Annotated in this window: 122 protein-coding genes, 3 pseudogenes and 1 other annotated feature (1 of these 126 cut by a window edge); of the genes and pseudogenes, 104 read left to right on the top strand and 21 right to left on the bottom strand. The window is 44.0% G+C overall.

Going from position 1 to position 115343, the window contains the following annotated elements:
• On the top strand, positions 1–1293 hold the 3' portion of the coding sequence (gene nasC, locus AK95_RS32940; RefSeq protein ID WP_071224311.1) for an assimilatory nitrate reductase catalytic subunit NasC. It extends 834 nt beyond the left edge of the window; only the last 1293 of its 2127 coding nucleotides appear in the window; its start codon lies beyond the left edge, outside the window; its stop codon occupies positions 1291–1293.
• Positions 1294–1491: 198 nt separating this feature from the next.
• On the opposite strand, the gene AK95_RS32935 is transcribed toward nasC, so the two are convergent.
• Complete coding sequence (locus AK95_RS32935; RefSeq protein ID WP_071224310.1) at positions 1492–2712, bottom strand: RNA polymerase sigma factor; 1221 nt, start codon at positions 2710–2712, stop codon at positions 1492–1494.
• Between the two features lie 229 nt (positions 2713–2941).
• Between AK95_RS32935 and AK95_RS32930 the strand changes: the two genes are divergently transcribed.
• Positions 2942–3343 carry a hypothetical protein gene (locus AK95_RS32930; protein ID WP_071224309.1) on the top strand — a complete coding sequence of 134 codons (402 nt, stop codon included), beginning with the start codon at positions 2942–2944 and terminating at the stop codon, positions 3341–3343.
• A gap of 109 nt (positions 3344–3452) precedes the next feature.
• Here the strand turns inward: AK95_RS32930 and AK95_RS32925 are convergent, their stop codons facing one another.
• A complete protein-coding gene (locus AK95_RS32925) occupies positions 3453–4364 on the bottom strand; it encodes an aminoglycoside phosphotransferase family protein (RefSeq protein ID WP_071224308.1) in 912 nt (303 codons plus the stop codon).
• Between the two features lie 237 nt (positions 4365–4601).
• On the opposite strand from AK95_RS32925, the gene AK95_RS32920 reads away from it, so the two are divergent.
• Both AK95_RS32920 and AK95_RS32915 read left to right on the top strand, forming a co-directional pair.
• Positions 4602–4916, top strand: a complete 315-nt coding sequence (locus AK95_RS32920; protein ID WP_071224307.1) for a DUF1904 family protein — start codon at positions 4602–4604, stop codon at positions 4914–4916.
• Between the two features lie 216 nt (positions 4917–5132).
• The gene (locus AK95_RS32915) at positions 5133–6065 is read left to right on the top strand and encodes an aminoglycoside phosphotransferase family protein (RefSeq protein WP_071224306.1); all 933 of its coding nucleotides are present in this window, start codon (positions 5133–5135) and stop codon (positions 6063–6065) included.
• A gap of 95 nt (positions 6066–6160) precedes the next feature.
• Here AK95_RS32915 and mraY read toward each other — a convergent pair whose 3' ends face one another.
• Positions 6161–7111: a phospho-N-acetylmuramoyl-pentapeptide-transferase gene (mraY, locus tag AK95_RS32910; protein ID WP_201259464.1), complete on the bottom strand. Its 951-nt coding sequence runs from the start codon at positions 7109–7111 to the stop codon at positions 6161–6163.
• Between the two features lie 144 nt (positions 7112–7255).
• Positions 7256–7840, bottom strand: a complete 585-nt coding sequence (locus AK95_RS32905; protein WP_071224304.1) for a TetR/AcrR family transcriptional regulator — start codon at positions 7838–7840, stop codon at positions 7256–7258.
• 503 nt (positions 7841–8343) lie between these two features.
• On the opposite strand from AK95_RS32905, the gene AK95_RS32900 reads away from it, so the two are divergent.
• The 49 genes and pseudogenes from AK95_RS32900 (at position 8344) to AK95_RS32680 (ending at position 49680) form a co-directional block, all read left to right on the top strand.
• Positions 8344–8913 (top strand): phage integrase N-terminal SAM-like domain-containing protein, encoded by a 570-nt coding sequence (locus tag AK95_RS32900; RefSeq protein WP_071224303.1) that lies wholly within the window; start codon positions 8344–8346, stop codon positions 8911–8913.
• A gap of 14 nt (positions 8914–8927) precedes the next feature.
• Positions 8928–9248, top strand: a complete 321-nt coding sequence (locus AK95_RS32895; protein WP_275528144.1) for a tyrosine-type recombinase/integrase — start codon at positions 8928–8930, stop codon at positions 9246–9248.
• A 229-nt stretch (positions 9249–9477) separates the two neighbouring features.
• Entirely contained in the window at positions 9478–9942 is a 465-nt protein-coding gene (locus tag AK95_RS32890) for a hypothetical protein (RefSeq protein ID WP_071224302.1), read from the top strand.
• A 291-nt stretch (positions 9943–10233) separates the two neighbouring features.
• A complete protein-coding gene (locus AK95_RS32885; RefSeq protein ID WP_071224301.1) occupies positions 10234–10866 on the top strand; it encodes a hypothetical protein in 633 nt (210 codons plus the stop codon).
• Positions 10867–11325: 459 nt separating this feature from the next.
• A complete protein-coding gene (locus AK95_RS32880; RefSeq protein ID WP_071224300.1) occupies positions 11326–11721 on the top strand; it encodes a hypothetical protein in 396 nt (131 codons plus the stop codon).
• 234 nt (positions 11722–11955) lie between these two features.
• A complete protein-coding gene (locus AK95_RS32875; RefSeq protein WP_071224299.1) occupies positions 11956–12438 on the top strand; it encodes a DUF1643 domain-containing protein in 483 nt (160 codons plus the stop codon).
• A 204-nt stretch (positions 12439–12642) separates the two neighbouring features.
• Complete coding sequence (locus tag AK95_RS32870; protein WP_071224298.1) at positions 12643–13266, top strand: DUF4145 domain-containing protein; 624 nt, start codon at positions 12643–12645, stop codon at positions 13264–13266.
• A 191-nt stretch (positions 13267–13457) separates the two neighbouring features.
• Positions 13458–14165 carry a hypothetical protein gene (locus AK95_RS32865; RefSeq protein ID WP_071224297.1) on the top strand — a complete coding sequence of 236 codons (708 nt, stop codon included), beginning with the start codon at positions 13458–13460 and terminating at the stop codon, positions 14163–14165.
• Positions 14166–14310: 145 nt separating this feature from the next.
• Positions 14311–14976 carry a hypothetical protein gene (locus AK95_RS32860; RefSeq protein ID WP_071224296.1) on the top strand — a complete coding sequence of 222 codons (666 nt, stop codon included), beginning with the start codon at positions 14311–14313 and terminating at the stop codon, positions 14974–14976.
• Positions 14977–15156: 180 nt separating this feature from the next.
• Positions 15157–15783, top strand: a complete 627-nt coding sequence (locus AK95_RS32855; protein ID WP_071224295.1) for a Type 1 glutamine amidotransferase-like domain-containing protein — start codon at positions 15157–15159, stop codon at positions 15781–15783.
• A 309-nt stretch (positions 15784–16092) separates the two neighbouring features.
• Positions 16093–16494: a VOC family protein gene (locus AK95_RS32850; RefSeq protein ID WP_071224294.1), complete on the top strand. Its 402-nt coding sequence runs from the start codon at positions 16093–16095 to the stop codon at positions 16492–16494.
• Between the two features lie 198 nt (positions 16495–16692).
• Positions 16693–17010 (top strand): hypothetical protein, encoded by a 318-nt coding sequence (locus tag AK95_RS32845; protein ID WP_071224293.1) that lies wholly within the window; start codon positions 16693–16695, stop codon positions 17008–17010.
• Between the two features lie 246 nt (positions 17011–17256).
• On the top strand, positions 17257–17754 hold the full coding sequence (locus AK95_RS32840) for a hypothetical protein (protein ID WP_162487686.1): 498 nt from the start codon (positions 17257–17259) through the stop codon (positions 17752–17754).
• A gap of 227 nt (positions 17755–17981) precedes the next feature.
• Entirely contained in the window at positions 17982–18455 is a 474-nt protein-coding gene (locus tag AK95_RS32835; protein ID WP_071224291.1) for a contact-dependent growth inhibition system immunity protein, read from the top strand.
• A gap of 384 nt (positions 18456–18839) precedes the next feature.
• Complete coding sequence (locus AK95_RS32830) at positions 18840–19619, top strand: DUF5677 domain-containing protein (protein ID WP_071224290.1); 780 nt, start codon at positions 18840–18842, stop codon at positions 19617–19619.
• Between the two features lie 192 nt (positions 19620–19811).
• Complete coding sequence (locus tag AK95_RS32825) at positions 19812–20615, top strand: sugar phosphate isomerase/epimerase family protein (protein ID WP_071224289.1); 804 nt, start codon at positions 19812–19814, stop codon at positions 20613–20615.
• Between the two features lie 238 nt (positions 20616–20853).
• Positions 20854–21361 (top strand): annotated as a pseudogene (locus tag AK95_RS32820) (DUF3267 domain-containing protein).
• Between the two features lie 190 nt (positions 21362–21551).
• Complete coding sequence (locus tag AK95_RS34400; RefSeq protein WP_201259462.1) at positions 21552–22709, top strand: PD-(D/E)XK nuclease domain-containing protein; 1158 nt, start codon at positions 21552–21554, stop codon at positions 22707–22709.
• Positions 22710–22948: 239 nt separating this feature from the next.
• Positions 22949–23377 carry a hypothetical protein gene (locus AK95_RS32810; RefSeq protein ID WP_071224288.1) on the top strand — a complete coding sequence of 143 codons (429 nt, stop codon included), beginning with the start codon at positions 22949–22951 and terminating at the stop codon, positions 23375–23377.
• 562 nt (positions 23378–23939) lie between these two features.
• Positions 23940–24368 (top strand): hypothetical protein, encoded by a 429-nt coding sequence (locus AK95_RS34395; RefSeq protein ID WP_162487685.1) that lies wholly within the window; start codon positions 23940–23942, stop codon positions 24366–24368.
• Between the two features lie 342 nt (positions 24369–24710).
• Entirely contained in the window at positions 24711–24806 is a 96-nt protein-coding gene (comI, locus tag AK95_RS35070) for a competence inhibitor ComI (protein ID WP_227011709.1), read from the top strand.
• Between the two features lie 422 nt (positions 24807–25228).
• Positions 25229–25915, top strand: coding sequence for a hypothetical protein (locus AK95_RS32800; protein ID WP_071224286.1), 687 nt, complete (start codon positions 25229–25231; stop codon positions 25913–25915).
• Between the two features lie 157 nt (positions 25916–26072).
• Positions 26073–26960, top strand: coding sequence for a type I restriction enzyme HsdR N-terminal domain-containing protein (locus AK95_RS32795; protein ID WP_071224285.1), 888 nt, complete (start codon positions 26073–26075; stop codon positions 26958–26960).
• An 11-nt stretch (positions 26961–26971) separates the two neighbouring features.
• Entirely contained in the window at positions 26972–27151 is a 180-nt protein-coding gene (locus AK95_RS34390) for a hypothetical protein (RefSeq protein WP_162487684.1), read from the top strand.
• A gap of 24 nt (positions 27152–27175) precedes the next feature.
• On the top strand, positions 27176–27814 hold the full coding sequence (locus AK95_RS32790; protein ID WP_071224284.1) for a hypothetical protein: 639 nt from the start codon (positions 27176–27178) through the stop codon (positions 27812–27814).
• A 545-nt stretch (positions 27815–28359) separates the two neighbouring features.
• Positions 28360–28578 carry a hypothetical protein gene (locus tag AK95_RS34385; protein ID WP_162487683.1) on the top strand — a complete coding sequence of 73 codons (219 nt, stop codon included), beginning with the start codon at positions 28360–28362 and terminating at the stop codon, positions 28576–28578.
• 184 nt (positions 28579–28762) lie between these two features.
• Complete coding sequence (locus AK95_RS32785; RefSeq protein WP_071224283.1) at positions 28763–29524, top strand: HNH endonuclease; 762 nt, start codon at positions 28763–28765, stop codon at positions 29522–29524.
• A 252-nt stretch (positions 29525–29776) separates the two neighbouring features.
• Entirely contained in the window at positions 29777–30346 is a 570-nt protein-coding gene (locus AK95_RS32780; protein WP_235613278.1) for a hypothetical protein, read from the top strand.
• A gap of 246 nt (positions 30347–30592) precedes the next feature.
• On the top strand, positions 30593–30940 hold the full coding sequence (locus AK95_RS35065; protein ID WP_235613277.1) for a hypothetical protein: 348 nt from the start codon (positions 30593–30595) through the stop codon (positions 30938–30940).
• 373 nt (positions 30941–31313) lie between these two features.
• Positions 31314–31943: a hypothetical protein gene (locus tag AK95_RS32770; protein ID WP_071224282.1), complete on the top strand. Its 630-nt coding sequence runs from the start codon at positions 31314–31316 to the stop codon at positions 31941–31943.
• Between the two features lie 107 nt (positions 31944–32050).
• Positions 32051–32737, top strand: coding sequence for a lysozyme inhibitor LprI family protein (locus AK95_RS32765; protein WP_071224281.1), 687 nt, complete (start codon positions 32051–32053; stop codon positions 32735–32737).
• Between the two features lie 385 nt (positions 32738–33122).
• Positions 33123–33560: a VOC family protein gene (locus AK95_RS32760; protein ID WP_071224280.1), complete on the top strand. Its 438-nt coding sequence runs from the start codon at positions 33123–33125 to the stop codon at positions 33558–33560.
• Positions 33561–33849: 289 nt separating this feature from the next.
• Positions 33850–34443 (top strand): GNAT family N-acetyltransferase, encoded by a 594-nt coding sequence (locus AK95_RS32755; RefSeq protein ID WP_071224279.1) that lies wholly within the window; start codon positions 33850–33852, stop codon positions 34441–34443.
• Between the two features lie 576 nt (positions 34444–35019).
• The gene (locus AK95_RS32750; RefSeq protein WP_071224278.1) at positions 35020–35574 is read left to right on the top strand and encodes an NUDIX hydrolase; all 555 of its coding nucleotides are present in this window, start codon (positions 35020–35022) and stop codon (positions 35572–35574) included.
• Between the two features lie 227 nt (positions 35575–35801).
• On the top strand, positions 35802–36362 hold the full coding sequence (locus AK95_RS32745) for a GNAT family N-acetyltransferase (protein ID WP_071224277.1): 561 nt from the start codon (positions 35802–35804) through the stop codon (positions 36360–36362).
• A gap of 369 nt (positions 36363–36731) precedes the next feature.
• Positions 36732–37187 (top strand): VOC family protein, encoded by a 456-nt coding sequence (locus AK95_RS32740; protein WP_071224276.1) that lies wholly within the window; start codon positions 36732–36734, stop codon positions 37185–37187.
• Positions 37188–37515: 328 nt separating this feature from the next.
• Positions 37516–38097, top strand: a complete 582-nt coding sequence (locus tag AK95_RS32735) for a hypothetical protein (RefSeq protein WP_071224275.1) — start codon at positions 37516–37518, stop codon at positions 38095–38097.
• A gap of 225 nt (positions 38098–38322) precedes the next feature.
• The gene (locus AK95_RS35060) at positions 38323–38652 is read left to right on the top strand and encodes a DUF3024 domain-containing protein (RefSeq protein WP_071224274.1); all 330 of its coding nucleotides are present in this window, start codon (positions 38323–38325) and stop codon (positions 38650–38652) included.
• Between the two features lie 378 nt (positions 38653–39030).
• Complete coding sequence (locus tag AK95_RS33760) at positions 39031–39219, top strand: DUF4177 domain-containing protein (RefSeq protein ID WP_074961996.1); 189 nt, start codon at positions 39031–39033, stop codon at positions 39217–39219.
• A 604-nt stretch (positions 39220–39823) separates the two neighbouring features.
• Positions 39824–41353, top strand: coding sequence for a PucR family transcriptional regulator (locus AK95_RS32720; protein ID WP_235613276.1), 1530 nt, complete (start codon positions 39824–39826; stop codon positions 41351–41353).
• A gap of 243 nt (positions 41354–41596) precedes the next feature.
• Positions 41597–42700: a DUF917 domain-containing protein gene (locus tag AK95_RS32715; RefSeq protein ID WP_071224271.1), complete on the top strand. Its 1104-nt coding sequence runs from the start codon at positions 41597–41599 to the stop codon at positions 42698–42700.
• Positions 42693–44243 (top strand): hydantoinase/oxoprolinase family protein, encoded by a 1551-nt coding sequence (locus AK95_RS32710; protein WP_071224270.1) that lies wholly within the window; start codon positions 42693–42695, stop codon positions 44241–44243. The genes AK95_RS32715 and AK95_RS32710 overlap by 8 nt, the downstream gene beginning before the upstream one ends.
• Positions 44244–44996: 753 nt before the next feature.
• Positions 44997–45527: a phosphotransferase-like protein gene (locus tag AK95_RS32705; RefSeq protein WP_071224269.1), complete on the top strand. Its 531-nt coding sequence runs from the start codon at positions 44997–44999 to the stop codon at positions 45525–45527.
• A 319-nt stretch (positions 45528–45846) separates the two neighbouring features.
• Positions 45847–46002 (top strand): annotated as a pseudogene (locus tag AK95_RS35055) (class I SAM-dependent methyltransferase); the annotation flags it as partial.
• 73 nt (positions 46003–46075) lie between these two features.
• Positions 46076–46522: a hypothetical protein gene (locus AK95_RS32700; RefSeq protein WP_071224268.1), complete on the top strand. Its 447-nt coding sequence runs from the start codon at positions 46076–46078 to the stop codon at positions 46520–46522.
• A gap of 214 nt (positions 46523–46736) precedes the next feature.
• Positions 46737–47246 (top strand): DNA topology modulation protein, encoded by a 510-nt coding sequence (locus AK95_RS32695; protein ID WP_071224267.1) that lies wholly within the window; start codon positions 46737–46739, stop codon positions 47244–47246.
• A gap of 120 nt (positions 47247–47366) precedes the next feature.
• Positions 47367–47840 (top strand): hypothetical protein, encoded by a 474-nt coding sequence (locus AK95_RS32690; RefSeq protein WP_071224266.1) that lies wholly within the window; start codon positions 47367–47369, stop codon positions 47838–47840.
• Between the two features lie 252 nt (positions 47841–48092).
• Positions 48093–48851, top strand: a complete 759-nt coding sequence (locus tag AK95_RS32685; RefSeq protein WP_071224264.1) for a DUF5694 domain-containing protein — start codon at positions 48093–48095, stop codon at positions 48849–48851.
• Between the two features lie 430 nt (positions 48852–49281).
• Entirely contained in the window at positions 49282–49680 is a 399-nt protein-coding gene (locus AK95_RS32680) for a hypothetical protein (RefSeq protein ID WP_071224262.1), read from the top strand.
• Positions 49681–49896: 216 nt separating this feature from the next.
• Here the strand turns inward: AK95_RS32680 and AK95_RS32675 are convergent, their stop codons facing one another.
• Positions 49897–50766: a cation diffusion facilitator family transporter gene (locus AK95_RS32675; protein ID WP_071224260.1), complete on the bottom strand. Its 870-nt coding sequence runs from the start codon at positions 50764–50766 to the stop codon at positions 49897–49899.
• 279 nt (positions 50767–51045) lie between these two features.
• On the opposite strand from AK95_RS32675, the gene AK95_RS32670 reads away from it, so the two are divergent.
• Positions 51046–51627 carry a TetR/AcrR family transcriptional regulator gene (locus AK95_RS32670; RefSeq protein WP_071224258.1) on the top strand — a complete coding sequence of 194 codons (582 nt, stop codon included), beginning with the start codon at positions 51046–51048 and terminating at the stop codon, positions 51625–51627.
• A 77-nt stretch (positions 51628–51704) separates the two neighbouring features.
• Positions 51705–52328 (top strand): MBL fold metallo-hydrolase, encoded by a 624-nt coding sequence (locus tag AK95_RS32665; protein ID WP_071224256.1) that lies wholly within the window; start codon positions 51705–51707, stop codon positions 52326–52328.
• Positions 52329–52513: 185 nt separating this feature from the next.
• Here AK95_RS32665 and AK95_RS32660 read toward each other — a convergent pair whose 3' ends face one another.
• The gene (locus AK95_RS32660; RefSeq protein WP_071224254.1) at positions 52514–54460 is read right to left on the bottom strand and encodes an elongation factor G; all 1947 of its coding nucleotides are present in this window, start codon (positions 54458–54460) and stop codon (positions 52514–52516) included.
• A 283-nt stretch (positions 54461–54743) separates the two neighbouring features.
• Between AK95_RS32660 and AK95_RS32655 the strand changes: the two genes are divergently transcribed.
• From AK95_RS32655 to AK95_RS32640, 4 genes are all read left to right on the top strand, one after another.
• Entirely contained in the window at positions 54744–55184 is a 441-nt protein-coding gene (locus AK95_RS32655) for a GNAT family N-acetyltransferase (protein WP_071224252.1), read from the top strand.
• A gap of 22 nt (positions 55185–55206) precedes the next feature.
• The gene (locus tag AK95_RS32650; RefSeq protein WP_071224250.1) at positions 55207–55956 is read left to right on the top strand and encodes a metallophosphoesterase family protein; all 750 of its coding nucleotides are present in this window, start codon (positions 55207–55209) and stop codon (positions 55954–55956) included.
• Between the two features lie 37 nt (positions 55957–55993).
• Complete coding sequence (gene infC / locus AK95_RS32645; protein WP_071224248.1) at positions 55994–56482, top strand: translation initiation factor IF-3; 489 nt, start codon at positions 55994–55996, stop codon at positions 56480–56482.
• Between the two features lie 96 nt (positions 56483–56578).
• Positions 56579–56837 (top strand) — a binding site (T-box leader).
• Between the two features lie 78 nt (positions 56838–56915).
• The gene (locus AK95_RS32640) at positions 56916–58604 is read left to right on the top strand and encodes a glutamine--tRNA ligase/YqeY domain fusion protein (RefSeq protein ID WP_071224246.1); all 1689 of its coding nucleotides are present in this window, start codon (positions 56916–56918) and stop codon (positions 58602–58604) included.
• 142 nt (positions 58605–58746) lie between these two features.
• On the opposite strand, the gene AK95_RS32635 is transcribed toward AK95_RS32640, so the two are convergent.
• On the bottom strand, positions 58747–59610 hold the full coding sequence (locus AK95_RS32635; protein WP_071224244.1) for a pentapeptide repeat-containing protein: 864 nt from the start codon (positions 59608–59610) through the stop codon (positions 58747–58749).
• 513 nt (positions 59611–60123) lie between these two features.
• Between AK95_RS32635 and AK95_RS32630 the strand changes: the two genes are divergently transcribed.
• The 15 genes from AK95_RS32630 to hisC all read left to right on the top strand — a co-directional run bounded on the left by AK95_RS32630 (position 60124) and on the right by hisC (position 74811).
• On the top strand, positions 60124–60549 hold the full coding sequence (locus tag AK95_RS32630; RefSeq protein WP_071224242.1) for a DMT family transporter: 426 nt from the start codon (positions 60124–60126) through the stop codon (positions 60547–60549).
• Between the two features lie 51 nt (positions 60550–60600).
• The gene (locus AK95_RS32625) at positions 60601–61302 is read left to right on the top strand and encodes a Crp/Fnr family transcriptional regulator (protein ID WP_071224240.1); all 702 of its coding nucleotides are present in this window, start codon (positions 60601–60603) and stop codon (positions 61300–61302) included.
• A gap of 39 nt (positions 61303–61341) precedes the next feature.
• The gene (locus AK95_RS32620) at positions 61342–61800 is read left to right on the top strand and encodes a DMT family transporter (RefSeq protein WP_071224238.1); all 459 of its coding nucleotides are present in this window, start codon (positions 61342–61344) and stop codon (positions 61798–61800) included.
• Positions 61801–61833: 33 nt separating this feature from the next.
• On the top strand, positions 61834–62238 hold the full coding sequence (locus AK95_RS32615) for an NUDIX hydrolase (RefSeq protein ID WP_071224236.1): 405 nt from the start codon (positions 61834–61836) through the stop codon (positions 62236–62238).
• A 340-nt stretch (positions 62239–62578) separates the two neighbouring features.
• Positions 62579–63826: an MDR family MFS transporter gene (locus AK95_RS32610; RefSeq protein ID WP_071224234.1), complete on the top strand. Its 1248-nt coding sequence runs from the start codon at positions 62579–62581 to the stop codon at positions 63824–63826.
• Between the two features lie 192 nt (positions 63827–64018).
• Positions 64019–64471 (top strand): DoxX family protein, encoded by a 453-nt coding sequence (locus AK95_RS32605; RefSeq protein WP_071224232.1) that lies wholly within the window; start codon positions 64019–64021, stop codon positions 64469–64471.
• 30 nt (positions 64472–64501) lie between these two features.
• Positions 64502–65128: a TetR/AcrR family transcriptional regulator gene (locus AK95_RS32600; protein ID WP_071224230.1), complete on the top strand. Its 627-nt coding sequence runs from the start codon at positions 64502–64504 to the stop codon at positions 65126–65128.
• Positions 65125–65586, top strand: coding sequence for a DUF2269 family protein (locus AK95_RS32595; RefSeq protein ID WP_071224228.1), 462 nt, complete (start codon positions 65125–65127; stop codon positions 65584–65586). Before AK95_RS32600 ends, AK95_RS32595 begins: the two co-directional genes overlap by 4 nt.
• A gap of 176 nt (positions 65587–65762) precedes the next feature.
• Positions 65763–68270 carry a WG repeat-containing protein gene (locus tag AK95_RS32590; protein ID WP_071224226.1) on the top strand — a complete coding sequence of 836 codons (2508 nt, stop codon included), beginning with the start codon at positions 65763–65765 and terminating at the stop codon, positions 68268–68270.
• Between the two features lie 110 nt (positions 68271–68380).
• On the top strand, positions 68381–68791 hold the full coding sequence (locus AK95_RS32585) for a hypothetical protein (protein WP_071224225.1): 411 nt from the start codon (positions 68381–68383) through the stop codon (positions 68789–68791).
• A gap of 26 nt (positions 68792–68817) precedes the next feature.
• Positions 68818–70035 carry an MFS transporter gene (locus tag AK95_RS32580; protein WP_071224224.1) on the top strand — a complete coding sequence of 406 codons (1218 nt, stop codon included), beginning with the start codon at positions 68818–68820 and terminating at the stop codon, positions 70033–70035.
• Positions 70036–70170: 135 nt separating this feature from the next.
• Positions 70171–71382: a Bcr/CflA family efflux MFS transporter gene (locus AK95_RS32575; RefSeq protein ID WP_071224223.1), complete on the top strand. Its 1212-nt coding sequence runs from the start codon at positions 70171–70173 to the stop codon at positions 71380–71382.
• 125 nt (positions 71383–71507) lie between these two features.
• A complete protein-coding gene (locus AK95_RS32570; RefSeq protein ID WP_071224221.1) occupies positions 71508–73112 on the top strand; it encodes an alkaline phosphatase family protein in 1605 nt (534 codons plus the stop codon).
• A 222-nt stretch (positions 73113–73334) separates the two neighbouring features.
• Entirely contained in the window at positions 73335–73640 is a 306-nt protein-coding gene (locus AK95_RS32565; RefSeq protein ID WP_071224219.1) for a Dabb family protein, read from the top strand.
• A 43-nt stretch (positions 73641–73683) separates the two neighbouring features.
• Positions 73684–74811 (top strand): histidinol-phosphate transaminase, encoded by a 1128-nt coding sequence (hisC, locus tag AK95_RS32560; RefSeq protein ID WP_083397790.1) that lies wholly within the window; start codon positions 73684–73686, stop codon positions 74809–74811.
• A gap of 220 nt (positions 74812–75031) precedes the next feature.
• Here hisC and AK95_RS35050 read toward each other — a convergent pair whose 3' ends face one another.
• The gene (locus AK95_RS35050; RefSeq protein WP_071224215.1) at positions 75032–75343 is read right to left on the bottom strand and encodes a spore germination protein; all 312 of its coding nucleotides are present in this window, start codon (positions 75341–75343) and stop codon (positions 75032–75034) included.
• 180 nt (positions 75344–75523) lie between these two features.
• Here AK95_RS35050 and AK95_RS32545 point away from each other — a divergent pair, with 180 nt between their 5' ends.
• The gene (locus tag AK95_RS32545) at positions 75524–76180 is read left to right on the top strand and encodes an FMN-dependent NADH-azoreductase (RefSeq protein ID WP_071224213.1); all 657 of its coding nucleotides are present in this window, start codon (positions 75524–75526) and stop codon (positions 76178–76180) included.
• A gap of 69 nt (positions 76181–76249) precedes the next feature.
• Here the strand turns inward: AK95_RS32545 and pdxR are convergent, their stop codons facing one another.
• A complete protein-coding gene (gene pdxR, locus AK95_RS32540; protein WP_071224211.1) occupies positions 76250–77647 on the bottom strand; it encodes a MocR-like pyridoxine biosynthesis transcription factor PdxR in 1398 nt (465 codons plus the stop codon).
• Positions 77648–77778: 131 nt separating this feature from the next.
• On the opposite strand from pdxR, the gene AK95_RS32535 reads away from it, so the two are divergent.
• Together AK95_RS32535 and AK95_RS32530 are read left to right on the top strand one after the other, a co-directional pair.
• Positions 77779–78753: a DMT family transporter gene (locus AK95_RS32535; RefSeq protein ID WP_071224209.1), complete on the top strand. Its 975-nt coding sequence runs from the start codon at positions 77779–77781 to the stop codon at positions 78751–78753.
• A 94-nt stretch (positions 78754–78847) separates the two neighbouring features.
• Positions 78848–79063 carry a DUF2512 family protein gene (locus AK95_RS32530; protein WP_083397789.1) on the top strand — a complete coding sequence of 72 codons (216 nt, stop codon included), beginning with the start codon at positions 78848–78850 and terminating at the stop codon, positions 79061–79063.
• 116 nt (positions 79064–79179) lie between these two features.
• Here the strand turns inward: AK95_RS32530 and AK95_RS32525 are convergent, their stop codons facing one another.
• Entirely contained in the window at positions 79180–79692 is a 513-nt protein-coding gene (locus AK95_RS32525) for a DUF3231 family protein (protein WP_071224207.1), read from the bottom strand.
• Between the two features lie 186 nt (positions 79693–79878).
• Here AK95_RS32525 and AK95_RS32520 point away from each other — a divergent pair, with 186 nt between their 5' ends.
• The 7 genes from AK95_RS32520 to AK95_RS32490 all read left to right on the top strand — a co-directional run bounded on the left by AK95_RS32520 (position 79879) and on the right by AK95_RS32490 (position 84513).
• Positions 79879–80733 (top strand): manganese catalase family protein, encoded by an 855-nt coding sequence (locus AK95_RS32520; protein WP_071224205.1) that lies wholly within the window; start codon positions 79879–79881, stop codon positions 80731–80733.
• 181 nt (positions 80734–80914) lie between these two features.
• Positions 80915–81508, top strand: coding sequence for a DJ-1/PfpI family protein (locus AK95_RS32515; protein ID WP_071224203.1), 594 nt, complete (start codon positions 80915–80917; stop codon positions 81506–81508).
• Positions 81509–81681: 173 nt separating this feature from the next.
• A complete protein-coding gene (locus AK95_RS35045; RefSeq protein ID WP_071224200.1) occupies positions 81682–81951 on the top strand; it encodes a hypothetical protein in 270 nt (89 codons plus the stop codon).
• A 15-nt stretch (positions 81952–81966) separates the two neighbouring features.
• Entirely contained in the window at positions 81967–82512 is a 546-nt protein-coding gene (locus AK95_RS32505; protein ID WP_071224198.1) for a GNAT family N-acetyltransferase, read from the top strand.
• A 150-nt stretch (positions 82513–82662) separates the two neighbouring features.
• Positions 82663–83214: a sigma-70 family RNA polymerase sigma factor gene (locus tag AK95_RS32500; RefSeq protein WP_071224195.1), complete on the top strand. Its 552-nt coding sequence runs from the start codon at positions 82663–82665 to the stop codon at positions 83212–83214.
• Positions 83211–83981 (top strand): DUF4367 domain-containing protein, encoded by a 771-nt coding sequence (locus tag AK95_RS32495; protein WP_071224192.1) that lies wholly within the window; start codon positions 83211–83213, stop codon positions 83979–83981. The genes AK95_RS32500 and AK95_RS32495 overlap by 4 nt, the downstream gene beginning before the upstream one ends.
• A gap of 34 nt (positions 83982–84015) precedes the next feature.
• Positions 84016–84513: a hypothetical protein gene (locus tag AK95_RS32490; protein WP_071224189.1), complete on the top strand. Its 498-nt coding sequence runs from the start codon at positions 84016–84018 to the stop codon at positions 84511–84513.
• A 152-nt stretch (positions 84514–84665) separates the two neighbouring features.
• Here AK95_RS32490 and AK95_RS32485 read toward each other — a convergent pair whose 3' ends face one another.
• Positions 84666–85103 carry an SgcJ/EcaC family oxidoreductase gene (locus AK95_RS32485; protein ID WP_071224186.1) on the bottom strand — a complete coding sequence of 146 codons (438 nt, stop codon included), beginning with the start codon at positions 85101–85103 and terminating at the stop codon, positions 84666–84668.
• Positions 85104–85457: 354 nt separating this feature from the next.
• Here AK95_RS32485 and AK95_RS32480 point away from each other — a divergent pair, with 354 nt between their 5' ends.
• From AK95_RS32480 to AK95_RS34670, 4 genes are all read left to right on the top strand, one after another.
• On the top strand, positions 85458–86018 hold the full coding sequence (locus tag AK95_RS32480; protein WP_235613275.1) for an RNA polymerase sigma factor: 561 nt from the start codon (positions 85458–85460) through the stop codon (positions 86016–86018).
• On the top strand, positions 85979–86944 hold the full coding sequence (locus AK95_RS32475) for a hypothetical protein (RefSeq protein ID WP_235613274.1): 966 nt from the start codon (positions 85979–85981) through the stop codon (positions 86942–86944). The genes AK95_RS32480 and AK95_RS32475 overlap by 40 nt, the downstream gene beginning before the upstream one ends.
• 117 nt (positions 86945–87061) lie before the next feature.
• On the top strand, positions 87062–87853 hold the full coding sequence (locus AK95_RS32470; protein WP_071224180.1) for a hypothetical protein: 792 nt from the start codon (positions 87062–87064) through the stop codon (positions 87851–87853).
• A 134-nt stretch (positions 87854–87987) separates the two neighbouring features.
• The gene (locus AK95_RS34670) at positions 87988–88101 is read left to right on the top strand and encodes a sporulation protein YjcZ (protein WP_194542276.1); all 114 of its coding nucleotides are present in this window, start codon (positions 87988–87990) and stop codon (positions 88099–88101) included.
• Between the two features lie 56 nt (positions 88102–88157).
• Here AK95_RS34670 and AK95_RS32465 read toward each other — a convergent pair whose 3' ends face one another.
• Together AK95_RS32465 and AK95_RS32460 are read right to left on the bottom strand one after the other, a co-directional pair.
• Positions 88158–89228: an anthranilate phosphoribosyltransferase gene (locus tag AK95_RS32465; RefSeq protein ID WP_071224177.1), complete on the bottom strand. Its 1071-nt coding sequence runs from the start codon at positions 89226–89228 to the stop codon at positions 88158–88160.
• Positions 89225–89848 (bottom strand): ANTAR domain-containing response regulator, encoded by a 624-nt coding sequence (locus AK95_RS32460; protein WP_071224174.1) that lies wholly within the window; start codon positions 89846–89848, stop codon positions 89225–89227. Before AK95_RS32460 ends, AK95_RS32465 begins: the two co-directional genes overlap by 4 nt.
• 352 nt (positions 89849–90200) lie before the next feature.
• On the opposite strand from AK95_RS32460, the gene nirB reads away from it, so the two are divergent.
• The 6 genes and pseudogenes from nirB (at position 90201) to AK95_RS32435 (ending at position 96347) form a co-directional block, all read left to right on the top strand.
• Entirely contained in the window at positions 90201–92633 is a 2433-nt protein-coding gene (gene nirB / locus AK95_RS32455; protein WP_071224172.1) for a nitrite reductase large subunit NirB, read from the top strand.
• A gap of 13 nt (positions 92634–92646) precedes the next feature.
• Positions 92647–92967: a nitrite reductase small subunit NirD gene (gene nirD, locus AK95_RS32450; RefSeq protein WP_071224386.1), complete on the top strand. Its 321-nt coding sequence runs from the start codon at positions 92647–92649 to the stop codon at positions 92965–92967.
• Positions 92968–93037: 70 nt separating this feature from the next.
• Positions 93038–93913: a formate/nitrite transporter family protein gene (locus tag AK95_RS32445; protein WP_071224169.1), complete on the top strand. Its 876-nt coding sequence runs from the start codon at positions 93038–93040 to the stop codon at positions 93911–93913.
• 8 nt (positions 93914–93921) lie between these two features.
• Positions 93922–94677 carry a uroporphyrinogen-III C-methyltransferase gene (gene cobA, locus AK95_RS32440; protein WP_235613273.1) on the top strand — a complete coding sequence of 252 codons (756 nt, stop codon included), beginning with the start codon at positions 93922–93924 and terminating at the stop codon, positions 94675–94677.
• Positions 94678–94843: 166 nt separating this feature from the next.
• Positions 94844–94924, top strand: a pseudogene (locus AK95_RS35400) (FAD-binding protein); the annotation flags it as partial.
• Between the two features lie 91 nt (positions 94925–95015).
• Complete coding sequence (locus AK95_RS32435; RefSeq protein WP_071224163.1) at positions 95016–96347, top strand: MFS transporter; 1332 nt, start codon at positions 95016–95018, stop codon at positions 96345–96347.
• 55 nt (positions 96348–96402) lie between these two features.
• Here AK95_RS32435 and AK95_RS32430 read toward each other — a convergent pair whose 3' ends face one another.
• The 3 genes from AK95_RS32430 to AK95_RS32420 form a co-directional block, all read right to left on the bottom strand.
• Positions 96403–97320 (bottom strand): aldo/keto reductase, encoded by a 918-nt coding sequence (locus tag AK95_RS32430; RefSeq protein WP_071224160.1) that lies wholly within the window; start codon positions 97318–97320, stop codon positions 96403–96405.
• Positions 97321–97728: 408 nt separating this feature from the next.
• Positions 97729–98448: a glycosyltransferase family 2 protein gene (locus AK95_RS32425; protein WP_071224157.1), complete on the bottom strand. Its 720-nt coding sequence runs from the start codon at positions 98446–98448 to the stop codon at positions 97729–97731.
• Positions 98445–99185, bottom strand: coding sequence for a glycosyltransferase family 2 protein (locus AK95_RS32420; RefSeq protein ID WP_071224155.1), 741 nt, complete (start codon positions 99183–99185; stop codon positions 98445–98447). The genes AK95_RS32425 and AK95_RS32420 overlap by 4 nt, the downstream gene beginning before the upstream one ends.
• Before the next feature lie 124 nt (positions 99186–99309).
• Here AK95_RS32420 and AK95_RS32415 point away from each other — a divergent pair, with 124 nt between their 5' ends.
• The 3 genes from AK95_RS32415 to AK95_RS32405 all read left to right on the top strand — a co-directional run bounded on the left by AK95_RS32415 (position 99310) and on the right by AK95_RS32405 (position 103376).
• Positions 99310–100293: a phosphotransferase family protein gene (locus AK95_RS32415; protein WP_071224153.1), complete on the top strand. Its 984-nt coding sequence runs from the start codon at positions 99310–99312 to the stop codon at positions 100291–100293.
• A gap of 195 nt (positions 100294–100488) precedes the next feature.
• A complete protein-coding gene (locus AK95_RS32410; RefSeq protein ID WP_071224151.1) occupies positions 100489–101400 on the top strand; it encodes an NAD(P)/FAD-dependent oxidoreductase in 912 nt (303 codons plus the stop codon).
• A 239-nt stretch (positions 101401–101639) separates the two neighbouring features.
• Positions 101640–103376, top strand: a complete 1737-nt coding sequence (locus tag AK95_RS32405; protein ID WP_071224385.1) for an ABC transporter ATP-binding protein — start codon at positions 101640–101642, stop codon at positions 103374–103376.
• Positions 103377–103497: 121 nt separating this feature from the next.
• On the opposite strand, the gene AK95_RS32400 is transcribed toward AK95_RS32405, so the two are convergent.
• Both AK95_RS32400 and AK95_RS32395 read right to left on the bottom strand, forming a co-directional pair.
• Positions 103498–104322 carry a TerC family protein gene (locus tag AK95_RS32400; protein WP_071224149.1) on the bottom strand — a complete coding sequence of 275 codons (825 nt, stop codon included), beginning with the start codon at positions 104320–104322 and terminating at the stop codon, positions 103498–103500.
• 282 nt (positions 104323–104604) lie between these two features.
• Positions 104605–105507, bottom strand: a complete 903-nt coding sequence (locus AK95_RS32395) for a DMT family transporter (RefSeq protein ID WP_071224148.1) — start codon at positions 105505–105507, stop codon at positions 104605–104607.
• A gap of 126 nt (positions 105508–105633) precedes the next feature.
• On the opposite strand from AK95_RS32395, the gene AK95_RS32390 reads away from it, so the two are divergent.
• Positions 105634–106503, top strand: coding sequence for a LysR family transcriptional regulator (locus AK95_RS32390; protein WP_071224146.1), 870 nt, complete (start codon positions 105634–105636; stop codon positions 106501–106503).
• 236 nt (positions 106504–106739) lie between these two features.
• Here the strand turns inward: AK95_RS32390 and AK95_RS32385 are convergent, their stop codons facing one another.
• Positions 106740–107360, bottom strand: coding sequence for a flavin reductase family protein (locus AK95_RS32385; protein WP_071224144.1), 621 nt, complete (start codon positions 107358–107360; stop codon positions 106740–106742).
• Between the two features lie 97 nt (positions 107361–107457).
• On the opposite strand from AK95_RS32385, the gene AK95_RS32380 reads away from it, so the two are divergent.
• Positions 107458–108147, top strand: a complete 690-nt coding sequence (locus AK95_RS32380) for an ArsR/SmtB family transcription factor (RefSeq protein ID WP_071224143.1) — start codon at positions 107458–107460, stop codon at positions 108145–108147.
• 153 nt (positions 108148–108300) lie between these two features.
• Here the strand turns inward: AK95_RS32380 and AK95_RS32375 are convergent, their stop codons facing one another.
• Entirely contained in the window at positions 108301–108840 is a 540-nt protein-coding gene (locus AK95_RS32375) for an NADPH-dependent FMN reductase (protein WP_071224141.1), read from the bottom strand.
• 325 nt (positions 108841–109165) lie between these two features.
• Between AK95_RS32375 and AK95_RS32370 the strand changes: the two genes are divergently transcribed.
• Positions 109166–110338 (top strand): GNAT family N-acetyltransferase, encoded by a 1173-nt coding sequence (locus AK95_RS32370; RefSeq protein ID WP_071224139.1) that lies wholly within the window; start codon positions 109166–109168, stop codon positions 110336–110338.
• A gap of 17 nt (positions 110339–110355) precedes the next feature.
• The gene (locus AK95_RS32365) at positions 110356–111135 is read left to right on the top strand and encodes a GNAT family N-acetyltransferase (RefSeq protein ID WP_071224137.1); all 780 of its coding nucleotides are present in this window, start codon (positions 110356–110358) and stop codon (positions 111133–111135) included.
• 68 nt (positions 111136–111203) lie between these two features.
• Here AK95_RS32365 and AK95_RS32360 read toward each other — a convergent pair whose 3' ends face one another.
• Positions 111204–111896, bottom strand: coding sequence for a DUF421 domain-containing protein (locus tag AK95_RS32360; RefSeq protein WP_071224135.1), 693 nt, complete (start codon positions 111894–111896; stop codon positions 111204–111206).
• 261 nt (positions 111897–112157) lie between these two features.
• Between AK95_RS32360 and AK95_RS34665 the strand changes: the two genes are divergently transcribed.
• From AK95_RS34665 to AK95_RS32350, 3 genes are all read left to right on the top strand, one after another.
• Positions 112158–112304, top strand: coding sequence for a hypothetical protein (locus AK95_RS34665; RefSeq protein ID WP_194542298.1), 147 nt, complete (start codon positions 112158–112160; stop codon positions 112302–112304).
• A gap of 452 nt (positions 112305–112756) precedes the next feature.
• The gene (gene thrS / locus AK95_RS32355) at positions 112757–114667 is read left to right on the top strand and encodes a threonine--tRNA ligase (protein ID WP_071224133.1); all 1911 of its coding nucleotides are present in this window, start codon (positions 112757–112759) and stop codon (positions 114665–114667) included.
• 103 nt (positions 114668–114770) lie between these two features.
• Positions 114771–115280, top strand: coding sequence for a ClbS/DfsB family four-helix bundle protein (locus AK95_RS32350; protein WP_071224131.1), 510 nt, complete (start codon positions 114771–114773; stop codon positions 115278–115280).
• Positions 115281–115343 lie beyond the last annotated feature (63 nt).

Raw genomic sequence — 115343 nt, 5'->3', positions numbered from 1 at the left:
CAGGCTGCGGGTATATGCGGATTGGCGCTGGGGCAAATCCGGGAGGCCGCTTTAGCCTATGGCGAGGCGGATACTGGCATGGTGCTGACTGCGCGAGGGGTGGAGCAGCAGACGGATGGCCATCTTGCGGTTCGCCATTTTCTAAACCTGGTCTTGGCTACAGGTAAAATCGGGAGAGAGGGCTGCGGATATGGAGCCATCACCGGTCAGGGGAATGGACAAGGGGGGAGGGAGCATGGGCAGAAGGCCGATCAGCTGCCGGGTTACAGGTCGATCGAGAGTGAAAAGGATCGGGCTTACATTGCCTCCGTGTGGGGTGTGGATGCTGCAAGCCTTCCCGGGAAAGGCGTCTCTGCCTATGAGATGATGGAGCTGATTCATCAGGGAGTGATTAAATCGCTCTTCGTGATGGGCTCCAATCCCATCGTATCGAATCCGAACGCCGGGCTTGTGGAGGAAGGTTTGAACAAACTTGATTTTCTGATGGTTGCCGACATGTTTATGTCCGAAACGGCCCAATTGGCCGATCTTGTTCTGCCGGTAACCTCCTACATGGAAAATGAAGGGACACTGACGAACCTGGAGGGACGCGTGCTCCTGCGAGAGGCAGGGCGTCAGGCGCCTGGCGAGGCGCGTCATGACTGGATGATTCTGTGCTCCATGGCCGACATGCTGGGGAAGGGGCATTATTTTCGCTTCAACGAGCCTGAAGAGATTTTTAATGAGCTGAGGCTCGCGAGCAAGGGTGGAATTGCAGACTACTACGGTATAACCTATGACCGACTGCGCCGGGAGAAGGGAGTATATTGGCCGTGCCCCTCCCCTGAAGAGGCTGGGGTTGGTCTTCTGTTTCAACAATCGTTTGCCCATCCGGACGGAAGGGCCGTGTTCTCTGTAATGGAAGGGGATCCTTGGAAAGGCGTGTCAGAGGCGTATCCACTTATTCTGACCAATGGTCGTGTTCTGTCCCACTATCTGACCGGCGTACAGACCCGGAGAAGTCCTTCTTTGCTTGCACGCGAGCTGGAAAATTTCGTGGAGATCCACCCGATGACCGCACAGCGTTACCGAATCCAGGACGGCGAGTGGGTAGAGATCCAGTCGGAGCATGGATCTTTTTCCGTACGCGCCAGAATCAAAGACCAGATTCGAGAAGACACCCTGTTCGTGCCTATGCATTGGGGCGGCGTGCAGAATGTCAATCACGCGACCCGGCCGGATCTGGACCCGTTCTGTAAAATGCCCGGTTTTAAGACATCCGCTGTTCGAATTCGGCCCCTGCGGCAGGAGTAATGTCGAACTCTTAAGCTAACTCTTCATTTACAGGATGAATGACGATACGGTGAATGTCTTCCTCCAAGTCCATGGCAGATACAGCATGTTTTCGCACAACGCAGCGGAGAGGACGATTCGTACACGGTGCGTCTCTTAACAGAAAAAGGAGCATCCCCCCAGATCCAAGGATCTTTTTGGACACTCCTTTCTTCTAATTTATACAAGCTGATCTTGGAGGGCTTTCGACCACTGCTCATGAAGCTCTTCTTCGGAAAGATGGAAAATGTCATGATAACCATCCGGGTTGCGGATGAGTTGATTCAATGGACCTAACCCATATCTTTTAATGATGAACTCAACGATCAGATAGGAGAACTGAAATCCCGTTTTGCCAAAATCCCAGGAATCATCATTGAGATCCTCGAAACTTGGAATCGCCCGATTGCTGATGGCTTCCGAAGTCGTGCTTCGAATGAAATCTTCGGACATTTGCTGCGCTTCGTACCCACCGATGCCCTGACGGATCCATTTGGGGGCGAGGGGGTTGATGTCGCTGATCAACCACATGGTGTACAAGTGCAGGGTGGACCGGAGGATCGATTGATACGTATGCTCGGGACCCGGGTTCAAGGGTGAGACGATTTTTAACGTGTTGTTATCGAACGTGCCCATGAACCAATAAGGTGCATCCGATTCACCAACGGCTTGATGGAATGTTGGCAGATCGGGATAGATTTCAATTACGATTTTGTGTGACGGCTGATGACTATATTTTGCTGCAATCTGTTCTACATTGTTCTTAAGTTCTTGAAACAGGTCCTGATGCACTTTGCTCTGAAGATGACTAACTTCACTTTTGCTTTCAAAGGATATCAAATCCAGAATTGACATAATGGTGATGTCACCCCATTCTTTTAATTCTTTCTTTAGCTTCTCCAAGGACCGGTACAATCGATTTTTCACCGCACTCTCGCGCATGCCCACGATCCTGGATATTTCCGACAGCGTACAATCCACGAAAAATCGCAACGATATAATCTGCTGATCAAGCTCACTCAGCCGCTTAAGTGCCGCGCTAATATCAATTCGAATATCAACATATCTGGAAAAATCAAGGGAGATGGACTGAGATTCATAACTTGTAAAGTCATAAGGCATCTCATGTTTACGTGATATACTTCGATATTCATTTTTAACCGTGTTCTGGGCGATCTTGAAAATCCAGGTGAACAGACTGGAATTCCCGTTAAACTTATCGAGGTTCTCCATGGCCCTTAAGAACACTTGTTGTGTTAAGTCATCTGCAGCCATCGGATTCACTTTCAGTGCGAGATATTGGCGAATCCTCAGGCGGTATTCATCATAAACCTCTTCAAATGTGCGTTCGGTTCCCTGGTTATCCGGATAAACAGGGAGATTGTCATGAGCTCTTGACATGGATAAGAACCTCCTCTTGACCTTACAATTCATTAGACACCGGAGAGAGGCAAAAAGCCACATTCGACGGAAATAAATTAAATTTCTGCTCATTTTTATATAGTGATGGAGCCTTGTAAATCTAGGTTATTGACGCATTTATATCAATCCTCCTATAAAGGCACAAGAATGAAAGACGGCTCTGCATATGATGTCTACATGATGAATAGGGAAGCGAGGTGATCCTAGTATGTCATCGAAACGCGCCAGGAAGTCCAGAGCCGCTTCGAAGTCGAGACCTCCCCAGCATTGGGTAGGTCAACCAGTCGTGGTTGTTCTGAAGGATGGCAGCTACTATATCGGAGAACTGAATCAGATTCAAGGCCGGGAAGTGACGCTATCCGGACTTCGTGCTAACAAAAAAATGCCGGCTTCGATTGCACGGAGCGGGGACAAAGCGCAGATTTCCGGATTTTTAAGCGACTTGTTTGGAGGTCCTCCAAGCGCTCCGGCAGCCGAAGGGGCTGAGGAAGGAGAAGGAGTTGCGGCTGTAGGCGGTTTGGGCTTTTTGGGACAAATCGTGCCGCATATTAAACTGGGCATGAATGTAATAAAAACCATTATGCCGTTAATGGGAATGTTAAAAATATAACGTTGCTGCAACGTATGGCAAATCACGAAACAAAGAAAAAAGAAGCTTGAAGGTTTTTTTCAAGCTTCTTTTCTGTATGAGATATGATTCCGCCATAACCATCGAACCATTATATGGCCATGGCACGCTGAATAATTGATTTGGCTTCCAATGCAATGGCTTCATCTTTTTCGTCAATGGCCTGCATGAATATTAACATAGGGATATAGACGGCGATCATTCGTGCCAGAATCTTCGTTTCTTCATCCACTTCGCCATAGATATCATAGAAATCCGCTCTGGAGGCCGGCGGCAGGTAGCTGTAAGCGATACTCAGGTCACAGGCAGGATGGCCAATGTTGACGTCGCCCCAATCAATAATCCCCGAAAGATTGCCATTATCATCGACCAGCATGTTTTTAAAATGGAGATCCCCGTGGATTAGAACATGTCGATGCCTCGCCTGAACCAAATGGATGCCCCGCAAATAGTCCTCGATCTCATGTAACTCCTCTTGCGTTATATATTGGGTAAGATTGGAAAGGGAATTCAGCATTTTGTCTTTGCGGCCGGCGATATCGGCCAGATTACGCTGGTCAGACAATACACCTGCTTGCTGCGCTATTTCTACGGGAAAAGCATGCAGGCGCTTCAGGAAGCGGGCGAGCGTTTCCGCTGATTGCATCCGCGCTTCATCCGAAATTCCAATCGGAAATTTACCGGGAAGATAAGTATATCCTAGAAAAGGTGCAGGATAATCTTCACTTTCTTTTCCGAAGAAGAGGGGTTTCGCATAAGGTACCGTTATGTAGTGTTCAAGCTTGGGCAGGATTTTTGCTTCGGTATTTAGTAAAGATATGGCTATCTCTCTACGAGGAAAGCGAAACACATACTCATCGCCAACGCGATAAACGGTGTTGTCCCATCCGTTGCCAATCTCCTGGACCTTGAGGGTAGACAATTGGGGGAATTGGCGAGTAAGCAATAACCGGACTAACGGCTCGGTCACTTCCCATTCGGCATCCCATAGATTTTGTCCCATGAGGACCTTCACCTCCATAATGAATTTCTTGTATGATGAATCGGATGTTATCAAGTTTAACGGAAGCGGTCGTACAGGGCAATTGAAAGGATAGCTATAGTTGAAATCCACCTGCGAATGTGTGCATCTGAATCATAGTGATTCCTTTCACAATAACAATATTGTATAGTAGAAGAGAGATAAAAGTCACTTGAGGACATCTATAACACAATAATTCGACGAAATGAAGGGATAAGAGTGCCATATTTACGCTTTAAAGGATTCTCCGAAGTCTTTCTTGAAGAAATAACGCCACAGGTCGTTGATGAATTCGCGGGGATTGTTCAAATTCCGCAGGAAATTGTGAAGATCGAACTGCTTCCTTATCAGATCATTACGAATACGCCGCTTTCCGTTGAAATCCTTATGTTCCAGAGATCTCAGGAGATTCATGATGCTGTTGCAGCCCGCATTCACGATATCTTGTCAGAACACGGGTACCGGAACGTACATATTTTCTTCGTGATTCTTAAGCGGAATCTTTATTATAAAGAAGGCAGGCCGTTAGAATAAAAAAGACGTTGCAGGCGAGACAGGGATGCAGATGATGCATCCTTGTTTTTTTATATGAGATGCACCAAGGCCAGCTCTTACAGAAAGAAGAGGGTGATCGAAAAAACAAATAAGCACAGGTGATATGAATGGAGGTCTTTAAATCATATCATGGCACCGCTATGATAAGTTAGAGGGGAGAACCCCGAAAGATATGAGGCATAGATAGGAGGTACTGTGGAACAATTACAAGGCATTTTGAAGGAATATTACGGATTGGATCGTACCCATGTTGTACCCCAAAAGGGTGGTTGGGCAGCGCTGGCTTATAAAGTGCAGAGTGAGAGACATGCCTATTTCCTGAAGGTATATGAGAAAAGCCGTGCATCTACCCCCAAGTGGACTGCGCTGATTGATGATTACGTGCCTGTACTGTTGTGGCTTGAGGAGCATAGTCGTTTAAAGGGGAAGATTCCAGTTCCGATTCTCACAAAAGACGGCTGCTATCAATGCGAGGATGACGAAGGAATTTATCTGTTGTATGAATATATCGTTGGGGATACAATCGCCGATACCAAGCTGACGAAGGATCAAGTGAGACAATTGGCAGAGATGATCGCAGAGCTCCATCGTTATGGGGAAGAGGTTCCTCTGGTGACAAGTGCGATGAAAGAAAGCTTTACGGTGCCGTTTCTTGAGCAGCTAAGGAGCACGCTGGACGGGGAGTTGCCGGATCACCTCGGGAAAGTGCTGCTTCATCATATCGATAGCATGAAGAAATTAATGCTTAAAATTGAAGAGCTGTCCGAAGCGCTGAAGAATCGTGATCTGCGAATGGCATTATGCCATACCGACGTACATGGATGGAACCTGATGTCTACGGGTCAGTTGAAGCTGATTGATTGGGAGGGACTGAAGCTGGCACCGGTCGAAGCCGATATGATGTCGTTTGTGGATGAGCCCTATTTTTCAGAATTCATGAGAATTTATGCGAATACCCACAGTCATTATGAGGTGAACATCGAGGCGCTGACATTTTATCAAGGGAGACGCAAGCTGGAGGATGTCTGGGAATTCATGGAGCAGCTGCTCTACGACGAACAGAATGACGAAGAACGAACATCAACGCTCAACAGTCTGAGAAAAGAGCTGGAGGGAATTATGCCGTAAGTCCAAAGCCAGGGTCTCAACATGTAAAAAAGCCAACCAGTAGTGTTCCGGACATCTACCAGGAGGCTTTTCCTTGATTATTTTATTCCAATGTTTCACATTACGTATTTGGCAAGCAACCAACAGAGCAAAGCCATAAACCAGGAGACAAAACCGAAAATCATCACGATTTTGTTCTCGCTCCAGCCGTATTTAAGACTGAAGTGGAAATGAATCGGTGCCATTCGGAACAGACGCAGCTTGGTGCGTTTATAGTACCATACCTGCAGGATGACCGAGAGCTGCTCAGCCAAATAGATGATGAACAGAAGCGGAATCAGAATTTCGACCTTCTCGATGACCGCTAAGAATGATAGGGAGCCGCCAATGGCGAGAGATCCCGTATCGCCCATGAAAGCCCGGGCTGGATGAATATTGTAGAGCAGCAAGCCGAGCAGGCAGCCGACCATGACCAGCGAGAACATTTGCACTTCCGGATTGTCGGAGATTAAGAAGAAGAAAAAATAGGTAGGAATGGCTACGTTGATTAATAGTCCGTCCAATCCGTCGGTAAAGTTAATGGCATTCGCCGAACCCACAATGAATAACAGCATGATGATGACGTACACGCTTACCGGCAGATGGAGCTGGAACCCGTTGAAGAGTCGGATATCACTTGTTAGTGAAAAGGAATGGAACAGCACATACAGTAATGCGCCGGTAAACAGGAACTGAAATACAAGCTTCATGCGACCGGAGATTCCGGACGGGTCCTGCCACGCAGCTTTTTTGAAGTCATCCATAAACCCGATCGAGCTGAACAAGAGGAAGGTTGAGCATAAAAAAACGGTTAGCGGCGTAGGTTGAAATTGCAGTGAAATGGCAACGCCAATCAGCAATATAAGACCTGCCATTAACGGCGTCCCGCGTTTGGCCTGATGATCGGGAGGCAGCTCACTCCGGATTGGCTGCGTAAGCTTTAACGTACGTAATCCCCAGATAAGTAGAGGGGTGAACAGTGTCACCAACAAGAACGATAGTCCGGATACGCCCAGAATTCCATTCATCTTATACACATCTCTTTCTATCGATTTCGTGTTAGTACATTGTATTTCGATGAAATGGACAAATATTCCTTCTGATTTACGAAGTTAGCAAAAAGAGTAACGTACCCTATTCTCGACGGAGAGACGCTACTCTTTTTTAATATTCTAGAATTGATAAGGTCCGTTAATGGATAATCGTAATACCATGGCTGTCATTTCCCGTGGAGTGTATGGGTACCCCTTCAACATCCACCACAAGATAGTCTCGTGAAATGCACCTGTCATAAAGTTGATCACCACGTCGGACGGCACACTGATCTCAGCGCCCGTCTCAATGGATGCTTCAAGCCCAACCTTTACAAAATGGTAGAGCGTGGCTTTGAAATAACGCGTGAATGGCGTGTCCGGATGGATTAACATGAAGGCTTCGTAAAACTGCCGATTGTCCAGCACATGGTTGAATAAAGCGACCATATTGGAGGGCAGTTCATCATAATCAACCTCTTGAAGGGATATTTTCTTCTCGATCACGATGCGGCGTTTCAAATCTTCCATCGTCTCCTTGGACATAACCTCCATTAACTCGGCTACACTACTAAAATGCTTGTAAAAGGTAGGCCGTGTCACTTGTGCCTCGGCACATAGATCCGTAATGGTTATGGGATCGATTCGGGAAGCCATCATGTGAAGGAGAGCATTTTTTATTTTTCGCAGGGTTCTGATTTCTCTCGGATCTAACTCCGGTTTCATGACGATAGGTCCACCCCTTCGCACTACCACAATATGTATCTCTCTATTATACAAAATACTATCATGTGCTGAATCTGGGTAGGAGCTGCAGTAACATCCACGTGTACTCTAATCTTGATGAAGAATCGCCATTAAACGCAGTGATATATCTTAAGATGTAAGTTATTCGAAGACGGCGTGAAACATCAAGACCGATTCGCTACGCTACTCGTTATCATGTTCCACGCGAAGTGTAGTACTAAGATTTCGCTTGTACTGCATTTTCGTGCTTGAAGTAAGGTGAGATATGAGGTAGCTATTGTTACCTTGATTATGGTTTAATCTATATAATGACTACAACAATTTTAATCCCCTAAACGTAATAATATTGAATTGAATGCGGTTAGATCATAAAGGATGAACAGCACCGAAAGTATCGGGAGCTTACAACGTCGATGACGGCGATTGTGAGCTCTTTTTGCTTTCCAATAATTAGGTTGCTGCTATAATGAGAGGGTGGGAACGTGAGTATATGGGTGTCTCGGAATGATGAAGGTTCATTATATGTTCGTTTTAAGTATGATGAACAAATGGTGATGAAGATTCGAGAAATTCCAGGAAGGAAATGGGTCCGTGATAAAAAGGTCTGGATGATTCCATTTACAATCGAATCGATTCAACAGTTGCATACACTTTTTGAAGGAACGAAGATTCATGTTGATAGCATGTTGATGAAAGAGTGCAGCTTGTATAACAATGAAGTTAACATGCAGGATCACATTCCAATCTATTCATGGAATGAGTCGTTAAAAAGCTCTTTCGTTCATGCACTGCAGCTTCGAGGTTATAGTAAAAAAACGATCAAAGCTTATTGTAGTCAAGTCCATCGATTTCATGCTTTTGTACAGCAGCAAAATAATGGGATGGGTCACGAGAAAATGATTCAGAGTTATTCCTTACACTTACTTCATAGGAAATGTTCCCATTCCTATGTTAATCAAGCGCTCAGCGCGATCAAATTCTATGCTCAAAAAGTATTATTGCTTGAGGAAACAGTCTCTTATGTTCGCCCTAAGAAAGAAAATTACGGGTAGGGGAAGTGGTCCAGTTGAAAACTCAAGACATTGATTTCGAGCGAAAAACGCTTCGAGTTTCTCAAGGCAAAGGTCGAAAGGATCGTCTTACCCTATTATCCGATACAGCTATGTATATTGTTCAACCGTATTTACAACAAGAAAAGCCCGAGAAATGGATGTTCCCAGGTCAACACCCAGAGCGACATATAACTGAACGAACGGTTCAAAAAGTGTTCGAACAAGCGCGTACTGCCTCTGGGATCCAGAAAAAGGTTAGCATTCACGCCTTACGCCATTCATTCGCTACACATCTTTTGGAAGGTGGAATTGACATTCGCTTCATTCAAGAGTAGCTCGGTCATCAAAGTGTGCGCACCACCGAAAGTTACACACATGTGAGTGTGAAGGACATAAGAAGGATTAAAAGTCCGTTAGATCAATTTGGAAGAGGAATCGTAAACTTGATTGTTGAAGGTGGGTTCACGAAGTCGTAAACACTTCAAGAGATGATGTTTTTGCGAAGTTCGTGAAAAAGACGTTAAGTGAAATTGCTTGGAAGCTATATAAATGGAGGATTCCAAAATGAGTATACCATTTAGGCATTCTGCTGGGTTCGGCAAACGAATTGAATATTATTTGATAGGCTTAATGCTTAAAGAAGGTATAGATGTCTATGTCCCTTTAGTTGATGACAATGCAATTGATGCAATAATAAAAAAGGCAGATGGCAGTTATATTGAAATACAAATTAAAGCTAGATCTCTAGATGTTAAACCAGGAGATGCTGCCTTATTTGCAGCTATAACTCATAAAGATAGAAATAACTATTATTTCGTATTCTATTCAGAGAGATTGAAAAAAACATGGATAATGTCTTCAAAAGAGTTCATCGAGGAAGCAGTCTTAAATAAGTCTGGGAAGAACATTGGTAAGCGATCAATTAAGTTTAATGGTTCAAAAACGGACAAAATCTCTAAGGAAAGAATTGAATATTCCAAAGAAAGATATGATAAGTACCTTGTGAATGATTTTAGTAAATTCTATTAGAGTAGTCGAGGAAGAAGCAACATCACTTAACATAATATTCACGCACGGACATACGTCCTCGGTCCGGCAGTCGCCGGACACCCAGCATGCGCTGGGTCGTGAATACAGGAACGTTAACTGAAATCAGAGCAAAGCTTAAAACAAGAGTATTTTTCACCTTGTACAATGGAGGGTATAACATGAATCAGAAAGAGGTACATAATGATGTTGAATTTGAGTTATTTGATAATGGCTTAAACTTTGTGGTTTCGGCGATTGAGTATTTAGAAGATTGATAATGGCTTAAACTTTGTGGTTTCGGCGATTGAGTATTTAGAAGAGCCTATCAAACCGACAGATCTGAAATATGCAATCTTGCATTTAAGTTCCGGGATTGAATTAATATTAAAAGAACGTTTGAGAAGGGAACACTGGACACTATTGTTTAACAAAGTAGAGAAAGCTAGTCTACAAGATTATAAAAATGGCAAGTTCACAAGTGCAAACTTTGATGATTGTATAGATAGATTGATTAATATCTGCGAAGTGGGTATTAATCAACAGATGGGAAAAAACTTGAATAGCCTTAGAGATAAAAGAAACAGATTTGAGCACTTTGGGATTGTGGATAGCTCAGAAGCCCTGAAAGCTACAGTTGCTGATGCTTTAAACTTTTTGATTGATTTTGTAAATGATGAACTTGAAGATGAAGTTGATTATGATGAAATGGTAGTCATTAGGGAAGAAGTATTAAAATTTGATGCATTTGTAAGTCAACGCTGGAAGGCAATTGGAAGTAAAATAGCCAAGATAAAACTCGTTGTAACATGCCCTCGCTGTTTGCAAGACGCTGCAGATCGTTCAGATGGATTTCAATGCTTATTTTGTGATACAAGAATGACGATCCAGAGGAAATTGCCAATGAGTATGTGTCTGAGGTTTTGAAAGTAAATATGAGATAGTTACCCAAGGTGGAGAATGGCCAATTTATTATTGCCCTGGTTGCGATTATGAAACTTTGGTTAGAACAGATGAAGGATAAATTTGTTTCAACTGCGCTGATGGGTGGGATTATGAAGATATAGATGAGTGTATGCGATGCGGTGCTAATCTTTGTTTTTCTAAAGAAGGTGATGCAACTCTTTGTGATAATTGCTTAGAGGACATCCGAAATTATTAGTAAAGCAATGAATTAGTAAGTAACTCAAGGAAGGTGCTGACATCTCATAACAAAGTGTTCACGCATCGGCAGACAAGCCGCCTCGGTCCTGGGAGATAAGTCGAGGAAGTAGTAGCCGGGACACACCCGCACCGACTACCGCATCGCGGCCAAGTCGGTGGGACGTCGTAAACACAAGAACGTTATCCGAAATCCTTGTAAAATCATTAAGAGAAGGAGATTAAATGAAATATTTAATAGTATTAATAATTCTATTTTCTCTTATTACAGCTGGCTGTAACAATAATAATGAAATTGATTTTAACCAATTGGTAGATTCATTAGTTAAAGCGGAGAAGACCATGAATAGTAAAGAGCTAGTTACTACTACTGCAACGAGTTCGAGTTCAAGTGACGGTATAATCAATTTTAGAATTATGGTAGAAGATAGATTAACAAATGAACAAGCAAAAGAATTAGTCTTTGATTTCTACGATGAAATAGAAAGGGGAATTACAGATCTCAACCTGTTTAGAAAAAGCTATCAAATTAATTTTGATATAAAGTCAGAAAAAGATGGAGAAATAATATATAAAGGGCAAAGAAATGAAGGTGAAGAGCAGATTTGGTGGCAGTTCTAGAAGACAAGGACTTCGTATAACAAATATATTCACCCTTCGGCAGACAAGCTGCCTCGGTCCGGCACGAAGTTAGAAGTGGATTCCGTGAGGCATTTCAGTTGCAGGGAAGCGAACAAGCCGGACACATCCTCGCCGACTAACCGCATCGCGGCCGCCACTTCGTGGCTTTAGTCGGTGGGACGTCGTGAATACGGGAACGTTATACGACAGAACAACCAAAAGAAGGTGAATTCAATGAAGCAAGGCGCTGTATTTGATTCAGAAAAAAAGTATAGATACTTATTGACTAGAAAATGGGATCTCACGCTACCAAAGCTATTATACATAATGTTAAACCCCAGTACTGCAAATGAAGTATTAGAGGATCAGACTTCAAGACAATGTTTATATTTTGCAAACAAATTTAAATATGGGTCACTTGAGGTAGTCAATCTCTATAGTTTGATATCAACTAATCCAAAAAGATTAAAAGAATCATTAATAGACCCTGTAGGTCCTGAAACTGACAAGTACATTGTAGAAGCAGCATTAAGAGCCGATAGAGTGGTCATAGCATGGGGCGAAAAACACTTCTTTAACAAAAGAGACAAACAAGTAATGGAATTATTGAGAAGTGAAAGAATTGGTCTATTTTGCTTAAAAAAGGCTAAGTCTGGACAACCTAGACATCCTTCAAGACTTGGACACGACATAAATGAATTGATTAATTTTGAATGATTATTCAGCAGCAACTTCCGTCGTATAACATAATATTCACGCATCGGGCATATGCCCTCGGTCCGGCAGAGGAATATCGGGGAGGTAGTAGCAGCCGGACACATCCGACTACGTCGGACGTCGTGAATACGGGAAACGTTATATGTAATAAGCGCAAGCACAAAACATTCACCCTTAAGTAAATATGTGGAAGGAAGGAAAATCGTGAAATCTAATATTATCTCTCCAAGTCTAAGTTCAGGAGCTTTTAACTGTCCCAATTGTTCAGTATTCTCAAGGCAATCTTGGTATTTTATGAGTGGCGCTGAACAAAAAAGTGGATATGGATTACTATACCAAAATCAAGCATTTATGATATCTAGCTGCGAAAATTGTAATTTCCCTACTATTTGGCATGGCGAAAAAATTGTGTATCCAATAAATTCAATGTACGAACCTCCAAATCAAGATATGCCAGATGATATTAAAAGGGATTATGAAGAAGCACGTGAAATTGCTAATCTATCAACAAGAGGGGCGGCCGCCCTCCTTCGATTAGCAATCCAAAAGCTTTGCGCTCACTTGGGCCAGCCGGGAAAGAATATAAATAACGACATTAAAGAATTAGTTGCTAAAGGCTTGCCCCCTAAAGTACAAGAAGCCTTAGATGTTGTAAGAGTTATAGGAAATGATGCTGTTCATCCTGGAACAATTGATCTTAGGGATGATTTCAAAACAGTTACTACTTTGTTTAAACTTGTGAACTTCATAACACAAAAAATGATTACAGAACCGCGTGAAATTGACGAGATTTATGGCCGCTTACCAGGTGATAAGTTAGATGGATAAAGCAGAGAGATCGAAAGTAATTCGAAGAAGACCTTACTACATATAACAATGAATTCGCGCTCGGGCTGACACCCTCGGTCCGCAGAAGGGATCTCAAAGAAGTTTGTGCTGCGGACAACTCCCTACGGGAGTTCGTGAATGCAAGAACGTTAGGTGAAAGACGAAATCTATAAAGAAAGCAGGAGAATAAAGTGGATACAACAGACATTGTGAAATCAACAGGAATTTCTTTAACTAAAGGTGCTATTGGAGCGATTCCTTATGTAGGAACTTTGCTTAATGAGATTTTTTTTGAGAACCGTGGACGACTTAAACAAGAGCGGGTTAATCGCTTTATTGAGGAACTGAAAATTTATATTTCAAAAGAAATGAATCAAAATCAATTTGATTTTGATTACATCAAAAGTGAGCAATTTAGTGATTTGTTTGAATCGATAATATTTAGGATTTCTCAAAATAGATCGGAAGAAAAATTACATAGGTTGAAGAAAGTATTAGTGAATCAAATGACTAGTCCATATGAAACTGACTATACAGAAACCTTCTTAGATATAGCATCAAAAATTAATGAAAAGCAAATTGAAATATTGAATACCCATAGAAAAGCTGAGTATGGCCAAATTAAAAACGAGGATAAATTGTTAGATAGAGGGATTCTTGATGCCAATCACACTGTAGAAGTTTCAAATTTTAGAGACAACGAATACTACAAGCTAGAAAAAGCACAGTATATGTTTTATGTCCAAGACTTGGTATCTAAGAGTCTACTTCTTGATGACAGTATAAATAGATTAAGCACTAGACCCTATACTATTCTTAAAATAACGGCATTCGGTATTGAATTTTTAAGATTTATTGAGAATAGAAGTTTTGAGAGTGACTCAGAGTCCATCACCTAACATAATATTCACGCATCGGGCATACGCCCTCGGTCCGACAGAAGAATTTCGAGGAAGCAGAAGCAGCCGTACACATCCGACATGCCTCGGACGTCGTGAATATAGGAACGTTAGTTGAATCTTTGTAAGGAGGGGAAGATTATTAATGACATATAGCTATTTTGACACCTTTGATGAAAAACTTAAAAACATAATCGAAATTGGATCAAAACATTATGATGAAGCCTGTATACTAATATTTGTTTATCTTGATTTCTTAAGTAATTTCGTGGAAAAGCCACACTCTTCAAACAATGCAAGATTCAATGGATCAAACATTAGATACTTTTTGCTACACTGTTCACATTTTCAAGACACATTAAAATATATTCAAGTTGACAAATTCATTAATGATTTCTCAAAAGGTAGAATAAGTAAGGATGAATACCAAAAATATTATGACAAGATAGAGAGAAAACTCGAAAGAGTTAAGAATGGAGTAGAGCTTCCGATATCATCGTTTATCAGTTTGGAAAATGTTGATTCAGAACACAAAGAATATTTTCAGAAGATTACATTGTTTAACTTGATTTATAGTTTAAGAAACTCGGCAGTGCATGGTTATAATAACCTAATAGAAGCAGGAAGTGAACTTTCAGAGCCTTTTCTCTCGTATACCTGGAATATAGAAGAAGGAAACGAAGGATGGTTTACTACATATATACCTTTTGATTTCATGTATAGGATGGTTGATAATTGTTATTCAAAAGTTAGAGAGGAATACGGGAGTTTAGTTGAAAGATTTTTCGAGGAATACACAGACATCACCTAACATAGTATTCTAGCTGCGGCTCCTTTGGAGACTTGGTCTGCGGGAAGGGTTTCGAAGAGGCATTTCAGCAGACACATCCGACTTCGTCGGACGTCGAGAATACAGAACGTTAGCAGAAATCAGGGGAATGCTTAATTAAATTATAAAGATTAGATAAACTATTTAAGGACGGGGATTCCAATGAGTAGCTTGTTACTAACCTCTTGTGGTTTTTATACTGAAGAAATTAAAAATCAATTTCTGGATTTTATTGATAGAGATATTTCTCAATTAAAGGTCTCTATTATTACAACTGCATCCCCTATGAAACAAAATAATAGATATGCACAAAAGGCAATGCAAGATTTCAAGGACATGGGGTTTCAGCATATTAATTTTGTAGATATAGAATTTGATGACCCGCAAATTCTTATATATAGAGATGTTATATATATCAATGGTGGAAATCCATTTACATTATTGTATTACGCCAAGAAAAGTAGTGCTGATGAAATTATTAAAACACTGGCCGCACAGAATGTAATTATAGTTGGAGTAAGTGCTGGAGCGTTATTACTGGGACCGAATATTAACATTGTCGATTTCTTTACTCCACAGATGAATACAATGGATTTAACGGATTTTAAGGCGTTAGGTGTAACCGACAAGCTTATTTTTCCTCACTATGATAGAGAGGACGTATTTAAAGATAGTACTAATAAAACAATTGAAGAGAGAATAGTGGATTTTGAATCCAATGAGAACTGTAAAGTGACAAGGCTTAAAGATGAAGAATATATCTCAATCTTAATGAACCAAGCACATTGAAAGTCGTAAATTCATTGAAAGTAGCTCGAAGAAGCCCCTGAAATCTGCTAACACCGTATTCACGTTGCGTGGCTACGCCCCTTGGTCTGCCAGAGGGATTTCGAGGAAGTGGTATCCGGCAGACAACTCCTGCGAGGCTAAGTCTTCGACCCAGTCGCTAACGCTCCTTTAAGCCTCTCGGGTTCGTGAATACAACAACGTTAGCAGAAATCCCCGAGAGTAAAAGAACATATGAAAAGCAGCACTTACATTAATTGAATTATCTAGGATTATGAGAAATGATATTCTATAATTTTGGAGGGAATTAAAATGATCTTTGAAATGACTATTCAAGTTCGGGTATCTAATATCGAACAAGGACAAAAGTGGTATGAAACACTCTTAAATAGAAAACCTGACTTTATACCACATGAGGGATTTGCAGAGTGGGAACTAATTCCTGGGTGCTGGTTACAGGTAGCTGAAGGAACACCTACTGAAGGTAATGGACCATTACGTTTGGGAACAACAAATATTGAGGTTCAAAGAGATATACTCGTTAAATTATTAAAAATAGATGATTTTGAAATATACTCAAGACCAGAAGTTCCAGTCAAATGGGGAACCTTTTCAGATCCTTGGGGAAATCGTCTTGGATTTTTTGAGTACTTGAATAAGAGTGAAGAACAAGAACGTATAAAGACGATCATTGGATCTAAAGAAATAGAATGAAAGAATGGGTCAAACCAGAATTTTAATAGAAGAGCTGATTCGTGAGCATACCGAGGAAGTCGGGGACATTTGCTAACATAATATTCACGCTGCGGGCATACGACCTTGGTCCGGCATTCGCCGGACACCCAGCATACGCTGGGTCGTGGATACAGGAACGTTAGCTGAAATTGCTTGATTACAAAGAGAGGTAAGACCATGGTAAAAGATTCAAATTCAAGACCAAGACTTTTAAACTGGCATTTCGATGATGAGATTGGAACTGATAATCCAAAAGAATGGAATTGGATAGAGATCACTATGCATTTCACAGATGGTTCAAAAAGATGGAGTATTTTATATACACCAGAACGATTACTAAATAACTTATCCAGACCCAATATAGATCCACCTGGTCTTCATATGCAACAGCTTATTGTAGTTAGAAGCTATGAATTTAGTGATATAGACAGAGTATTAAAAGCTTTCGACGAAGAGAATAGACTGATAGAAGCATCAAAAAATTATCCCGAGTGATTCGAAGGAGCCAGCAACATCATCTAACATAATATTCATGCATCGGGCTTACGCCCTCGGTCCGGCTGAGGGGGTTCAGAGAGGCAGAATTCGACCGGACACATCCGACTCCGTCGGACGTCGTGAATACGTTTAACGTTATGAGAAATTCGGTGTGAATTGCTAAGAATAAAACGTATCGATTAGTCATCGTTATGACTTCTCAGGTAATTATGGCATAGTGAATACTAAACTAAAGGAATGAAAATGATGAAGTTTTTAAGAAAAGAAAAGTTGCAAGCAGATAAATATTTAGAATTAATTGATAATTTAAAACTGAAAGAATCCAACAACATATGTAGTAATATAGTAAAGCTAAATAAATTAAAAGGACATTTTACTGCTTATAACGTAGCCGATTTGCAGATAATTCGAACTGAAGTTAACTCTCTGGTAGAAGATTATAAACAAAATTCTTTATTCACTAGTATGCTCACGATTATGTTAGCAGTTTTCACATTTGCTTTTACTATTGTAAAAGAACTATTAGGTTTATATAAGCTCACTGGATTGTTCTCACCAATATTAATTTTACTTATGGGATATATATTGATACGGATGCTATTGATGTTCAAAAGTTATTCGAGAAGCTCAAAAAGTTTGAATCAATTATTGAGTATTATTGATTTAATAATAGAGGAACGTCGGAATATGGATTTACTACATCAAGAAGCTTATAAGGATTTTCTCAACGAAGAAAGTTAAGAATAGTAATAAAACAATAAGCATAGTCGAAGAAGACCGAACATCTCATAACAAAGTATTCAAGCATCGAGGCTATCGCCCCTTGGTTGTCAGATGTATAATCAAGGAAGGGGACTCAGACAACAAACGACCCAGCCTAAGATAAGAGTTATCTAAGGCTGGGTCGTTTCGTGAATATAAGAACGTATGTGAAATACCGGAAATCACTTATTTAAGAGGGTGAAGCTATGCAGCAAGTGGATCTAACCAAAACCCTTGAAGAGCTAGAAGACGAAAGGTGTGATGAACCGAATTTTTCTTCTCGATTAGTTTTCCGAGCAAATGAATTAAGAAAAAAACCTCTCTGTGAATTGAATAAAGAAGATTTAAGGCTTTTGATCGGGCAACAAATGAGTCTAGATCTTCTTTTACCTCTAGCTTTAGAGAAATTAGTGGAGAACCCATTGAGAACAGGAGATTTGTACATGGGGGATTTATTTTGTTCGGTACTCAAGGTAGGGCAGGGATATTGGGAAGAACATAGAGAATTTGCTTACGCTAATCATCACTCTAGCAATAACAGTAATTGGACACCCACAAGAATTGAACCCTTCTGTTCTCGTACAGAAGTTAAGATGCAATTCGTCCTATTAAAGAGATGTATAATGTTACCAGAGATGACTTGGTCGTTAGTGGGAGTCATAATAGCGCAAGATATGTAGTAGCGTTATTCAAATATAAAGATGAAATACTTAAAGATGGTACATTATCAGCTTTATCAGCAAGAAAATGTTTACTTTCGTAATTACACAATAAATGACGTAAGCGAAATTAGTTCTAAATTAATTGGATACCACAAGGTCATGTGGTGGTCTTAAATAATGATAGATTATTCAATGGAGACCGGTAACAACACCTAACGCCGCATTCACGCTGCGGGTCACTGTCGCGCCCCTTGGTCCGCCGGAGGAATTCGAGGAGTGGGTTCATGCGGACAACCCTGCACCGACTAACCGCGTCGCGGCCGTTCTCTTCGGTCACTTAAGTCGGTGAGAATTCGTGAATGCCTGAACGTTAGTCGAAATTATTCTTAAGGAGTATGACATATGTATATCAAAGAAGTAGTAAATGATATGGAGGTACGTCATTCAAAATCATTAGAAGCTCACAAATTAATGGTTTTAGAGCTAGATAAGTATTTATTAGGTGGAGAAGTGCCCAATAACTTGTTATCACATACATCACTTTACTTTCTGGCGAAGTTCCACAAATCAATGCTTTCATTTCGTCTATTAGTAGTTTCGGGATTCAATGAGGATGCAAGCATTATTCTCAGAACAATGGTCGAAATCGCAATTGTTATTGCATACATATCCAAGGAACCGGAAAAAAGATTAGACAGATTTATTGAATATAGACACATAGCAGAACATAGGTTACTTGAAACGATTGAGAAATACTACACCAATTCTAAAATAGATGAACAACGTCGTAATAAAATTAAAGAGAATTATGAAGCGAACAAAAGCAACTATAAGAATAAAGCTCAGTGGTCTGAAGTTTCTATTGCAGATATGGCAAAAGACGTAAGTATGGATTTTTGGTATGAAGCAGTTTACAAACTTGATTCAAGTTATGTTCACTCTAATATAGCTGCATCTAAAGGTTTTATGTTTGACGACAATGATGAATTATCGGTAGCTGTAGGACCCTTAAGCTTTTCAGCAACCGATATCTTGTCTAAATCATGTGAACTCTCAAGGATGGTTTTATACATTTCTTTGAAAAACATGGGTTTGAGTACAGATAGATTACTAGAACAGTGGAATGAGTGTCAAAGATTAATTCAAGAAGAAATTGAAAGTATGCGCGAAGAAGCAGAATAACTTCGACTAACATAATATTCACGCTGCGGACATTCGTCCTTGGCCCGGCATTCGCCGGACACCCGACATGCGTCGGGTCGTGAATACAGGAACGTTATACGTAATTACTCAAAGCGAAAATCAGCACTTTTGCTTTATCAGGTAAACTTAAAGAACATGAAGTCATACCCTAAGAGAAAAGGAGCGTTTAATATGATTAGTATCTATGATTGGTTCGGATATGAACTGCCTATTGAAGAACGATATCGCTTGATCAAGAAAGCAGGTTTTGATGGTGTGATGCTGTGGTGGAGTGAAGGCTTTGGTCGTGGAGAATATCGAAGCGGAGCACGACTTGCACAAGAAACGGGGCTAACGATTGAAAACATTCATGCCCCTATCGAATATCAAAATGATCTTTGGTTAGCTAATTTGGCGGGTGAAGCTTTGGTCAATTGCTACTTGGAATGTATTGAAGACTGTTCGAATCTAGAAATACCAACAATAGTCATACATCTTCCGGATGAAAAACATATACATAACCCTTTTGCTATGGATAGATTTAAACACATTGTGGACAGAGCGGAACAGCGAGGAGTTAGCCTTGCTTTAGAGAACTTATGGAATTTAACAAACTTGACACACGTATTGAACGAAGTGGATTCGCCGCAAGTCGGTTTTTGTTACGATGTAAGTCACCACTATCGATATTATCCAGAATATGATTTTTTGTCCGTGTACGGTGAACGATTAAAAGCTACGCACCTGCATGATAATAACGGAAGCTACGCTCAACATGGATTGCCTTTTGATGGCACGCTTGACTGGGCTGTAATTATGCGAAAAATAGTAGAGGTTGATTATTCAGGACCCACCTCTATTGAAGCGATGAACTGGGATTATCTTAACCTGTCTGTTGAAGAATTTTTAGTAAGAGCATTTAAACAAGCAAAAAAGTTAGAACTAATAAAGTTGGAATTCAGCAGCCTTTCAAAGCAGAGCAGTAACTACGTATAACATAGTATCTACGCCGCGGCCCATTCGGCCCTTGGTCTGCAAGAGGCATTTCGAAGAAGTGACTCAGCAGACAACCCTGCGAGGCTAAGTCCGTGGGACCCGGTCGCTGACGCTCCCTTAAGCCTCTCGGGTTCGCAGATACAAGAACGTTATAAGAAATCAGCGAAGGAATTTTTAAGAAACCGAATACAAATACTTTTATTCAATATTGAATTGAAGAGATCAATATAAGGAGTGAATTGGTTTGATTCTATGGTTTCGACACTTACCGCAAGTGAACAAAGACTTATCAGATTGGAGCCCTTTTATAAAACATTATTGGTTCCGTAAGCACTATATGAAGTTTGTTTATATACTTCAAGCACTTCTTTTGTTGCTAATGCCTTATTTCTTGGTGGGGGTGTTCGGTCATATCAATTCCTTCATACTGATCTTAATCGGATTGGTTGTATTTATTATCCATGAATGCCTTCACATTGTAGTAATAAATAAAAAGGGCGATAATTAGCCTAACGTTCAGTGGTATATTTTTTTGGCTCAACACAAACGCAGTCCTATCCAAATTGAGATTTTGGGTCTTTATGAGTTTGCCATACATAGTTCTATCGGTTGTGCCTGCTATAATATCTTATTACTTAACTGGAAACGGAAAAAGCATTATCTTATTTGTATGCTGGATAAATCTTGTAATATCAGTTTCCGATATTATTAATTCTATTCTGATTGCTTTGAAACCTAGGAAGTGAAATAGAAATAAGGTGGATTTAAAGAACTTTAATAGTAATTCGAAGAAGTGGCTGACATCCGATAACATAATATTCACGCTGCAGGCATTCGCCCTGGCTCCGGCATTCGCCGGACACCTAGCATGCGCTGGGTCGTGAATACAGGAACGTTATGTGAAAGTTCTGTAAACAATTTGGAGGTTATCTTAAGATGCATAATGATATCTTAAACAAATTAAGAACTAAACTGAATGAAATTAAGGAACTTAACAGTTTTGTATTTGCCTATAATGAGTATTTAAACAAAATCAGGGATATAGTTAGTGAATTGGATGAATCATCAAGTGGATCATGGATTGGGTTTCATGCAAATCTCTATTATGAGGGCTTTAAAAAGCCACCAACATGGCAACATAATTTTGATTCTGAATGGGGCGCTATCAATGGGATACCTCCATATTGGAAGGAAAAAAGCTATAAAGATATTGAGAAGTATGTTTTATATCGAGAGCCTAATTTGGATTTATCCAAAGTTGAATCAGATGTGAGTGCATTAGTCAAGGAAGCCAAAACAATAAACAATGAAATAACAGCGGACATGGTAATCATACAGGATAATAAGAATCTTGAGAGTGAATGGAATATAGTAACACAATTAGCTGAACATGAATGGGGTGCATCCCAGCAAGAAATCATATCTTATAGAGCTCCCAAACAAATAATGAGTAGGGATAGCTTTGCTATGATGCAAGGGATTAAAACACCACCCCATATTGCATATGATGCTATGTTAGTTTCTTTAATATCAAAGATTACTAGTGTGGAGGAGTTTACATCAAAGGCATTGAAGCTACTGAGACAAGTCGAATTAAAGAGCTATAACTTGCTAACAGATAATTCTAATTTAGCTGATGCAATTTCCAACGTAACCACTCTTTTTCGAAGATTTCATTATATCTCTCGTCAATTAAGAAGTAGACATGCTGATAGAGAAACCATCAAAATTAAGGATGAGTATGATGTACAAGATTTATTACAAGCTTTATTAAGAATTTATTTTGATGATATTCGTCGTGAAGAGTGGAATCCAAGCTATGCTGGAGGCTCTACTAGATCTGATTTCCTACTTAAGAAAGAACAAATTGTTTTGGAAATAAAGAAAACAAGAAGTAGTATGTCAGATAAGGAGCTAGGGGAACAACTTATTATCGATGTGGCGAAGTACAGACAGCATCCAGATTGCAAGATGTTAATTTGTTTTGTTTACGATCCAGAAGGGATAATTGGTAACCCCAAAGGAATAGAAGATGATTTAAATTTACTAAGTACAGAACAGATGAAGGTATTAACTATAATAGAGCCTAAATAAAATATATTATGTTGGCAATTCGATGAAGACAGAACCCTCACATAACAACGTATTCACGCGGCGGTCCTGACGGCCCTTGGTCTGCAAGAGGCATTTCTAAGAAGCGGAATTAGCAGCCAACCCTGTGAGTCTAAGTGGCGGAGCCACCCGGCCCTAGCGGGCCTTATGCCTCTCGGGTTCGTGAATACAACAACGTTAAATGAAATAGTTGCAAATAATTTAAGAAAGGATAAGCATACATGATAAAAATTATTTCAAGATACATAACAAAGAAAGTTATAAAAAACGAACGCAATAAAAACTCAGATCTGGCATATGATAAGGAATTATTAAACCATTACAGAAGTTTTAGTGAGGAAAAACTTAGAATAACAAAAGTGAATTACCAAGCTGCAATTGAACTATATAAAAATAATCAATACATAGGAATTATATTTTCATTTATTTTTTCAGTGGCTACTATTTTAATGAAGTCGGCAGTAGACAGTGATAAATTCACGTGGCTTCCTTTTTTCCTCTTGTACTGTGTTCCTTTGTTTGGAGCTCTTTTATTCTTTATTAATGTATCTTTTAAATTACTTATTAAAAATATGCTACTAGGATTAGTTGAGATCGCATTAGAAGAGAAAATCACAAAAAAATTAAACAACCTTAAACTTAGAAAATAAGGCTAAGAAGGCAATCTCATCATCTAACATAGTATTCACGCTTTGGTCCATTCGTCCCTCGGTTCGCCAGAGGCATTTCGAAGAAGTAGATTCAGGCGGACAACCCTGTGAACCTAACCGCATCGCTTTCGGCTCCTCCGCAGCCTTAAGGTTCTCGGGTTCGTGAATACAAGAACGTTACCTGAAAGGGATGCAATAATGTTAAAACCAAGTGAAAGAATAAAAGATTTAAACCCCAAAAATATATGAAAAAATATCCTTGCATGCCCACAGTTTTTACAAACTATGGCCTACTGATAATGAGAGCATTAAATTGCTTGACGCTAGTTCATTAGCTAGTATAGCTAGAAATATTTTCGAAGCCACAAAAGTATACAACTACTTATGCGAAAGAGGAATTACCGAGGAGGAATTCGAGTTACGTTTACATACTATGTTTATGCATGACAGTATGGGTAGAGAGAAAATATTGCGTAAATTTGGATTTACATATCACGATGACAATATACAAGTAAATTCAATCACTAGTACATATGCACAAGAAATTCTAGAATAAAACTCTTTGTTTAACAATTTAGATGAAAAACTCAAGAACAAAATTCTAAAAGGCGAGAAAGCTTATTTACTTGATAGAGTATCAAAATCTCGAACTTTGTTCACTAAAGAATTTGAATCAGGTATTTATAATTTATTATCTAATAGTGTCCATTCATATCCCTTAGGATTGAATAACTATTCTGGTGGAGTATCAGAGGGATTTCATTTGGAAATGTATCATTTGATAGTAATTGCATTAGAGGTAAGCGTTATCAATTTGGCATCAGTTTTAGATACTTATTTGGGACTTAGAAAATACAAGAGCTTATTAGATAAAGAATTCTTGTTATTTATTAAATCACTGATATCAACTGAAAATTTCATGCTTTGGTTGGAGGGTAGAAAACTAAAAGGCTTGAATGGTGTTTTTTCTGTAAATTTAGAATCTTCTTAGCAATTTCAATGAAGACATCCCCATCTGATAACAATGCATTCACGCTTCGGCCGGCTGATGACGACCTTGGTCCGCTTGAGGAATTTCGAGGAAGAGGAATCAGGCGGACACATCCCACCGGCTAAGTGGCAGAGCCACCTGGCCTAACGGTCTTAAGCAGCTGTGACGTCGTAAATGCACGAACGTTATCTAAAAGGGTCGCCAATTGTATTAAAACCATATTTAGAATCAAAAATCCAAAGTCATAATAAGAACGCTTGTACGCAGATGTATATAAAGGTAAAATATAACTACAATTGAATCTTGGGTGGTCATGGTTTCCCTTCGAAAGGAGGTGAAGCCATGGAAGTGAAAGATGCACTAACGATTATGTTCCTATTTGGATCATTCATTCTTGCACTTTTAACATACATTAATAATAACAACAAGAGAAAGTAAAAACCCACCCTAAGGTTGACCGCCGAAGGTGGGTTTCCGATCATAAATGACTAAGAAGGGATTACCCATCCAAGCAAATTGTATGGACCAAGTGTTAGCGCACTTGATCTTTATTAAATATATAATACCATACTTGAAAAGATGTATCAAAGAACTAATTGAGTTAGGAAACATTGTTGAACAGGCATATAGACTGATATTGAAATTAATTCGAAGATGGCATCCCCATCAGATAACATCGTATCTACGCTTCGAACCGTTGGGCCCTTGGTTCGAGAGATGTGGTAGGCAGAGAAGCTGAATCAGCTCACAACCCTGTGAGGCTAAGTCCGTTGGACCCGGCGCGGTGCGCCTTAAGCCTCTCGGATTCGTAGATACATAACGTTATAGGAAATGAGCAGTAAGACAATAAAGGAGAATATATGAATAACATATTTGAAATGCATACAGAAAATTTAATGAAAAATTTAAATTCAATTGAGAAGTATATGACACGTTTTAAAGGCAGTATCATGAGTGATTTTGATGAATTATTCGATTCTGCATTTGAAGTCATTAATAAAACTTTGCCTTTTAAAGATATAGCAAATCAAGCGATAGATAGAACTGCAACTTACATGAATATAAGTAGAGAGGAACTACTTGAAAAAGAATTCGAAATTGATATTGAAATGAATAGCTTTGGTTCTTCAATGTTGGAAGTAACTGAGATATTAGAGGAAAACGGACAACTGATGAAAACAAAAGGTGAAGAAAATTATGAGGAGGTCAGAATTCATATTTATTCATTATTTATATATGTTATAGCTATATTTGAAGACTACTTGAAAAAAGTTTTACAACAAAATAGTAACTTGAATGAACTATTAAATGTAACTAAGCAACTGTTTGAATACAATAACATTAATTATAAGGATTGGAACAGAAAAATTAGACGTTTCCAAGGTATAAGAAATAAATTAGTTCATAAAATTGGCGAGATCAATTCTAATGATTACTTATATATAACAGTAAAGAAAGATATCAAACCGTTATTATCAACAATCAATGAATTTATTGATCTTTATCGTCTATTAATTGATAAACAAAGTAAAAATCTTTCTGGATAGTTCAGAGAAGCGCACTCACATCCTATAACATAATATTTACGCTGTGGACTTCGTCCTCGGTCTGGCATCCGCCAGACACCCAGCATGCGCTGGGTCGTGAATTCAGGAACGTTAGATGAAATCACAGCAAATATAAAAAAATCGGAGAGAATAGACCATGAAGATATTTGATAATAAGTTGGATTTTACTATTATTAATAGTCCATTATTCAAAGAAGATAGTGTACGAGAAGAAATAGTATCTCCAGTTCTCAAAGCTCTGGGTTATTCAGCATTTGGAAATAATATGATAGTTCGAAGTAAAGCTTTGGAGCACCCCTATATTTATTTCGGGACAAAAAAAGAGCACGTTAAGATAATTCCAGACTATTTACTCCAAGTAGATGGTGTTAACAAATTAGTAATTGACGCGAAAGCTCCAAGTGAAAATATCCATAGAGGTAAGAATATAGAACAGGCTTATAGTTATGCAATTCATCGAGAAATACAGACATCCCTATATGCGTTGTGTAACGGGATAAGTTTTGTGGTTTATGATGTAAATAAAAATAGTCCAATTCTTGATATATTAGTTTCTGAGATTGAAGAGAAGTGGGACGATGTTTTTAAATTGCTGAGTCCTTTAGCTCTAACAAAACCATATATTTTTGACTATAAACCAGATTTAGGCTTAAGGATAGTAAAATCAGGGATAACAATAGAACATGATCTGCATTTTCTGGGCGCATGGATTAATTCCTTGGCTAAATTGAATGATGAATACTACACCCTTACAACTAGTATTGATTTTGAAACTGATTGTATTGCATCATTCGATTTTCATAAAGATTTAATCAATGATTTTATGAATCAAATACCTTTAGATAATCGTGATCAAGTAATCAGAAAAATCAAAAATTATCCATTTGAAGTTCATTTCACTAGTAAAGAAGAATCTTTTGAAATAAATTTTTCAGCAAATCTTGGTACGATAGTATATGAGAATGAAGATGAAGCATATCTACCCTTAATTGTTAGTGAATTTATCAAAGAATTTGCATGTTAACTCAGGAGGGTGTGACATCATCTAACATCGCATTCAACGCTGTGTGCCGCAAGCAGCCCTTGGTCTGGAAGAGGCATTTCGAGGAAGCGAAATCACCGGACACATCCCACCGCCTAACTGCCGTAAAGCGGCAGCCGGCCCTGGCGGGCCTTAAGGCGCTGGGATGTCGTGAATGCGGGAACGTTATCTAAAATGCAATGAAAGAGGGATCTTAATTGGAGCTTAAACCACATGAATTATATGAAGAATTAGTTGAGAGTAGAAAGAATCTAGATGAATATTTTGAATTATTCATCAAGGCTACAAAGTCTACTCTTGAGGACACATTAATAACCACTGACTTCTTCATTGTAGCAGTTTCTCAAAGAAGTATTGATATTATTGAGGCATATAAACAAGTTATTGATAGTTGGAATATTACAAGTGCTGGTCCTCTTATTAGAATGCAATTAGATAATTTGTTAAGGCTTGTATACATTTCGAAAATAAGTAATAGTGATGAAATTACGTTGGAGTTGTTTAACGGAAAGTCTTTTTACGATTTTATTGATAGTGAAGGAAAGAGGTTGACCGACGTACGTTTAAGACAGCATGCCAGGGATCATTATCCTTGGATTGATGAGATTTATAAAAAAGCGTCTAAGTTTATACACTTTTCAGAATTTCATATGCGGATACCAATAGATGAATCGGATAAAGATAGAACGATTGCTTTTTCAATTAGAAAGCCAGCTCCAGACAAAGTTAGTAGAGAAGACATAAAATCTTATTTTGAAATAATGAATCTAATTACTAACGAGATTTTGAGATATATTTACTCATGGGCAAAACATAAAAAAGATAAATATGAATAATTCATACAAAAGAACAATTTCCATGAATATGGTTGAGAGTTTATCAAAGAGGATTGCACTTCAGCTAACATTATATCCACACATCGGAGCCTGGCGGATCCTCGGTCTGCGAGAAGCGATTGTCAGGGAAGTGGATTCAGCGGACACAATTCGCACCGACTAACCTCATCGCGGGCCGCTCCCGTTGGTCGCTTAAGTCGGTAGGACGTCGTGGATACGGGAACGTTATGTGAAATTACTGAAGAGAGGGAGAGTACTTGATATTAGATTATTTAAATAAATACGCCCAGAAGGCATATCGAGAGGTTACTTCAATAATAACTTCTCCAACTTTTTTGTTTTCTAATGACCCACTCTAACTAGAAATGAAGCAAATTATAATTACCTGTACATCCATGGATTCAATAGACTTATAAAGAATAACAGAATATCATCAGATAAATTGATTCAAGTGTTTTCTTTTCTTGAGAAAGAAATAGAGGTATCCCTTACGAAGCCACTACAAAGGTAAGAATTTTATATATTACTTGAATGCGGATGCTCTAGTGCCGGCATTCACAATAACAATTGTATCGCATTATGAAGGTAAGGAAGTCCAAGAAAGTGTATCTTTAGTTGAATTAATTGATTGGTACGAAGAAAATGCATGTTTTGATGGATTGGAAATAACTGAGAGACAGCTAAATGATGAAAGTAAAGAAGCAGATTCTAAAGAAGCTTTTCCGGATTCAGTAAAAACATATACAAAGATAATTAATACCTAGATAGCAATTCAAAGAGGTCAGTAACTTCACTTAACATAATACTCACACATCGGGCATTAGCCCTCGGTCCGGCAGAGGGATTTCTGGGAAGCAGAAGCAGCCGGACACATCCGACTACGTCGGACGTCGTGAATACAGTAACGTTAGACGAAATAATATTCATTTATTATGGAGTGAGTTGATCATGTCAATTTCAGATAAGACACGAAAGATGTTATGGGGTAGATCTGGGAATAGATGCTCGATTTGCAAAATTGAATTAGTTGTAGATGCTACTATTTTAGATGATCCATCAATTATTGGAGAAGAATGTCATATTATCTCAGGGAAAGTAAATGGTCCTAGATACAATTCTGAGTTTGATAAAGAGATCATTGATTCTTACGACAATCTAATTTTATTATGTAGAGTCCATCATAGAATGATTGATGATCAGCAAGATACATATACAGAATACATATTGAAACAAATGAAAGTAAATCATGAAAAATGGGTCACTAAAAGACTTGATGAAGAAATAATAGATATTAAACCAATGAGAATCAAAAGGGTTGAGGAGAATATCCCAGATGTACTTCTAAGACTTAATAGTGGTAAGGATATTATTTCAATAATCGATGGGGCACTTGGTTATCAATTTGATCATGATGAGTCTATGAATGAGAATCATATTGATATTATCTCAGGATTTTTTCAATATATTCAGGATTTAGGAGACTTACTTAGCGAGTTTGAATCGGGTGAAAGAATTAAACACGGTTTTGAATTAACCAAGCAAATTAATAAGTTGATGGATTATGATTATTTTGTTTTTGGAGCTCGAGAAGTTCGGATATTAGAAGGTGGAAGAGGCGACCCTGGTAATTTTCCTATTGCAATAATATACATTAGGCATAAAGATAATTTAGAAATACAAAAGATCAGCTTAGATGGGTCGGAGAAGTGAATATTACTTCGTCTAACACAGTATCTAAGCTGCGGGCTTTGCCCTTGGTGAAGAGGTGGGCGGAGAAGATGAATCAGCTCACAACCCTGCGAGACTAAGTCCGCTGGACCCGGCGCATATGCGCCTTAAGCCTATCGGGTTCGTAGATACCAAAACGTTAGGAGAAATACGACTAAAAACAAAAAGGAGCTAAAACCGTGAGCGAATTTACTTCAGGAAGCTTATCCTTATTGAAATATAAGGAAGAGATTCTTGAAATATGATCCTATATACATAAAGGATTTAAATGATAAATGGTTTGTTTTCATAACCAAAGATACAGGAGTAAGTGAAGAAATCCCGGAAAGTTTATTTCAAATTTCAGAAAAAATTCCAGTGTTATATTTTTATAATTCTGAAGATCATTGTTGGGGTTATCGTGTAGTTTACAACTTACAAGAGATAGCAAGTCTTCATATATCATATGAGTTAGTAGATACTATGATTATAGAACTTGCGGAAGAAAGATATCCAGAAGAAGATCATATTGAATTTTTATATGTCGACCCTAGAGGGGAGAAAATCAGAATTGAACTAATTGAAGAAGTTCAAAGATCTAATAAATACAATGAGAAAATCGTAAAACAGTTTACAAATTGCAATCTAGAAACATTTAGACTTTTTGAATTAGATAATGAACGAATTAAACAATTAGACAATATTTTGAATAAGAATTACTATACTCAACTGGAATCTAAATATCAATTGGTAGAAGAGTTTAAAAAAATATTAAACATTCAAGAGATGAGTTGGATACGAGCGGATAGAATTAATGAAGAATAAAAGGAGATAGTTGTTCTTCGAAGAGTCATACATCACCTAACATAATATCTAAGCTGCGTCGCGAACGCTCCTTGGTCTGCCCGAGGATTTTCGAAGAAGCAGAATCAAGCAGACAACCCTGCACAGCCTAACCGCGTCGCGGCCAGTCGCATACGCTCCTTTAAGGCAGTGAGGGTTCGTAGATACAAAAACGTTTTAGGAAATCATCTCAAATAAGGAATTATACTACCTAAAGGGAGATCAAACATGAATTCTAATGATTTTTCATGGAAAGAAGTCTATTCATACTGGAAGCACTTTATTGAAGAGTATAGTTATAGATCCGTTGACGACTCGATTTTTAAAGAAATTAAGATACAGCCACAGTCAAATCCTAATCTTAATATTGGAACTGAAATAATAGATTGGTGGCCAACCAATGAAGTCGAATATAGAACAAAAAAATTAAATAATCGAGGTATTCTAGGTGCAGACTGGGATACAGTGGTCGGTTTTAATCGAACTGCCGAAATGTTATGGAATAACAAAGAAAGTAATGAGCAGCAAGCCCTCATTTGGATTGCTGCTGGGTTGAATGAAATATTATCTAGGTGACCCATGTAGATTTATTTACTAAACCAAATTGAATATCATGAAAGAATTTAAAAAAAGAGATATGTGGTCGTGGCATGGATCAACCAAGAATTTTTTGCCTGTTACCGTTAATAAATTTATGGAATTATACTCAAAACCAATAGAGATATATAATTTAATAAATATCATAGTCATTGATAATGTTTTTTCAAGAAATGCTTGGACATTAGTGTGTGTTTCTCCAGAAGAAGATGACTCCGTATAACATTATATTCACGCATCGGGCTTAAGCCCTCGGTCCGGCAGGAGCTGGACACACCCAGCATGCGCTGGGCGTCGTGAATACGGTAACGTTATCTGAAATCGATGAGAAATTGTAAAGAGGGAATAAACCATGATGATTATCAAAGATATTAATGAACTTGAAGGAAGCTGTTACATAGAAGTGTTGCCTGGTAAATACTTAAATAAGTGCTGGAATGATAGTTCTATTTTTTTCACAGAAGAAGATTTTGCACTACTTGAAACATCAATAGAGAAGGAATTTGAAACTTATGATCATTATGCATTTAATGAGATTCCAAAAGAGACTTGGATAAAGATTTTGAGAAGATTAGATGAGCTTAATCTTCTATTAAAAGAACAACCTAGCATTGAATCACTAAGATCATATGTAGGATTTTTATATGAATGTACTGAAGACGACTTTATAAAGAAATACGAAGAAAATGTCGAAAGATTAAACGAAATGATATTGGACTTCAAAACATGGATTAATGAAAAATTAATAGACAATGAATATATTTCAATATTGGGGGATATAGAGTATTCAAGGAAGTCATCGATATCACATAACAAAGTATCTACGCTGCGGGCCGTTCGGCCCTTTGTCTGCAAGAGGCATTTCCTGGAGAGTGATTCAGCAGACAACGGTAGGCAGTGGCGTGAATTCAACTCACAACCCTGCGAGGCTAAGTCCGTCGGACTCGGTCACTTTGCTCCTATAAGCCTCTCGGGTTCGTAGATAAACAAACGTTATATGACAGTCTGTTGTAACTATCGCCATGCATCCTTGCATGGCTAGTGTATTCGTAGAAGCTAAAAAAATTACATTAAAATGAGGCGACATTAATGAATAAAAAATTATTATTTTATAGATTATGTGTTCTAACTGTATTGATACTTAGTGTTTGTTCTTGCATAGTTATGGTTGAAAAACTGAAAAGAGATGATAAGAAGATTAATATACTGGAAAGCAGGATAGCTGAATACAAAAATTCAGAAAAAGAGTTAAATTTAAAGAACATTACATTGCAAGAATCACTTAATAAAGCTGGTGAAACAAACAATAACTTAGAGAGACAGATTAAGAAAAGTAATCATTATGGCGATTATCAAGGTAATGATGACTTTTCGGACATCATTAATAATAACCCGATTGATAAAGTTTATCAGCAGGAATTTGAAAAACTTCAAGAAAGTGACGAGTCTACAACCTTAGAATGGGGGGCGCTTGAGGCGAAATATATAATAAAATGGCAAGATGAAGTTAATGCGGCACTTGAGCATTTATACAAATCGTTAAATGAAGAGGATAGGATAAATCTTGAGCAATCTCAAAAAAGTTGGCAATCATATATAGATGATGATATTAATTTCGTCAGCAATAAGTTTATATTTACTAGATATTTTGGTACTCAAGGTGATGTGCAGTTAGCAGCAGTTCAATTACATAGGACTAGAGAAAGGGCGATAGAACTTATGGAGTATATTTTTAGTATAGACAGAACTGCAGTGGATTTTGTATATGATAATTAAGAATCCTGCTTTATTTTAAGTGGTATTTAACATATATGGATTTACAAACGAAAGTAATAGACATTGGGTCGTTGCACGCCATCCGTGGCGTGTTCCTCGGTACGCAGACCGTCACATAACAACATGTTCCCGACATTGCCACAGCCTAAGTGCGAGCACTAAGGCTCTGACAACATCGTGAACACGAAACGTTATAAGAAATCAGCGCAATAATGAAAAAATCAAAAGAGATTTCTTCGTAGTTATTTAAGCAAACGAGCAAAATAATAGAATAAATCGGTTAGATTAAGTTAGCATTGGCATCTATATCAGCGGAATCAAAGAAGGTGTCTGTCGCTATCGATTTACTGAGCAAGCCTTCGAAAAATTATTAGGAGTGGTAGAAATGTTGAGCAAACAAACGAATAATGCGGATGTGAGTGGATACTGTTGCCTGAGATTTCCAGTCACGGAATTGAAAAAATCGGTAGATTTTTACTGCAATGTGTTGGGCTATGAATTGATTTCGGCAGATTATTCATTTGGAGAGGCACATGTCTCATTGAAAAATGGAAACGGTCCTGGTATTTTTTTAATGGAAGCTAAACCAGAAGATGTCACACAATTGAAGTTTGTATTTCCTCGTTCATTCTTTATCACAAGCAGCACGGGTCACGTGACTATGGTTGAGATGTCAACAAATAATTTGCTTGCTTTGCATGAACGGATTAAACAATCTGGAGCCCAAATTGACAAAGAACCAGTATTTACTAATAAGTTCGGCTACTTCACTTTTTTTGATCCGGATGGGCATTATATTCGGGTGGTGGAAGAAAGAATTTAGTGGGGTTTATTGTTTTTTTGTATTAAATCAGTCGATAACTGGGATTACTGAGTTGAATTGTGGAAACATTTCGAAAAAGGTGCTGACATCTTATAACAATGTGTACACGCATCTGCGGACAAGCCGCCTCGTTCCCTGGAAGATAAGTCGGAGAAGTAGTTGCCGGGACACATCCGCACCACCTAACCGCGTCGGGGCCGTCCCGTTGGGGGGTTAGGTGGTGCGGATTCGTGAATACGGAAACGTTAACTGAAATCTGAGCAATAGATATATTTTTGGAGGCGAATTCATGAAGCGTGTAGAAGACCATTTTGAAACCTTTCCTATACTTGAAACTGATCGAATATTGTTAAGACCAATTACATATGCAGACATCGATAATATGTATCAATATTGTGCCATGCCCCAAGTATCAAGGTATACAACATGGAACTATCATAGGAGTAAAGAGGACACAAAAGGATTTATTGATTTTGTTCTTAATCGGTATGAAACCGAGAAGGTAGGTCCATGGGGAATTGAATATAAAGAAACCATGCAATTAATTGGAAGTTGCAGTTTCGTGAGATGGGATAATCGATGCTTAAGAGCTGAACTTGGATATGTCTTGTCTAATGAATATTGGAATCAGGGTATCATGACGGAAGTAGTAAACCGAATTATTGAATACGCATTTAAAGATCTTGAATTAGTTAGAATAGAAGCGAAATGTCACCCGGAAAATGTAGGATCCGCAAGAGTCATGGAGAAGAGCGGAATGAAATTCGAAGGGATATTAAGAAAATATTTATGGTCAAAAGAAGAATTGCAAGATGTAAAGCTGTATTCAATCATAAGAGATGATTTTGAAGGCAGATTCGAGGATGGACTAGGCATCGGATAACAACGTATATACGCGGCGTTTCTATACGGCTCTTGGTCTGCAAGAGGGATTTCGAGGAAGCATATTAGAAGGCAACCCTGCAAGCCTATGTCCTTGGGACCTAGTGCTTTGCTCCTTTAAGGCTCTCGGGTTCGTAGATACAAAACGTTAGCTGAAACCATTTCAATATATAACAAAATTCCGGAGGATCACATACTTTGATTATTAAAAAGCACGGTACAAAAGCAGGAGGAATAATAGCTGGAATAGCTTTAGTTGTTGGAATTATTGTATTTTATGTACTAAGGAATAAGGGGGGAACAATTACACCGTAATAAAATTGAGAAGACAATAGAATCAATGGGAGGACAAGCTGAACAGATAATTAAAGTTAAATTAATAAATAGTCCGTTTGTTGACACAATGGATAACGAATTGGACCAGAAACGAGGATATGATTATACAATTTAAATAGAAGAACTTGATAGTTTCCCAAGAGGGCTATGGCATCAGCTAATTCGGGCAAAACATATTAAAAACGACTCAGTTCAATTACGGCAATAGCCATACCAACTCGATAAAGGAATTGAAGCTTAAATGCAGTTGATTAGAAAAATTACTGATCATGAGATTCTCGGAGGTCCTATTAAATTGATAGAGCCAGTGTCACGATTTGCTTCAAGAGGTGTGTTAATTGATGGAGCGTTGAATGTAGCCATGATGTACATGTCAAAACTTGATTTATATAAATTGCCAGGAGGAGGAATCGAAGAAAAAGAAACAAAAGAGCAGTCTTTCTTAAGGGCGATTTTAGAAGAGACTGGATATGAAGCTGAAGCAACTTATGAACTGGGGTATATTGAAGAACATAAAGCAAAACATAATTTTTTGCAGATATCTTATTGTTGGATAGCAACTGTAAGGAAAAGGATATACACTTTAAATCTCAGCGAAAGTGAAAAACAACTCGGTATGACGGTTATATGGATGACATTAGATAAGGCATTAGAAGTAATGAGTGAGTCACTTATACATTGTAATGAGTACTCAACAAAATTCATGATTTTACGAGATAAGACAATCCTTGAAATTGCTTACGAAATAATAACAAAGAGTGAAAAAAATATTTGGGGTAACTCGAAGAAGGCCTAACTTCCTATAACAAAGTATTCACGTAGCGGGCCGACTGACGTCGTCCCTTGGTCCGCCCGAGGCATTTCAAGGAAGCTGAATCAGGCGGACAACCCTGACCGACTAACCGCATCGCGACCGGCTCCTCCAGAGCCTTAAGTCGATGAGGATTCACTGAATACAATGACGTTATAGGAAAATCAAGGCACAATCGAATAAAGATAAATTATAGAACGGAGAGAACAAACATGAATCCAATTCTGCTAGACTTTCCAACAAGTTTTACAACTGAAAGGTTGTTAGTTAGAATGCCACTCCCAGGTGATGGAAAGACTGTGTATGAAAGCATTAAGGAATCAATAAACGAGCTGAAGGAATGGATGCCATTTGCTCAGAATGAGCAAACGGAACAAATGATTGAAGCCAATATTAGAGATGCACATGCGAAATTTTTATCTAGAGAAGATCTTAGACTTTTGATTTTCCATAAAGAAACAAACCATTTTATTGGATCTTCTGGTTTGCATAGGATAGATTGGAATGTTCCTAAATTCGAAATCGGATATTGGATTGATTCTAGATTCAGTGGAAGTGGTTTTATGACGGAAGCTGTGCAAGGGATTACGGACTTTGCTTTCTCTAATTTGAAGGCGAGAAGAGTTGAAATTCGATGTGACTCTTTAAACTTAAAGAGCAAGGCAATCCCGGAACGTTTAGGTTTTCAGTTGGAAGGTACCCTTAGAAATGATGATTTATCATCCGATGGAAGTAGATTAAGATCTACACTTGTATTTGCAAAGATTCAGTAAAAGAGTGATATTATAAGTGAATCGAGAAGGTGTTGACATATTATAATACCATACACACGCTTCGGGCATTCGCCCTCGGTCCGGCAGGAGTCTGCTGTAGATTCGACGAGAGCATTTCACGTATACAAAGATAATCAGCCTGACACATCCCACCACCTAACCGCGTCGCGGCCGCCCTTCGGGCTTAAGGTGGTGGGATGTCGTGAATACATTAACGTTATATGACATACCCGAAAACCCAATTTCACATTTTCCTCTCATTGTTCATGAATAATGAGAAAGTGTTATATTAGAAGGAAATAGTGATTCTTTAATGAAATAATTCGGGAAATAATCAGGTTAGAAATTTGTGCACAAGGAGAAAAAACTATGGAAAAAAATAAATTACTAAGAATGGACAATGTCGGTATCGTTGTAGAATCCCTTGATGACGCAATTTCTTTCTTTGAGGAGATTGGCTTGATCCTCGAAGGGCGAACGATTGTTGAAGGGGAATGGGCTGGTCGCGTAACCGGACTAGGTTCTCAGTGTGTAGAGATTGCTATGATGGTTACCCCAGATGGCCACAGCCGGCTTGAGCTTTCGCGATTTCTCACCCCACCTACGATATCCGATCACCGGACGGCTCCTGTAAACTCCCTTGGTTATTTACGCGTCATGTTCACAGTTCAAAACATTGATGAGATGGTATCCAGACTCACTACTAAGCATGGTGCGCAACTCGTTGGCGAAATGGTTCAATACGAGGATTCGTATCGGCTCTGCTACATTCGTGGAACCGAAGGGCTTCTAATCGGTTTGGCGGAACAACTCGGTAACAAATAAGTGAGTGACGGTTTTTTTAAAAAAAGTCTACTGAAATATACGTTAATAGAGTAAAAAACAAAAAAAGAAAAGCTGTGTGGAAGTATCTCGAAGAAGTTGGGTGCGTCATATAACAGCATATTCACGCATCGAGCATTCGCCAACGGTCCGGGAATGTTATTGGCAGGGAAGTATAGGCTGCGGACACATCCGACATTCGTCGGACGTCATGAATACTGATTACGAGATTATTATAATTTATGAATTACGCACTACGGCCAAACTTAGTAAAAACTATAATGTATATACATTAAGAGAAGGTTGTAATTGTAGGGGAGCGTAGCTAATTGTGAAGAAATCCTACTTGTTTTTACTTATTCTGGTTATTTTGTTTTTATCGGCTTGTCAATCATCAGAACAATTAAAGCCGATAAAAGAAGAAACCATTGATTTCAACATAAACACTGCAATTGAAATGGTTGAGAAGAAGGAAAAAATGATCATTGATTTAGCATTGAGAGAAAAGGTGTCAAAACTGGAGTATAAGGAATTAGAGAAATCCTTTACCGAAGAGTTTGGAGTCCATGCTAAGGATATTCTATCTATATTATTTATCCATAATATGGATTCCGATCCTGAGTCAGATATGTATGTACAACAGAACACATTATACCCAACTGTCTTTCATAAAGGAATAACTATAACAAATGCGGTCATCTATAAGAGCTACTTCGAGAATGAGTTTTTTAATCAAACCAGATTAAGCATTGAGGAGAAATATGTTGGTGATGATGAGAAGTTAAAGGATTGGAAAAGAGAATACATATTTACTCCAAAAAAAAATGGAGAATGGGAATTAAATGGATTTTCTGGAGTGATGAATTTCTTAGGCGAAGATTATAATATGAATTATTTAGAGTTAAAGAGGTAAAAAGTTTATCATTTAAGACCATCACATGGCGATATGGCAAAAGAATCTCGTGGAGCATAAGCTACAATTTACCGAGGTATGGTGCGCTCGAACCAAGATAAGTCATACCATGCTACCTTGGCGGTACGCGCCTTAAGCCTCTCGGGTTCGTGAATGCAAGAACGTTATGAGTCATCATCGTGATATAATCAATGCAAAACCGATTAGGGCAGGAGAGACAGAATTATGGATGATTTTACGAAGAAGCGGATTATGAAAATCATGGACCAATACACCCAAAATGCAGTACCAGAACATGTGAAAAGCCAGATTAGAATCACTTACAAGATCAGAGGAAATCATGTGACATTGATTGAAGAAAGACAAGGACACAAAAGCGAGCAATGGGTGCAGCAGCCAGTAGCTCAGTTCAGATTAGATGAGAATGAATGGAATATATATTGGCAAGACAGTAAAGGGAAATGGCATTTCATAGATGATATAGAACCGAATGAAAATTTTGAAATACAGTTAAAGATCGTGGACGAAGGGCATAACGGAATGTTTTGGGGTTAGCTCCAACTGGTCAATGACATCTCATAACATAATATTCAAGAAGCGACTCCTTGCGGAGCCTTGGTCTGCTGGATGGATTTCGGAGAGAAATTTCAGCAGACACATCCGCCTTCGTTGGACGTCGTGAATACGGAAACGTTAGATAAAATTAATGAGATTAAAACCATGAAAAACAGAAGGGTCATGAACAATTTATTATTGAAATTAATGGATATTTTGCACAAACCAATCCTTTGTTTAGATTTAGAATCTAGCAAGAGTTACATAATAAATGAAAAAAAGAAGAGATTGAAGGCCTTGAATTGACATATTAGTGATACAGACATTGATCGTATCTACAAACCACAGTACTAAACAAACTGAGAACGGAGGGATAATATGTACGAATATACCTTTGTTGACACTTCATTGGGTGGATTTTTCTCAGATGCAACACATCAACAGACAATTATTGAATATGCAAGAGAGGGGTGGCGGTTAGTTCAAGTACTTCCCACTAATTATAATGGATATGGAAAGCCAACTCATTACGAGATTATATTTGAAAGACCAGTACAAAATAGTTAAAAATTTAAAGTTTATGAAGTGAGAGCATCTCAAAGAGGACATCATTTCATTTAACTGCGTATTCGCGCAGGCGTCAGGCGTGTTGCCTTGGTCCCACCTCACATAACATTACATCTACGCAGCGGGGCATTCGCCCCTTGGTTGTCAAAAGTTCAGGCATAGAAGAATATACAGACGTTACACGCCCCGGCCTTAGATAGCACTTATCTAAGGCAGGGGCGCGTCATGAATGCGGGTGCGTTATAAGAAAACCTTAACAGGGGATGAATATTGGTACGAGTCGAATTTTAACGGAAGCATCTTGTGAACCTGGCCGAGTGTGCAAAAAATTCATAGTTGGCAAAGGAACTTACTTGGTTGCTTATCATAACGAGGGTTATACTAATATTGATGAATCCTATCTTAGGCTGCTGTGTTATACCGAGCATCATAGCTTGGTTTTAACAGGCTATTTCTACGAGGATCTCCTTCTGGATGAATAATCTATTAAGGACTACGCACCGATTGAAGAATAAGAGCAGCATGAATCGAACAAAAAAGTGGTGGTTAAATTGGGGTAACCGTTAAAGATTTACTGCAGCTGCCTTCGTTTAGAGGAGCTCAGGTGGTCACTGGAACAAGCAGACTACATCAGACCGTTTCCTCTTTATCTGTGTTAGAGGTGGCGGATGTCAATTTCTTCTCGCAAATTATTCAAACCGTTCAAGAAGAATGGTATGCCGAAGAGCTGGTCATTAGCTCTTTTTATTCCATTAAGGACAGTGTGGAGCAGCAATGCAAAACGGTTCAATATTTGCATGACCTTGGTGAAGTGGGATTGATTCTGTACTATGTTGGCATTATCATGCCAGATATAGCCGATGAAGTGCTCGAGCTGGCCGAATCTCTGAATTTTATTATCATTTGCATGCCGAGAAACGATTACTCACTTAGATATAATGAAGTCATTTATGAAGTCATGGAAGCGATCGTAAGCAATCAGAATGTGAATGAGCATTTCGTGAATGAATCACTGGAAAAGGTCTCGCTATTGCCGGAACATTTGCGTAGCGTGGAAATTACGCTTAAACTGCTGTCGGACCGGATGAAAGCGAACATCGTCCTGACAAACAGCAGCCTGGATATCATCAATCGTGTCATGTGGCCGCGGAATTCATCGCTCGATGTTGCGAATTTAATCCGGTCCATGGGACCTTCCATTCTGAACGACAGAATGGGAGAAGGCGAGCTGGATTCGTCCTGCTTTGTTGAATACAAACGTGTTCATCAAAAAAACGGGGAGGTCCTTTACCTGTTTCTCATTAAAGAGAATACGAAGCTGCCTCCGAAGACGATGGAGCAAGTCAGCGAGGTGGTGCAGGTGGCCATCAATTTATGGGGAGACAAGCATAACGAGGTCAGCGAATACGCTTTGGTTAAAGCCATCGTGAATGATGAAAGCGAAAAAATGCGCAGATTGGCCAGTTTGCTCTATATTGATGTTTCCGCCATCCAAATGATGTGGCTGGTTTACATTCGGGATTTGTCGGAGGAGAGAAGGATAAGGGAAGACTTAAAAGCATATCTCTCGCAATATTATAAAACCGCGGTTATTCAAACGATCGATCACTGCGTTGTCGTGTTGCTAGGGAATTGTTCATATAAATACAATGAGTTTGAAATCGCAACGGAATATATCGAAACCACGAGTCTCACCGCTGAAATATCAAGCATCGTTTATTCTCCGAGAATGCGGAACACCCAGGATGTACGCCGAATGTACCAGCTCGTGAACGGAGTCTCTAAAGAGGTTCACCGCATCTATCATAACCGCAAACTATACACCGCGGCGGAAGTCCGTTCCATGAAAAGGGCCATAGACCTCAGCAAACAAGGGGAAGAGATCTCTGAGGAATGCTTGTCCGTTTTGGAGCCTATTATGGACGACACTGACGCAATGAACACCCTGATAACTTTTCTTCTGGATGCGAAGGGGAATATGGATGACTGCAGTAAGCTGTTGTTCGTCCACAAAAATACGGTGAAATATCGTATTAAAAAAATTTGCGAGCTCATAGGATATGATGTGACCATCAACTCGGAATCGTACGATGTTTATACCGCTTGCATGGTCTACCGTCTCATCCATAACTAAAAAATTCCGATGTTTTGTCCAATAAGACAAAAACATCGGATTTTTTTTTGTTTTCTGAAAAAGACGCTGACCTGCTTCATCTTTTACAATAAGAAAAAAACATTCGAACTGTCCTGACGATTGCTTACCAGAACAGCGAAATTACCGAATCAGCCGTTGATCGGGATTGTCGTTTCTTTTGTCGAATATTATGCAGGCTATCGTTTATCGGCTCAGAAATCCGAAATATTGGAGGAAGAATGAATGAGATATTTAGCTAAAGCAGCTGTTGAAAACATCGCCGTTGGCGCAGCATTTCTGGGAACCGGCGGAGGGGGAGACCCTTACATCGGTAAATTGATGGCTCTCTCGGCCATTGAGAAGTTTGGTCCTGTCAAACTATGCTCAGTCGATGAGATTGAGGATGAGGACTTTTTCATTCCGGCCGCGATGATGGGGGCGCCATCCGTATTAGTGGAGAAATTTCCTAGAGGGGACGAGTTTGTTAAGGTTTTTCAGAAATTAGCGAATTACTTGGGAAAAGAACGGATCGCCGGCACGTTTCCGATGGAAGCGGGAGGCGTCAATTCCATGATTCCCATCGTTGTTGCGGCGCAGCTGGGATTGCCTCTGATCGACTGTGACGGTATGGGGCGGGCCTTCCCGGAGCTGCAAATGGTGACGTTTAACCTGGATGGCATTCCGGCGACACCGATGGCGATTACGGATGAAAAAGGGAATATCGGCATCTTTGAGACCATTGATAATAAGTGGACGGAACGGCTCGCCAGAGCGGCCACGGTTGAAATGGGCGCCAGTGCTTTAGTAAGCCTGTACCCGGCAACGGGGGCTCAAATGAAGCAAAGCGGCGTTCATCATATCGTGACCCTGTCCGAACAGATCGGAGCCATCATTACATCGAAGAATCGGGACGCAGGCGATAAGCTTCAAGAACTGCTGAGACTTGTGTCCGGCTATGAACTTTTCCAAGGTAAAATTGTGGACGTTATCCGGGAAACCAAGGGCGGATTTAACCTCGGCCAGATGCATCTTGAAGGAATCGAGGCGTTTAAAGGCGGAGAGATGAAGGTTCATTTTCAAAATGAAAACCTGATTGCTGAAAAGAACGGTCAAGTGGTAGCGATAACCCCTGATTTGATCTGTCTGGTTGATTACGAAACCTTGTCGCCTGTAACTACGGAGAGCCTGAAATACGGTAAACGCGTAAGGGTTATTGGACTGCCCGCTCATGATAAGTGGAGAACGGAAAAGGGAATCCAGACGGCAGGACCAAGATACTTCGGATATGATTACGATTATGTTCCTATTGAGGAAATGGTGAAAAAGGCGGTGGCTGAGAATGTATAGAATCGGGATCGATGTAGGCGGCACCAACACAGACGCCATCATTTTGGATGAGAATTATCATCTGGTTCATGCGGTGAAATCACCAACAAGTCTAGATATTAAAACGGGTATTGAAACCTCGCTCCGGAATTTGCTGCAGGAATCGAATATGGATAAAACCCAAATCACGCATGCCATGTTAGGTACAACCCAGTGCACGAATGCCATTGTTGAGCGCAAAAAGCTGGCCCAAGTCGGCGTCATTCGTCTGGGTTACCCGGCAACGGCTTCCGTTACTCCGTACACGTCCTGGCCTAAGGATATGGTTCAGAAGCTGTCGGGTAAATATGCTCTCGTTCATGGCGGATATGAATATGACGGACAAGTGCTTGGAGAAGTCGATGAAGCTGAAATTATAGCTCTTTTAGAGGAATGGGGGAGCAGTGTCGAGTCCATCGCGGTTATTGGTGTGTTTTCATCCATTAAAAATGATCAGGAGCTTCAGGTTCGCGATCTCATCCATCAAGTATATGGACCGGAATTCCCTGTTTCCTGCTCCTCCCTGATCGGTTCGGTAGGATTAATTGAGAGGGAAAATGCGACCATACTCAATGCAGCATTGTGCAAGGTTATTGAAACGACAACCCAAGGATTTGTGCAGGCGTTAGAAGAAGAAGGCATCACAGACGCAGCGGTGTTTTTATGCCAGAATGACGGTACTTTAATGTCGATCGATTACGCTAAACAATTTCCGATCCTAACCATTGCATGCGGGCCAACGAACAGCATACGCGGTGCCTCTTATTTGGCGAAGATTAAAGATACGATGGTTCTCGATGTGGGAGGGACTACATCGGACATCGGGGTTTTGCAGGACGGGTTCCCAAGAGAATCCTCGGTTGCAGTCGAGGTTGGCGATATCCGCACGAATTTCCGCATGCCGGATATTATCTCCGTTGGACTGGGCGGCGGAAGCATCGTGCGTTCGGAGAACGGTAAAATTACGGTGGGACCTGACAGCGTAGGATATAAGATTGGACAGGAAGCGCTGGTCTTTGGCGGACATACGCTGACTACAACAGACATTGCCGTACGGCTGGGTCTCGCAGACGTCGGGGATAAGAGCTTGGTAGCGCATCTGGATGAAGACTTCGCTAAAATGGTGCAAGCTGAAATTGCAACCATCATTGAGCAGGCCATTGATAAAATGAAGACATCGTCGGGAGACGTTGAGCTTGTATTGGTTGGCGGCGGCAGTGTCGTTATACCGGACACGATTCGCGGGGTATCCCATATGATTAAGCCTGAGAACGGGGGCGTAGCCAACGCCATTGGCGCGTGTATTGCTCAAATCAGCGGACAATATGAACAAATTTATATCTATTCTACTGAGCCTCGTGAGGATTCATTAAAAGATGCGCAAGAAAAAGCCGTGAAGCAGGCGGTGCTGGCTGGCGCTGATCCGGCTACGGTGGAGCTCGTGGAAGTGGAAGAAACCCCGCTGGCTTATCATCCGGGAAATGCGACGAGACTGAAAGTGAAAGTCGTAGGAAACATGAAGTAGAAGAGAGGCTTCACATAAGTTTATACAACTTGTGTGAGGCTCTTTTTTGTTACTTAACATCGTATACACGCTGCAGGCCTTGTCCCTTGGTTCGCTAGATTGAGGCAACAGAGTCCGTCGGACCCGGCGCATTTGCGTCTTAAGCCTCTCGGCGTAGATACAAGAACGTTAACTGAAATTATAGCAGACAGCATTACAGACCTTATATGAATAAAAATAAACAAACTAAACCTATAATAGTGTTATAAATTGAGTTATACTGAGGTAAGAATAAGTAAGGAGCCGTGCTGGAACACGACTCCAAAGCACAATAACTGCATAAAGAGCAGTCGGCCACAGGAGTTAGGTCGAGAAACAGACCGTTACCTTAGCGAGGGCGGTCTATTTCTTTTTCATGTAGGTAAGCAATGCCAAAATGAACATGCCGATATTATCATGAATTACGAATTGAGAAAATAAAAGATTGAATAACAAAGTATGTATTGCAGGAATTACAAGAAAGGCAGTAACATCACATAACAATGCATCTACGCTGCGGGGCTTTCGCCCCTTGGTTGTTGGACGATTTTACGAGCAAAAATATTCTGACAACACACGACCCGGCCTAAGATAAGACTATCTAAGGCCGGGTCGCGTCGCGTCGCGTCGTAGATGCGAGAACGTTATACGACAGACCGAAGAAAAAATATATAAGGCTGATGACAATATAAAGAGTATATGTACATTAAACCCATGCAAAGGAAGTTGAGAAATATGGATAAAGGGAGAATTATATTTTTGAATGGCGTTACAAGTTCAGGTAAAACTTCAATAGTAGAAGCTATGCAATCTTACTCGAAACCATTTTTTTATGTAGTTGCCAATGATCTTTTTGAAAATACGATTGGTGATAAACATCTACAGATAGACTACTGGAAGTATTTAAGTGAAGTAATAATTATAATGTATCATACAGCAAAATTATTTTCGGATAGTGGAAAGCATGTAATAATCGATGGGATACTTGTTGAAAGGCCTGAGTTAAAGCCACATTATGATAAAGTCAAAGAGATTTTTAGTGGGTACCCTTTGGAGATAGTCGAGGTGTACTGTCCTATAGATCTTTGTCGTAAGCGAAGTATAGAGCGTGGTGATAGAAGAGAAGAACAATCAGATGAGCAAAATAAAATAATGTCACAAAACATTCGTTATAGCTGCTCAGTGGACACGAGTTTGAATACACCAGAAGAATGTGCAGAAATTATTATTACATCATTATTCAAAAAGAATGATAAACAATCGTAAATGAGTATTAATGATAGCGACACGCAGGAGTCGGGCTCATCGGATAACAACGTGATCTAGCTTCGTGGCTATCGTCACTCGGTCTCTCGAGGAGTATCATGGAAGTAGATGTAAACAAATCGATGCCCCTAAGATAAGAGCTCTAAGGGAACCGACGTCAGGAACACAAGAATGTTAGATGAAATACCAGCAGTAATTAATTTTAAAGGACGGATACGATGGAAATATCAAACAAAAAAATCAATGAAATTCTTAACAAAGAGCATAGTCCTAAATATCATGATAAATCAGATGTTGCGTGGTCTGTTCTCCTACTTAAGAAGAGTGTGACATACCCGTAGATTATTTTGACTCTGTTTATTCGATTTACCACATAGGCTGGACAACCGACCTTGAAGGAACTTTTTATCGGGTCGCTTCTTATTTAAAAAAGGCCGGCGTATTTTTCTTCAGTTGGTCTCAAGGGTGGCATCAGATAACAATATATTAACGCATCCTGAACACGAAAACGTTAACTGAAACCAGTGAGAAAGGAAATAAACCAGAATATGTATAAGAAGTATGAAATAAAGTATCCTAGATCAGAGTATGTCCAAGTAATTATTTCTATTTTAATTACTTCAATACTAATACAAGTGCTTCGAATAGATGATTTATTATCTGTTATTTGTGTGGTTATATTATTATTAGGTAACCTAATCCGAGTAGTAATGCTATTGAAGAGGATATTAAGAAAAAATAAAGAGTTAGAAATTACAGAAAATACAATTAGGCTTAATCAAGCTGAAGTACCAATACAACAAATCGAAAAGATTATAATAGAAGGTTATTTTGTACAGAGTATCGGTATCAAGTTAAATGGAAGAAAATTAGTTTCAATGGATTTTCATTTTAGATTTAAGAATAACGAGGAAATTAATATTGAAGAATTAAAGCAATGGGCAAATAGGAACAGGATAAAAGTAACTAGTGGAAGAATATTCAGATGGATATAGATATCCTGAAAGTAATTAAGGGAGTCTTGCCTGCCAGCCGGTAACCTCGTATCTACTCTTCGGACATACTCCCATTGCTGCCGATGAATTTCATAAAAGCAGAAGACCACCATTCGCCGACTAACCGTATCAGCAGCCCCCCGGACTTAAGTTGGTGAAGGTTCGCTGTTACAAGAGCGTTAGTGGAAATTATTTTAATAACCAGGAGAACAAAATGAAAAGAATCATGATAATTGGATCTGGAGGATCAGGGAAATCTACATTCTCAAGTAAACTCTCTGAAGTCTTAGGCTTACCATTGTATCATTTAGATGCGTATTATTGGAAACCTGGATGGGTTGCAACCCCTAATCACGAATGGGATGAATTTCTAAGAGAGCTCATACAAAATGATGAATGGATTATTGATGGAAATTATAATCGAACCATAGATATTAGAATTTCTAGCGCAGATACAATAATTTTCTTTGATTTACCTCCGTGGATAACTACGTATAGAGTCATTAAACGAAGAATTAAATACCATGGAAGAACAAGACCTGATCTGAATGAGGGATGTCCTGAGCAACTAGATTGGGAATTCATGAAGTGGGTATGGAATTTCAGAAAACATAAAAGACCAGGAATACTCGAAAAGTTAAAAAAATATGAAAAAGAAAAAAATATAATAATACTTAAAACACCAAGGGAAGTAAGTAACCTAATAGACAAATTAAATAATTAAATTCGAAAAAGGGCAATAACATCTTCTAACTTTGTATCTTCGCACAGTGGTGGAGCCTCTTTGTCTGCATGAGGGATCTCGATGAAGCATATTCAGCAGAGCCATTGAAAGGGAATAAAAATGACAAAAAGAACCAATTATATCGTAGTCATTATCATTGCGTTAATAACCATTGCTTATTTATACTTTTCTCCGACTACAGTTCACAAAGAGATGGAAGGCTTGATCTGTTCTTTCGATTCGGACTTTGAAAAGATAACTCAAATGGTGATATCTGGTAAATCTAATCGAAATGTATTTTCTAGAGATTCGTTTTTTGGCCAGTTAGTCGTAGATGATGATCTCTCATATGATGTTGAACTTTATTACGATGGTGGGAAGTTATTTGGGACAATTACAACGTTTAGTAAGGACGTAAGGCTTAAATCAGTAGGCAGCGTGATGACTACTAAAGAATTAGAATATATATGGATAACGCTGAATGATATAAATGAAAAGTATGGTATTCAAGAAGGATATATTTTTAGTCCAGCAGATAACAAGGAACAAGCGAACGAATTAATAAAGAAAGAACTAATGAAAGTAACACAATGAGGTGTAGTCTTCAGGTAACACATTCACACTGCGAATCGCTAACTCGCCCCTTGTCCGCACCGAAAATTATTGAGGAAGTGGAACCTGGCAGACAATCCTGGACCGGCTAAGTCTTACGACCCGCGCTACGTACTTTAAGCACTAGGGTGAATGCAATAACGTTATAGGAAATCAGCGAAAAGTTGTATAAAGAACTAACAACTATAGTAATACGACAAAAATTAATAAAGTCTAAAATAATGGAGGTTCTTTATGGATTCTGCTAACAAATGCACCATTTTGTTACTTGGCACATATCATATGGGCAATCCTGGACTAGATATGCACAATGTTAAGTCTGATGACGTCTTGGCACTAAATAGACAAAAGGAGATTTATGAGGTTGTCGATAGACTTAAACGATTTAATCCAACGAAAATCGCAGTTGAAGCTCTCGCTGATGAACATGAGGTATATAATAATCAGTATCTCTCATATTTGTCAGGTGAATTTACTCTCGGGGCAAATGAAATTCATCAATTAGGTTTCCGTACTGCGGCTGATCTTGGTCATGATAGAATTTACCCTATCGATTGGAATGAATGGTATGGAGGGGTTGCACTAGGACATGTTTATGAATATGCACAATCAAACATGCCTGAGCTCTATCAACGGTTAAATTCTAATAACCAGGAAAAAGCAGAGGCTCTTCAAAAGTCAATGAAAGAAAAAACAGTAAGGGAACTTCTGATGACAGGTAATACTCCTAGTGCAATACAAGGGGACCATGAAACGTATATGACTGTTGCTCGAGTTGGGGATGGTGAAAACAATATAGGAATTGATTGGCTCTGTAATTACTGGTATCGTCGAAATTTAATTATCTATTCTAATATTTCACGAATTTCATCTCATCAAGATAGAATTCTTGTGATTTATGGCTCCGGACATATCCACTTACTAACCCAATTTATTAAAGAGAGTGGTCTTTTTTTACTTGAATCTGTAGAAAAATATCTAGGAGACCGTTAGATAACAGACCTTAACTAATGTAAGACAATACTTCAAATAGCTGACGATTTATGTGTCACGTCGAAGCTGTTGACATCCTATAACATAGTATCTTCGCTGGGGGGTGGTCCGTCGAACCCAGTCGCTGGCGCTATGAGCCTCTCGAGTTCGTGAATACGGAAACGTTAGTTGAAATCAGTTAATACTACAAACTGACTAAAATGATAATAATGAATGAAACTGATATATAACGTTACCCACATGCTCTAAATGCTGATTGAAAGGACTTAATTACAATGAACAATTCTTAGTATATTTGTATATCAGGAGAATAGTTTGTGGCTAGTGTACATGGACTATTAACAGAAGAATTCGAAGAAGCACCTGGCCCTCTAGTCAATTTTCAAGTGTTGGGCGAAGTAATCAAAAACATCAAGAGCAATGGAAAAAGTTGTGGAATCAAAGCATTTATAATAAGGGGCTTCTGAAAAGGAGTAACCAGAAATATTTAGTCTTAGATCCCCCTGATTTTTTAATGATTAAAGAAAAAGACCTAAAGGAAATGCTGATAAATATGTGGCCGTCATTTATTAATTGGTGGAGCATGCCTGCAGGCGGTCAAACTGCGATGAATTATTGGGAAGCTAAACCAGATCTTATAGCTTTTGTGCAAGAATTCGAAAATCAAGCCGGAAGAGAAATAAAACCATTTAAGTTACATGTCGATTTAGTATATACAGGACTGAAAGAACCAATTGAAGTGAATAACCAATTCATAATAATGCCCATTAAAGCTGAGTATTTATTGAAGAAAGATTGGTGGATTAAGAGATTTAAAGAGCATTATTGAGTGTAAGAAGAGCAGGTCGTATAACAATATTCACGCTGGGGCCTATGTTTCGTTAAAAGTTATTGATAAATGATGCAGCGCTTTAGGTTGTCAGCTATGTGATTTGCCAGAACATATAGCTGAGCAAGAAGTGAGAGGAATAAAGTGAAAGGTCCGGCCAATAAGAATGTGGCCGGACCTTCTTCGTTGCTTATAACACTTGGTAATTCTGGAGGCTTAACTTGGTTCTATATGAACATGTACGTCATAAACGCCGTGTGTTTCTTTTAATTCATGCTCCACCTGGTCTGAAATATCGTGGGCGACCCGGATATCCAGATTCGACCTGACCAGGATGACGATGTCGACAACCGTGTTGCTGCCATAATTCCTTGCCCGAATGTCCTTGACTCCCTTAACGCCAACCACTTGCTTTACGGTTTCTTTGTAGCTTTTGACAATGTTCTCATCGAAGCCGTCGGTTAAATGATGAGAGGCATCGCGGAATATATCCCAAGCGGTTTTACATATCAGGAAGCCTACCAATACGGCGGTAAGCGGATCTAGCCACGGCAGATGAAATTGGGCGCCGATGATTCCCACGACCGTACCGATGCTGACCCAGGCATCCGAGAGATTGTCTTTTGCCGCTGCCATAACGGCTTGACTGTTTACTTTGGTGGCTAGGCGCTTGTTGTAGCGGTAGACCAAGAACATCACGATGGCGCAGCCTATGCCAGTCCATGCGGATATGAGATCAGGCGATTCATGGTTGCCTTCAAACATGGAAGAAACGGCCCCGAACAGGACTTGGATTCCGACGGCCATCATAATAAAAGAGGCGATCAAGGAGGCTACCGTTTCCGCTTTCCAGTGGCCGTATGGATGATCCCGATCCGCAGGTTTTTGCGATAAACGCAGTCCGATCAATACAGCAATGGACGCCACGATATCTGTAGCATTATTTAATCCGTCCGCCCTCAAAGCCTCGGAGTTCGCGGTGTAACCTATCAATAATTTGATTGCAGATAAACAGATATACGCAATGATACTGATGATGGCACCTTTTTCACCCAATTTTAAATCATGATAACGTTGTTGTTCCAAATCAAGCCGACTCCTTCCACACGCCCCAAAAAATAGTACCTGACTATATTACCAAGCAGAGCAAGGGTGGGTCTAGAGCAACGTTTTTTCCTATCACTTAATAAGTGACAAGGGGCAAAAAGAGTTGCACTGGACTAAGAAAGATAGTTCGAGGCTATGGTCTTGGCATATGAAACTGAATACTGGATGGATGATAGTATTAGATGACGATAGACATTAATATCCAAGGAGAGTAAGATCAGTTATATACTAAATGGTACATAACAGGGGTGAGAGTGGTTGGCACGTCCGCGGGAATTCGATATGCATAAAGCATTGAACAATGCGTTGGAGTTATTTTGGGAAAAGGGTTACGAAGCGACCTCCATTACAGATTTAACGACCAGGATGGAGATTAGCCGGCCGAGCCTATACATGGCTTTTGGAGATAAACGTGCGTTATTTATGAAGGTATTGGACATTTACATGGACCAGTTTCTTCGGAAACTCGAGTCTATTCTTGCTGCTAATGGATCGGGGTACAAGGGGATTGAGGCATTATTTCGAGATATTGTTGAATCGGTCGATGACCGTGGAATAAAGCGCGGTTGCTTGTTCGTAAACACAATGACGGAGCTTGCCGCACATGATGAGCAAATCGCGTTAAAAGGCCGTGAGTATCAGGATAAGGTATCACAGTTTCTGGCAAACGCGTTGACCGAAGGAAAGGAAGCGGGAGACATTGCGCAGACCATCGACGTTCATTCCACGGCACATTTTCTAATGCTGGCATTGGTTGGACTTTTCGTGGTCGTAAAAATAGAACCCGCCCCGGTTGTTTTGAAACACAGTATAGAAGTTACTTTGGGTGTATTGAGATAATTTTTTTGATCATTATATACCAATTGGTATATAAAAGTGCTAGCGCATATTATAACTTTTGTAAGGAGATGGTTGGAATGCGATGGAAGCAGCTGACTCGTCACGTGTGGGGCGGATATGTATATTGGCCATTGCCTGTCATGGTATGGATCGTTGAAGATCGGGACGGATTAACGCTGGTTGACGCAGGGATACCGTCCATGTGGAATTCGTTGTATCAAGCGTTAAACGTCCGCTTCAAGAATAAGCCCTTAGTACGGGTGCTGCTTACGCACAGTCATGGGGACCATGTGGGGATGCTGCCGAACCTGACTCGGACCTTGCAGGTTCCGATTGTAGTACACCCATTAGAAGCGGACCGAATATCTGAAATCGCCTCAAATCCAATCATATCCCTGGATTTGGACCATACGTATGGCGGGTTAATCCCTTATCATACACCGGGACATAGTCCGGGGCATGTGGTATTCTATCATCCTGACGACCAAATTCTTCTCGCAGGCGATCTGTTCACAGCATTCTCCGGCAAACTCCGCAGACCCATTGCGAAATTTACGCCTGATATGGAAGAGTCACTTCGGAGCGGGAGGATTCTTGAACGACTGGACCCTAAGCTTACGGCTTGCGCCCATTGCGGTGTTGTTAAACATGCGTCATCGCAATATCCCAAGCTGCTTTGTAAAGGTCATGGCAGTCGGTAGTCTTTGATTGCTTTCACTGTAAACAACCACATGATAACGGCTTTACAGCCCTTATTCCCGGTATATACCTCCAGTTCGGAAATATTGAATGCCAGAGACTATCCTTTAGAAGGAAAACGGATCGAACAAAAAAATAGCGGGTGAGATCATCTCTCGACACCGCTATGGATTGACACGTACGTTCTTTACATGATCTTGTTCAAGTAAAGCATATATTCACCGCGGTTCAGCGGGTTGACTTGTCGCCGTTTATTCACAGGGACGGTGGCTTGCACCTTCACGTAGCCTCCTGGTTTAACGGAGAGCATGCCCTCACCGCTTGTCAGGGAATGGACTTCGGCTTTCAGCAAGTCGGTTGTCCGCACGGGGATGGTACCATGAACGTGGACAGCATGGTTGTGGAATGTCGGTTCCTGATAGGTCCCTTCCAGTGCCGCCAACTTGGACAATACTTTGCTTAGGCTGATTTCAGGCAGAATGAATTGGATGACATTGATAGGCTCGTATACTTCCGTTCCGGCTTTGCCCAGCGCAGCCATGAGGACGAGTGGGGTCAGGCTGCGAAAATCCTTTGCCGTCGAAACCGGACTTGCGTAACCGGTATGCGTCAGCGTCACGATAATATCGGTCACGGTCCATCCATACAAACCTTCCTGCAGCACCTCAATCACCGTGTCTTTAATCGCTTTCTGAAAGGATAAGGGGAGGGAGCCCAGTTCCACTTCCAGACGATACTGAATTCCGGTTCCTCTCTCGCCAGGCTCAACCCGTAAGCCAACCGTTGCATAAAATGGACACTCGCCAATATACTCAACAGCTTCTCCGGTAGTTACAGGCTTCTCGATACAAATGACCCGCGGAGCAGAAAATACAGCTTCGATGCCGTGTTGCTGCTGGATCGTTTCCAGCAGAATTTCTTGCTGGACTTTGCCGAATACGTGGATGATGTTTTCTTTGGTTTTCATATCCTGGATATATTGCAGGAATGGATCCTCTTCGGTGAGATCGCTTAAGGCGGTGTGAAGCTGATGCTCCTCCGCTGGATTCTTGGCCGAAACCTGGACTTGAATCGGCGGCTTCTGAAAGTGGACCCTCTTCATCCTGTCGGAAACAGCACCGATGACGTCGCCCACCTTGAGTTCATCGGTCATGAGAATCGCAATGTCTCCGGCATCGATCTGATTCACCGGTATGGATTTGCCGTGGTGCAGAGCATGTAGGTGTTTTACCTTGAACATGGTGATGTTGCCATTCTGCGTTATCACCGTAATCTCATCTCGCGCCTGGATACTGCCGGCGAACAGCCGGAGGTATACGTTCCGTTCTCCGTTCGGAAATTTGATTACTTTGAACACCAGGCCGGATAACGATTCATGCTGAAGCTCCGAGGCGTTATTAACAGGGAAATATTCGCTAAGCGCATGAAGCAGCGGCTCGATGCCGATCCCTTTGGCTGCTGATCCTGCAAATAGAGGGTAAGCTTTACCTTGCCGGGTTTGCCTGCGTAATTCTCCCAGCAGCCGCTCGCGTGATATGGGAATATCCTGGACATAGTCGTTCAGCAGATCGTCATTGGACAGAGCCAACATTTCGACCCACCCGGCGTTATGGGGATCGGCCACGTCTACCCGAACGGTTGCGCTGCCCTCATGAGTTACAGAGCTCATCTCGCAAATATGTTCATCCAGCAGATTCCGTATCATGGTAAAGACATTATGGTAATTCGCGCCCATTCGATCGATCTTGTTCATGAATAGAAGGGTGGGAATCCGTTGTTCTTTCAGCGTTTGCATGAGCACCCGCGTCTGGGCCTGTACGCCCTCAACCGCGGAAATCACCAGAATGACGCCATCCAGCACACTCAGTGAATGCTCGACCTCCGAGATGAAATCGGCATGTCCCGGCGTATCGATCAGATTGATTTTTAGATCGCCCAGCATGAAGGATACTGCAGCGGATTTTATCGTGATGCCCCGTCTTCGCTCAATCTCCAGCGAATCCGTGATGGTATTGCCTTGGTCAACGGAGCCTGCTTGGTCAATAATGCCGGATCTGAACAGGATTTGCTCCGTTAGTGTGGTTTTACCGGCATCAACATGGGCCAAAACTCCAATATTCAATATGTTCTTCATATATCATAACCCTCATTCGTTTCATAGTTAGTTGTCCTTTCCGTTGGAAGTTATGGTTCAATTGCCGCATGTATATCGCCTCCGTGTGAAATAAAAGTTACTTCCAGTTTATCCATTGAGAGCTGATCGGAATATGTAATAAATACTTATAATCGTTCATTATCTTGCTCTAAATCTGGTAACGTGCAGCGTCTTATTTGAATTTACATATTTAATACCGTGAAAAATGGTCGGCATTGGATTAGGATAAAGGCATACACCATATATTGAAGGAGTCTTGCATTTGATAACACTTCATGCCATAGATAAGGACAATTGGGAGGATTGCATCCGTCTTAAACCAAGACCTGAACAGGAGAAGTGGATTGCCCCCAATCTATACTCGATAGCGGAAGCTCAATTCATGGAGGGCTTCAAAACGCGTGCGATCTACCATGATGAAGAGATGATCGGATTTGTGATGTATGGCCTGCACCCGCACGATGATAACTACTGGATCTACCGGTTTATGATCGACGGCAAGTTTCAGGGACTGCATTATGCCAAACCTGCGATTCGTCTGGTTCTCGAGGAGATTCGGAACTCGCCGGATACAACAGACGATGTTATGCTCTGTTATAAATCCGAGAATGTACATGCAAAAAGGCTATATTCCCAAATCGGGTTTAAAGAAGCCGGGATTGCCCCTTGGGGAGACGTGATGGCTAAATATCGTTTTATATGATTAGCGTAGGGAGGGAACGGCAATTCGAATATTAGCGATTAGCGACATTCATGGCTGCTACGATGAGTTCAATCAGTTACTGTATGATGTGCAGTACAATCCCGCTAAGGACAAGCTGATCTTGCTCGGGGATTATGTGGATCGCGGATTCAAAAGCAGGGAAGTCATTGAACAAGTGATGAAACTGCGGGATGAAGGTGCCATCACTCTTCGCGGAAATCATGACCAGATGATGCTGGATGCCATTTTGTTTGATACGGATGAAGCGAACTCGCGCTGGATTCGCAATGGAGCTCGGCATACGATTGAAAGCTACTGCGGCGCCGATTTTTTTGAGGGTGAAATGGATCGTGCCAGATATAACGAAGGAAAAGCCTATATTAAAAAACAGTTTGAGCATCATCTATCCTTTCTTGATACGCTGGCTCTCTTCTATGAAACAGACACTCACATCTTCGTGCATGCAGGGATCAATCCGGGTGTTGAAGACTGGAAGTTGCAGCCTCAGCATGATTTCATCTGGATACGGGAACCATTCTTCAATTATCCTACAGGCATCAACAAAACCGTGGTGTTCGGGCATACGCCAGCGGTCAACCTGCATGACTCGGAGCAGATTTGGTTCTGTGGAGAAGGGGACAAAATCGGTATCGATGGAGCGTGCGTGTACGGTAAACAGCTGAACTGTCTGGAAATCACGGAAGAGCAGGAATACCGAACCCATTCTGTTCGGTTCATACACCATGATGTGAACGCAAAGGCAGAGCAATGAATGAACGAACACCTACTTTTAATAGGAGGATCTATCCATGTTAATGATGAATGAAAAGATAAAAGCACGCGAAGTAGAGCTGACCGGCTTAAACGGCGAAGATCTGGGAGTCGTCTCCAGGGATGAGGCGCTTGCGCTGGCGAAAAGTCACAAAGCCGATTTGGTGTGTACCTCGCTATTCAGCAGTCCCCCGCCATGCAAACTCGTAAGCCGGGGGCAGGCGAAGCAGGAGGCCGTGAAAGAGAAGAAGGGTCAGCAAGCTTCAGCCGGTCCGATGAAAGTAAAGGAATTCCGCTTGTCCGTACATATCGAAGAGCATGATTATGACACCAAGCTGTCGCAAATGCATAAGCTGCTGGCAGCGGGCAAAGCCGTCCAGCCCGTTATTCGCATTCAAGGCAAGGAGGGCGAAGCCGCCCGCAAACTGCTGGAGCGACTCGTGCAAGATCTGGCTGAGGTAGGCAAGAAGGAGACGGGCATACAAGTCAGCGGCAAGCAGGCTACGGTGAAGCTGCTGCCCATCTAATCGAACGGGACAAATTTTTCATTGCATCGGAGTTTCATTGTAGTTGACGTTTTACGGTTTACTTTTTATTTTTTTGATGATACTATGGATCAAATTGTAAACGCCATGAAGAGAAGAGTAGATGAGCAGGAATCCCTACAGAGAGCTCCGGTAAGCTGAAAAGGAGTTGGAAGCCATTCATTGAACCAAGCCTCTGAGCGGCGCATCGGAACTTATGGATAAGGGATGGTGCGACAGGAGCTCCTGTTATAGAGCTAGGGTATAAGCGATCGCGTGATGGCCGTACCTGATAAGGCTGGTATCGTGAGATATCGGCGAATAGGGGTGGCACCGCGAAACCAATCTCGTCCCCAAGACTTATGTCTTGGAGACGGGATTTTTTTGGTTTTGACGGAAATAAGACAGATCAAACAACTTAAGGGAGGAGTCAGGTATGAGCGACGACAAGAACAAAGGAGAAGAAACGGTGGATTTCTTGACCAAGATGATCAAGGAGGATGTAGAGAACAGCGTGTATAACAGGCCGGTGGCTACGCGATTTCCGCCGGAGCCTAACGGCTATCTGCACATCGGCAGCGCCTATGCGATTTACATCAATCATTCCATCGCCAGCCGGTTTCATGGAACATTCAATCTTCGGTTCGACGATACGAACCCACTGAAGGAAGATATCAAATATGTGCACGCGATTCAGGAGGATATCGAGTGGCTTGGACTTAAGCCGAACGTTTATTTCGGTTCGGATTATGCGGATCAAATCGCTGAAGCGGCCAGGAAACTCATTGCCAAAGGGAAGGCTTATGTCTGCGATCTCACACCCGAACAAATGACGGAATACCGTGGAACACTGACCGAAGCCGGCATCAACAGCCCGTTTCGGGAGCGCAGCATTGAGGAGAATATGGCGTTATTTGAGCAAATGATCGCAGGAGCATTCCATACGTCGGAAAAAGTACTTCGAGCCAAAATCGATATGTCGTCCCCCAACATGAATCTGAGAGATCCCGTCCTGTATCGTATCATTCATGCAGAGCATTACCGGACAGGAACAACGTGGTGTGTATATCCGATGTATGATTTCGCCCACCCGATCCAGGACTGGATCGAAGGAATTACCCATTCGCTATGCTCAGCCGAATTTAAAGATCATCGACCGTTATACGAGTGGGTACTTACGGAGTTGGAGGTGACGGAGCCTCCGAAGCAGCGGGAATTCGGAAGATTGAATATCTCGGGATACGTAACGAGCAAGCGATACCTGAGGGAATTGGTGGAGGGAGGTTTTGTCGACGGATGGGATGACCCCAGACTGCCAACGTTGAAAGGATTACGGCGGCGAGGCGTGTCACCTGAGGGCATCCGGCGTTTTCTGGGAGAACTCGGGGCGTCTCGCGGCAACAGCCTGGTGGACTTGGGCATGCTCGACCATTATATCCGTCAAGACTTGAAGGAACGGTGTTATAACACGATGGCCGTCATGAAGCCGCTGAAAGTGATCATCACGAATTTTTCAGAAGATTGCACCGAGATGCTTGCCATACCGAATCATGAAAATGATGAAACGTTGGGTGAGCGGGAGGTTCCTTTTTCACGGGAGTTGTACATCGAGCAAGAGGACTTTATGGAGGAGCCCGTTCCTGGATTTCACCGGTTATCTCCTGGCAAGGAAGTGCGCCTGAAAGGAGCCTACTTCATCAAATGCGAACATGTCGTGAAAGATCCAGCCACGGGGGACATCATGGAGATCCACTGCACGTATGATCCATTAACGAAGAGCGGGAGCGGATTTAATGAGCGGAAGGTGAAAGCAACGCTGCATTGGGTGTCTGCGAAGCACGGGATCCCGGCGGAACTTCATTTGTATGATAAGCTGCTGAAGGACTCGGCCGAGTTATCTGAATCGGACAACATATGGGAGGAGCTCATGAATCCCGATTCATTGATTCGGGTCGAAAACGCCATTTTGGAGCCTTCCATGCAGACAGCGACGATGAACCGAACGTACCAATTCATCAGACACGGCTATTTCTGCGTGGATTCCAAGTATACGACAGAACACAGTCTGGTGTTCAACCGTATCGTTCCTTTGAAGGATTCATGGAAAAAGCCTATTCGAAATTAAAATATAATTCCTACAACCGAAGCGGTTATATAAGCGTTGAGTGTAGGAGTTTCAGCCAACACCAAAGAGCCGGCAGCAAGATAGCTGCCGGCTTTTTGTGCTCGTAGTAAATTATCAGCATTTTTACCCTATATATTCAGCGTTAACGCGTCCAATGGTCCGGTCGAGATAAGGATGAAGGCAGTTTGGTGCCGGCGTCTCCTTTCGCCGCGTTAACCTGGAATTGAGTAAGGAAGAGGCTGGTCGCCAGATTGGCTCCCCTCAGGTCTGCGTCCCTGAAATCGGCACCGATTAGATCGGCAGCCCGCAGATCAGCTCCTCTGAGGTCCGCGGCAATGAGATAAGCTCCTCTCAGATTGGCGTATCTTAGGTCTGCTCCTTTAAGTTTTGCTCCCATCAGATCAGCACCGCGCCCCCCGATCTTTTGACGCACGGGCGGTCCTTTATGCTTCTTACGGGCATCATCCCGCACAAGCTCACTGGTTCGAAGGAGCAGCTGATTCACGTCTGCCCGATGAGCTGCAACATCCAGCCTTAACAAGGATTCGGGAGGAAGCTGTGTCATCCGCCGCGTCTCTTTTAGCGATAATCTCAGATCAGTATGAATGTCTTGAGCCGGTTGCAAAGCCAGGGCTTCGTTCAGATACCATAACAGCTCGTGAAGCTGTCGCATGATGGGGAATACGTCAAACATTTCTTTTGCCATCTCAGGAGCCTGCCGCCAGTCGCGACCGTTATAAGTACCCTGTGAAACCATTTGGCCTGCTCCGAAGCAGTCGAATACGGTGCAGCCTCTCATACCTCGCTGTCTCAAGCTGCTGTGCACGCCGCAGCGGAAGTCGGTTTGTAGGTGGTTACAAGGGGTTCCACCGTCTTTGTCCATGGCAAAATCCGTTGAAGCGGCGAAGGGTAAGGCAACGCAGCATAATCCAAAGCAGCGTTCGCAATCCGCTTGTAATTCTAATCCGCCCTGTTCATCGGGGACTTGTTCTTGTTTGTCTAGCATAACGTTAGAGGAGCTCCTTCCAAGTCGGTGTTACGTCAATAAAGTGACATCTAGTTATATTTTAAAACAAAATGATCATAGAGTCATAGATGCAATCTTGGTTTAAATGGTTTTATACCTTGTGAAGGGATTAAAATCAGAAGCCCCAGATGCTATAATGCACCAAAAGCAAATTACCAAACGATCATTTCTCGTTTCACAGAAGGGTATTATCCCATCATGGATCATCGCCCCTCCACGCTAACCGCTTGTTATTGGTTCGGCTGTAAGCGACATGGGCATCCTGAATACGTATAAGTCACGGCATCGTGACAAACTCTTAAGCTGCCAAGGAATTTCCGGCAGCTTTTTTGTATGTTACATGCCATGCCAACCGATAGTATATAATGAAATTCGTGTCTTTGGTCATCGCTTTATTTGGAATTTCCTTCATTTCAGGACATATGTCCTTTCCTGAGTTTGGGGAATTCACTTTTAATAGTATACAGACCTATAGAAGAAGGAGTATGTATCGTGAGAGGAATCTTATTTGCATTCATTGGCGGTGCCTGCATTACGCTGCAAGGGGTGGCCAATGCCCGGATTAGCCAGGATATGGGCACATGGCAAGCCGCTACGGTTACGCAGTTGACCGGATTTATAATGGCACTCATTATTCTTCTGTTCGTCCGCGACGGAAGCAGGCAAGGATTTGGACAAGTGAAGCCGCTGTATCTGATCGGTGGAGCCTTGGGGGCACCCATTATATTCAGTGAGGTGACAGCGATTCAGAATATCGGCGTCACATTAACGATATCCGCATTGTTGATCGCCCAGTTATTCTTGACGTTCCTGATTGACAGCAACGGATGGTTCGGCGTGGTGAAGAAGAGGATGAGCTTGCCTCAATTCATTGGGATCGGGATGATGATCGCCGGTGTCGTGATAATCAAATTATGATATGGAAGCAAGTGATCCATTAGATGAAATGTCGGGAAAGGAGAGAGAGACGTGAAGGAAATTCATAATGCGGAGCTCATGCAGCATTTTTTGCTGAGCAACCAGATCCAGTCCGTATTTCACGATGATTTAATGCCATATCTGGTGTTATATCACTTCGATCAGGGCGACATCGTCTGCACGCAAGGCGAGCCAGCCGAGATGCTGTATATCCTGGTTCAAGGGAAGATTAAAATCTTCACGACCTCTGCAGAAGGCAAGGCGCTTGTTCTATCTTTCAAAACACCGCTTGAGGTGATCGGAGATATTGAATACATTCAAGGCAATCCGTTGATCAATACGGTACAGGCCGTATCATCTGTCTATATGATCGGCGTGCATTATCGCTGGCTTCGCAAATACGGACAGGAGCATCCGCCGCTGCTGCAATTTTTGCTCCGGATCATTACGCGGAAGTTTTATATTAAATCCAATTTCTTGAGTTTCAATTTGCTGCATCCTGTCGAGGTGCGACTGGCCAGCTATCTATTATCCGTTTCTGACGAAGAGTCAGGCACGTTCGCTGCAAACGATCCGGCCGCTTACAATCTGACGGATATCGCGAATCTGCTCGGCACCAGCTACCGGCATTTAAACCGGGTGATTCTGAAGTTCAGTCAAGAAGGGCTGATCGAGCGCCGCAAGGGGTTCATTCTGATTAAGGATCGGGAAGCGTTGACGAGTGTGGCGGGAGGCAACATCTACGAAGAATGACGCTTAGTGAGAATGAAACATGAAGTAAGGAGATGGAACATGTTAGCAGGATTGGTATTGGCACTAATTGCAGGATCATTGGTTAGTTTGCAGAACATATTCAATAATAGAGTGAATGAGAAAACAGGCTCCTGGTCTACAACGACGTTGGTGTTAGGCATGGGCTTCGTCGCTTCGTTTGGCATGAGTCTTGTTGTAGAAGGCAAAGGGACGTTTTCCCTTCATAACATGGAGCCTTGGTACTGGATTAGCGGGTTGATTGGGGTCGGCGTGGTGATTTGCCTGGTGCAGGCGACAAGGCTGCTGGGTGCCACCTTCGCCATTTCGATTGTCATGACCTCGCAGCTCGGTTTTGCACTATTGTGGGACTCCTTGGGATGGTTAGGGTTAGAGAAGGTTCCGTTTACCATGAATCAGCTGATCGGTGTACTTGTCATTGTTGGCGGGATTCTGGTATTTAAATTAGGCGGGAAACGGGAACAACAAGAGACGGCTTAGCGTTAAGCTTATCTGATGAGGGGAGGAATCCAAATGATAACGGAGATTGACAAAATCGCCTGGATCAACATCGCGAATGGACGCATATTGGGCGCTCGTTCCAAAGGAAAGGATACGTACTACTTGCCGGGAGGAAAGCGAGAACCCGGGGAATCCGATATCGACACACTGGTGCGGGAAATCAAGGAGGAACTATCCGTTCGTATCAAACCGGAGACCGCGGCGCATGCTGGCAGCTTCCGCGCTGGCGCTCACGGCAAATCGGAGGGCGTTAGAGTAACGATGTCCTGTTACACGGCGGAGTATGAAGGAGAGCTAAGCCCGGCTTCGGAAATTGATGAATTGGCTTGGTTAGCGTACAAGGATCGGGAGCGGGTCTCTGAGGTCTGCCAGATGATCTTCGATCATCTGCATGAATTGAAGAAGCTGGCTGACTAAGTCCTGTTGGAGAAGCAGCCTGCATCCAGGATGCAGAATTTAATGAGTGAGTATATTCAATGTCCAGACTGGTCCAACGGAAGGATAAATCAACACATCCATGCATCAAAAAAGACGCTCCTGCGGGAGCGTCTTTTCATATGTGGAACGAATGTTCGTTTTGTGGGTCATCTAAATTGAATCGGACGATATTCGGCTTTCATATTATTAGTATAGCTCAGCGCTTAATATAAGTCTATATTTTGCCAGGGAAATGTTTTATAGTTTGTAATACCCGGCCGGGGGACGTGGTATATCGCATTTTTTAACTTGTGCTGTTCGGATAGAAAGAGGGAGTCCTGTGCAAATACGATTATGGAATAATAACTTAAAGGTTCGATTATTGGGTGAAGCGCTGTTCAATATGCTGTTTTGGATGTACTTTCCCTTCATAACGGTTTATTTCGGAGCAGCTTTAGGCAATCATATCGCGGGAATCCTCATGACGGTTCCTCCCATATTCAGCATCATCGGCAGCTTGCTCGGCGGCGCATTAGCCGATCGGCTGGGACGCCGCCCCATCATGCTGCTTGGCGCCTCGCTGCAGACGGTCATGTTTGCGCTGTTCGCGCTGTCGCCTTCGCACTGGATCGATTATGCCGCTTTTATCGGCATCGGATTCGGGGGCGCCATCTATAGGCCTGCCAGCTCCGCGATGGTAGCCGATCTGGTCCCGGTTGAAGAACGACGGCAGGTATTTGCAACGTTCATGACGGCGAACAACTTGGGAGCCGTGCTTGGTCCGGCGCTTGGGGCCATTTTCTTTTTCCAGTATCGGCAGGAGCTTCTGTGGTCTTGTTCCTTCGTCTTGCTGATCTATTTTATCGCGATTTTCTTCATCGTTCAGGAAACCCTGCCGGCGCCTGCAAAACGCACGAAGCCGACAGGTTCGATTCTTCAGGTATTCAATGAACAGTGGAAGGGATATGGCGTCATTTTTCGAGATAAGGTGTTTTTGGTGTACATATTGGCGGGGATTTTTGCTCTTGTGGCCATCATGCAGCTGGATCTGTATTTGGCTGTATATGTGATCGATTATGTACCATCCCAGACGCTGTTCTCCTGGAACGGACATTCGCTTATGCTTTCGAGCACGGAGATATTAGGGTGGGTGCTGGGGCTTAACGGTCTCTTGTTCGTTCTCTTTATTCTTCCGGTCACCAAGTGGTTTCGGGATTGGAAGGAGCGTGACGTCTTCGTAATGTCTTCCCTGTTATCCGGAGTAGGCACTTTTGCACTCGGGCTGAACACAAACATCTGGTTCCTATTCTTCGTAACCATTATTTTCACTTTCGGCGAAATGGTCCGTTCTCCCGTGACGCAAAGTTTTATCAGCCGTTATGCCCCGGAGCATGCAAGAGGACAATATATGGGAGCTGACAGCTTACAGTTTACGATCGGAAGATTTCTGGCACCGGTGACGGTCTTTCTGTCTTCTTGGCTGCAGCCTATGGGTATATTCAGCATTATCTTGCTATCGGCATTAATCAGTGTGGTGCTGTATATCCTGCTATTTCGAATGTATGAAGAAGAAAAAGACGCAGCATAACAGACCTATGATATGGGAGTAGAAATGAGAGCAAGCCCGGTTGAACGCAGCCGCAGGCTTGCTTTCTTTTTTTTAATTTGACGCTGAAACGTGACTGAAGTCTTTAAAGGAATAAATTTGAAATTCATATTTACAAACCGCTGGTCGGTATATATAATATAGCTACAAATATACGGAGGGTTGGTGAAGGTCATGATTCCGTTTATAGCCATGTTGGTTTCGCTTCTTTTGTTTCGGACGCTCGGCTTTGCAGGCTGGGAGTATATGAATGACTGGGTCATCTCACTCAGATTTGCGGTTGCGGTGCTGTTTCTGCTAACGGCTTCTGCCCACTGGGGAAAACGAAGACCCGACTTAATCGCCATGATCCCGCCAGGAATGCCGAAGGCTGCGCTCATGGTTACCATCACCGGGGTGCTGGAGCTTGCAGGCGCGATGCTCATCCTTATTCCGGCTACCGCAGCTTTGGCCTCTGCCGGTCTGGCGCTGATGCTGATCGCCATGTTTCCCGCCAATGTATACGCTGCGAATCACCATTTGTCACTTGGCGGTAAGCCGGTCACTCCAATCGTACCGAGAACGCTTCTCCAAATCGTGTTTCTGGCAGCGGTTCTCATGGCGGGCTTGCTTCCACCTCAAGGGTAACCAACTTATCATTAAGGAGGAGTTAAATAAGTGAAGCAGGAAGAAAGGCGAGAGCAAACCAAGCGAATACTGCTTGAAGCCACGGAAGACCTGATTAGGGAGCAAGGCTGCAGCCAAACCACCCTTAATGACATCATGAAGCGTTCCGGTTTGTCTAAAGGCGCCATATTTCATTATGTTTCAAGTAAGGATGAGCTGTTTGTGCACGTATTACGTGCTAAGCTTGCCGAGCAGAACGAGCAGTTCATGAGCGAAGTGAACAAGCAAGGGGACATCAAACAGTTTGACGGACCGATGAATACGATTATCAACAGCATGTCGAGACTGGAAAGTCGTGATGATGTCAGCAACCTGATCTTCATGTACCTGATTGGCAAAAGCGATCAGCCCGAAATCGCCGACATTGTGGCTGGCTTCTATAGGGAAGCGACAGCCACTTCGAAGCAATGGATTGTCACAGGCCAGGAAGCAGGGGTTATACCGGAATCCATCGATGCGGAACGCACCGCCGAGCTGTTCGAGCTGTTGTCGTTCGGACTGCGGATGCGGGGGCTTATCGGCGTAAATAGTCATATATTCACCACGAAGGATTATACGGATTTCATCATCGATATTCTCCGACCCGGGAACGGGGAAGAGGGGAAGGATGGCCTATGACGCTGTGGTTATTTCTGCACATCGCCGGATGCGTATTATTTCTTGGCAATATCATTACGGCGGCATTCTGGAAAATAAGAGCTGACCTGAAAGGGGATCCGGCCGAAGTTCATAATACGGTTAAGAATGTTTTGTTAGCCGATATGGTATTTACCCTGCCGGGTTTGCTGCTAATTATCATTTCAGGCGTTATGATGGCTGTTCAAGCCGGATATGCAATGGGCGGAATGAACTGGCTGATGGCCTCATTGATTCTGTTTGGCGTTACGGGGATCCTGTGGGCAGGTTTTTTGATTCCGCTGCAAAAAGGGATGATTCGGCATAGCATGCAATCCATTAGGGATGGGGTCATATCCGCCGGTTATAAAAGAGCTTCGACGTATTGGGCGGTAGGCGGGACAATAGCCACGCTGCTACCGATTGTTATTTTATACTTTATGGTCAGTAAACCATTTTGAAGTGAAGAGAACGATCTGATTGCCTAACGTGATCAGGTCGTTTTTTTTAATTTGCGTTCATCCGACAATGGAACACAGGGGTGAGATGTGCCATTCCTACCCGCCAGCAGGTGCATATTTGACCATCCTCTGCATACAGTTAGGCGAGAAAGCTCTGAATAAGGGAGGATGCCCAAATGTCCGTTAATGATCAGCATTTGGCACAAATCGCTAAGGCCTATCTGCCAAGCGGTGCTGAACTTGTACGAATCGTTAAACCTGCAGAACATCCTGCAGTTATCGCAGCCGACGTAACGGGAGATCACATACCGGAGATTGCTGGTGTGTCCCGATTCAATGAAGCACTATACTTATTTGTGCTGCAGTACCGCAACGGCGGATATGAGGTCGTAGCCAATGTCTTGGGGCAGGGATATGCGGTTCATTTATTGACCGCGGCCCCGGTGTTGAACCCTCATATGAATCAATTGATTGTGGGATGGCAGCTCGGTTCCATCTGGTCAAAATTGTCGATATACGCTTGGACACCAGAGGGCCTCCAAGATATCGCACCTGCCGATATATATTACAGTTATATCGAAATTGCCGATATGCCAGGTGCTTCGGGTCCTGATGGTCAGGCTGAAATTGCGCTTTGGATCCACGATACAGGCGAAGCTTATCGAGTCGAGGTCGTCAGGTGGAGCCAAGGGGCCTTAGTCACTGCACCGGATGTATACCCCTACTATTATCCTGTCGTTGTTAGGTACTACGAGAGACTGACGCAAGAACATCCGGATTACTCTTATTATTGGTATTACCTGGCGGAGGCACAGTATCGGGCCGGAATGCCGGAAGCGGCCCTTGTGTCGGTCCGCAAAGCACTTACGTTCGCAGAACCCTACCCGGCGCGTGAAACGCTGCTTGAACTTGAGAAACGGATCAAGGAGATGCTGGCAAGCAGAGGGCAGTCTCAGCAGCATGTCGGGTTATTTCCGGCATCCGTGAAGACGACGAACGGAACGAAGTGGGGATACATTGACCGCAGCGGAAATATGGTCATTGAGCCGATGTACGATGATGCACAGGATTTTCAGGACAATGGTCTCGCGATCGTAGGCGTGAAGGGGAAGTATGGCCTCATCGACAGGTCTGACCGTTTTGTAGTGAAGCCTATATATCAGTTCATCAGCCCGTTCTCGGAGCATCGAGCGACCGTGATCGATGAACAAGGTTTTAAGATGATTAACGAACAAGGAGTAGTTCTGACACGACGAGGTTATCCGTATATCGCAGAACTTAAAGAAGGAAGAGCGGTTTATTATGTAGCCGATAATGGCAGTGGCGATAGCGCGAACAGCAGATACGGCTATTTAGATTCCGCAGGCCAAGTGGTAATCCCGGCGCAATATGAGGAAGCGAATGATTTTGTCGATGGCAGAGCTGTTGTGAAAATCCAAGACCGTCATTACGCGCTCATTGATCTCCATGGCCGCCGATTGGCCAATTATCCATTCGCCTACGTCGGACCGCCCGGCGATGGCTTGCTTGCTTATCAGAAGGATAGCACTGGCAAATACGGCTATATCGACGAGCAGGGGAACATCGTCATTCCGCCGACCTATACTTCGGCATTTCCTTTTCATCATGACAGAGCCATCGTCAACACGGCTGAAGATTACAAGTCGAAGTATGGCGTCATTAATAAACAGGGCGAGTGGGTCATCCAACCGGAATATAACGATATTCGGGATTTGAATGAAGACCGGTTTGCGCTTGGACGTGCGATCGATCCTGCACAGCCGTATATCGGCTCGATCTATGCCATTTCAGATTGGGATGGAAAGAGGTTATCCGATTTTGTATATCGTGAAGTATCGGAATACAAGCACGGATTGGCATCCGTTTATGATGCACAGCAGACGTATTTTATTGATCGAACCGGCAGACCGGCGCCGGAGTATCCTCAAGTAAACGGCAGCGGTTCGCTCACGCTCGAACCAGGCGGGCTAATTAAGGCATTGGTCGATCAGCGGCTGTCTTACCTAGACCGGTCGGGTCACGTCATCTGGAAGCAGAACACGGTGATTCCGCTGCAGCCACCTTATAAGGTAATGGAAGAAAAGTACAAACCCAATCCGGATTACTTGGTCTACTATCCACAGATCGAAGGTATGAGGGATCAGGCAGCTCAGCAAACAATGAATACGAAGCTTAAAGAAATGTCACAGTTGAATTTCATTCCTGAGAATCAACAGCTTGATTACACGTATACAGGCGATTTTGACGTCATTTTCTACAAGCAGAAGCTCCTCGAACTAGAGTTGAACGGTTATAACTATCCCTTCGGTGCCGCACACGGCATGCCAACCAGAGTTTACGCCGTGATCAACCTGGAGAACGGCAGGATGTATGAATTGAAGGACTTGTTTAAGCCTGGCATCGATTATGTGAAGGAGCTTAGCCGTATCGTTGGCAAGCAGATACAAGAGGATCCGCAGTATTCGTACGTATTCCCGGATAGCTACAAGGGAATTGCAGCAAACCAGCCCTTCTATGTAACCGAGGACGCGTTGCATCTGGTGTTTGCACCGTATGAGATCGCTCCTTACGCAGCGGGTTTTCCGACATTCACTATTCCTTTCGTTGAGATCAAGGACATGATCAATACGGAGAGTGAATTTTGGAGGGCGTTTCATTCCTGAGCTTTCATTTCGGGAATAAAAGCCATACCTAACCTTTCCATATTTCCAAACAAGGATTAGAATAGATGAAAACTCTCCTTACATACGCAGCTGGGCTAGGAGGTATGGTTATGGCAGATGGTGATACAGGCAAAAAAGATTTCGTTATCACATGCGCTGAGGATTGCGGGAACGCACCGAAGAAGGAGCTGCTTAAGAAACTCCACATCGCTATGGCTGGCATGGACGCACAATTTATGAATGAGAATTTCACGGATGGGATTCAGCTGAATTACGTTGGGGAAAGAATCGTTCAAGGGAAGGATCGAGTGATTGAATCGTTATGTCAGGTGAAGTATGGCAAGACAGTCGAACTGCATATTCATCATCTGATAACACATGGCAGTACCGGTGCAGCGGAAGGGATTCTTGTATTCGATGACCTGAAGCGCCTGGCATATTGTAACGTGTACCGGTTCAGCAGCGGGAAAGCTGCCAAAATTAAGGAGATCACTTCCTATACAATCCCATTGCCTGAATGATTACGTCGTAGAAAGGACCTTAATTTGTGGTAACTTTTTTTCTTCTTATTATTTATTTAGCCTTTATTAGTTTAGGGCTTCCTGACTCCTTGCTTGGGGTCGCCTGGCCGGCCATGCAGCCGGAGATCGGCGCTGCCTTCGAATCCGCAGGGCTGCTTTCAATGGTCGTAACCGGAGGCACGATTGTATCCAGCTTGGTCAGCGGAAGTTTGATTGAACGCTTCGGGACGGGTATCGTTACGTTTGTCAGCTGTTTGTTGACGGCGAGCGCGCTCCTCGGCTTTTCGTTTGCGCCATCGCTGTTCTGGCTGATTTTGCTCGCGATTCCGCTTGGATTAGGCGCAGGGGCAGTCGATTCGGGGTTGAACAATTACGTGGCGAACCATTATAAGGCCCATCATATGAGCTGGCTGCACTGTTTCTGGGGCGTAGGCGCAACGTTAGGACCCATCATCATGTCCTATTCGATGGGGACCAACGATGCATGGAGAGACGGATATTATACCGTATCGATGCTGCAATTCGTGCTGGTTTTCATCCTGCTCCTCACGCTTCCGCTCTGGAGGATCGTGGCGGGCAAGCATCAGCCCCAAGGCATGGAGGAACTTCATACGAGAAACGAATCAACGAGCGGTGATGAAGCTGCTGCTCGCAAACAAGGAAACCCGCTTCAAATTAAAGGGGTTAAGTTTACTTTGATGGCCTTCTTGTTCTACTGCGGAGCGGAAATGACCGTCGGTTTATGGGGAGCGAGCTTTCTGGTCGGGACCAGAGATTTACCGTTAGAAACAGCAGCAGTGTGGGTTTCCATGTATTATGGAGGCATCACGGTCGGCCGATTTATTACCGGATTCGTAACGCTGAAGTTCAACAACCTCACGCTTATCCGGGCTGGGCAGATGACGGCCATTGCAGGGGCCATCCTGTTATTGCTGCCGCTGCATCCCTATTTGTCCCTAATCGGGTTGGTTGTCATCGGACTCGGGCTTGCGCCTATATTTCCTTGTTTGCTGCATGAAACGCCGGCCCGCTTCGGCAGAGCCCACTCATCCAGAATTATGGGCTATCAGATGGCTGTAGCCTATACGGGTACCACGATACTGCCTCCGCTGTTTGGCATCGTTGCGGCTCAAATATCGATAGGTTTATTCCCTGTCGTCATTCTATTGTTTGCCGTGATGATGCTGCTGAGCTCCGAGAAAGTTAACCGTATCCTTTATAAAAACGGGAAGAGCGCGGTTTGATTAGAACCGGGCTCTTCTTTTGTCCGGAAATACACGTATACCGTATAAACCTTGCGGGCGCACTATTCTATTTTGGACAAACCTGATACATTATAGGAATACAAAAAAATAGTAGAGTAGAGGTGTTTGACACATATGCTTCATAACCCGACAGGAAAAGAACGCCTCGGATTAGCCTTGCTCCTCAGCTTGCTTGGCATATTAGGACCGTTCAATATCGATATGTATTTGCCGAGCTTTCCCGACATTGCCGATGATTTAAGCGCGCGGGCGACGCTCGTACAGCTTAGCTTGACATCCTGTCTGATCGGCCTTGCGGCTGGCCAAATCATTGTGGGACCGATCAGCGATGCGCAAGGAAGAAGAAGACCGCTGCTCATATCGCTTGTCTTGTTTGCCCTTTCTTCCTTATTCTGTGCATTGGCACCCGATATTACGACCCTTATCATCGCCAGATTCTTGCAGGGATTTACGGCAGCTGCCGGCCTTGTCATCTCGCGCGCCGTAGTAAGGGATGTGTTCAGCGGTCGCGAGCTTACGAAGTTTTTTGCCTTATTATCCGTCATTAATGCGGTTGCCCCCATGGTTGCACCGATGTCCGGTGGAGCCATTTTGCTTATGCCGGGTGCAAGCTGGCATTCGATCTTTTATTTTTTAAGCTTGTTCGGTGCAGTCATCGTATTGATCGTCGCTTTTCGGTTGAAGGAAACCTTGCCGCGGGAGAGAAGAACGCCTAGCTCCCTTACCCATTCTGTGCGTACGATGGGAAGCTTGTTCAAAGATCGATCTTTTATCGGATATACGTTGACAGTAGGCTTTATTCACGGAGGAAGCTTTGCTTACGTTTCGGGGACGCCGTTTGTATACCAAGGAATTTACGGTGTGTCGCCGCAGGTATTTAGCGTGCTGTTCGGAATCAATGGAATCGCCATTATTTCGGGGAGCTTCATCATTGGCCGTTTTGGCGGCATCATCCATGAGCGGAATTTGCTTCGAATCGGGGTCATCGTCTCCGTAAGTGCAACCTTCCTGCTCCTGATCATGACGATGCTCAAAGGGCCTCTCGCGATCATTGTCATCTTGATCTTTATGTATATGGTTACAATCGGCATGGTGGCTACCAGCACATTTACGCTGGCCATGGAGAAACAAGGTCATCGGGCAGGAAGCGCAAGTGCTGTCATTGGTTTGCTGCCCTTGATGCTTGGTTCGATTGTGTCACCGCTGGTCGGTATTGACGAATCCACAGCCGTGCCGATGGGGGCCATATTGTTCTTCACTTCCGTGTTGGGCGCGGCATCGTTCTTCAAATTGACGAAACCACAGGGGAGTCCAGTGGAAAGCTGAAATTGGGATTGGAGAGAGGGCGAAAGCCCTCTTTTTTTTGGAAAACAGCATGAAGAAATATGCAAAATATCCCTCGAATGACATTCCCATCTCCGTGACAAAATGTACTAAGGTGGTGAATGGAAATGCAGATGAAAAGAATTATAATCCACATGCTGTCGCTTGTATTGATCATGATTATGGGCTGCCAGCATCAAAAACCAGCCGAACAGGATTTGCTGCGGGTTAAATCCGAACAAGGGGCCACACATAAGAAAGTCATATTCCTGATGGTCGACTCACTCATGGCACAGGCCATCGATAAGGGCATTTCACAAAAACAGCTGCCCACCATACAGTATTTGATTGAACATGGACAATACCATAAGGATATGGTTAGCTCATTTCCTACGATGTCCGTTACCATTGACAGCACGATGTTAACCGGGAAAAATCCGAATGACCATGGTATACCGGGTCTCCTATGGTATTCGTCCGACGATAAAAAAATGATAAACTACGGTACCGGACCGATGGAAATCCTCAGACAAGGCATCAATCCGGTCCTGACCGATGCATTAATCCATTTGAACGGGAAACATTTAAACTCGAATTCACGAACGATTTATGAAGATTTAGCCCGTGTTGGCTTGAAATCAGGATCGATTAACGGCTTGATATATCGGGGAGCGACCGAGCATACGCTGACGATACCGGATTGGATTCAAGGTCCGACATCACTGCAGAAAAAAATAAAAGTCAAGGGGCCGGATTTTCTAACTTTGGGAGCCTTGTCTAATCCCTTAGAAGGTGCGGAGAATTTGCCTGATAATCTCACCGACCGGATGGGGCTAAACAATAAGTATGCAATAGAAGCTTTGAACTATTTGATTCAAGCGAACAAGCTGCCGGATTTTTTGTATGTTTATTTACCGGATATGGACCAGGAGCTTCACAAGAAGGGTCCGTCTTCGCTTGAAGGAGTCAAAGAGCTGGATCAGCAGCTCCAATCCGTATTGAATTCCTTCGGCTCGCGGGAAAAAGCGTTAAATGAGGCTGTTTTCGTCATCGCCGGGGACAGCGGAATGACACAGCTGCTTCCTGCGAATCAGCGTTCCGTGATTGATATGCCAGCTATGTTGAGAGGCATCTCCGTTCTAAAGCCGGGCGAAGAGGTAAAAGCTGAAACCGAGGTCGCCCTTGCAGTCAATGAAACGATGGCTTATGTATATAATTTCAAACCCAATCGTTCCCTGCGCAGCTTGGCGGAAATCCTGAGCAAGGATGACCGTATTGATTTTGTTGCTTGGAAAGAAAACGAATGGATGCATGTCCTTCAAGGCTCCACTTTGAAAGAACTCCGATATAAGGCCAAAGGTAACCTGATCGATCGCTATAAACAAACGTGGACCGTGAAGCAGGATGCCAAGGTGCTGGACCTTACATTAAATGCCGATCATCGAACCCTGGATTACGGACAATATCCCGATGTGCTGGAGAGGTTGTCCGGTTCGCTGAATTCTCATAAAGGTAAATTTTTGGTCGTGACAGCTAAACCGGGATACGAATTGGCAGACCGAAGTTCACCAACACATGAGGGGGGCGGGGGTCATGGCTCGCTCCGTCGAACCGAGTCGCTTGTCCCGCTTATCATTGTTGGAACTGACGAAAAGCCTGAGTATTTACGAATGGTTGATCTAAAAGCCTATTTACTTGATCTGCTGACAAATCACGTTCAGAAGACAAAATAATTTGCAGAGGCTATACCATCATGTTCAATAACTAGGATAATGTAGTATAGTTTGCTGGATTTTAGGCACCTTTTTCCGATTTTTATGGAAAAGGGTGCCTTTTTCGTAGCGATTTATTTGACTTTTGACGTTATAATATGATGTATCTCTGGCCACAACTCTTCTAGCTGTACAAGATGATCTCAACCTTACAAGAATTTTAATAAAGGAGCTGTAACGAACATGACGACCAATCGAATCATTCATTCCGTTATTTTTTCGCTTAAACATGAGAAAGGCTCAGCGGAGGAGCAGCGTTTCCTGGAGGATGGACGCTCTGCCCTCAGCACGATTCCAACGGTTCAAGACTTTAAGATATTCAAGCAAATCAGTCCTAAAAATACATATGATTTCGGCTTCTCGATGGTGTTTGAGAACGAAGCCGATTATGAAGCCTATAATGAGCACCCGCAGCATGTGGACTTCGTCGAGAACCGCTGGAAGAAGGAAGTCGAACAGTTTTTGGAGATCGATTACAGCGAAGTGTAGAAGATGAATTCACATGAATACACGGTAATGGAGGGAGAACATATTGAATCAAACAGGGGAAGATAAAGGCTTGCAAGTAATTCCGCGGCAGGCATTAGGACAATTGAAGCCTTATACGGCAGGAAAGCCCATCTGGGAAGTACAGCAGCAATACGGATTGGATCGGGTCATCAAATTGGCTTCCAATGAAAACTCACTCGGTCCATCGCCCAAAGCATTGCAAGCCATTCAGGAACAGCTGCCTGATCTGCATCGTTATCCCGACGAACGCTCTTCGGGTCTCGCTCAAACGCTTGGCGAGCACTTGGGATTGCCAGCGAATCAATTCATTGTGACGAACGGCGGCGATGAGCTGATCATGCTGATTTCTCGGGCATACCTTGAACCGGGCGACGAGATCGTGGTCCCTGATCCGACATTCAGCGAATATGAATTTGGTGCTTTTCTTATGTCCGGTACGGTTATCAAGGTACCCCTGCGTGAGCAATATGCCTTCTCAGCGGAAGATATACTATCGGTGATTACCGAACGAACTAAAATCGTGTACCTGTGTACCCCTAATAATCCAACAGGCACCTATATTCCCGAGCTTGAAATGAAAAGGCTTCTGGACCGTCTTCCTGCTCGCGTGCTGGTTGTGATCGATACGGCCTATCGTCATTACGCAACAGCGACTGATTACTCGGACGGGATTGACTTCATCAAGTTGGGATATCCGGTCATCACCCTGAATACCTTCTCCAAAATCTACGGTCTTGCGGGTATTCGAATCGGCTACGGAGCTGCTTCGGAAGGCATCATCCGCACACTGCTTCAGGTTAAAGAGCCGTTTAATGTCAATGCGCTGGCACAAGCGGCAGCATCGGCAGCGCTCGGAGATGAGGAGCACGTCCAGGCATCATGCCGGATGAATGAACAAGGCAGGCTGCAAATCTATGAGGGGCTGCGTCGTTTATCGATTCCTTGCAACGAGAGCATGAGCAATTTTATTCTGGCAGAGCTTGGAGAACAGGCGGAGATCCTATATCATAAACTGCTGGAGCGGGGGATCATTGTCCGCTACGCCAAAGGTTGGGGACTGCCCGAGCATATTCGGATTTCGGTAGGAACCGCGGAAGAAAATCAAGCACTGCTTGATGCTTTGGATGAAATCCTAGGGCATACCACGTAACCTATGGTAAGTATGAAGCGTTAAAAGAGATGCTGCTATCCGTCAGAGATCCCGATAAGAGCGCAGAAGATCGCAGGTTGAATGCCCATGCTTTTTTGATGACCCATATAGGCACAGATGACCACGATGCCAGCAAGGAGCCCCAACATCCCATAGATGGCGGATAAAATGATCAGCAGGTATTTGAACACGCGAACAGTTACAGCGTTCTGAAACCCCACTAACGGCTGCTTGGCCAAGTATAATACCGCGAACCATCGTAATCGTGGGTCCCACGCTTTTTGGAAGTCGAATACTCAAGAATGAGCTCTAGAACGATGAGGAGCAGCAGCGTTTCGACAAAGGCGGGATAAGGTACGTCCTGTCGGCTGTTAGCAATCGACAAGGCCAGCTGAAGCCGCAGTACTTCAGGGTTAACGGACACTAAGGCCACACATAACCCTGGAATAATCGTTGCGATCAAGACGCCCACAATTCGCAAAAGACGGATAAGGTACATGCAATCGAATTTCAATATTGAAATAATCAGCATTCGCTTTGAAATACTGAGCAAGGCTTTCTTTGAGATCCATATATTTACTCCCCCGCGCACATATATTAGATATCATTTCCATTGCAGCTATTGATTTATGCATAAAAGCTTAATTGATGTCACACTTGGAGTGCCTTATTTGTCTACATTATGAAATAGACGAAAAAGGAGAGATATACGATGGAGAACATGCTCATCATCAACGCACATCCGAGGGTGGAGTCAGCAACATCGGTCAGCCTGCAGGTGCTTCAGCATTTTTTGGAGGCGTACACGAAATGGAACCCAGCAGGAGTTATAGAACAAATCGATTTATACCGTGATTCTATACCTGTCATAGATCATATGATTCTAGAGCTACGGAGCAAACAGGGAAGAGGGGAGCTGCTTAGCGAAGAGGAGCAGCAGCTAACGGTCCGCACGTCCGCCATTCTACAGCAATTTAAGGCGGCACGGAAATATGTCATCGTCTTGCCGATGCACAATTTCAACGTTCCTTCGAAGCTTAAGGATTATATCGATAACATCCTCATTGCACGAGAGACATTCCAATATACGGAGAAGGGTTCGGAAGGTTTACTAACCGATGGCCGCAGTCTGCTGGTCATTCAGGCGAGTGACGCCATTTATACAAATAACGATTGGTATACCGAGGTGGAATATTCACATAAATACCTTAAATCCATGTTTAACTTTATGGGGGTTATGGATTATCAGATCATCCGGGCACAAGGAAATGCATTTTTCGATAGGGATCAAGTTCTGGCACAGGCTTATAAGGAAGCCGAAGAAGCTGCGAAACGTCTTGCAGGTAAGAAGGTTGAGACATCAGTATGAAAGGCAAGATAGAGTCCCGTTCTGTATATCAATAAAACAAGGCTGCCAACCCGGCAGCCTTTCCTTCGCTCATTCATAGTGGCCCTGCTCCTTCAAATAGGTGAGCAGTAACGCCATGTTTTTGCGAATCTCATCAGGGCTCAGATGACCGTAACCCAAAAGCAGCTTGTTTACATGCATGCCCTTCTGAATACTGTGATACTCCACTGGCGTAATGCGTATTCTGTTTAACCGGCTTTTTTCTCTGAACGACTCATCAAAATGAATTCCGGGAAACTCAACGGCAAGATGCAGGCCGGCCGCATCTCCCCAGGGGTGCCAGGCCTCCCCGAAACACGCTTCGAGTGATGATAGAAGCACCTCCCTACGTTCACCATATAACCTTCGCATTTTCCTAATATGTCTGTCGAATTTTCGAGTATGTAAAAACTCAGCCAGTGCTGCTTGCTCAAACGGCGGATTCTGGACATCCGTATAAGTGCGGAGAAAACGCCAGCGTTGCTGAAGCTTAGGTGGAAGTATCGCATAACCGATTCGAAGAGCAGGAAAGAGTACTTTACTAAAAGTACCGATATAGATTACCCGCTCCGAGTCCAAGGCATATAACGGCGATACCGGATCACCATAATACCGGAATTCGCTGTCATAATCATCCTCGATAATATAGCTTTGGTTCTCCCGTGCGAAACGGATTAACGCGGCACGTCGGTCAGCGGGCAGGATTCCGCCTAGAGGAAATTGATGCGAAGGCGTGATATAGACGGGTGAAGATGGTTTTCCTTTCAGCTTGTCTGGCTGTATTCCATGTTCATCCACTGAAATAGGCTGGACGATGTAGCCTTTATTAATAAATGTCTGCAGCATCTCGATGTTGCAGGGGTCTTCAACCATAATTTCCATTCCATCCTCATACAACAAGTCAGCAATGACGTGCAGTGCATGGGTAGCTCCTGCCGTTATAAAGACGTCTTCAGGATCTACGGAGAGCCCTTTGCTCCTGTAAAGCCATGAAACGATTTCCATGCGCAGTCGCGGCAATCCTTGGGGACCGGTATAACCTAGCAAATCAGGAGGCATCTCGCTTAATGTTTTCTGGGAGATCTGCTGCCACAGATACCGTGGAAATTGTCTTAATTCCGGCTGGCCCGTCCGGAAATCAACTAAAAAAGAAAGGGGGGGCTCAACCCGCTTCGGCTGTTCTTCGACTGGCGGGTCATCTAGAAACAAACCTTCGGCAATCCGGGTCGGTGCTCCCTGGCGGCTCACGACAAAGCCTTCGACGAGCAGCATCTCAATAGCTTCATTTATGGTGTTTCGTGAAACATGCAGCACATTTGCCAAAACACGAGTAGATGGCAGTGCTTCGCCTGCCTTGAGTTTCCCGTTAATAATCTGGTCCCGGACGGCAAGATAAATCTGGCGTTTCAGCGGAATTTCGCTGCTCCGCTGCAGTTCAATTCCCCACATTAGGGCATGACCTCCAACTGGTCTGTATAAATTCTAGTTTAACTGGCTCTTTATCCGTACCAGTTCACACTCTATGATTGTAGCATAATTCAATGTCTATTAGTCCTAGGATGGTTGGGGGATGTGATTGTTTGGAGCGTTGGAAAGGGATGTTGTATCTGTTGGGTGCATTTTCACTTGCGGGCACCTCGGTTATTACCGGTTGGTTTTTGAACGAAAGATTAGGGGTTTTCACCATTACTGCAGTCAGCTTGTTCTTTGCGCTTCTGTGTTTGCTGCCTCTGTGTCTGAGGAATCTGATGAAGACGGTCCGTCGTTTATCGATAAGAGAGTGGAGGATTCTATTCTTCCAGGCATTATTTGGAATGTTTCTGTTTCGGATGTTTTTACTGTACGGCCTACAACATACAAGTTCTGCTGAAGCCGGAATCTTAACGGGTGCCACGCCTGCCTTTACCGTTATTCTGGCCGGCATGCTGCTGAAAGAATCGATGAACCGCACCAAGCTCGTGGGTGTTCTAAGCACGGTGGGAGGAGTTATCGTGATCCAGGGGTTATTTTCATCGGATGTTTCATTTTCCATTCATCATGTATGGGGTAACGCGCTAGTCCTCTGCGCAGCAGCGAGTGAATCTTACTTTAACATCCTGTCTCGGATCAGTTCAGTCAAGCAAAACAAGACATACGATGAGAGTATGCATCCTATAGTCCAAACGACATTGGTCTCTGCACTGGCCCTCATGCTCTGCCTGGTTCCTTCATGGTTTGAGAACCCCGCAGCTTCATTATCAGCGATCGGGCTTAAGGAGTGGCTGGCCCTGGTTTGGTATGGACCTATTGTAACGGCCCTGGCTTTTATTTGCTGGTATGCCGGCATCAAGCGGTGCCAGGCATCAACGGCCGCAGCTTTTTCGGGGATGATGCCGTTTACCGCTTTAATGCTCTCGGTCATCCTATTAAAGGAATCGGCAGGCTGGGAGCAGTGGTGCGGGGGACTCCTGGTCATTCTAGGTATGGTTCTGATTGGGAGAAATCAAGCACAAACCGGTAAATTGTCCATGCAGCCTGTCACTGACCATGGAATGATTTCTGGAGTTTCGAAATGAACGAATGGATACAGATGGATGGAAACGTAGAACGGATAAAATTGGGTAATAAATGATAAGCGGGATAACATGAAGGAGAAGGAGAGTGATACGGATGGAGAAATTACTAGTTAAGCTTCTGGTGCATGACGTTATGATTACGGCAATCCTAGTCGGTCTATCGAATGCTGCGTTTGCATCAGCGGTTATTGCTGCTTTGGGTATCGGCATTGTTGCTTATCTGGTGGGTGATCTTTTAATTTTGCCAAGGACGAATAACATGATGGCTACCATTGGAGATGTGGGACTGGTGGCTCCTTCGGGACCATGAGCCTGTTCAAAAACAACGGGCTTGAGTTTCGGCAACGCCAATCTGTGATTAACAAATTTAAACAATGAAAAAACACTCTGACCTCATCGGAGATCGGAGTGTTTTTGTGTTTTAGGCTATTTTTCTTCAGGTCTCTTGATTTGAAGAGGAGGGGGAATGAGCCAGCCTTTTTCCTTATTCATCTGGAGGATCCGCACACCCAGCGCCGTCTTGGTGAGATGATATTTAGCGAATAAAGCTCCTATATCCTCCCGGATGGACATCCCCATGGTTTTACTGCATGATACGAGTCCGAGTGAAGTATCAGCAGCGATTTTGGCGGCAATTTCAGGATCCGTGAATCTTGCACCTACTGGAATATCCTCCAGTTTGGCCGGGGGTCTTTCGGGAAGTCCCGGTGCAGGGGCGATTCCGTTATCTGTAAGCAGTTCATCACATTCTTTAATCTCAAGTTTTGCTTGATCCAGCAGATCTTTTAGCATTTTTTTGAGATCTTTATCGCCTGCGTGACTCATATAAGCTTCGTAGCAGGAAACCATGCCTTTTGCCATCATGGACGTTTCCCATACACTGAAGATTTCACCATAATGCATAGGCTCATTTTTAGGATTGCCGCTTAGAATTCCCAAGTTGTTCTCTCCTTTTGTGTTTAATACAAACAGAGTCATTATGTGCAGGAGAGTATCTTTTAATTCTTTCGAAGCAGGTATAGGCAATTTCGAGGAAATCATTGTCTGAAGGTGCGGATGCATGGGAAATGGGACATTAACGCAAACTGGATTCGTGACAATATTGAGGAAGCGGGAGGAAGTTGAATGTATTTTTACAAAGAGGATCTGATCAATCTGATCGTTCCGGATAAACCCGATCCAGCAGCTGCAAAAGTGCTGCAGGAAACGCTAGGCGGCCGATTCGGCGAAATGCGGACGTTGATGCAGTTCTTTTTCCAAAGCAATAATTTCAGAGGGAACGCAACTCAATACCGTGACTTGATCCGCGGCGTTTTCTTGGAGGAGATAAGCCATGTCGAGTTGGTTCAACATACAATCAACCAGCTGCTGACCGGCGCGGGCGCAGAAGGGGCAGGTAATGCCGGAACGGATGGCGCGCCGCTGAATGAAGCGATTAAGCATGCGAATCCGCATCATTTTATTATGGGAGCGCAGAGTTCATTGCCAGTTGATGCCGCAGGAAACCCATGGCAGGGAAATTACGTGTACGATCACGGGAATTTGGTTAGTAATTTACTCGATAATGTCGTGCTTGAATCTACGGGAGTGCTTCAAAAAACACGGATCTATGAGATGAGCACAAACAAAACCTTCCGCGAGACGCTAGCTTTCCTGATTGTGCGGGATAATGCGCATCAAAATGCATTTGCCAAAGCGCTGGAGACGCTGGGCGTTGAATGGGGTAAAATATTCCCTGTTCCGAATTATGACATCCATAAATATCCGGAATGTCAAAAATACGTAGATATGGGCTTCCATAACGCACAGTTCAACTTCAGGCTGGATGATACTCGAATCGGCGAAATCTTTAGCGGTCAAACCCCAAGCAGAAATGGCGGGGAGCTACAAGTGGTTCAACCTCCAGAGGGGTTCCCTTTACCTGTGATGCCTGAGCTGGCTAACGAGCACGCGCCTGGTTTGTATGATTTAAATCAGTAATTCATCTGATTGGGTATGCAGGTTATTGAACCAAAAGAGGCGGTCATCGGGCTGCTTCTTTTGGTTTTTTCATTTGTTTCTGTTGAATTTAAAGATAAGTATAGTAAGATAGAACACAATCCGAAAGATTGAGATATCTCTGAAGATCATATAGAGTGAAAAGGACGGGGGAGGATGGCTTATGAAAAAAGTGCTTTTGTTGTTGGCGGATGGATTTGAAGCTGTGGAAGCGAGTGTATTTACGGATGTACTGGGGTGGAACAATCTGGAGGGAGACGGGACAACCCAGGTAGTGACCGCGGGACTGCATGACAGATTGAAATGCACGTGGAATTTTACCGTCATTCCTGAGGTCACGCTGGACTCGGTGAAGGTGGAGGATTACGATGCTCTGGCGATTCCTGGCGGGTTCGAGGAAGCTGGCTTTTATAACGATGGATACGACTCCAGGTTCTCCAAGATCATTCGGGAATTTCATGAGCAGGGCAAGTGGATTGCCACGATCTGCGTTGCAGCTCTTACGCTTGGCAAAGCCGGCGTGCTGGAGGGACGAAAAGCCACGACGTATGATCACCCGACCAGCATCAGAAAATCGCAGCTGCGGGAATTCGGTGCCCACGTCGTGGAAGAACAGATCGTTGTTGATGGGAACCTGATTACTTCATGTAACCCGGCAACGGGTTTTGATGTGGCATTCACTTTACTGGAAAAACTGACATCCTTGGAAAATACCCTGCATGTGAAAGAGCTTATGGGATTTACAAGGAAAGCATGATCAAAGACTAAATGGATTTTAAGCAGTGAGCCTGTCCGAAAGAAGACAGAGCTTGCTGCTTTTTTTTGTGATTACGGCGTACCGCGGTTTATATAAAAAATAATTATAATCATACAGCCTATATGTAAGCGTTTATGGAGGATGATACCCTTGAGTGCAAGGAGGGATATAATTTGCGTTTATTTCCTGTCTCCTACTCGCTTCTATCCAAGCAAGCGGTAGGGTTACATATCCAACATCATTATGAGATCGGTAGCGTTGTGAAAATCATTAGATCCCTCAGCGAAAATGATCTTGCCGCTGTCCCGTTTTTTGTTGCCATTCGGCAGCTTTGGCTCTTTGGTCTATGTTTTCAAGATTCGGAGTTTGCAGGCATGGCCGATTTTGATGAAGGTTTTAGAGATAGCAAAATGCAGTATTTCAAGAGTTTGGGTTACGTCTAGAACGGAGGAGAACATATGAAAGTTACCGTGGAGTTAACCGATTCTTCCACCAAATTTATCATTAATAATATATATCCGCTGTATTTGCATGATTTATCAGGGATATGGGGATGGAAGCCGAATCGATATGGCATCTATGAGGATGATGACACAAGAACCTTGAATGACCAGAATCAAGTTTTTGATATATGGTGGGAAAAGCCAACGATTTTGTTTCCTTACCTGATCCGAGTGGATGGCATCCCGGCAGGATTTGCTCTGGTAGCAACCCCGCCATACACATATGGCAGTGAATTTTACATGAATGAGTTTTTTGTTATGAAACCCTTCCGAGGCAAACATGTTGCGGAGAATGCTGCATCACAAGTGTTCGACAAGCATTCCGGCAGCTGGGAAGTCCAGACGAATGCCACGGATCGCAATAAACGGGCGCAGGCATTCTGGAGAAAGACGATGAACAACTATGTTTCGGACTCACGCGTGCAGGAATTTGTGGCTGTGAGGGACGACAATGAAAAGCTGATCTTTCAGTTCGACTCATCGCTTGCATCATTGAAGTAAAGATTGAGGGAAAGCCCAACCGGTCGATTGCGATCGGTTGGGCTTTTTGTTACCTTATCAGGCATTCTTCAGCTTTTAAACTTTTATTTTGCCATTGATGTAGCGGAATGGAGAGTTAAGCCGTCTAAAGGGTATGGAGGTGGTCAACAGATGGCAAGGCCGGCCGGCCCTAACGACAAATCAAGATTTCCGTCTGAGCCCTCCCTGGCGCTGGAGCAATTCATGAACGAGTATGGCACCTCCATACTGCGTACAGCCTACTTCTACCTGGGGGATCGACATTTAGCGGAGGACGTTAGCCAGGAGGTGTTCCTGCGGGCTTTTCGCCATTGGACATCATTCCGGGGGGAGAGCAGTGTGAAGACGTGGCTGACGAAGATTGCAATTAATGCATGCCGGGATAAACTGGGGTTAAAGATGACACAAGAGCAACCGACGGATCCGCTGCTGCTGGAAAGCTCCGTACTCCGCAGTGTGGAGGAGGAAGCCATGGAGCGCCTAGATCAAACAACCATTCTTAAATATATTGCCAAACTGCCGGTTCATTATCATGAGGTTATTTACTTGTATTACTATCTTGACCTGGGAACTCGTGAAATCGCGGAAGCTACCGGAGCACCGGAAGGGACCGTTCGCGGGAGGCTTCACCGGGCAAGAGAGCTTCTTGGCGAATACCTGATAAAGGAGGGACTCGCACAATGACATCCCAGGACGACCAACTTCGGGACCTTATAAAAAACGAAGCGGATGACCTCTTGTTTGGAAACCTTCACTTCGATACGAATATGCAAGTGAAGGTGAAGCAGCTTGCAGAGCGAGAACGAAAGCAGTTGGAGAATCAGGAGCGAAGAACGAGAAAAAGATGGTATCCATGGTTCGCCGGAACAGCAGTCGCTGCTGCGCTCATCGGATTATTCCTCATTTTCGCTGAGCCTAACTTCCTTAAATCTCCGGAATCGCCTACTGTAGTACTGGAGCCCCCTGTGGTCCTAAACGATCCTGGTCCTGATGCCCCGATCGAGAATCCACCGGGTATTTCGAATAACGAACCGCGAATTCTCGGCAGCTATGATGAGGCAGAGCAAGCCTTTGGTGATAAGCTTCGTATTCCGTCCTATCTTCCGGAAGGCTTCTCCCTTTATCAAATTTCGGTAACAGGTCCGAAAGAAGAGGCAGCTACAGAAGCGGTATTCAGTTACACAGCAGGCGACCGCTCATTCGGTTTGTTTGTAAACAAAGATGACAAAGTGAATATGCCCCAGCATTTCGATGAAAAAGTGGACTTGAACGGTGTCGAAGGCTATTTAATCAGAGGCGAGCCAATTCAAGACAACGGAGGGATGGTTCCTAATGTTCAGCTCCATTGGTACACAGATCATATTCACTTTATGATCTCAGGTCTTGTGAGCCAAGAGGAAGCTCTTCAAATTGCCCGGTCCATGGAACCGGTTATGAATCCAGATCCATAATCGATCATACAGAAAAATCAGGAGGTAAAGAGATATGAAAAAGGTAAATGTGAAGCATTGGGGCAAGATACTGCTGTTGGGGAGCGCTTTGCTCGTATTTGGGGCTGGTTCTGCCTTAGCTGCGCCGGATAGCGCGGTATCATCATCCTGGCACTTGGCTTCCGCAGCGGAAGATCGTCTGACTAACAAACAAGCGGAGATTGACGAATATGTTGCCGGTGCAGGTCAAGAAGAGCTTTCCGCACAGGGTTTTACTGTGACTCACACGGGTGTGGTCGGTGATAAGGTTGAGGTTGGCATTACACCATACAATGAACAGCATGCAGAATTCCTTTATGCGAAGTTTGGACGTGATATCGTTCAGGTGGTGGAAGGAGAGCAAGCGATTCTCTATGGAGCGAATGCGGCTGAAGCCGATGTGGTTGCAGCGGAAGAAGCGGGTACGAATCCATGGATCTGGGTCGGCGCGGCGGTTGTCATGATTGCGGGTGGACTGCTTATCGCCGGAAAAAAACGGTTTCCACGGAGTTAAGAAATTGCACCACCGTTGAACCGTTCAAAACCGTATGAAGCAATAGATGAACTCACTGAACCCAGGTCCCCGATCTTATGATCGAGAATCTGGGTTTTCATATGGGAACTGTTGTTTATGCTGCATGGATGATAGACTCACTCTTATTGTGGTTATCCTTTACGGTGCAACTGGATTAAAGTATTCTGACCCGCAGCAAGTTGCCAAGTGTCTTGGTCCTTGAGCATCACATAGATTGCCAGGCTTCCTTGTCCGTCTTCGATGAGTTCCCCCTTCGATGTAGCCGGATGCTGTCGTATATGCGCGATGGCCACATCCTGGCGTAAGAATACAAGTTTTTCAACGAAATACTTTGCGTAAGAATGAAGAAGCGGTCCCTTTAAAACAACTTTATGAGCGTTATTTATTTGATCCCAGCCTGAGAGCATCTCCCCCATAACATTGACCCAAGTGGAGTCTTGGGTAAAGTGACGGTCCAAGGCATCGGCGTCATGTTGATTAAATGCCGATTCCATATCGGCAATCGTTTGTCTAATGATGCGTCCTTCCTGCTCCTCTAGCACCTTGCGATTTTCCTGGATGTTGGACATTGCGAATAACCTCCTTTTTTTTGTACTGCATTTTGGGTCGAGATCTCTTCACCCATCAATTGATTTCTGTGATTTCATCTTAGATGATAAGATATATAATTAAAAATATATTTTATGGCAGGAGCATATGCCCTCAGGTATATAAGCGAGATGTGGGATCATCCAGACGTTCGAAGACCTCGTTACTGATAAAAGAAAAGATCGACATTACATTAAAACAATTCATACTTGAGGTATGAGTTGTTTTTTTATATATGTTACAGATGTCCCTTTTTGGGCAGAAGAGGTGTTATACAAACGTAAATTAGATTTACGCGGAGGTGCGTCTTCGAATTGGATTCGATAGAGGAGTGCGTGAGGCGCGTTAAGGCCGGTGAGGTCGATTGTTTCGAGCCTATCGTTGAAACGTACAAAAAACAGATCTACATATATTGCTGCCGGATGCTCGGCTGCAAGCAGGACGCGCAGGATGCCGTCCAGGATATCTTCATCAAAACGTTCACCAAGCTTCATACCTATGAAGCGAAGGTATCGTTCTCATCATGGTTATACAAGATTGCCTATCATCATTGTCTTAATCTGCTTCGCAAGAGACAAGTTCGCATGCGAGTGAACCGACTCATCAAACCGGCAGGTTATGCTGATAGCGTGGAACAGACGCTGGAGCGCAGGTGGTTCAGCGAACCGCTGGAATATGCCATGACTAAGCTCTCGGTGGAGGAGCGGAATCTGCTCGTGCTGCGGGTGTTCGAAGATAAACCATTCACGGAGATTGCACAGATTCTGGATAAGAATCTCAGTGCAGTGAAGAAAAAGTATGCTCGGATGAAACAGAAAGTCATCAAGCTGATTCAGGAGAAGGGGGGTACGGAGTTATGCGAGATTCGGGACAATCGGACCAAGATCGAATTCTGAGAGGCATGGAACTGCACTCCGTGGAAGAAGAGGTGGACGTGACCCCCGCCATCATGCACAAGGTGCGTCAAATTCACCAGAAGAAACAAGGAAGAAATGCCGGCAATCGTAAGAAAACGTTGATTATTGCGATGCTTACTGCGATTTTGATTCTTTCGTCAATTAGCGCTTATGCAAGCCAATACCTGATTCAGATCAAGAACAAGGAAGGCGAAGTTATTCTGTCTACCATAAAGCCATGGAAATACTCCGAGTCGGAATATAACGCCAAACGTAAAAAAGAGACGGAAGAAGAGCTGAGCAAGAGGTTAAAGCCCGGAGAACAGGCTGTATATTATATCAAGGATCAGCATCTGACTTCATCAACCAGAAAATATCCACTGAACTATTTTTATATGGCGACAAAGCATCCGAATTATCAAGAACTGGCAAAAGAAATTGAGGAGAAGGATGCGCCCCTACTTCGAAAACCTGATTATGTACCCGAAGGGTATCGATTTGATTTTGGACGGATTCAAATTAGAAACGAACCCGTGTGGGGAACACCGGGGTACGAAAGTCTTCTAAATGAACTTAAAGAGCAGGCGGAGAAGTCGGATGAAGAACAGGGACTGTACTATAAAATTGTTCCTTGGTTCAAGATTGCCTCTACAGGAATGGAATATCGTAAAGGCGATAATCGGATCAGGATTTTAGCTTTTGCACGAGAGAAGGGCCCAAAAGCTGGAGTGCTCACAAATCAAGCCGTAAAACTGACGGTAAATGGGAAAGAAATGATTTTTTCTGCCGATCAGACAAATGAAACGCGCAGCTTGACTTGGTTAAGCGACAGTGAAGAGGTGCTATATATAATTACGGATGATCCAAAGGATCCGCTATCCAAGGATGAGTTTGCGAAGATTGCAGCCGGTCTTGTTTCGGAATAAACGCTTTTTCACTATTTTTTACAAAATGTCCCTTTTGTTGTCGGCAAGGTGTTATATGAGATGTATTTCAACACTATTTTAATAGGCCTTACCGCCGAAAGGAGCATGAATTGTACCATGATGAAAAACAAGATGAAGGTCGCTTTATTTCTCGCAGCAACGATGATGATCGGTTCCGCGAATGTTTATGCAGCAAGCACTGCAAGTACGTCTGTTCCGCAGACGAAAGCAGCGGCTTCTACTGCCAAACCGGAGAAGACATCCGTTTCGTATGATGATCGAATCAAGGAGCTCAGTAACAAACTTAAAGCAGGGCAGATGGTTGCGTATTATGTTGCGGACCAGGAATATAACCGGTTAGATGACATTTACTTTACGTCTATAGGCTTTGTTCATACCAAGTATGCGGACTATGTGGCGAAGGCAAAGGCATTGAACGCTCCTACGCTTACCAAGCCTGTTGACTTGCCGAAGAGTTATTCATTCCAGAACGCGATTTTATACTTAAAGAGTCCTGAAAGAACGTCTAGCTTGTACGCAGAAATTGAGCAGGAATTAAAAGCGAAGGCAGCAAACGGCGAGAAATTCGTATATTCCGACATCATGAAGTCGAATGAAGCGTCCGCGGCGATTCTGAATTTTGATAAAGGAAAAGTAAAGCTTCAAGTCGTTGCGAGTTATATTGTCCCTGAACAGCCAATGGGCGGAACGCCTGTGCCGCAGAAGAAACCGAACGAGAAGAAGGAAACCATCGTCATTAACGGAGTGGAATGTGTCTACACAGCTGACTCCAAGGGAAGGGATCACCTGGATTGGGTGGATGAAGAGCAGCAGATCCGGTACAGCATTTGGGCGGAGAGCGCCAAATCGGATGTGCTGAACTATGCGAAGAAAATGATTGCGAAATAAGTTATTACCCTAAAGAATCCATATTCATTTTGACTCAACGCCAGTCTGTTTTTATTTTATTTCTCTATAGTCTAAGCTCTTTGAAATATCGAGCATAGGATGTTGTGTTCGGCAAAGTAAAGGAGGTTAGAACAATGGGTGAAGTTGGTGGATATGGCGGAGGATATGGTTCCGTTGGAGCAGTACTGGTACTCTTCATTCTCTTGGTCATCATCGTTTCTGCATTCGGATTTGGATTTGGAGTTTAATAGGTATTAAATGAGTGAAACCCGCACCGCTTGCCCGGTGCGGGTTTCTATCTGTATTAATGTGCAACATGTCTGACGATTGGCGATGTCAAACCATCATGTGGGACAGACTCTAAAAGCAAGGACAACCATTTGTCGTATAACTCCCACGGTTTACCCGAATCCAGCAGTGCCTTGCAAGTATAAATCCCTTCCTCGACGGATCTGACTTTATCCGCCAAGTGTAAGCGAACAGCTCCATTCAGCAGTACCTGGTAGATAAAAGCGATATTCCCCTTACCCTGCAGAACCTCTGAGGTAACGTTAGCTTGTTCGGACGGGGTCCAGCTTATGTCCGGAACGGGCGTATCAAGTCCGTACGCTTCCGGATCGATGATATGGAGGCTGGCTTCACCGTTCTCAACCCGGTAAGTCCGCGTGGGACGGTGAATGAACAGTTCATCGGAGCCTTCACTTCCCTGAATGATGATCGCTTTCCGATAACCGAGTTTTAGGATCAGTCGGCTTAAACGGTCAAAGACCGTGTTATGGTATACGCCGAACGTTAGGAAAGGGGAATGGGAGTAATCCACAAACTTTTCGGTCGTATTGAGCACGGTCCGCATACCGAGCTCCTCCCGGATTGGGCGAAGATTCTTAAGCGGGGGACACCATTCCTCAGCATGTACATATAATACGCCAGATTGATGGGCTGCGCGGATGCATGATTCTTTTGTCAGTAACGATCCGGATATCCCCTTCTCCGCGAGTATATCCGATAATGTGATCCCCCACTTCGGGGGCAGTGATGCGGTTCCATGCAGAGTGACAGGCAGATCAGCAGCAGCCAGCACGAACGCGGTGGCTAAGGTAGAGAAAAATGATGACTTTCTGCCATCATAAGGTCCTGCACAGTCTACACCCTCATGTATAAACGAACGGTCCGCATATTCACGGCAAACCTGCACGAATGCCTCCAATTCTTCCACGCTTTCCATTTTGATGCGTTCCGCAATGAAAAAGGCTCCGATCTGAGCAGGGGTTGCCTGCAATCCGAGAATCGATTCTGCAGCCTGCAGCGCTTCCTCGTAAGTCAGGTCACGCGCGCCCCGCTTGCCGCGACCGACTTCTTTTAATAAGTGGATCATGATTTTTTTGCACCTCCTGAACCGGTCTCCTGCAGCAATTGATACAACTTGACGATCGAGGTTGCGACATCCACCATTCTTTTTCTTTCATTCATCGCCTGTTTGCGCAGGACATCGTATGCTTCGGATTCCGAAATATTGTTCATCTTGCATAGAATGCCTTTGGCCATATCAATCCATTTACGCTCTTCAATGCGAGCAAGGAGCTGCGTTCTTTCGTTATGCCACTGCTCTCGTTCGTAAAAATGCTTGGAGCTAAAATGCAGCGTCCAATGCAGCTCATGCTCCTTCATGGCGGGGAATAAAAGTCCATCAATAATAACATCATCCTCACATGCTTCGAGAGATTGCGAAGCGGCATGATCGCTGCACCACCACAGAACCGGAACGCGCTTTTGTTGTTCAAGGGTGCTGGACCACGATTTGATTGCGGCAACCGGGAGGTGGAGTACCGTTCCGTCTGCTTCCATGATTCCAGCCAGCGCTTGCTTCTCACTTCGGGCAAGGAGGACCTTGTATCCATAAGAACGAAGGATAAACTCCGGAAGAAGCGCCCTGGCATCTGTGTCACTTCGCTCTGAAGCAGGGACCGGATGGTGGATAACCAGCAATGAACGCATGGATTGACGCTCCTTTCATAAATGATAGTCGTCAGATATAAGCTGTCAGTAAAAATAGATATTATGTTAAATTATATAACATATATCACAGGTGGATGTCGATATTTAATAAATTTTCTTCTTCTCATGTCAAATATGTTGACAGTTGGCCCGAGGGTATTGTATATTTCCCTCAAGAACTTTAAATTTTGGATACAACGGTGTATCCCATTAGCGGCAAAGAAGCCTGCTTTCGTTCCGGTAAGAGTGTGCCTACTCTACTGGAGCGAATGCAGGCTATTTTGGTTTCTGTAAGGCTTCTGATGAATCAACAAGTATATTCAAAGGTGTTAGACGGAGGGGAGTGCAAACCATGACAAAAAAGAAGTTAGTGATGATCGGGAATGGTATGGCAGGGGTACGGGCAATCGAGCATTTGATTAAGCTTACGCCTGAGGCGTATGAAATCACGATATTCGGATCTGAGCCGCATCCGAATTACAACCGGATTATGCTGTCTTCCGTTCTTGCAGGCGGAGCCGACATGCAGGAAATTATAATCAACGATTGGGATTGGTACAAAGAGAATAACATCCATCTATATACCGGCCACACCGTAACCCGGATCGATACCAAGAACTGTAAAGTGTACTCCGATCAAGGAGCTGCGGCCGAGTATGATTCATTGATCATCGCAACCGGTTCGAATCCGTTTATGCTTCCTCTGCCTGGCGCAGACAAGGAGGGAGTTATCGCCTTTCGGGATATTAAGGATTGCGAGATTATGGTGGAGACTTCCAAAAAATATAAGAAAGCCGTGGTCATCGGCGGAGGATTGCTTGGTCTTGAAGCAGCAAGAGGGCTGCTCCATCTCGGGATGGATGTTTCGGTGGTTCATCTTAGTCCCTATATAATGGAACGGCAATTAGATGAGACCGCAGCGAAAATGCTGCAGCTGGAATTGGAAGCCCAAGGCATGAAGTTCCTGCTTAGTAAAAATTCGGAGGCCATTGTGGGCCGAAAGCGGGTCAAGGAGCTCCGCTTCACGGATGGGACGCGCGTTGAAACGGATCTGGTCGTCATGGCTGTCGGGATCAAGCCCAACGTCATGCTGGCACAATCCGCGGGCATTGAAGTCAACCGGGGAATTATCGTGAACGACTATATGGAGACGAGCATCCCGGGGATCTTCGCGGTCGGTGAATGCGCCGAGCATCGTGGGATTGCGTATGGGCTTGTCGCTCCGCTCTACGAGCAGGGAGCCGTGCTCGCCAAGCATCTGGCAGGTGTGGAGACAAGTGGTTATGGCGGGTCCGTACTATCTACCAAATTGAAGATCTCCGGTGTAGATGTATTCTCGGCAGGTCATTTTGCAGACCCGGAAGGATCCAGGTCGATGCGGTACCAGGACGAAGTTGAAGGTGTATATAAAAAAATTGTCATCCGCGATGACCAGCTCATCGGAGCTGTTATGTTCGGCGATACGGGAGATGGGCCAAAGCTGTTCTCGCTCATGAAAAGCGGCGAATCCATCAAGGGCCGGGAGAAGGAGCTTCTGTTAGGCTTTACGGGGAATGCAGGTGCCGTATCGACGGAACAACGGCTGGCTCAGCTAGCGGATGATGAGATCATTTGCGGTTGTAACGGTGTGTCGAAAGAAACGATAAAAGATGCCATTCTCACGAAAAATTGCAACACCGTTGCTTCCGTTAAAGCTTGTACAAAAGCATCGGGATCCTGCGGCGGCTGCAAACCTCTTGTTGAGGGACTGGTTCAGTTATACGCCGGAGATGCAGCAGGGGAACCCGTAAAAGAAGGGATATGCGGGTGTACTTCGCTAGGACGGGATGAAATTATCGCAGAAATTACCCGTCTTGGACTTGGAACCGTCAAAGAAGTGATGAATGTGCTGGGATGGGAGAATCCGGAGGGATGTTCTAAATGCCGGCCATCCTTGAACTACTATCTGGGTATGCTGTTTCCAGAGACCTACGTGGATGAGAAGGAATCCCGCTTCACGAACGAGCGTTATCATGCCAACATTCAGAAGGATGGCACGTATTCCGTCGTTCCCAGAATATATGGCGGTGTGACGTCGCCGTCGGAGCTAAAGAAAATCGCGGAGATTGCGGAAAAATTCGATGTGCCGATGGTTAAGATTACAGGCGGACAGCGGATCGACCTGCTTGGCGTCAAGAAGGAGGATCTGCCGAAGATGTGGGAGGAGCTCGATATGCCTTCCGGGTATGCTTACGGTAAAGCTCTCCGTACGGTTAAAACTTGCGTGGGGTCCACGTTTTGCCGATTCGGCACCCAGGATTCCATAGGCATGGGCGTACGCTTGGAGAAAGAGTTTGAGCGGCTGAGCACCCCAGCCAAAGTGAAACTTGCGGTTTCCGGATGTCCTAGAAATTGCGCAGAAGCGACCATCAAGGATTTTGGAGTCGTAGCGATTGATGGTGGATGGGAACTGCACGTCGGCGGCAATGGAGGCGTTCATGTTCGGGCTACGGAGTTATTGTGCATCGTGAAAACGGAAGATGAGGTGCTCGAATGGGCCGGGGCATTTATCCAATACTATCGGGAAAACGCGCAGTGGAATGAGCGTACATCGGTTTGGATCGAGCGAGTAGGCTTGGACCATGTGAAAAAAGCATTAGAGAAGAAAGAGGACCGCGTCGCGCTCTTCTCGAGAATAAAGCTGGCTTTAAGCAAGCAGCAGGATCCATGGAAGGAAATTACGTCGGACAGCGGGCTTCGTAAAAACTTCGTGCCTTTGCCTGATGCTGAACCAGTGACGAAATAGGGGGAATCCAATGATGACGAAACTTCATGTAGGATATGTAAACGAAATTGATCATAAAGGCTCAAGGACCATTGAAGTCGGCGGAACGGAAATCGCGCTGTTCCGTTTATCGGATGGGGATATTCTGGCTGTGGAGAACAAGTGCCCGCATAAAGGAGGAAAGCTTTCGGAGGGAATGGTGTGCGGGAAGCAGGTGCATTGTCCGCTGCATGATTGGAAGATCGATCTATGCAGCGGGCGGGTTCAAGAGCCGGATACGGGTAATGTTAACACCTATCAGGTTGAAGTTGATCCGGTAAGCGGCGCGATTTACCTGCAGGATCGTACGGCTTGACGCGAACCAGTTACCGAATCAGAGGCATTTCATAAGGTGAGTGATTGATTCATTAAAGGGGGTGCACGAGATGGATTATGTGAAACCGAATCAGGTAATGGATGACATGATCGAGGCCGGAGCCGCGAAAGCCCGGCTGAAGACTTCGCAGATGCTCATCCGCGGCATGTTATCGGGCGCCATCCTGGCGTGCGCCACCACGCTGGCTTTTTCCGCTTCGGACCAAACGAATATACCGATGGTAGGCGCGCTCCTGTTTCCGGTTGGCTTTGTGATGATTGTACTGCTGGGCTTAGAGCTGGTAACTGGAAGCTTCGCACTCTTGCCTTTAGCCGTCCTGGAAAAGAAGGCTTCAGGTGCCTCTATGGTTGCGAATTACGGATGGGTAATTCTCGGACATGTGATAGGCTGCCTGATTTATGGGGGGCTCTATACACTTACCGCGACCAGGATGGGGACGGATATGAGTCATCCGCTTGTTCAGATGATCATCGACACCAGTGAAACAAAGACACTTGGTTATAAGGCACTGGGCGTGAGCGGCATGCTGCTGGTGGTGATCAAAGCTATGCTCTGCAACTGGATGGTGACGCTAGGCGTTGTCATGGCGTTTACGTCAAGTTCAACGATAGGGAAAATCGTTGCGATGTGGCTGCCCATCCTGGTCTTTTTCGGTCAAGGCTTCGAGCATGCCGTGGTAAATATGTTTGTGATACCGGCGGGCATGATGCTCGGGGCGGATGTCAGCTTGGCCGATTGGTGGCTCTGGAACCAAATTCCCGTATTAATAGGTAATTTTATTGGCGGAGCGGTATTTACCGGGGCGATGTTGTACTTATCCCATTTCGGATTCGGAAACCGCAGCGAGGTTAACCCGATTGGGAAGGTCCATCATGGACTCAGAGTTATGGAGGCGACCGCGGTTCCGGTCGATAAAAGACGATGAGGCCGGGCATGGTGTATATTGTTGGCGCAGGTCCGGGAGATCCGGAGTTGATTACGCTGAAAGCCCTTCGGCGTATTCAGGAAGCGGATGTCATTATGTACGATCGACTGGTGAACGATGAGCTGTTGAGTTACGCGAAGAAGGATGCTTTGCTCGTATACTGCGGTAAGGCACCGGGCAGCCATTCCGTTCCGCAGGAGAGGATTAACGAGAACTTGATAGACTTTGCCCTTGCAGGTCATGATGTGGTCCGGCTCAAGGGAGGTGACCCGCTGATCTTCGGCCGAGGCGGCGAAGAGGCGTGCGAATTGGCTGCACGAGGCATTCCCTTCGAGATCGTGCCCGGCATTACCTCGGCTTTGGGCGCAGCCTCCTCCACAAGGATACCTCTGACCCACCGTGGAGCCAGCACTTCGGTAGCTTTTGTCAGCGGAACGAGCTGCCATGGAAATGAGCGGGGCGTCAGGTGGGACTTGCTAACTCACAGTGTGGATACGCTTGTTGTATACATGGGCGTCAGCAGAATGAACGATATCTGCAAGGAGATGCTCGCTCATGGCAAGCCGTTCTCGACTCCCGTAGCTATCGTTGAACAGGGGACTCGGGCAGAGGAGCGAACCATAACGGGAACGCTCGGAACCATCCACAAGATCGCTCTTCTAATGAACGTGAAGAATCCGGCGCTTCTGATCATTGGCGAAGTTGTGAGAGTGAGGGATCAACTCTTGAAACTGGCTGCGGAAGCGGAGGAACGGACAGGTTAAAAGGAACGAAACGCATATATATATACGCTGACAATAGGAGTGAACCCTTATTCACGTGGGGTTCACTTTTTTTGGTGTGAAACAGGTTTGCAGCATAGGGAGGGCATACACTATATGAAAGCGGCATGTGTTATACGCGATACCAATTTGCAGAAAGTGGGAAATGCTGGGCGTATTACAAACTGATCTATCTGGGCGGGTACTGAATGCAAATGGCGAGCCGGTTTCCGGACTCTACGCGGTTGGCAGACTCTATATGGACAGACAAATGAAATTTTCCTCTTATCGTAGGAAGGTTTATGGTATTCTGATTGGTAGCACATGAAAGGAGAATGTCCATGTCCCATGATCAGGATATTGCTGAAACCAACACGAAGCGGCAATCCCATATTCAATCTTACATCGATTCGCCCGACTTGCAGAACAAGCTGTATAAGAAAACCCTCATCGTTGTGATCCTCTCGCAAATATTCGGTGGGGCTGGTCTGGCCGCAGGATTGACGGTCGGTGCGCTTCTGGCGCAGGATATGCTCAAGACGGACAGCTATGCAGGAATCCCTGTTGCTCTTATCACGGTCGGTTCCGCACTGGGTGCCTGGTATATTGGTCGGCTTACCCAGCGCTATGGAAGAGGGCCGGGTCTGGCTGCCGGATTCCTGGCGGGTGGAATTGCCGCGATCGGAGTTATATTGGCTGCCGTTTATCATAATATTTATCTATTGTTCGCCTCGTTGTTGATATACGGTGCAGGTACCGCAACGAATATGCAAGCTCGTTATGCAGGTACGGATTTGGCTAAACCTTCACAGCGTGCAGGAGCGGTCAGCATGGCGATGGTTTCCACCACCTTCGGTGCCGTTGCGGGTCCGAATCTGGTGGGGGTTATGGGGAACGTTGCCGAATCCTTCGGGATTCCTGCCTTGGCCGGACCATTTATTTTAGCGTCCGTGGCTTTTATTCTGGCAGGCATGATCCTGCTATTATTCCTGCGCCCGGATCCTTATGCGATAGCCCAAGCAATTGAGGAAGCTAGAATGAAAATTTCCGGTGATTCTTCTGCCGGCACGGTGAACGGATCAAAACGAAACAAACGGGGGATCATGGTTGGAGCCTGCGTGATGATATTGACTCAGGTGGTCATGGTCTCAATCATGACCATGACGCCTGTCCATATGAAACATCATGGACATGATCTAGGAGCGGTAGGTTTGGTGATTGGCATTCATATCGGAGCGATGTACCTGCCCTCGTTAATCACAGGTTTTCTTGTCGATAAAATCGGCCGCATCAGCATGTCCATCGCTTCGGGCGTCGTGCTCTTGAGCTCCGGGATTCTAGCCGCTGCGGCTCCCGCCGAATCCATGGCGCTGATCATAACGGCGCTGGCTCTGCTGGGGCTGGGTTGGAACCTTGGTTTTATCAGCGGAACGGCGCTCATCATCGATGCAACCCATCCATCCGCCCGCGCCAGAACGCAGGGAACAGTGGATGTCTTGATTGCTTTGGCGGGAGCATCGGGCGGCGCTTTATCCGGTATGGTGGTTGCCAATACCAGTTATGGTACGCTTTCCATTGCAGGAGGTTTACTGTCACTGGTGATGATCCCTGTTTGTCTAAGCACGGTGAACAAGCGCAAACCATCATCATCTTCAAAAAACGCGGCAATATAATGAAAACAGCCTCCTATCATAGACGATAGGAGGCTGTTTTGTAATGGTAATGGGCTTAAGGAAGGATGTTGCCCGCCGCACGGTAAATGGCATACCATTCTTCGCGGGTGAGCGTTACATCGCCAGCTTTAATGCAGTCCTGCAAACGACTGATATTCATCGTCCCGATGATCGGCTGCATGTGTGCAGGGTGACGAAGAAGCCATGCGATGGCAATCGTAGTGTTGGTTACGTTGTATTTTTCCGCAATCTCATCGATCTTCTGATTAAGCTCAGGGAACTTGTCGCTTCCAAGGAATACGCCTTCAAAGAACCCGTATTGGAAAGGAGACCAAGGCTGAATCGTAATATCGTGAAGTCGGCAGAAATCCAGTACGCTGCCATCACGGTTAACCGCGGCGTCATTCTCCATATTGACGTTGATCCCGCTCTGAATCATGGTGGTGTTCGTGATACTAAGCTGCAGCTGGTTGGCCACGAGCGGCTGCTTCACTGCTTTTTTCAGCAGCTGGATCTGCATCGGATTCTGGTTGGATACGCCGAAATGACGTACTTTACCGGAGCTTTCGAGTTTATCGAATGCCTCAGCCACCTCTTCAGGCTCAACCAGCGCATCGGGACGGTGCAGAAGGAGTACATCGAGATACTCGGTTTTGAGTCTTTTCAGGATACCATCGACGGAATTCAAGATATGCTCTTTGGAGAAATCGAACATGCCCTGACGAATCCCGCATTTGGATTGCAGAATGATCTTCTCGCGGACTTCTGCATTCATATGTATCGCGTCTGCAAAAATTTCCTCGCAAGCTCCGCCGCCGTATATGTCGGCATGGTCGAAGAAGTTAGCGCCTTCCTCCAGTGCGGATAATACGAAACGCTCGGCTTCCGCTTTTTCCAGCGAATTTATACGCATGCAACCCACGGCTACAACAGGTACTTCCAGTGAACTGCTTCCAAGCTTCATCGTTTTCATGATTACGGTCCTCCCATTCAAAAATAGGTTGATTGTGCGACCACCTCGCTGTAGTTGCAGGGGCAGCTGAGAACTTGTAAGCAAAACTATATAGATGAATAGGTCTATGCTGACAGTCTCTAGTTTATTGTGACATGCAGGTGCAAGGTGTACAAGCTTAAATTTGCCAAGAGAGCTTGGGAATCATTGAGCGAGGGAAGAGGATCCGGACGGCAACGATCTTGTGATCGGGGATGACCAAGCAGGCGCAGTCGGTGATTCCTAATATTTGATATGTACCGCTGGGGAGCGTGCTGCCTATTTTAGAGATGGCTCTCGGTTTATATGAATGACTCGAGCTCTCCGGTTCTATGGGAAGGCTCGAGTCACCATTCTTCAGCTTCGGTATATTAAATATGGATGCTGGGTCTAACCTTTGCTTACGAAATTCTTAGCGTTATCTACTTTCAGCTTTTTTACATGTTGAGTTAATAGCTTCTTGTCGCTTATGATCCAGGTGTGATTCTTGGAGTTCCGTCTTCGGTTCGCTATGAAATGGTAGGGACTACCAGAGTATATTCTAAAGTTACGAGCAATACAATCAGCACAAAATTTGACGCACTCGCTGCGATTTTGGTTCGGAAACGATACTTGATTGAATACGTGCCGTTTAACCAGAATGGTCGCCCCTTGAACAAGGGGGGCCCATCGATTGGCCATGTTGGGGTAACGGTACAGAAGATCCTTTTGACCGGCAAGCTTCATGAAGTGAGCCCTTTTTCCTACAATATCAGCACGAGTCTTGATCATGAGACCGACGCTGTCCTTCAGATAATCGCGAGTGTAATAATCATCGTCGTCAAATTTAGCAATGATGCTGTGCTTAGCGACCTTTACACCAAAATTGAGGCAGCTGCCGAGCGATAATTCAGCTGGCTTCCTATATATTCTCACGTTACGATATGGTTTGGCTGCCTGTTGAACTTCCGATAGTCTTAGGCTGTCATGATTTAATATGATGATTAACTCTTTGTGCCTGTAATTCTGTCTGGCGTAATTTTCTAACAGATTGTGCAGGCATTCCGGTCTTTTGGTACAGGTGATGATCGATACAGTAGGCTGTGAGGGAGATAATGACCTTTTCGTCAAGTGTGATCGCCTCCGGATTTCCTCTGAACGAATGTTTTGTAGTCTTTTACATTCGGAACTTTAGGGTGCTTGTCGGTAAGTTCTTTATCGCTGATCACCCACGTATGGCTTGATGAATTCTTCCTTCGTACTGCTGCAAAATTATACTTATCACCGGAATAGATCCTGTAGCCCTTACGCTTGCTTCTCATGCAAAAAAGATCGTCTTCACCGACGTTTCGATTTGGAAATCGTACTTGGTTAAGGACGTTCTTTTTAAACATGAGCGTAGCACCCGGCAGTTGGGTTACGGGGCGATTTTCATCGTTAGGAAAACGTAGAATTAGAGTTTTGGAGCCTTTTAAATACATATAATGTGCGCGTTTTCCTATAATATCAGCATTCGATCTTCTTAATGATTTCAGGCAGTCCGACAAGTAATGAGGGGCGTAATAGTCATCGTCATCGAATTTGGCAATGATGCCGTATCTCGTTTTGCTTACAGCGTAATTTAGACACGCACCTAGAGTGACATGTTCGGGCATGCGATAAATTTGTATATTTCGATGCTTATTGGCCAGCTGTTGGTATGGAGAGAGTGCGATTGAACTATCGTTGATAACGATAATAAGCTCTTTTTTGGGGTGAGATTGTCTAGTGAAATTGTGGAACAGGTTTTTTATATAATTGGGGCGATTGGTGCAGGTAATAACGGATACGCCCTGTGCTTTAGATGAATGGTTAAAGCTTGCTGCCATTACATCACTCTCCTTATCTATGAAGATAATTCCTATATCACATTAGAATATGTAAACTATAAATAGTGGTAACGGCATTACTGCATGGTCAACTCAAAAAAAATTATAATAGGAGGGCATCGAGATGAAAGAGGGATGGGAACGCACAGTGCCGCCGATGCAACTAGACATCACACAAATTCATGACATGATTACACCCGTATTTCCCCGTAAAAAAGTAGTAGCCGCTGAACGGATCGGTACCGGACTTAGCAACACCAACTACAAAATTCGTCTGGAAGGCAGTGCAGAACCTTACGTGCTGCGTTTGTTCAGGAAAGGCCTGAAGATTGCGGAAAAAGAACTGGCTATCATTCAAAGGGTCCGTCAAACCGTACCTGTTGCCGATTATATCTATGCAGATACGAGCTGCAGGGTATTCGATAAGCCATGGGCGGTAATGGAGTGGAAGGAAGGCGATCTTCTTCGTGACGTGATGCAGGGCGGAAGCGAGCAGGATCTCATTGCCGCTGCAGCCTCCGCTGGACGCATTCTCGCCAACATACACAAGCACACATTTACGGATTCCGGATTCTTCAATGGGGACATGAAAGTCCAGGATCCGACGAGGATGGACGGGGAACGGTTTCTCGCATTTATTGAACAAAGCCTCTTTCAGGATCCATGCGGCCAATGGCTCGGGGAAGAGCTGGCTCAATCGGTATGGTCCTTCAGTCGAACGTACAGTCATTTATTGTCGGAGCTAGAAGATACGCCCGTGCTTGTTCACTCGGACTATAACGGTTTAAATATATTAATGCAAAATGGTGCTGGAGGATGTGAGGTTTCGGCAGTGCTTGATTGGGAGGACGCTTTTTCATGGAACCGATACGTAGATATAGCCAATATGCTTCGATACGAACGCGAAGGATCTGTATTTGAAAAGAACTTTATTCGTGCATATCGTGAGGAAGGAGCGGTCCTGCATGATCACTGGAAAATCCTATCCAAGCTTGAGGATCTTGTTGCCTTGTGCGATATGTTAACCCATTCCAGCTTGGCCACGCCCAATCGAATGCATGATCTACAGCGTTTAATTGCGGAAACCGTTCAGGTTACGAATGGCTGAGGTTATTTTCGCTTCGTAAATTAAAATAACAATTCGAGTTGCAATATGGACTTCGCCTGTCTATAATGGATATCATAAGTCTATAATAATATTTGTCCATGGAAATCTTCCTTGGGCATGGAGAAATAAACAAGAAGTCATGTCTTCTTGTGTTCTCATTATGGATATTAAAGATCCGGAAAGGTGTTGGTATAAATGAGTGAGCAATTGCATGATGTCCTTATTATTGGCGGGGGGCCGGCAGGCTTGAATGCTGCGTTGGTATTGGGGAGAGCGAGAAAAGATGTGGTGCTGATCGATGAAGGGAAGCCGCGTAATAGAGTTACCCGCGAGACTCATGGTTTTCTTACCCGAGACGGTGTCAGCCCATCGGAATTTCGGCGCATCGCAAGGGAACAGATTAGCGCGTATCCTTCTGTCCGTTTCGTAGAGGATACTGCCGCATCGGTCACAGGTGTTGATGGCGATTTTCAAATTACAACAGGACAAGGGACGGTATTTCGCAGTAAAAAGCTGCTCTTTGCCGTCGGGAAGAAAGATAGCCCAATGGATATTAACGGATTGGCAGACGTTTATGGAAAAAGCGCCTTCGTCTGTCCATATTGCGATGGATGGGAACTGCGGGATCAGCCGCTTGTTGTGATTGCCAAGGGTGCGGGTGCAGTGCACTTTGCCAAAGTCATTGCAGGTTGGACAGATCATTATACGATCTGTACCCATGGGCCGGATGAACTGACGGATGAACAGCGCCAAGAGTTGAAGGAGCATGACATCCCCGTATTCAGCTCCCCGATTCATCGCATCGAATCGAACGAGGGTATGGTCCTGCAAGTCGAGCTGGAGGATGGAAAGATCATTCCTTGCACAGGCATCTTTTTCGCACCTAAACTGGTCTCCGGCTCTGAATTGCCGTCCGCCATCGGATGTGATATCAATGAAGCCGGAAGCGTGGTCATTGACGCCTTCGGTAAAACGAGTGTGCCTGGCGTCTACAGCGCCGGTGATGCAGCCACGGAAATGTATCAGGCCATAGCCGCCGCTTCGATGGGAGCCATGGCAGCGGCTGCCATCAATGGTGAGCTGCTTAACGAACGTTGGAATCGGTAAAGCATAAATATGCGAAAGGCAAGCTTGGTTATGATCCATGCTTGCTTTTTTTTATGCCCTTAGGGGATTTTTTGAGTATAAATGATTCTTACACTCCGCGGTTGTGACGTTTTTGGGTATGATGGAATCATCAAGTAAAAGGAAGGGTGTTTAGGATGAGAAAAACGATGGATTACATCATGAATCAAGTTTGGAGGGATATGAACATGTAACCCTCCGACATTATGGAGGAGATATATTTGAATTCACGAACCAAGAAGTTTTTGTCCTATTATAAACCGTATCTGGGGTTATTATTTGCAGACTTGGCATGTGCTTTTGTTGTTTCGGCAATTACACTGATGCTTCCGCTGTGTATAAGGTATATCACCATCAACGTGTTGGAAGGGAATTCCCCGAATCCGCTGAATCAAATCTATGCAGTGGGTGCTGTCATGCTGGCCATGGTCCTTATTCATACTTTCTGCGATATGTTCATCTCCTATAAAGGACATATGATGGGAGCTTATATGGAGAGTGACATGAGACGGGAGCTGTTTGACCATTTTCAGAAGCTGTCTTTTGGTTTCTATGATGAGAATAAAACAGGGCAGCTCATGACACGTACCACCAATGACATTCTGTCGCTAACCGAATTGTATCACCATGGACCCGAAGATATTGTCATTTCCGTTCTGAAGTTCCTGGGTGCATTCATCATCTTAATGTATATTGACGTGAAGCTTACCCTGATTGTGTTTCTCTTTCTGCCGGTCATGGCCGTGTTTGCTTTTTATTTTAATAAGAAGATGAATGTGGCGCTGCGTGTTAGCAAGGACCGAATCGGGGATATCAACGCGCAGGTGGAGGATTCTCTATCGGGTATCCGTGTGGTGAAGTCGTTTACGAACGAACACGTAGAAAGGAAAAAGTTCGCTTACGCTAATGAGCGATTCGTTGACAGCAGAAGGGAAGGGTATAAGAGTGAAACCTACTTTTACGAAGGGTTGGTCGGGTTTACACAACTCATTACCATAACGGTCATTGTGTTTGGCGGAGCCGCAATCGTGGATGCCTCCCTGGAACTGGCGGATTTGCTCACTTTTTTCTTGTGTATTGGCATTCTGATCGAACCGATCCAGAGACTCGTTAATTTCGCCAGACTGTACCAGGAGGGTATCACGGGATTCGACCGGTTCATGGAGATTCTGGAGGTAGAGCCGGATATCGAGGATTCCGTTGATGCTACAGTGATCACGCAGGTTCAGGGGAATATCACATTTCAGAACGTCAGCTTCAGATATAAAGATAACTACGGATATGTGCTGAAACAGGTATCGCTGGACATCAAGCCTGGCGAGTATGTGGCACTGGTAGGTCCCTCCGGCGTCGGCAAGACGACGTTGTGCTCGTTGATTCCGCGTTTCTATGAAGTAAGTGAAGGACGCATCATGCTGGATGGACGCGATATCCGGGATATCACGCAGTACTCGTTAAGAAGGCATATTGGGATTGTTCAGCAGGATGTATATTTGTTTGCGGGAACCGTCTTCGATAACATCCGGTATGGCAAAATGGAGGCCAGCGAGGAAGAAATCATCGAAGCTGCGAAAAGAGCGAATGCCCATGATTTCATCATGGCACTGCCGGAAGGTTATGATACGGATATCGGGCAGCGCGGCGTCAAGCTGTCCGGAGGACAAAAGCAGCGGCTCAGTATTGCACGAGTGTTCCTGAAGAATCCGCCGATCCTTATATTTGATGAAGCGACCAGCTCCCTGGATAATGAAAGCGAGAGAGCCGTCCAGGATTCGCTGGAACGGTTGAGCAATAATCGCACAACGCTTGTCATCGCTCATCGCCTGACAACGGTACGGAATGCGCAGCGAATCGTCGTGTTATCCGAGGACGGAATTGAGGAACAGGGCTCGCATGATGAATTAATTGCACGTCAAGGCGCGTATGCGAATTTATACAATATGCAATTAACCATATAAGCAGGAAGAAAGGCGATTTGCGAACGGTTTATGCACCGTCAGCAAATCGCCTTTTCCTATTGTTGGATCAAACTATTGATTGCGTTTGTTACGTTGTCCTGTTCCAATCGAAAATCGGAATTTACCCTTGAAGTGTTTTTCCAGGTTGCTGGTCTTCCACTTCCTTGATTGCATTGTCCTCGTCTTGGACTTTCCCCTTCGAAGAACTAAACCATCCGATAACGGCAATCAGCACAAGAACAATATAGAAGGATGCCTTCCAGATCGAGCTCTCAGGGAAGTGATGGTCGATAAGGGCAACATCGGGATGCGCAAGGGTAATGACGGCAAGCTTGACCCCTACCCAACCGACAATGAGGAATGCCGCCACTTCAAGCCCGGGGCGCTGCTGCAGCAGCTTCACGAAGTAGGATGCCGCAAAACGCATGATGATCAGACCAATGAATCCTCCCAGGAAGATGACGATGAATTGACCTCCGTCCAGGCCGCCGATGTTCGCCAGACCGCTTGGAGGCAGTGCCACAGCCAGTGCTACGGCTGCAAGTATCGAGTCTACCGCAAACGCGATGTCTGCAACTTCGACTTTGAAGACGGTCATCCAGAAGCCGGATTGCTTCTTGGGTTTGTTCGGTAGAGGCTTGGCGTCTTCCGTCGGTTTTTTGCCTTTGATCACATGTTTCAATGTGTGATTGATCGAAATGTAGAGAAGATAGAGTGCGCCAATGGCTTGCACCTGCCATACATCAACCAAGAACGAGATTAAGAACAGCGATCCGATGCGGAATACAAACGCTCCGAGCAATCCGTAAAATAAAGCCTTTTTACGCTGCTCCTCAGGTAAATGCTTTACCATAATGGCAAGGACCAGCGCATTATCTGCTGCGAGCAACCCTTCCAGTGCGATGAGCACCAACAGTACCCACCCATACTCCAATAAAAGCTCCATACCAATTCCTCCCAGTTATTTAATTGAAGGCACAAAAGAAAAGGACCTCCACCGGCAGGTGAAGGCCCCTCTTAATCAAAAAGAGACCTTCACCACAGAGTGTGTGGTAAAGGTCTCGCAAACAACGTATCGTTGCCAACAAAGCCGGGGAAATTTCCCGGAATGACGACTTTGTTGTGTCAGCTACTCCCCTTTAATCACGTTCCTGCATAACTGATATCGTTATCAGTTAAGCCGTGATATAAAGATATATATTTTTGGGGGATTAGTCAAGCTTTTTTTTTACTTGAATTCAGCAGAATACGGCTCCATTGGAACGGGACTAGAGCGACTCCTCATGTTTACATTAACGCTCGATATAACAACGCTAAGAAATACTAGGGCAGCACCCAGATATTGATTGGAATTCAGGACCTCGTGAGCAAACCAGAATCCGACCAGCGCCGCGAATACAGGCTCCAGAGAAAATACAAGTCCCGTCCGGGTAGCCGTCGTATATTTTTGGGCAATCGTCTGAACGATGAACCCGACCGCGGTGCACACCACGCTAAGAACAAGGACGGCCATCCACGAGTTGGTCGTGCTTGGCCATACTGGAGCTTCAAAGAGCAGAGACGAGACAAACGCATACAATCCGGTGAATCCAAGCTGCAGGATGCCAAGGCTTAGCGTATCGACCTTCTGTGCGGCAGTGCTTACCATATTGATATGAAGCGCATAACATAATGCGGCTGCGATGCAGAACAGATCACCGATCTTAAATGTAAAAGGAAGCTGGATGGTTAACAGTGCAATGCCCGTTAAGGCTAGCACAATACTGACAACCACTTTGTTCTCTATTTTTTTCTTAAATAGAAACGTATGTAATAAGGGGACAAACACCACCGTTAGACTGACCAGAAATCCGGCATTGGATGTTGTCGTGGTCTTCAGACCGAAGGTAAGCGCGGTGAACATGATAAATAATATAAAGCCTAGAAGCATGGCATATCGAATCGTCTTTACGTTAACCTTGCGCAAGCGGGGGAGAAAAATCACGCCTGCAAGTATAAAGGCCAATCCAAAGCGTAGGGCTATCAAATTAAACTCTCCGAGCGAATCCAGTCCCATTTTCATAAAAAGATAGGACGAGCCCCAACAAATGGTGATGAACAAAATCATGAGATCGGCCTTCAGCGGTTTCAAGTTCTATTTCCTCCTTCAACTGATTGAACAGAATCAGTATACTCACGTACAATAGACAAGTAAAACGAATGTTTCTAATAATAAATATGAGTAAAATTCATGTATAAATGATCAGGAGGAATTCCCTTGAGTATTAATAAATTCAAAGTTTTATTAAAGGTTGTCGAGCACGGAAGCTTGACCCAAGCCGCCGAAGTGATGGGATTTACCCAGTCCGGTGTCAGTCATATGATCAGCAGCCTGGAAGATGAGTTTGGTTTCTCGTTGCTGATTCGGAACCGATCAGGAGCGAAGCTGACAACCAATGGAGAAGAGATTCTGAAGACGATACGGGAAATATTGAAATGGAACGAACATTTGGAACAGCAGGTAGCTTCCATTCATGGAATCGAGCTGGGAACCATTCACATCGGTACCTTCACCAGTGTCGGTGTTCACTGGCTGCCGGGGATTATTCAGGATTTTCAGCGGGATTATCCCCATATCGAGATTCGTTTGGTCGAAGGAGATTACCGGGAAATCGAGGATTGGATCGCGGAGGGCAAGATTGATTGCGGGTTCTTGTCACTTCCAACGTCGGATACATTCGATGCGATTCCTCTGCATCAAGACCCGATGCTTGTATTGCTGCCCTTGGAACATCCGCTCAGTTCGGAGGACTCTATTTCATTGTCCCAGATTGAGAATGAACCGTTTATTATGCCAAGCCAAGGTTCCGATTATGATGTGAACCGGATGCTGGTGAAGGCCCGGATCAAGCCGGATATCAAATATACACTTGGTGATGATTATGCCATTATGGCCATGGTGGAGAAGGGGCTCGGCATTAGCATTCTTCCTGAACTTGTGCTGCGAGGGCAGCTGCGGAATATACGGCTGATCGAATTGAAGGAGAAGAGCTTCAGATCGCTCGGCATTGCCGTAAACTCCATGCGGGAGATATCTCCCGCTACGAAGCGATTCTTGAATTATGTTAAGAGTTATCCCAAGCTGTAGCTTCGATAAGGGCGCTAAATGTGACTCATACCCGACATCCAGACTCTATCACACGGCAGGAGCTTCGTTCATGATCATTCTATACATAAAATAATGGGTGTCACAAAATCGCTTGTTGGGATTGTTATATAGGTAAACAAAGAAGGAGGTGAGCTCGCTTGCAGCCAACCATCCCCGGGGAAGTGGAAGGAAAAAGAGAAGCCATTGGGCTCTCTCTCATTCTTCATCATTCTCGCTTATGTTTCGGCTCGGAATGTTTTGCCTAACGGGTTGCCAAGGCCATAATAATGCCGGAAATTATATAGGATCGGGCTCCATTTGGCGGGATCAATGTGATGCTCATTCCACATGATGTTTCGATGGGCGTGTACATGGATCGTCTGTGTTTCGACAATGGCAAACATGGAAGAATAGTCAGGCATCCGAATGTTTTTCACTGCGGCCTCAATTTGAATGGGGCACTCCATAATCCGAGTAGGCTTTACCGTGACAGAATCCGCAGGAGTTAAACGACTAATCGCGTATTTATCTTTTTCATATGTAAAACCGTTCTTTGCCTTACCATCAGGAACCGGATATTTTCCTGTATGAGGGGCTAATTGTTCAACATTTTCCCATAAGGAAGGGTCAGGAAGGTTGATGACACATTCCGGATGCCTTTCCAAGTTCTCTATCGCTTTACCGCCAAGTCCGATTCCTAAAACAATGTAATCTCCGAGCGCCCATGAAGAGGATATGGGACTTATATTTACGGTATCGTCTTCATTTAGCGTATTGAGTAAAACTACCGGGGTTCCATAGTACAGAATTTTCGGTTTAATGATGTCCGAGTTGATCATGCCGTTCATTTCCTTCATAAAATGTTCCTCCCATTAACTGTTCTATCCCAAATCATTGTAAAATAGAAAAGGTTCGATGCTCATCGAAATATGGATTACATCAGGAGGGATCGGGATGAATGCGAATTCGAACATAGCACAAGTAGCCTCACTCGTAAGCGATGCTTCTAGAGCGGCTATTCTAACCGTCTTATTGGACGGGCGATATCATCCGGCAAGCGAGCTGGCGTACATGGCAAACATCAAACCGCAAACGGCAAGTTTCCATTTATCGAAAATGGTAGCGGCGAATCTGGTCACCGTTGAACAACAGGGAAGACATCGTTATTATGGGATTCAGAATCAGGAGGTTGCCCAGATCATGGAGACACTTCTATCGATAACGCCTCCTGCCGAAATAAGATCATTAAACCAGGCTGCGGAGAATGAAGCCTTACGCCAGGCAAGGACTTGCTACGATCATCTTGCGGGGAAATTGGGAATCCAATTGACGAATTCACTGCTCAGCGCCGGGGTCCTATCCGAAGTGGAAGATCAGTTTACGGTTACAGAAAAAGGAGAGGGCTTTTTCAAGGCATTTCAGGTCGATCTGTGCCGTGTTAAGCGCAAACGCCGCTCTTTCACACATCGATGCCTGGATTGGAGTGAAAGACGCCATCACCTGGCCGGGGCATTGGGACATGCCCTGCTAGAAAGGTTGCTTGAGTTACATTGGATACAACGCGTTCCAAACACAAGAGCCATAAAAATCACGCCCGAAGGCAAGAAGGGATTGCAGGAAATATTCCATATTGACGCGGAGTAGGAACGGGGCTTCGGCATAGGAATGATGCTGATCGACGATGCAGATATACTTATGGATGCAGAAAAAAGGATGCAGAAATATGAATGCAGAAAAATAAAAAGAACTGCTCTCGCCTCATCAGAAGATGAAGAAAGGCAGTCCTTGAATTAGAGATTAGCGCAGTGTTTTCAAAGCTCCGCTCCATGCAAGCACTTGGTCAAGCATGCCATTCAGGTTGACGAGATGCAGATCAGCCGGTTTGAATACAGAGCCACTCTCGAAATCAGTAAATAATGAAAGTGCTGGGTGTACACGAACATCCGCTACGGACAATTCGCCCAGAATTCCACGCAGATGTTCGGCAGCACGAGCGCCGCCAACCGAACCATAACTCACGATACCTGCAGCTTTGTTGTTCCATGGCTCACGAGCAAAATCGAGTGCATTTTTCAAAGCGCCAGAGATGCTGTGGTTGTATTCTTGTACGATGAATACAAAGCCGTCAAGACTGTTCAGCTTATTGTTCCAAGCGGTAGCTTGCTCTGTAGCATCAGCTTCGCCCAAAAGCGGCAGCTTGTAATCAGCGATATCAACGATTTCGTAGTTTGCATCTCCGCGTTCATCAGCGATACGTTTAACCCATTCACCTACTTGCGGGCTTAAACGCCCTTGACGTGTGCTGCCTAGAATGATACCGATATTCAATTTGGACATTGTTGTTACCTCCTGATTATTTTAAATTTATTTTATCTGGATGTGTTTGTTATTTTGCATGAGCTAATCATAATCTCAGGGGGTTAACTTTGTCAAGTAGCTTACAAAAAGTTCGTGAAAAATATTCTGATTTTTTTGTGTCCATTATATTCTCATTACGGTCCCAATGCGGCAGGATATGGTCCTGAAAACAGACGGTGTTTTGTACCGCATAGACAGCAGCAATGTTATACTGATCATATGTCCTGGAACAACATTCTGAACCGGGATAAACGGTAATTCCGCAAACAAAAGTACATATAAAGATTGGAGAGGTGAAGCAAGTATGAAACTTAGACAATTAAGATCCGACGAGTTTGAGATCAGCACCAAATTATCCGAATATGCCTTTCAATATACGCTAACACCGGAGCAGCGAGAATCCAATCAAAAGCATTTTAAACCTGAACGCTTCTGGGGGATTTTTGATGGAGAAGAGCTGCAAGCGAAACTGACCATCATCCCGCTGCAAGTTTATGTGCATGGAAACAAATTCGATATGGGTGGTATTGCCGGTGTGGCAACATGGCCCGAGAACCGCAGACAGGGACATGTATCCACCTTGCTCAAGCATGCATTGCAAGAGATGAAGAGCAAAGGCCAGACCCTTTCCTTCCTGCATCCGTTTTCGATTCCGTTCTATCGTAAATTTGGCTGGGAACTTTACGCGGAATACAAAAAATACACCATTCCGGTATCTAAATTCCCGCGTAAGGTGGAAGTGCCTGGCCGCATTGTAAGAGGCGTAACCGATATTCCAACACTGGACGGCATGTATCAAGCCTATGCCAGCCGCTATAACGGTACACTTGTGCGGGATGAAGCATGGTGGACAAGATTCGTGCTGCAGGGCGACAACCACAGCGTTGTTTATTATTCAGCGGAGGGCAAACCGACGGGCTACGCATTATATGAGCTCAAGGACAAAGATCTCGTGTGCGACGAATTTGTGTACCTGAATGAAGAAGCCCGAAGCGCACTCTGGACCTTTTTTGGAAACCATGATTCCAGGATTGAGCAGGTTACGATGACGATGGTACCTGGGGATGATCAGTTGCCGTTCATGCTGCCGGATCCACGCGTTACCCAGGAAATCGTCCCATACTTCATGGCCCGTATCGTAGATTTGAAATCCTTTGTGGAGCAGTACGCTTTTGAGGCTCATCAGGAAGCCGTAATGACCATAGAGGTGGAAGATTCCGTTGCGCCTTGGAATGCGGGCAGATGGAGGTTGTCCGTTAATCAAGAGGGGAAAGCGGAGCTGTCTGAGCTTCCGACCGATCAAGGGGAGCAGGCTGATCTGACCACCGATATTCAGACATTGTCTGCGCTGTTTACAGGTTACAAAAGAGCACAGGCGCTGCATGCCATTCACCGTTTGAACGGAAATCCAAAGGCCCTAACACAATTGGAGACGATGATTCCCGCTGGTCAAACCTACCTCATGGATTTCTTTTGAGAGAGGGAGAAGACTTGGTGATTCGCAAACTGTTGGCTGAAGAACTGGGGCGTCTCTTGGAAACAATAAACAGAGAGCAGCATTTCTTATACTATTCCTACCTAACGTTCCGGAAGAATCAAACCGTTCACTATGGGCAGTTCTCAGAATGCGGAGAGCTGCTGGGTGTTACGGCTTTCCTGAAGGGTCTGTCTTTCTACGCCTTTTCGGTTTATCCCCTTCAGACATCGTTTCGGTTTCGGTCCGTGCTGACCCGAATGAAACGAGATCTGGAATTACCCGATGGGGAAATAGGGAGCTTTATCGTGAATGAGGATGAATGGGAGGTTCTGAACGCTGAGATTGATGTGATGAAACCTCCCGCAGGCATCCTTCTCATGAAGCATCGGCATCTTGAAGATTTGCCGTTAGGGGATGACGAGGTGTTTCGTTTAGACCCCTCGTATTTTGACATGATCGAGTCGAAAATGGCGGAGTTCCATTCGATGGCTTTTGCAAGGGAAGAGCTTCATAATCCGTTCTATGGGGTTGTTCAGGATCAGGAGCTCATCGCTGTCGGCGGATACCATATTTATAGCGATGATTATGTGGAGCTTGGAAATATCGGCACGGATGCTGCGTGGAGGAGACAGGGGTACGGCAAAAAGGTGTGCGCGGAATTGACCCGTAAGGGGCGTGCAACCACTCCCCATGTGTATCTGAATGTGCTGGAGGATAACCTAAGCGCGGTACGTTTATATCAGTCCCTGGGATATGTGACGGTGTGCAAACAGTACATCGTTGAATTCGGTCTATAGTTAGGAGCAAAGGGGGAAGAAGCCTGATTTAACAGGCTTCTTTCGTTTTTTTATCGGAGGGTACAGGTTCAGTCCTGAACCTCCCGCTTGGAATATACATAAAGCTTCCCGTCATCTCCATATTCCGCGTATGCGATGTCTTCAAGGGAGTCAAAGCCTTGTTCCCGTGCTTTCGATTGGATCTCGCCCTGTTCAATGGGTTTGCCCAGCATCGATTCCTCGAGCAGCTTTCCCTTATCAATAACCGTTACCGTAAAGGTGTCCGGCTTGGCTTCTATGCCCATATCCTGGGCCGTGGGCGGCTCGTACTCGGGTTTACGCATGACGGACAGCGATCCGTCCGTTTCCAGTATGGCGTATTTGACTTCAGTTAACGAGAAAATGCTTTGCCGTCTCAGCATGGATAACAGCTGCTTATATTCCATATCGTATTTGTTCAACAAATTTTGGTTGAGCTTTCCGTTATCGATCAGGAGTACCGCCCGGCCTTCCGTTAAATATCCGAACTTAACAAAGTGGGTGGTTGCCTTCTCGAAGAGGTAAGACATCGTTGTCCAAAGCGCAAGCGCGAATAACAAATGATATAGGTTTACCTTATCATCATAGAGGCTTGCCCCGACGATTTCACTCAGAATTAAGGAGGACAAGAAGTCAAGCGGTGTAAGCTGGCTGATGGTTTTTCTCCCCGTAACAAATGTGATGATCCATAACCCGAAAAAGCTGACGATTAGTTTAATCCCTAAATCTATAAACATATCCATGGACAACCCTCCTTCAGCGTTCATGTTATATGGTAAGATATTAAACGTTTTGGCTTCAAGGAGAAACAAGGGAGATTTAACCTCCCATTTCGAGGGTTGACGATTACTTGAGAATTTCCGAAAAGCTCTCCTTGATCCCCTAAAACTTTACTCTTTTTAAATCAACCACTTGAAAACGACGCTACGTCATCTTGTAAGATGTATGTTGTGATAGAAAATTACGATCTATGTCATAAATACATACAGAAGGAGATGGTCGGAATGAACAAGGGAGATGTCATTATTTACGCTTGCGTCATCATTGGAGCGGGTATCGGTTTAGCGCTGGACAGCGCGTTTCCAGGAGTTCTGGTCGGTTTAGGCGTTGGATATTTGATTAAAATCTCATGGAACCATGAAGAAAAGTAACCATGATAGAGATATTTACATAGGTTATATTAGAGGGGAGTGGAAGTAATCCAAATTAACATGGAGCTATCATTCGGATTGGGTTTGACAATTAGAAAAAACTGACTTATAGTACTTTACTATCAGCAACGATCAAAGACATGATTCTTGAAACGACCTGCCCAGAGAGGGAAGTGATTGGTGAAAGCTTCCTCCGTGATTGTTTCTTGAATTACCCCTTTGTAGCTGTGTTTTTGAACCCTGATCGGTCGTTCGACAATCGACATGGAACTAGAAAACACCGAATCATCCCCGTTACCGGATGTCTGAATGAGGATCCGAAGAGCACGCTGGCAGTACGAGCGTTTGCCGTTTTCGGATCAAATTAGGGTGGAACCACGAGCTGAACGCACTCGTCCCTTCGGGATCGAGTGCTTTTTTGCGTTCAATCTAAATTTGATGGAGGGATAACAATGTCAATCGTAGTAACGCTGCCAGACGGAAGTAAAAAGGAGTATCCCGCACAAAGGACGATGAATCAAATCGCGGAATCCATCCATTCAGGTCTGAAGAAACAAGCCGTTGCAGCCAAAGTGAATGGGAAACTCGTGGATTTGGATCATAAGCTGTGTGAGGATGCGGAAGTAAGCATCATAACGCTGGACTCTGAGGATGGATTGTACGTGTATCGGCACAGCGCTGCTCATCTGATGGCCCAGGCCGTTAAACGGATTTATGGCAGCCAGTCCGTCCATTTGGGGGTAGGACCTGTCATTGAGGATGGTTTTTATTACGATATGGATTTGGGGCACTCGATTACGTCTGAAGACTTGATTGCCATTGAGCGAGAAATGCAGAAGATCGTTCAGGAAGACCTGCCGATTATTCGCAAGGAGGTGGGTCGTCAGGAGGCCGAGCGTATTTTCCAAGATGACCCGTACAAGATGGAGCTGATCCGCGAGTTACCGGCGGACGAGGTCATTTCGGTGTACGAGCAGGGAGAGTTTGTTGATTTGTGCAGGGGGCCGCATCTTCCTTCAACGGGCAGAATCAAGGCATTCAAATTAATGAGTGTGGCCGGCGCTTATTGGCGGGGGAACTCGGACAATAAAATGCTGCAAAGAATATATGGAACGGCGTTTCCCAAGAAGTCGCAGCTCGAAGAGCATCTGCTGCTGCTGGAAGAGGCCAAGAAACGGGATCATCGGAAGCTGGGAAAAGAGCTCGGGCTCTTTATGTTTTCGGAGGAAGCGCCTGGCATGCCTTTCTTTTTGCCGAACGGGATGATCATCCGCAATGAGCTGGAGCAATTCGCAAGAGGACTTCAGTTCCATCGCGATTATGATGAAGTGCGCACTCCGCTGATGATGAACAAGCGGCTGTGGGAAATGTCCGGTCACTGGGATCACTACAAAGACAATATGTATTTCACGCAAGTGGACGAGACGGAGTATGCCCTGAAGCCGATGAATTGTCCAGGGCATATGTTAGTCTACAAAAACTCGCTGCATTCCTACCGAGAGCTGCCTATTCGCATTTCCGAATTTGGCCAGGTGCACCGCCATGAATTCTCAGGCGCACTGAACGGTATGATGCGGGTGCGCACGTTTTGTCAGGATGATGCGCATATTTTTGTAAGACCCGATCAGATCCAGGAAGAAATCAAGCAGGTTATCGATTTTATCAGCCAGGTTTATCAAGTGTTTGGCTTTTATTATACAATCGAGTTATCGACAAGACCGGAAGATTCCATGGGCTCTGAGGAATTGTGGGAGCAGGCGGAGTCCTCCCTGAAGCAGGTGCTGGATCAACTGGGGCTGCCGTACCGGATAAATGAAGGGGATGGCGCGTTTTATGGTCCGAAAATCGATTTTCATATCTTGGATTCCTTAAAGCGAAGCTGGCAATGCGGCACCATTCAACTGGATTTCCAATTCCCTGAAAAATTCGATCTATCGTATATCGGAGAAGATAACCAGAAGCATCGGCCGGTTGTTATTCACCGGGCGGTATTTGGATCCATCGAGCGATTTATCGGGATTCTTACAGAGCATTACGGTGGGGCTTTCCCGATGTGGCTGGCTCCCGTACAGGTTATGATCATACCGGTATCCGACCATTACATCGATTACTCGTTAAAGGTGAAGAAGCGTCTGGAAAATGCCGGCATACGGGTGAACGTCGATGTAAGAAATGAAAAGCTGGGTTATAAAATTCGTGAAGCGGGTCTGCTGAAAACGCCTTACACGCTTGTTCTTGGCGAGAAGGAAATGAACTCCGATCACGTATCAGTCCGTAAACGGGGCGAGGGCGAACTTGGAGAGAGTGCCTTAGATGATGTAATCGCAAGGCTTCGGAATGAGATTGAGTCCAGGGGGATTTGAACATCCCATTGATGATATTCATCACCGTGCTTGATCCTTGAACATGGTATAATTTGGATATGTCTGAGGAGTGAAGCCCGTTAATGATGAAGGAGAGAGTACCTTGCAAACATACCAGAGCAAAGAAGCGTTCATCGCTGAAATTCAACGAACGTATAGCCTTTTTGACCAAGAATTTGATGAGGTACCAGAGGATAAAAGGAATCTTCGTATTAGTGAAGTCGATAGAACACCCCAAGAGATGATTGCCTATCAGCTGGGATGGCTAACGCTGGTGATGAGCTGGGAGAAGGATGAACTTGCGGGTAAAGAGGTTACGACGCCAACCCCTGACTTAAAATGGAATCAGTTGGGGGCGTTGTATCAGCAATTCTATCATACGTATGATGGATATTCTTTGGAAGAATTACGTTCGTTGTTAAAGCAGAGGACGATAGAATGGTGTGAATGGATCAACAGCTTGCGTGAGGAAGAGTTGTTTCATTCAGGGGTTCGCAAGTGGACGGTAACCAGTGCCAACTGGCCGATGTGGAAATGGCTGCACATCAATTCGGTCGCGCCGTACAAAAGCTTCAGAACCAAAATCCGAAAGTGGAAAAAGCATGCCGGCTAGACCGTATCGCTCGGCAGACATGAGGGGCCGTTCTATATAGACTTAGTTGCTTGATGTACGGCT

It is taken from the genome of Paenibacillus sp. LC231 (assembly GCF_001860525.1).
GTDB lineage: Bacteria > Bacillota > Bacilli > Paenibacillales > Paenibacillaceae > Paenibacillus_AQ.
This window is presented reverse-complemented; position numbering and strand designations above follow the sequence as displayed.

Coding starts and splice junctions, on each gene's coding strand:
- AK95_RS32935 (WP_071224310.1), bottom strand. CDS start 2,712: ATGTCAAGAGCTCATGACAATCTCCCTGTTTATCCGGATAACCAGGGA.
- AK95_RS32930 (WP_071224309.1), top strand. CDS start 2,942: ATGTCATCGAAACGCGCCAGGAAGTCCAGAGCCGCTTCGAAGTCGAGA.
- AK95_RS32925 (WP_071224308.1), bottom strand. CDS start 4,364: ATGGGACAAAATCTATGGGATGCCGAATGGGAAGTGACCGAGCCGTTA.
- mraY (WP_201259464.1), bottom strand. CDS start 7,111: ATGAATGGAATTCTGGGCGTATCCGGACTATCGTTCTTGTTGGTGACA.
- AK95_RS32905 (WP_071224304.1), bottom strand. CDS start 7,840: ATGAAACCGGAGTTAGATCCGAGAGAAATCAGAACCCTGCGAAAAATA.
- AK95_RS32890 (WP_071224302.1), top strand. CDS start 9,478: ATGAGTATACCATTTAGGCATTCTGCTGGGTTCGGCAAACGAATTGAA.
- AK95_RS32880 (WP_071224300.1), top strand. CDS start 11,326: ATGAAATATTTAATAGTATTAATAATTCTATTTTCTCTTATTACAGCT.
- AK95_RS32875 (WP_071224299.1), top strand. CDS start 11,956: ATGAAGCAAGGCGCTGTATTTGATTCAGAAAAAAAGTATAGATACTTA.
- AK95_RS32860 (WP_071224296.1), top strand. CDS start 14,311: ATGACATATAGCTATTTTGACACCTTTGATGAAAAACTTAAAAACATA.
- AK95_RS32855 (WP_071224295.1), top strand. CDS start 15,157: ATGAGTAGCTTGTTACTAACCTCTTGTGGTTTTTATACTGAAGAAATT.
- AK95_RS32850 (WP_071224294.1), top strand. CDS start 16,093: ATGATCTTTGAAATGACTATTCAAGTTCGGGTATCTAATATCGAACAA.
- AK95_RS32845 (WP_071224293.1), top strand. CDS start 16,693: ATGGTAAAAGATTCAAATTCAAGACCAAGACTTTTAAACTGGCATTTC.
- AK95_RS32840 (WP_162487686.1), top strand. CDS start 17,257: ATGATGAAGTTTTTAAGAAAAGAAAAGTTGCAAGCAGATAAATATTTA.
- AK95_RS32835 (WP_071224291.1), top strand. CDS start 17,982: ATGCAGCAAGTGGATCTAACCAAAACCCTTGAAGAGCTAGAAGACGAA.
- AK95_RS32830 (WP_071224290.1), top strand. CDS start 18,840: ATGTATATCAAAGAAGTAGTAAATGATATGGAGGTACGTCATTCAAAA.
- AK95_RS32825 (WP_071224289.1), top strand. CDS start 19,812: ATGATTAGTATCTATGATTGGTTCGGATATGAACTGCCTATTGAAGAA.
- AK95_RS34400 (WP_201259462.1), top strand. CDS start 21,552: ATGCATAATGATATCTTAAACAAATTAAGAACTAAACTGAATGAAATT.
- AK95_RS32810 (WP_071224288.1), top strand. CDS start 22,949: ATGATAAAAATTATTTCAAGATACATAACAAAGAAAGTTATAAAAAAC.
- comI (WP_227011709.1), top strand. CDS start 24,711: ATGGAAGTGAAAGATGCACTAACGATTATGTTCCTATTTGGATCATTC.
- AK95_RS32800 (WP_071224286.1), top strand. CDS start 25,229: ATGAATAACATATTTGAAATGCATACAGAAAATTTAATGAAAAATTTA.
- AK95_RS32795 (WP_071224285.1), top strand. CDS start 26,073: ATGAAGATATTTGATAATAAGTTGGATTTTACTATTATTAATAGTCCA.
- AK95_RS32785 (WP_071224283.1), top strand. CDS start 28,763: ATGTCAATTTCAGATAAGACACGAAAGATGTTATGGGGTAGATCTGGG.
- AK95_RS35065 (WP_235613277.1), top strand. CDS start 30,593: ATGAATTCTAATGATTTTTCATGGAAAGAAGTCTATTCATACTGGAAG.
- AK95_RS32770 (WP_071224282.1), top strand. CDS start 31,314: ATGATGATTATCAAAGATATTAATGAACTTGAAGGAAGCTGTTACATA.
- AK95_RS32765 (WP_071224281.1), top strand. CDS start 32,051: ATGAATAAAAAATTATTATTTTATAGATTATGTGTTCTAACTGTATTG.
- AK95_RS32760 (WP_071224280.1), top strand. CDS start 33,123: ATGTTGAGCAAACAAACGAATAATGCGGATGTGAGTGGATACTGTTGC.
- AK95_RS32755 (WP_071224279.1), top strand. CDS start 33,850: ATGAAGCGTGTAGAAGACCATTTTGAAACCTTTCCTATACTTGAAACT.
- AK95_RS32750 (WP_071224278.1), top strand. CDS start 35,020: ATGCAGTTGATTAGAAAAATTACTGATCATGAGATTCTCGGAGGTCCT.
- AK95_RS32745 (WP_071224277.1), top strand. CDS start 35,802: ATGAATCCAATTCTGCTAGACTTTCCAACAAGTTTTACAACTGAAAGG.
- AK95_RS32740 (WP_071224276.1), top strand. CDS start 36,732: ATGGAAAAAAATAAATTACTAAGAATGGACAATGTCGGTATCGTTGTA.
- AK95_RS35060 (WP_071224274.1), top strand. CDS start 38,323: ATGGATGATTTTACGAAGAAGCGGATTATGAAAATCATGGACCAATAC.
- AK95_RS33760 (WP_074961996.1), top strand. CDS start 39,031: ATGTACGAATATACCTTTGTTGACACTTCATTGGGTGGATTTTTCTCA.
- AK95_RS32715 (WP_071224271.1), top strand. CDS start 41,597: ATGAGATATTTAGCTAAAGCAGCTGTTGAAAACATCGCCGTTGGCGCA.
- AK95_RS32710 (WP_071224270.1), top strand. CDS start 42,693: ATGTATAGAATCGGGATCGATGTAGGCGGCACCAACACAGACGCCATC.
- AK95_RS32705 (WP_071224269.1), top strand. CDS start 44,997: ATGGATAAAGGGAGAATTATATTTTTGAATGGCGTTACAAGTTCAGGT.
- AK95_RS32700 (WP_071224268.1), top strand. CDS start 46,076: ATGTATAAGAAGTATGAAATAAAGTATCCTAGATCAGAGTATGTCCAA.
- AK95_RS32695 (WP_071224267.1), top strand. CDS start 46,737: ATGAAAAGAATCATGATAATTGGATCTGGAGGATCAGGGAAATCTACA.
- AK95_RS32690 (WP_071224266.1), top strand. CDS start 47,367: ATGACAAAAAGAACCAATTATATCGTAGTCATTATCATTGCGTTAATA.
- AK95_RS32685 (WP_071224264.1), top strand. CDS start 48,093: ATGGATTCTGCTAACAAATGCACCATTTTGTTACTTGGCACATATCAT.
- AK95_RS32665 (WP_071224256.1), top strand. CDS start 51,705: ATGCGATGGAAGCAGCTGACTCGTCACGTGTGGGGCGGATATGTATAT.
- AK95_RS32660 (WP_071224254.1), bottom strand. CDS start 54,460: ATGAAGAACATATTGAATATTGGAGTTTTGGCCCATGTTGATGCCGGT.
- infC (WP_071224248.1), top strand. CDS start 55,994: ATGTTAATGATGAATGAAAAGATAAAAGCACGCGAAGTAGAGCTGACC.
- AK95_RS32640 (WP_071224246.1), top strand. CDS start 56,916: ATGAGCGACGACAAGAACAAAGGAGAAGAAACGGTGGATTTCTTGACC.
- AK95_RS32635 (WP_071224244.1), bottom strand. CDS start 59,610: ATGCTAGACAAACAAGAACAAGTCCCCGATGAACAGGGCGGATTAGAA.
- AK95_RS32620 (WP_071224238.1), top strand. CDS start 61,342: ATGTTAGCAGGATTGGTATTGGCACTAATTGCAGGATCATTGGTTAGT.
- AK95_RS32615 (WP_071224236.1), top strand. CDS start 61,834: ATGATAACGGAGATTGACAAAATCGCCTGGATCAACATCGCGAATGGA.
- AK95_RS32605 (WP_071224232.1), top strand. CDS start 64,019: ATGATTCCGTTTATAGCCATGTTGGTTTCGCTTCTTTTGTTTCGGACG.
- AK95_RS32595 (WP_071224228.1), top strand. CDS start 65,125: ATGACGCTGTGGTTATTTCTGCACATCGCCGGATGCGTATTATTTCTT.
- AK95_RS32590 (WP_071224226.1), top strand. CDS start 65,763: ATGTCCGTTAATGATCAGCATTTGGCACAAATCGCTAAGGCCTATCTG.
- AK95_RS32585 (WP_071224225.1), top strand. CDS start 68,381: ATGGCAGATGGTGATACAGGCAAAAAAGATTTCGTTATCACATGCGCT.
- AK95_RS32575 (WP_071224223.1), top strand. CDS start 70,171: ATGCTTCATAACCCGACAGGAAAAGAACGCCTCGGATTAGCCTTGCTC.
- AK95_RS32570 (WP_071224221.1), top strand. CDS start 71,508: ATGCAGATGAAAAGAATTATAATCCACATGCTGTCGCTTGTATTGATC.
- AK95_RS32565 (WP_071224219.1), top strand. CDS start 73,335: ATGACGACCAATCGAATCATTCATTCCGTTATTTTTTCGCTTAAACAT.
- AK95_RS35050 (WP_071224215.1), bottom strand. CDS start 75,343: ATGCTGATTATTTCAATATTGAAATTCGATTGCATGTACCTTATCCGT.
- AK95_RS32545 (WP_071224213.1), top strand. CDS start 75,524: ATGGAGAACATGCTCATCATCAACGCACATCCGAGGGTGGAGTCAGCA.
- pdxR (WP_071224211.1), bottom strand. CDS start 77,647: ATGTGGGGAATTGAACTGCAGCGGAGCAGCGAAATTCCGCTGAAACGC.
- AK95_RS32530 (WP_083397789.1), top strand. CDS start 78,848: ATGGAGAAATTACTAGTTAAGCTTCTGGTGCATGACGTTATGATTACG.
- AK95_RS32520 (WP_071224205.1), top strand. CDS start 79,879: ATGTATTTTTACAAAGAGGATCTGATCAATCTGATCGTTCCGGATAAA.
- AK95_RS32515 (WP_071224203.1), top strand. CDS start 80,915: ATGAAAAAAGTGCTTTTGTTGTTGGCGGATGGATTTGAAGCTGTGGAA.
- AK95_RS32505 (WP_071224198.1), top strand. CDS start 81,967: ATGAAAGTTACCGTGGAGTTAACCGATTCTTCCACCAAATTTATCATT.
- AK95_RS32500 (WP_071224195.1), top strand. CDS start 82,663: ATGGCAAGGCCGGCCGGCCCTAACGACAAATCAAGATTTCCGTCTGAG.
- AK95_RS32495 (WP_071224192.1), top strand. CDS start 83,211: ATGACATCCCAGGACGACCAACTTCGGGACCTTATAAAAAACGAAGCG.
- AK95_RS32490 (WP_071224189.1), top strand. CDS start 84,016: ATGAAAAAGGTAAATGTGAAGCATTGGGGCAAGATACTGCTGTTGGGG.
- AK95_RS32485 (WP_071224186.1), bottom strand. CDS start 85,103: ATGTCCAACATCCAGGAAAATCGCAAGGTGCTAGAGGAGCAGGAAGGA.
- AK95_RS32475 (WP_235613274.1), top strand. CDS start 85,979: ATGCGAGATTCGGGACAATCGGACCAAGATCGAATTCTGAGAGGCATG.
- AK95_RS32470 (WP_071224180.1), top strand. CDS start 87,062: ATGATGAAAAACAAGATGAAGGTCGCTTTATTTCTCGCAGCAACGATG.
- AK95_RS34670 (WP_194542276.1), top strand. CDS start 87,988: ATGGGTGAAGTTGGTGGATATGGCGGAGGATATGGTTCCGTTGGAGCA.
- AK95_RS32465 (WP_071224177.1), bottom strand. CDS start 89,228: ATGATCCACTTATTAAAAGAAGTCGGTCGCGGCAAGCGGGGCGCGCGT.
- AK95_RS32460 (WP_071224174.1), bottom strand. CDS start 89,848: ATGCGTTCATTGCTGGTTATCCACCATCCGGTCCCTGCTTCAGAGCGA.
- nirB (WP_071224172.1), top strand. CDS start 90,201: ATGACAAAAAAGAAGTTAGTGATGATCGGGAATGGTATGGCAGGGGTA.
- nirD (WP_071224386.1), top strand. CDS start 92,647: ATGACGAAACTTCATGTAGGATATGTAAACGAAATTGATCATAAAGGC.
- AK95_RS32445 (WP_071224169.1), top strand. CDS start 93,038: ATGGATTATGTGAAACCGAATCAGGTAATGGATGACATGATCGAGGCC.
- cobA (WP_235613273.1), top strand. CDS start 93,922: ATGGTGTATATTGTTGGCGCAGGTCCGGGAGATCCGGAGTTGATTACG.
- AK95_RS32435 (WP_071224163.1), top strand. CDS start 95,016: ATGTCCCATGATCAGGATATTGCTGAAACCAACACGAAGCGGCAATCC.
- AK95_RS32430 (WP_071224160.1), bottom strand. CDS start 97,320: ATGAAAACGATGAAGCTTGGAAGCAGTTCACTGGAAGTACCTGTTGTA.
- AK95_RS32420 (WP_071224155.1), bottom strand. CDS start 99,185: ATGGCAGCAAGCTTTAACCATTCATCTAAAGCACAGGGCGTATCCGTT.
- AK95_RS32415 (WP_071224153.1), top strand. CDS start 99,310: ATGAAAGAGGGATGGGAACGCACAGTGCCGCCGATGCAACTAGACATC.
- AK95_RS32410 (WP_071224151.1), top strand. CDS start 100,489: ATGAGTGAGCAATTGCATGATGTCCTTATTATTGGCGGGGGGCCGGCA.
- AK95_RS32400 (WP_071224149.1), bottom strand. CDS start 104,322: ATGGAGCTTTTATTGGAGTATGGGTGGGTACTGTTGGTGCTCATCGCA.
- AK95_RS32385 (WP_071224144.1), bottom strand. CDS start 107,360: ATGAAGGAAATGAACGGCATGATCAACTCGGACATCATTAAACCGAAA.
- AK95_RS32380 (WP_071224143.1), top strand. CDS start 107,458: ATGAATGCGAATTCGAACATAGCACAAGTAGCCTCACTCGTAAGCGAT.
- AK95_RS32375 (WP_071224141.1), bottom strand. CDS start 108,840: ATGTCCAAATTGAATATCGGTATCATTCTAGGCAGCACACGTCAAGGG.
- AK95_RS32370 (WP_071224139.1), top strand. CDS start 109,166: ATGAAACTTAGACAATTAAGATCCGACGAGTTTGAGATCAGCACCAAA.
- AK95_RS32360 (WP_071224135.1), bottom strand. CDS start 111,896: ATGGATATGTTTATAGATTTAGGGATTAAACTAATCGTCAGCTTTTTC.
- AK95_RS34665 (WP_194542298.1), top strand. CDS start 112,158: ATGAACAAGGGAGATGTCATTATTTACGCTTGCGTCATCATTGGAGCG.
- thrS (WP_071224133.1), top strand. CDS start 112,757: ATGTCAATCGTAGTAACGCTGCCAGACGGAAGTAAAAAGGAGTATCCC.